The sequence below is a fragment of the Phreatobacter sp. genome (genome assembly GCF_030691135.1).
Classification (GTDB): Bacteria; Pseudomonadota; Alphaproteobacteria; order Rhizobiales; family Phreatobacteraceae; genus Phreatobacter.
In genome coordinates, this window is record NZ_JAUYFA010000085.1 from 106,896 (window position 1) to 194,293 (window position 87,398).

Annotated in this window: 92 protein-coding genes and 2 tRNA genes (1 of these 94 only partly in view); 47 read left to right on the forward strand and 47 right to left on the reverse strand. The window is 68.7% G+C overall.

Annotation, left to right across the window (positions count from 1 at the left end):
- From cobT to Q8O26_RS15845, 4 genes are all read right to left on the reverse strand, one after another.
- Positions 1 to 1,276, reverse strand: partial view of a cobaltochelatase subunit CobT gene (cobT, locus tag Q8O26_RS15830; RefSeq protein ID WP_305577272.1) — the 5' portion only. Its footprint begins 623 nt before the window's first position; the window shows 1,276 of its 1,899 coding nt (coding positions 1-1,276); the start codon lies at positions 1,274 to 1,276; its stop codon lies beyond the left edge, outside the window.
- Entirely contained in the window at positions 1,273 to 1,719 is a 447-nt protein-coding gene (locus Q8O26_RS15835) for a GNAT family N-acetyltransferase (RefSeq protein ID WP_305577273.1), read from the reverse strand. Before Q8O26_RS15835 ends, cobT begins: the two co-directional genes overlap by 4 nt.
- Positions 1,720 to 1,738: 19 nt before the next feature.
- Positions 1,739 to 2,728: a cobaltochelatase subunit CobS gene (gene cobS, locus Q8O26_RS15840; protein ID WP_305577275.1), complete on the reverse strand. Its 990-nt coding sequence runs from the start codon at positions 2,726 to 2,728 to the stop codon at positions 1,739 to 1,741.
- Positions 2,729 to 2,882: 154 nt separating this feature from the next.
- Entirely contained in the window at positions 2,883 to 3,515 is a 633-nt protein-coding gene (locus tag Q8O26_RS15845) for a J domain-containing protein (RefSeq protein WP_305577277.1), read from the reverse strand.
- 157 nt (positions 3,516 to 3,672) lie between these two features.
- Here Q8O26_RS15845 and Q8O26_RS15850 point away from each other — a divergent pair, with 157 nt between their 5' ends.
- Positions 3,673 to 4,278 (forward strand): glutathione S-transferase N-terminal domain-containing protein, encoded by a 606-nt coding sequence (locus Q8O26_RS15850; RefSeq protein WP_371134583.1) that lies wholly within the window; start codon positions 3,673 to 3,675, stop codon positions 4,276 to 4,278.
- Positions 4,279 to 4,280: 2 nt separating this feature from the next.
- Here the strand turns inward: Q8O26_RS15850 and ccmB are convergent, their stop codons facing one another.
- Both ccmB and ccmA read right to left on the reverse strand, forming a co-directional pair.
- On the reverse strand, positions 4,281 to 4,952 hold the full coding sequence (ccmB, locus tag Q8O26_RS15855) for a heme exporter protein CcmB (protein WP_305577279.1): 672 nt from the start codon (positions 4,950 to 4,952) through the stop codon (positions 4,281 to 4,283).
- Complete coding sequence (gene ccmA / locus Q8O26_RS15860; protein ID WP_305577456.1) at positions 4,949 to 5,551, reverse strand: heme ABC exporter ATP-binding protein CcmA; 603 nt, start codon at positions 5,549 to 5,551, stop codon at positions 4,949 to 4,951. The genes ccmB and ccmA overlap by 4 nt, the downstream gene beginning before the upstream one ends.
- A gap of 183 nt (positions 5,552 to 5,734) precedes the next feature.
- Between ccmA and acnA the strand changes: the two genes are divergently transcribed.
- Together acnA and Q8O26_RS15870 are read left to right on the forward strand one after the other, a co-directional pair.
- Positions 5,735 to 8,455 (forward strand): aconitate hydratase AcnA, encoded by a 2,721-nt coding sequence (gene acnA, locus Q8O26_RS15865; protein ID WP_305577281.1) that lies wholly within the window; start codon positions 5,735 to 5,737, stop codon positions 8,453 to 8,455.
- A gap of 287 nt (positions 8,456 to 8,742) precedes the next feature.
- Positions 8,743 to 9,420, forward strand: coding sequence for a thioredoxin family protein (locus tag Q8O26_RS15870; RefSeq protein ID WP_305577283.1), 678 nt, complete (start codon positions 8,743 to 8,745; stop codon positions 9,418 to 9,420).
- A gap of 12 nt (positions 9,421 to 9,432) precedes the next feature.
- On the opposite strand, the gene Q8O26_RS15875 is transcribed toward Q8O26_RS15870, so the two are convergent.
- Positions 9,433 to 9,696 (reverse strand): hypothetical protein, encoded by a 264-nt coding sequence (locus Q8O26_RS15875; protein ID WP_305577284.1) that lies wholly within the window; start codon positions 9,694 to 9,696, stop codon positions 9,433 to 9,435.
- Positions 9,697 to 9,831: 135 nt separating this feature from the next.
- Here Q8O26_RS15875 and Q8O26_RS15880 point away from each other — a divergent pair, with 135 nt between their 5' ends.
- Positions 9,832 to 10,383 (forward strand): CAP domain-containing protein, encoded by a 552-nt coding sequence (locus Q8O26_RS15880; RefSeq protein WP_305577286.1) that lies wholly within the window; start codon positions 9,832 to 9,834, stop codon positions 10,381 to 10,383.
- On the opposite strand, the gene Q8O26_RS15885 is transcribed toward Q8O26_RS15880, so the two are convergent.
- The 8 genes from Q8O26_RS15885 to Q8O26_RS15920 form a co-directional block, all read right to left on the reverse strand.
- Positions 10,384 to 11,286 (reverse strand): polysaccharide deacetylase family protein, encoded by a 903-nt coding sequence (locus Q8O26_RS15885; RefSeq protein ID WP_305577288.1) that lies wholly within the window; start codon positions 11,284 to 11,286, stop codon positions 10,384 to 10,386. It abuts the gene before it with no gap.
- A gap of 120 nt (positions 11,287 to 11,406) precedes the next feature.
- Positions 11,407 to 12,186, reverse strand: coding sequence for an ABC transporter ATP-binding protein (locus tag Q8O26_RS15890; RefSeq protein ID WP_305577290.1), 780 nt, complete (start codon positions 12,184 to 12,186; stop codon positions 11,407 to 11,409).
- Complete coding sequence (locus Q8O26_RS15895; RefSeq protein WP_305577292.1) at positions 12,179 to 13,030, reverse strand: ABC transporter permease; 852 nt, start codon at positions 13,028 to 13,030, stop codon at positions 12,179 to 12,181. The genes Q8O26_RS15890 and Q8O26_RS15895 overlap by 8 nt, the downstream gene beginning before the upstream one ends.
- A gap of 78 nt (positions 13,031 to 13,108) precedes the next feature.
- Positions 13,109 to 14,062, reverse strand: coding sequence for an ABC transporter substrate-binding protein (locus Q8O26_RS15900; RefSeq protein ID WP_305577294.1), 954 nt, complete (start codon positions 14,060 to 14,062; stop codon positions 13,109 to 13,111).
- 86 nt (positions 14,063 to 14,148) lie between these two features.
- Positions 14,149 to 14,550, reverse strand: coding sequence for a hypothetical protein (locus tag Q8O26_RS15905; protein ID WP_371134589.1), 402 nt, complete (start codon positions 14,548 to 14,550; stop codon positions 14,149 to 14,151).
- Positions 14,551 to 14,617: 67 nt separating this feature from the next.
- On the reverse strand, positions 14,618 to 15,997 hold the full coding sequence (gene atzF / locus Q8O26_RS15910) for an allophanate hydrolase (protein WP_305577298.1): 1,380 nt from the start codon (positions 15,995 to 15,997) through the stop codon (positions 14,618 to 14,620).
- A 231-nt stretch (positions 15,998 to 16,228) separates the two neighbouring features.
- Positions 16,229 to 16,930, reverse strand: a complete 702-nt coding sequence (locus tag Q8O26_RS15915; protein ID WP_305577300.1) for a GntR family transcriptional regulator — start codon at positions 16,928 to 16,930, stop codon at positions 16,229 to 16,231.
- A 13-nt stretch (positions 16,931 to 16,943) separates the two neighbouring features.
- Positions 16,944 to 17,933 carry a DUF2125 domain-containing protein gene (locus Q8O26_RS15920; RefSeq protein WP_305577302.1) on the reverse strand — a complete coding sequence of 330 codons (990 nt, stop codon included), beginning with the start codon at positions 17,931 to 17,933 and terminating at the stop codon, positions 16,944 to 16,946.
- Positions 17,934 to 18,020: 87 nt separating this feature from the next.
- Here Q8O26_RS15920 and Q8O26_RS15925 point away from each other — a divergent pair, with 87 nt between their 5' ends.
- Positions 18,021 to 18,551 (forward strand): gamma-glutamylcyclotransferase, encoded by a 531-nt coding sequence (locus Q8O26_RS15925; protein WP_305577304.1) that lies wholly within the window; start codon positions 18,021 to 18,023, stop codon positions 18,549 to 18,551.
- A 21-nt stretch (positions 18,552 to 18,572) separates the two neighbouring features.
- Here the strand turns inward: Q8O26_RS15925 and Q8O26_RS15930 are convergent, their stop codons facing one another.
- The 3 genes from Q8O26_RS15930 to ubiG all read right to left on the reverse strand — a co-directional run bounded on the left by Q8O26_RS15930 (position 18,573) and on the right by ubiG (position 21,687).
- Positions 18,573 to 19,811, reverse strand: coding sequence for a ubiquinone biosynthesis hydroxylase (locus Q8O26_RS15930; RefSeq protein ID WP_305577306.1), 1,239 nt, complete (start codon positions 19,809 to 19,811; stop codon positions 18,573 to 18,575).
- A gap of 308 nt (positions 19,812 to 20,119) precedes the next feature.
- On the reverse strand, positions 20,120 to 20,335 hold the full coding sequence (locus tag Q8O26_RS15935; RefSeq protein WP_305577308.1) for a cold-shock protein: 216 nt from the start codon (positions 20,333 to 20,335) through the stop codon (positions 20,120 to 20,122).
- Between the two features lie 599 nt (positions 20,336 to 20,934).
- On the reverse strand, positions 20,935 to 21,687 hold the full coding sequence (ubiG, locus tag Q8O26_RS15940) for a bifunctional 2-polyprenyl-6-hydroxyphenol methylase/3-demethylubiquinol 3-O-methyltransferase UbiG (protein ID WP_305577310.1): 753 nt from the start codon (positions 21,685 to 21,687) through the stop codon (positions 20,935 to 20,937).
- A gap of 125 nt (positions 21,688 to 21,812) precedes the next feature.
- On the opposite strand from ubiG, the gene Q8O26_RS15945 reads away from it, so the two are divergent.
- The 4 genes from Q8O26_RS15945 to prmC all read left to right on the forward strand — a co-directional run bounded on the left by Q8O26_RS15945 (position 21,813) and on the right by prmC (position 27,445).
- The gene (locus Q8O26_RS15945) at positions 21,813 to 23,051 is read left to right on the forward strand and encodes an aspartate kinase (protein WP_305577312.1); all 1,239 of its coding nucleotides are present in this window, start codon (positions 21,813 to 21,815) and stop codon (positions 23,049 to 23,051) included.
- Between the two features lie 199 nt (positions 23,052 to 23,250).
- Positions 23,251 to 25,515, forward strand: coding sequence for a phosphoenolpyruvate--protein phosphotransferase (gene ptsP / locus Q8O26_RS15950; protein ID WP_305577314.1), 2,265 nt, complete (start codon positions 23,251 to 23,253; stop codon positions 25,513 to 25,515).
- A complete protein-coding gene (gene prfA, locus Q8O26_RS15955; RefSeq protein WP_305577315.1) occupies positions 25,515 to 26,591 on the forward strand; it encodes a peptide chain release factor 1 in 1,077 nt (358 codons plus the stop codon). Before ptsP ends, prfA begins: the two co-directional genes overlap by 1 nt.
- The gene (gene prmC / locus Q8O26_RS15960) at positions 26,588 to 27,445 is read left to right on the forward strand and encodes a peptide chain release factor N(5)-glutamine methyltransferase (protein ID WP_305577317.1); all 858 of its coding nucleotides are present in this window, start codon (positions 26,588 to 26,590) and stop codon (positions 27,443 to 27,445) included. The genes prfA and prmC overlap by 4 nt, the downstream gene beginning before the upstream one ends.
- Before the next feature lie 113 nt (positions 27,446 to 27,558).
- On the opposite strand, the gene Q8O26_RS15965 is transcribed toward prmC, so the two are convergent.
- The 3 genes from Q8O26_RS15965 to Q8O26_RS15975 all read right to left on the reverse strand — a co-directional run bounded on the left by Q8O26_RS15965 (position 27,559) and on the right by Q8O26_RS15975 (position 31,895).
- Positions 27,559 to 28,404 (reverse strand): Bax inhibitor-1/YccA family protein, encoded by an 846-nt coding sequence (locus Q8O26_RS15965; protein ID WP_305577319.1) that lies wholly within the window; start codon positions 28,402 to 28,404, stop codon positions 27,559 to 27,561.
- 189 nt (positions 28,405 to 28,593) lie between these two features.
- Positions 28,594 to 31,173, reverse strand: a complete 2,580-nt coding sequence (locus Q8O26_RS15970; RefSeq protein WP_305577320.1) for an ABC transporter permease — start codon at positions 31,171 to 31,173, stop codon at positions 28,594 to 28,596.
- Positions 31,170 to 31,895, reverse strand: coding sequence for an ABC transporter ATP-binding protein (locus Q8O26_RS15975; protein ID WP_305577322.1), 726 nt, complete (start codon positions 31,893 to 31,895; stop codon positions 31,170 to 31,172). Before Q8O26_RS15975 ends, Q8O26_RS15970 begins: the two co-directional genes overlap by 4 nt.
- 55 nt (positions 31,896 to 31,950) lie before the next feature.
- Between Q8O26_RS15975 and Q8O26_RS15980 the strand changes: the two genes are divergently transcribed.
- The 4 genes from Q8O26_RS15980 to leuB all read left to right on the forward strand — a co-directional run bounded on the left by Q8O26_RS15980 (position 31,951) and on the right by leuB (position 36,351).
- A complete protein-coding gene (locus Q8O26_RS15980; RefSeq protein ID WP_371134584.1) occupies positions 31,951 to 32,634 on the forward strand; it encodes an arylesterase in 684 nt (227 codons plus the stop codon).
- A 58-nt stretch (positions 32,635 to 32,692) separates the two neighbouring features.
- Positions 32,693 to 33,748 carry an aldo/keto reductase gene (locus tag Q8O26_RS15985; RefSeq protein ID WP_305577326.1) on the forward strand — a complete coding sequence of 352 codons (1,056 nt, stop codon included), beginning with the start codon at positions 32,693 to 32,695 and terminating at the stop codon, positions 33,746 to 33,748.
- 375 nt (positions 33,749 to 34,123) lie between these two features.
- Positions 34,124 to 35,116, forward strand: coding sequence for a DUF4167 domain-containing protein (locus tag Q8O26_RS15990; protein WP_305577328.1), 993 nt, complete (start codon positions 34,124 to 34,126; stop codon positions 35,114 to 35,116).
- Positions 35,117 to 35,238: 122 nt separating this feature from the next.
- Entirely contained in the window at positions 35,239 to 36,351 is a 1,113-nt protein-coding gene (leuB, locus tag Q8O26_RS15995; protein ID WP_305577330.1) for a 3-isopropylmalate dehydrogenase, read from the forward strand.
- Positions 36,352 to 36,394: 43 nt separating this feature from the next.
- Here the strand turns inward: leuB and Q8O26_RS16000 are convergent, their stop codons facing one another.
- The gene (locus Q8O26_RS16000) at positions 36,395 to 36,649 is read right to left on the reverse strand and encodes a hypothetical protein (RefSeq protein WP_305577332.1); all 255 of its coding nucleotides are present in this window, start codon (positions 36,647 to 36,649) and stop codon (positions 36,395 to 36,397) included.
- Between the two features lie 89 nt (positions 36,650 to 36,738).
- A complete protein-coding gene (locus Q8O26_RS16005; protein WP_305577334.1) occupies positions 36,739 to 37,542 on the reverse strand; it encodes a hypothetical protein in 804 nt (267 codons plus the stop codon).
- 297 nt (positions 37,543 to 37,839) lie between these two features.
- Between Q8O26_RS16005 and Q8O26_RS16010 the strand changes: the two genes are divergently transcribed.
- Positions 37,840 to 38,370 carry a L,D-transpeptidase gene (locus tag Q8O26_RS16010; RefSeq protein WP_305577336.1) on the forward strand — a complete coding sequence of 177 codons (531 nt, stop codon included), beginning with the start codon at positions 37,840 to 37,842 and terminating at the stop codon, positions 38,368 to 38,370.
- Between the two features lie 25 nt (positions 38,371 to 38,395).
- Here Q8O26_RS16010 and Q8O26_RS16015 read toward each other — a convergent pair whose 3' ends face one another.
- The 3 genes from Q8O26_RS16015 to Q8O26_RS16025 all read right to left on the reverse strand — a co-directional run bounded on the left by Q8O26_RS16015 (position 38,396) and on the right by Q8O26_RS16025 (position 40,938).
- Positions 38,396 to 39,046: an alpha/beta hydrolase gene (locus tag Q8O26_RS16015; RefSeq protein ID WP_305577458.1), complete on the reverse strand. Its 651-nt coding sequence runs from the start codon at positions 39,044 to 39,046 to the stop codon at positions 38,396 to 38,398.
- A 69-nt stretch (positions 39,047 to 39,115) separates the two neighbouring features.
- Entirely contained in the window at positions 39,116 to 40,084 is a 969-nt protein-coding gene (locus Q8O26_RS16020; RefSeq protein WP_305577338.1) for a ring-cleaving dioxygenase, read from the reverse strand.
- A gap of 143 nt (positions 40,085 to 40,227) precedes the next feature.
- Positions 40,228 to 40,938 (reverse strand): GyrI-like domain-containing protein, encoded by a 711-nt coding sequence (locus tag Q8O26_RS16025; protein ID WP_305577340.1) that lies wholly within the window; start codon positions 40,936 to 40,938, stop codon positions 40,228 to 40,230.
- Between the two features lie 148 nt (positions 40,939 to 41,086).
- Between Q8O26_RS16025 and dapF the strand changes: the two genes are divergently transcribed.
- Positions 41,087 to 41,953, forward strand: coding sequence for a diaminopimelate epimerase (gene dapF, locus Q8O26_RS16030; protein WP_305577342.1), 867 nt, complete (start codon positions 41,087 to 41,089; stop codon positions 41,951 to 41,953).
- A 4-nt stretch (positions 41,954 to 41,957) separates the two neighbouring features.
- Positions 41,958 to 43,253: a tRNA (N(6)-L-threonylcarbamoyladenosine(37)-C(2))-methylthiotransferase MtaB gene (gene mtaB / locus Q8O26_RS16035; RefSeq protein WP_305577344.1), complete on the forward strand. Its 1,296-nt coding sequence runs from the start codon at positions 41,958 to 41,960 to the stop codon at positions 43,251 to 43,253.
- 264 nt (positions 43,254 to 43,517) lie between these two features.
- On the opposite strand, the gene Q8O26_RS16040 is transcribed toward mtaB, so the two are convergent.
- Both Q8O26_RS16040 and Q8O26_RS16045 read right to left on the reverse strand, forming a co-directional pair.
- Positions 43,518 to 43,844, reverse strand: coding sequence for a hypothetical protein (locus Q8O26_RS16040; RefSeq protein WP_305577346.1), 327 nt, complete (start codon positions 43,842 to 43,844; stop codon positions 43,518 to 43,520).
- 283 nt (positions 43,845 to 44,127) lie between these two features.
- Positions 44,128 to 44,301: a DUF1328 domain-containing protein gene (locus Q8O26_RS16045; RefSeq protein WP_305577348.1), complete on the reverse strand. Its 174-nt coding sequence runs from the start codon at positions 44,299 to 44,301 to the stop codon at positions 44,128 to 44,130.
- Between the two features lie 320 nt (positions 44,302 to 44,621).
- On the opposite strand from Q8O26_RS16045, the gene Q8O26_RS16050 reads away from it, so the two are divergent.
- From Q8O26_RS16050 to Q8O26_RS16065, 4 genes are all read left to right on the forward strand, one after another.
- Positions 44,622 to 44,981 (forward strand): hypothetical protein, encoded by a 360-nt coding sequence (locus Q8O26_RS16050; RefSeq protein ID WP_305577350.1) that lies wholly within the window; start codon positions 44,622 to 44,624, stop codon positions 44,979 to 44,981.
- Positions 44,982 to 44,986: 5 nt separating this feature from the next.
- A complete protein-coding gene (locus tag Q8O26_RS16055) occupies positions 44,987 to 45,403 on the forward strand; it encodes a hypothetical protein (protein ID WP_305577352.1) in 417 nt (138 codons plus the stop codon).
- A gap of 168 nt (positions 45,404 to 45,571) precedes the next feature.
- The gene (locus tag Q8O26_RS16060; RefSeq protein ID WP_305577354.1) at positions 45,572 to 46,021 is read left to right on the forward strand and encodes a response regulator; all 450 of its coding nucleotides are present in this window, start codon (positions 45,572 to 45,574) and stop codon (positions 46,019 to 46,021) included.
- Positions 46,022 to 46,105: 84 nt separating this feature from the next.
- Positions 46,106 to 46,465: a PRC-barrel domain-containing protein gene (locus tag Q8O26_RS16065; RefSeq protein ID WP_305577356.1), complete on the forward strand. Its 360-nt coding sequence runs from the start codon at positions 46,106 to 46,108 to the stop codon at positions 46,463 to 46,465.
- A gap of 143 nt (positions 46,466 to 46,608) precedes the next feature.
- On the opposite strand, the gene Q8O26_RS16070 is transcribed toward Q8O26_RS16065, so the two are convergent.
- Complete coding sequence (locus Q8O26_RS16070) at positions 46,609 to 46,878, reverse strand: hypothetical protein (RefSeq protein WP_305577358.1); 270 nt, start codon at positions 46,876 to 46,878, stop codon at positions 46,609 to 46,611.
- Between the two features lie 271 nt (positions 46,879 to 47,149).
- Between Q8O26_RS16070 and Q8O26_RS16075 the strand changes: the two genes are divergently transcribed.
- Positions 47,150 to 47,860, forward strand: a complete 711-nt coding sequence (locus tag Q8O26_RS16075) for an extensin family protein (RefSeq protein WP_305577360.1) — start codon at positions 47,150 to 47,152, stop codon at positions 47,858 to 47,860.
- Positions 47,861 to 47,959: 99 nt separating this feature from the next.
- Here the strand turns inward: Q8O26_RS16075 and Q8O26_RS16080 are convergent, their stop codons facing one another.
- From Q8O26_RS16080 to Q8O26_RS16090, 3 genes are all read right to left on the reverse strand, one after another.
- A complete protein-coding gene (locus Q8O26_RS16080; protein ID WP_305577362.1) occupies positions 47,960 to 48,520 on the reverse strand; it encodes a PRC-barrel domain-containing protein in 561 nt (186 codons plus the stop codon).
- 143 nt (positions 48,521 to 48,663) lie between these two features.
- Entirely contained in the window at positions 48,664 to 49,560 is an 897-nt protein-coding gene (locus Q8O26_RS16085) for a transglutaminase family protein (protein WP_305577364.1), read from the reverse strand.
- A 163-nt stretch (positions 49,561 to 49,723) separates the two neighbouring features.
- On the reverse strand, positions 49,724 to 49,930 hold the full coding sequence (locus Q8O26_RS16090; RefSeq protein ID WP_305577366.1) for a hypothetical protein: 207 nt from the start codon (positions 49,928 to 49,930) through the stop codon (positions 49,724 to 49,726).
- Positions 49,931 to 50,126: 196 nt separating this feature from the next.
- Here Q8O26_RS16090 and Q8O26_RS16095 point away from each other — a divergent pair, with 196 nt between their 5' ends.
- Together Q8O26_RS16095 and Q8O26_RS16100 are read left to right on the forward strand one after the other, a co-directional pair.
- Positions 50,127 to 51,923, forward strand: a complete 1,797-nt coding sequence (locus tag Q8O26_RS16095) for an ABC transporter ATP-binding protein/permease (RefSeq protein ID WP_305577368.1) — start codon at positions 50,127 to 50,129, stop codon at positions 51,921 to 51,923.
- 216 nt (positions 51,924 to 52,139) lie between these two features.
- On the forward strand, positions 52,140 to 53,021 hold the full coding sequence (locus tag Q8O26_RS16100; RefSeq protein ID WP_305577370.1) for a transglutaminase family protein: 882 nt from the start codon (positions 52,140 to 52,142) through the stop codon (positions 53,019 to 53,021).
- Positions 53,022 to 53,034: 13 nt separating this feature from the next.
- On the opposite strand, the gene Q8O26_RS16105 is transcribed toward Q8O26_RS16100, so the two are convergent.
- Genes Q8O26_RS16105 through Q8O26_RS16115 form a run of 3 tightly spaced genes read right to left on the reverse strand, consistent with a single transcriptional unit; the run spans position 53,035 to position 55,437 of the window.
- A complete protein-coding gene (locus Q8O26_RS16105) occupies positions 53,035 to 54,684 on the reverse strand; it encodes a sensor histidine kinase (RefSeq protein WP_305577372.1) in 1,650 nt (549 codons plus the stop codon).
- A gap of 5 nt (positions 54,685 to 54,689) precedes the next feature.
- On the reverse strand, positions 54,690 to 55,250 hold the full coding sequence (locus tag Q8O26_RS16110; protein ID WP_305577374.1) for a sigma-70 family RNA polymerase sigma factor: 561 nt from the start codon (positions 55,248 to 55,250) through the stop codon (positions 54,690 to 54,692).
- Complete coding sequence (locus Q8O26_RS16115) at positions 55,240 to 55,437, reverse strand: NepR family anti-sigma factor (protein ID WP_305577376.1); 198 nt, start codon at positions 55,435 to 55,437, stop codon at positions 55,240 to 55,242. The genes Q8O26_RS16110 and Q8O26_RS16115 overlap by 11 nt, the downstream gene beginning before the upstream one ends.
- A 150-nt stretch (positions 55,438 to 55,587) precedes the next feature.
- Here Q8O26_RS16115 and Q8O26_RS16120 point away from each other — a divergent pair, with 150 nt between their 5' ends.
- Positions 55,588 to 56,385: a response regulator gene (locus tag Q8O26_RS16120; RefSeq protein ID WP_305577378.1), complete on the forward strand. Its 798-nt coding sequence runs from the start codon at positions 55,588 to 55,590 to the stop codon at positions 56,383 to 56,385.
- Positions 56,386 to 56,473: 88 nt separating this feature from the next.
- Here Q8O26_RS16120 and Q8O26_RS16125 read toward each other — a convergent pair whose 3' ends face one another.
- Positions 56,474 to 57,133 carry an aspartate/glutamate racemase family protein gene (locus tag Q8O26_RS16125; protein WP_305577380.1) on the reverse strand — a complete coding sequence of 220 codons (660 nt, stop codon included), beginning with the start codon at positions 57,131 to 57,133 and terminating at the stop codon, positions 56,474 to 56,476.
- Positions 57,133 to 58,107, reverse strand: coding sequence for a polysaccharide deacetylase family protein (locus tag Q8O26_RS16130; protein ID WP_305577382.1), 975 nt, complete (start codon positions 58,105 to 58,107; stop codon positions 57,133 to 57,135). Before Q8O26_RS16130 ends, Q8O26_RS16125 begins: the two co-directional genes overlap by 1 nt.
- A gap of 364 nt (positions 58,108 to 58,471) precedes the next feature.
- Here Q8O26_RS16130 and Q8O26_RS16135 point away from each other — a divergent pair, with 364 nt between their 5' ends.
- The 8 genes from Q8O26_RS16135 to Q8O26_RS16170 all read left to right on the forward strand — a co-directional run bounded on the left by Q8O26_RS16135 (position 58,472) and on the right by Q8O26_RS16170 (position 64,678).
- The gene (locus Q8O26_RS16135) at positions 58,472 to 59,581 is read left to right on the forward strand and encodes an ABC transporter ATP-binding protein (protein WP_305577384.1); all 1,110 of its coding nucleotides are present in this window, start codon (positions 58,472 to 58,474) and stop codon (positions 59,579 to 59,581) included.
- Positions 59,582 to 59,613: 32 nt separating this feature from the next.
- On the forward strand, positions 59,614 to 60,642 hold the full coding sequence (locus Q8O26_RS16140; protein WP_305577386.1) for an extracellular solute-binding protein: 1,029 nt from the start codon (positions 59,614 to 59,616) through the stop codon (positions 60,640 to 60,642).
- 12 nt (positions 60,643 to 60,654) lie between these two features.
- A complete protein-coding gene (locus tag Q8O26_RS16145) occupies positions 60,655 to 61,521 on the forward strand; it encodes an ABC transporter permease (RefSeq protein ID WP_305577388.1) in 867 nt (288 codons plus the stop codon).
- An 8-nt stretch (positions 61,522 to 61,529) separates the two neighbouring features.
- A complete protein-coding gene (locus tag Q8O26_RS16150) occupies positions 61,530 to 62,351 on the forward strand; it encodes an ABC transporter permease (protein WP_305577390.1) in 822 nt (273 codons plus the stop codon).
- Positions 62,352 to 62,369: 18 nt separating this feature from the next.
- Positions 62,370 to 63,281, forward strand: coding sequence for an allantoinase PuuE (locus tag Q8O26_RS16155; protein ID WP_305577392.1), 912 nt, complete (start codon positions 62,370 to 62,372; stop codon positions 63,279 to 63,281).
- Positions 63,282 to 63,305: 24 nt separating this feature from the next.
- Positions 63,306 to 64,154 (forward strand): hypothetical protein, encoded by an 849-nt coding sequence (locus Q8O26_RS16160; protein ID WP_305577394.1) that lies wholly within the window; start codon positions 63,306 to 63,308, stop codon positions 64,152 to 64,154.
- Between the two features lie 53 nt (positions 64,155 to 64,207).
- Positions 64,208 to 64,283: transfer RNA gene (locus Q8O26_RS16165), tRNA-Thr, on the forward strand.
- Positions 64,284 to 64,468: 185 nt separating this feature from the next.
- Positions 64,469 to 64,678, forward strand: coding sequence for a hypothetical protein (locus Q8O26_RS16170; protein ID WP_305577396.1), 210 nt, complete (start codon positions 64,469 to 64,471; stop codon positions 64,676 to 64,678).
- Positions 64,679 to 64,733: 55 nt separating this feature from the next.
- Here Q8O26_RS16170 and Q8O26_RS16175 read toward each other — a convergent pair whose 3' ends face one another.
- Entirely contained in the window at positions 64,734 to 65,225 is a 492-nt protein-coding gene (locus tag Q8O26_RS16175) for a pyridoxamine 5'-phosphate oxidase family protein (RefSeq protein ID WP_305577398.1), read from the reverse strand.
- A 167-nt stretch (positions 65,226 to 65,392) separates the two neighbouring features.
- Here Q8O26_RS16175 and Q8O26_RS16180 point away from each other — a divergent pair, with 167 nt between their 5' ends.
- Positions 65,393 to 65,737, forward strand: a complete 345-nt coding sequence (locus tag Q8O26_RS16180) for a hypothetical protein (RefSeq protein WP_305577400.1) — start codon at positions 65,393 to 65,395, stop codon at positions 65,735 to 65,737.
- Positions 65,738 to 65,909: 172 nt separating this feature from the next.
- Here the strand turns inward: Q8O26_RS16180 and Q8O26_RS16185 are convergent, their stop codons facing one another.
- Positions 65,910 to 66,125 (reverse strand): hypothetical protein, encoded by a 216-nt coding sequence (locus Q8O26_RS16185; RefSeq protein ID WP_305577402.1) that lies wholly within the window; start codon positions 66,123 to 66,125, stop codon positions 65,910 to 65,912.
- Positions 66,126 to 66,189: 64 nt separating this feature from the next.
- Positions 66,190 to 67,662, reverse strand: coding sequence for an amidase (locus Q8O26_RS16190; protein ID WP_305577404.1), 1,473 nt, complete (start codon positions 67,660 to 67,662; stop codon positions 66,190 to 66,192).
- Positions 67,663 to 67,887: 225 nt separating this feature from the next.
- Between Q8O26_RS16190 and Q8O26_RS16195 the strand changes: the two genes are divergently transcribed.
- Positions 67,888 to 69,462: a GMC family oxidoreductase gene (locus Q8O26_RS16195; RefSeq protein ID WP_305577406.1), complete on the forward strand. Its 1,575-nt coding sequence runs from the start codon at positions 67,888 to 67,890 to the stop codon at positions 69,460 to 69,462.
- On the forward strand, positions 69,459 to 69,872 hold the full coding sequence (locus Q8O26_RS16200; protein WP_305577408.1) for a hypothetical protein: 414 nt from the start codon (positions 69,459 to 69,461) through the stop codon (positions 69,870 to 69,872). The genes Q8O26_RS16195 and Q8O26_RS16200 overlap by 4 nt, the downstream gene beginning before the upstream one ends.
- Before the next feature lie 13 nt (positions 69,873 to 69,885).
- Here the strand turns inward: Q8O26_RS16200 and Q8O26_RS16205 are convergent, their stop codons facing one another.
- Both Q8O26_RS16205 and Q8O26_RS16210 read right to left on the reverse strand, forming a co-directional pair.
- Complete coding sequence (locus tag Q8O26_RS16205) at positions 69,886 to 71,004, reverse strand: FAD-dependent oxidoreductase (RefSeq protein ID WP_305577410.1); 1,119 nt, start codon at positions 71,002 to 71,004, stop codon at positions 69,886 to 69,888.
- Positions 70,997 to 71,701 carry a DUF2064 domain-containing protein gene (locus Q8O26_RS16210; RefSeq protein ID WP_305577412.1) on the reverse strand — a complete coding sequence of 235 codons (705 nt, stop codon included), beginning with the start codon at positions 71,699 to 71,701 and terminating at the stop codon, positions 70,997 to 70,999. The genes Q8O26_RS16205 and Q8O26_RS16210 overlap by 8 nt, the downstream gene beginning before the upstream one ends.
- A 294-nt stretch (positions 71,702 to 71,995) precedes the next feature.
- On the opposite strand from Q8O26_RS16210, the gene Q8O26_RS16215 reads away from it, so the two are divergent.
- From Q8O26_RS16215 to Q8O26_RS16230, 4 genes are all read left to right on the forward strand, one after another.
- Positions 71,996 to 72,961, forward strand: coding sequence for a radical SAM protein (locus tag Q8O26_RS16215; RefSeq protein WP_305577414.1), 966 nt, complete (start codon positions 71,996 to 71,998; stop codon positions 72,959 to 72,961).
- Positions 72,962 to 72,996: 35 nt separating this feature from the next.
- The gene (locus Q8O26_RS16220; protein ID WP_305577416.1) at positions 72,997 to 73,635 is read left to right on the forward strand and encodes a hypothetical protein; all 639 of its coding nucleotides are present in this window, start codon (positions 72,997 to 72,999) and stop codon (positions 73,633 to 73,635) included.
- A gap of 275 nt (positions 73,636 to 73,910) precedes the next feature.
- Entirely contained in the window at positions 73,911 to 75,209 is a 1,299-nt protein-coding gene (locus Q8O26_RS16225; protein ID WP_305577418.1) for a type IV secretory system conjugative DNA transfer family protein, read from the forward strand.
- Positions 75,209 to 75,841, forward strand: coding sequence for a hypothetical protein (locus Q8O26_RS16230; RefSeq protein ID WP_305577419.1), 633 nt, complete (start codon positions 75,209 to 75,211; stop codon positions 75,839 to 75,841). The genes Q8O26_RS16225 and Q8O26_RS16230 overlap by 1 nt, the downstream gene beginning before the upstream one ends.
- A 238-nt stretch (positions 75,842 to 76,079) precedes the next feature.
- Here the strand turns inward: Q8O26_RS16230 and Q8O26_RS16235 are convergent.
- A tRNA-Leu gene (locus Q8O26_RS16235) sits at positions 76,080 to 76,164 on the reverse strand.
- Positions 76,165 to 76,267: 103 nt separating this feature from the next.
- Here Q8O26_RS16235 and Q8O26_RS16240 point away from each other — a divergent pair.
- The 3 genes from Q8O26_RS16240 (at position 76,268) to Q8O26_RS16250 (ending at position 79,318) form a co-directional block, all read left to right on the forward strand.
- Positions 76,268 to 76,513, forward strand: a complete 246-nt coding sequence (locus tag Q8O26_RS16240) for a DUF1674 domain-containing protein (protein ID WP_305577421.1) — start codon at positions 76,268 to 76,270, stop codon at positions 76,511 to 76,513.
- 136 nt (positions 76,514 to 76,649) lie between these two features.
- Positions 76,650 to 78,068, forward strand: a complete 1,419-nt coding sequence (locus Q8O26_RS16245) for a DUF1800 family protein (protein ID WP_305577423.1) — start codon at positions 76,650 to 76,652, stop codon at positions 78,066 to 78,068.
- Between the two features lie 20 nt (positions 78,069 to 78,088).
- Positions 78,089 to 79,318 carry a DUF1501 domain-containing protein gene (locus Q8O26_RS16250; RefSeq protein WP_305577425.1) on the forward strand — a complete coding sequence of 410 codons (1,230 nt, stop codon included), beginning with the start codon at positions 78,089 to 78,091 and terminating at the stop codon, positions 79,316 to 79,318.
- 27 nt (positions 79,319 to 79,345) lie between these two features.
- On the opposite strand, the gene gloB is transcribed toward Q8O26_RS16250, so the two are convergent.
- Entirely contained in the window at positions 79,346 to 80,113 is a 768-nt protein-coding gene (gloB, locus tag Q8O26_RS16255; RefSeq protein WP_305577427.1) for a hydroxyacylglutathione hydrolase, read from the reverse strand.
- Positions 80,114 to 80,245: 132 nt separating this feature from the next.
- On the opposite strand from gloB, the gene Q8O26_RS16260 reads away from it, so the two are divergent.
- Positions 80,246 to 81,001 (forward strand): class I SAM-dependent methyltransferase, encoded by a 756-nt coding sequence (locus Q8O26_RS16260; protein WP_371134585.1) that lies wholly within the window; start codon positions 80,246 to 80,248, stop codon positions 80,999 to 81,001.
- Here the strand turns inward: Q8O26_RS16260 and Q8O26_RS16265 are convergent.
- Genes Q8O26_RS16265 through aroA form a run of 3 tightly spaced genes read right to left on the reverse strand, consistent with a single transcriptional unit; the run spans position 80,998 to position 83,329 of the window.
- Positions 80,998 to 81,363 carry a helix-turn-helix domain-containing protein gene (locus tag Q8O26_RS16265; RefSeq protein WP_305577430.1) on the reverse strand — a complete coding sequence of 122 codons (366 nt, stop codon included), beginning with the start codon at positions 81,361 to 81,363 and terminating at the stop codon, positions 80,998 to 81,000. The two genes, Q8O26_RS16260 and Q8O26_RS16265, sit on opposite strands and share 4 nt — an antisense overlap.
- The gene (gene cmk, locus Q8O26_RS16270) at positions 81,360 to 81,995 is read right to left on the reverse strand and encodes a (d)CMP kinase (protein ID WP_305577432.1); all 636 of its coding nucleotides are present in this window, start codon (positions 81,993 to 81,995) and stop codon (positions 81,360 to 81,362) included. Before cmk ends, Q8O26_RS16265 begins: the two co-directional genes overlap by 4 nt.
- Complete coding sequence (gene aroA, locus Q8O26_RS16275) at positions 81,992 to 83,329, reverse strand: 3-phosphoshikimate 1-carboxyvinyltransferase (RefSeq protein WP_305577434.1); 1,338 nt, start codon at positions 83,327 to 83,329, stop codon at positions 81,992 to 81,994. Before aroA ends, cmk begins: the two co-directional genes overlap by 4 nt.
- A 133-nt stretch (positions 83,330 to 83,462) precedes the next feature.
- Between aroA and Q8O26_RS16280 the strand changes: the two genes are divergently transcribed.
- The 4 genes from Q8O26_RS16280 to Q8O26_RS16295 all read left to right on the forward strand — a co-directional run bounded on the left by Q8O26_RS16280 (position 83,463) and on the right by Q8O26_RS16295 (position 87,282).
- A complete protein-coding gene (locus Q8O26_RS16280; protein WP_305577436.1) occupies positions 83,463 to 83,873 on the forward strand; it encodes a TIGR02300 family protein in 411 nt (136 codons plus the stop codon).
- A gap of 185 nt (positions 83,874 to 84,058) precedes the next feature.
- Entirely contained in the window at positions 84,059 to 84,898 is an 840-nt protein-coding gene (rimP, locus tag Q8O26_RS16285; protein WP_371134586.1) for a ribosome maturation factor RimP, read from the forward strand.
- 13 nt (positions 84,899 to 84,911) lie between these two features.
- Positions 84,912 to 86,510: a transcription termination factor NusA gene (gene nusA / locus Q8O26_RS16290; RefSeq protein ID WP_305577438.1), complete on the forward strand. Its 1,599-nt coding sequence runs from the start codon at positions 84,912 to 84,914 to the stop codon at positions 86,508 to 86,510.
- A 19-nt stretch (positions 86,511 to 86,529) separates the two neighbouring features.
- Positions 86,530 to 87,282: an RNA-binding protein gene (locus tag Q8O26_RS16295; RefSeq protein ID WP_305577440.1), complete on the forward strand. Its 753-nt coding sequence runs from the start codon at positions 86,530 to 86,532 to the stop codon at positions 87,280 to 87,282.
- Positions 87,283 to 87,398 lie beyond the last annotated feature (116 nt).

The window sequence follows — 87,398 nt, forward strand, 5'->3', positions numbered from 1 at the left end:
GGCGGCCGCGCATCGAGCCGGAATTGTCGAGCAGCAGCGTCACCACGGTGTCGCGGAAGTTGGTGTCGCTCTCCTGCTTGAAGGACAGCGCCGCCATCGGGTCCATGATGACGCGCGGCAGGCGGGCCGGATCGAGGATGCCCTCCTCCAGGTCGAAGTGCCACGAGCGGTTCTGCTGCGCCATCAGGCGGCGCTGGAGGCGGTTGGCGAGCCGGGAGACCACCGGGCCGAGATTGGACAATTGCTTGTCGAGATAGGCGCGTAGCCGGTCGAGCTCTTCCGCGTCGCAGAGGTCGGGCGCGTCGATGATCTCGTCGAATTTCGGGGTGAAGGGCTTGTAATCCGGCCCCTTGCGCTCGGCGGTCTGGCTCTTCGGCCGCCACGGCTCGCTGGCATCCTCGGAATCGCCGAGATCATTCTCGTCGGGCAGTTCGGCGGTCTCGGCGTCGGAGGCCTCCTGGGCGCCGTCGGGCGCCTCGTCGGCCATCTCCTGGGCATCCTCCATCTGCATGCCTTCGGAGGACTCCTCGTCCTGGCTGTCCGGGCTCTCCCCCGATTCCGGCGTCTCCTGCTCCTGGCTGTCGGAGCTGTCCTCGTCATTGTCCTCGTCGGCGCGGCCCTGCTCGTCGCCCATGTCCAGCGAGGTCAGGAGGTCGCGCACGGCCTTGCCGAAGGCGCGCTGGTTGTTCTCGAGCCCGACGAGCGCCTCGAGATTCTTGCCCGCCTTGGTCTCGATCGTCTCGCGCCACAGGTCGACGATCTTCGCGGCCTGGGCCGGTGCGGCCTGGCCGGTCAGCTTCTCGCGCACCATCAGGGCGAGGGCATCCTCCAGCGGCGCATCGGCCTTGTCGGTGATCTCCTCGTACTTGCCCATGCGGTGGTAGTGGTCCTCCAGCCGCGCGGTGAGGTTCTGCGCCACGCCCGTCATGCGGTTGGAGCCGATCGCCTCGATGCGGGCGTTCTCCACCGCCTCGAACACGGCGCGCGCCGCCTGGCCGTCGGGCGTCATCTGCCGGTGAACCTTGGCATTGTGAACCGCGAGCCGCAGCGCAATGGCGTCGCCGTGGCCGCGCACAATGGCCGCGTCCTTGGCGGTCATCTTGCGCGGCGGCTCGGGCAGGCGCGCCTTGTCGCCGGCGAGGCCGGGCTTGTCGGCGGCATAGGTGACCTCGAGGTCGCGGCGGGCGATCGCGCGCATGCAGGAGGCCACCGACCGCTTGAACGGCTCGGTCGGGCTTTCCTTGGTGTTCGGCTTGGCCTTGGAATTGGAGCTCACGAAAGATCCTTTTTCAGCCAGATGCGGCGGTGCCCGGGCGGAAAATCGCCGAGCTCGCCATAAACCTCGTATCCCAGCTTCTGATAAAAGCCGTCGCCCTGGAACGAGAAGGTGTCGAGATAGACATGGCGCGCGCCGCGCTTCGCCGCCACCGCCTCGGCCCTCGCCATCAGCTCCGTGCCGAAGCCGGTGCCGCGCAGGGCCTCGTCGAGCCATACGAGCTCGATGAAGCACCAGTTCCACATCGTATAGCCGACGACACCGCCCTTGATGGTCCCCGCCTCGTCGCGCACGGAGACGGCGAAGCGCTTCCACTTCGACGGCCCGGCCTGCGCCACGTTATAGGCGACGAGGCCCTTCTCGATGGCCCGCGCCGTTTCGGCGACGCGGGTTTCGACGGCGACGACGAGGCCAGCCTTCGGATGTTTCGTCCGGCTGGCCATGCCGTCTTCCCCGCGGGTCTCAGCTCAGCGCCACGTTGACAGCGCTTTCCGGCAGTTCTTGGCCGAAGCAGCGCTGGTAGAATTCGGCGACCAGCGAACGCTCCATCTCATCGCACTTGTTGAGGAAGGTGAGCCGGAAGGCGAAGCCGATATCCTTGAAGATGTCGGCGTTCTCGGCCCAGGTCAGCACGGTGCGCGGGCTCATGACGGTGGAGAGGTCGCCGTTCATGAAGGCGTTGCGGGTGAGATCGGCAACACGGACCATCTTGTTCACCTGGTCGCGGCCCTCGGCCGTCTTGGCGAAATTCTTCGCCTTGGCGAGGATGATGCCGACTTCCTGGTCGTGCGGCAGATAGTTCAGCGTCGTGACGATAGACCAGCGGTCCATCTGCGCCTGGTTGATCTGCTGCGTGCCGTGATAGAGGCCGGTCGTGTCGCCGAGGCCGACCGTGTTGGCGGTGGCGAACAGGCGGAAGGCGGGATGCGGGCGGATGACGCGGCTCTGGTCGAGCAGCGTCAGACGGCCAGAGGATTCAAGCACGCGCTGGATGACGAACATCACGTCCGGGCGGCCGGCATCATACTCGTCGAAGCACAGCGCGACATTGTGCTGGTAGGCCCAGGGCAGGATGCCGTCGCGGAATTCGGTGATCTGCTTACCGTCCTTCAGCACGATCGCGTCCTTGCCGACGAGATCGATGCGCGACACGTGGCTGTCGAGGTTGACGCGGATGCAGGGCCAGTTGAGGCGGGCGGCGACCTGCTCGATATGGGTCGACTTGCCCGTGCCGTGATAGCCCGAGACCATGACGCGGCGGTTGTAGGCGAAGCCGGCGAGGATCGCCAGCGTCGTCGGCTTGTCGAACAGGTAGTCCGGGTCGAGGTCCGGCACGTGGTCGCCGCCCTGCGAATAGGCGGGAGCGACCATGTCGGAATCGATGCCGAACACCTGGCGCACAGGGATGGTCGTATCCGGGAGTCCGGACACATTGTCAGTCTGCACTGTCACGAAAGAACCTCCGATGCCGCGTTCGGCGCAGCGAGCCATAACCACATGATGGCGGCGACCTTACCAGATCGCATCCAAAGCCCGGAAGGGTGACCTTCGCGGGAATGCCATTCGAAATTCTGATGCGTCGCATCATGGTGCCGACCGTCCAGGGTCAGCAGAAGCCGACGGATTTCAGATAATTATAGGCCTGGATGATCTCGCGCAGCTTGTCCTCGCGCGAGCGGTCGCCGCCATTGGCGTCCGGATGCAGGCGCTTGGCGAGCTCCTTGAACCGCGCCTTGATCTCGGTCGCGGTGGCGTGGATGTCGAGGTTGAGCGTGTCGAGCGCCTTGCGCTCGGCATTGCGGATCATCCGGCCTTCGGGCTCGCCGGTGCGCTCGCTGGCCTGGCGCCACTCCGTGCCGTCGAACATGCCGAAGGGGTCGGCGCCCTTGCGCGGGTCGAAATGGGGCTTGGGCTCCTCGCGCCGTCCGGTCTTGGTCCAGGAGTTGACGCCCATGCTCCAGGTCGGCCGGTGCCCGGTAAGCGCATCTTTCTGGTAGGCCGCGACCGCCGCGTCGTTCATGCCCGCGAAATAGTTGTAGCTGGCGTTGTATTCCTTGACGTGGTCGAGACAGAACCAGACGAATTCGCCCTCGCGGTCCCGCCCCACCGGGGCACGGTGCGTCGCCTCGCAGGGACAGCCGTTGAAGCCGCACACGCGCATGCCCGGCCGGGCACGGGTGCGCCGGTCGTCGCCGGGCTTGACCCGGATGCTGTCGAAATAGGGCGAGTCGATCTTCATGATGTCCAGCGAAGCAGAAGCCGATTATGGGGCTGGCGGGTGGCCGCGGCAAGGCGAGCCACCGGGCAGCCGGCCTCCGCAGGCCGCCCTTGACCCGGCGTCGCGGCGCTGCGAAGGGTCGGCGATCCCGCCACCGAACGGTTCGGAAAACGTCGCCATGACCATGACCCTGCACTCGTCCGCCCTTTCCCCCTTCGGCCGAAAGGTGAAGCTGGCGCTGTACCATCTCGGCCGCCTGGCCGATGTCACCGTCGTGACGACCGATACGATGAATGCCGAAGATCCGATCCGTCAGCGCAATCCCCTCGGCAAGATTCCGGCCCTCGTCCTCGCCGACGGCACGGTCGTCTACGACAGCCGCGTCATCATCGAGCACCTTGACATCGCTGCCGGCGGCAAACTCATCCCCGCGGAGCCGAAGGCCCGCACCGCGACTCTGACCCTGCAGGCGCTCGCCGACGGCATCATGGATGCGCTCATCCAGCAGCGCTACGAGGCGGTGTTCCACGACGAGGCGGCACGCTCGGAGAAGTGGCTCGCCCACCAGCGCGGCAAGGTCGAGCGGGCGATGGCGGCGCTCGAGGCCGCGCCCCCGGCTCTCGCCATCCATGTCGGCACGATCACGCTGGCCTGCGCCCTCGGCTACCAGGACATCCGCTTCGAGGGCGCCTGGCGCAAGAGCCATCCGCGCCTGGTCGCCTGGCTCGATGGCTTCATCGCCCTGATACCCGAGGCCTGGGACGCCACTTCGGCGAAGGGCTGAGCCTATTCGAGGCCGAAGCGCAGCGCCGCAGCCGCGGCGATCGGCGCGAGCACCAGGCTCATCAGCGACAGCGCCACCAGGATCGTGAAGGGCTGGCCGAAGGGCAGCGGCCCGACGATCGCGGCATTGGTCGCCGCCACGCCGAAGATCAGCACGGGGATGGTCAGCGGCAGGACGAGGATGGCCATCAGCAGGCCGCCGCGCCGGAGCGACACCGCCAGCGCGGCGCCGACCGCGCCGATGAGGCTGAGCGCCGGGGTGCCCGCGCCCAGCGTCAGGGCGACGGCGCCCATGGCCTCCGGCGGCACGTTGAGGAGGAGCCCGAGAACCGGGGCCGCCGCAACCAGCGGCAGGCCGGTCGCCAGCCAATGCGCCGCCGCCTTGGTGGCGATGACCAGCGGCAGCGGCGTCGGCGCCATCATCATCAGGTCGAGCGAGCCGTCGTCGGCATCCGCCTGGAACAGGCGGTCGAGACCGAGGAGCGTCGCCAGCAGCGCACCGATCCACAGGATGGCGGGGCCGATTCGGGCGAGGAGGTTCATGTCGGGTCCGACGCCGAACGGCACGATGGTGACCACCGCGAGAAAGAACACGACGCCGACCATCGCCCCGCCGCCGATGCGCATGGCGAGAAGGAGGTCGCGGCGGAAGATGGCGGCCAGCGGTCCGGTCATGCCGCGCTCCCGATCGCCAGTTCGCGCGTCGGCAGGCCGAGCGGGCCATGGGTGGCGGCGAGAATCAGCCCGCCGGCGGCCACGTGATCGGCCATGATGCCGGCCAGCACCTTCTGGCTGGCAAGGTCGAGGGCGGCGGTCGGCTCGTCGAGGAGCCAGATCGGCCGGGTGACGGTCAGCAGCCGGGCGAGAGCCAGCCGCCGGCGCTGGCCGGCGGAGAGATAGCCCGCCGGCAGGGCTGCGAGATGGCCGATGCCGAGCCTCTCCATGGCGACCTCCGGGCCCTGGCCACCGCCGCCGAGATAGCGGGTCCAGAAGGCGAGGTTCTCGGCAACCGTCAGCGATCCCTTGAAGGCGTCCTGATGGCCGCAATAGTGGCAATGTTCGCCCACATTGGCTTCCGGGTCGCCGCCTTCGAGCACCAGGCTGCCCTCCTCGATGCGCACCAGTCCGGCGATCAGGCGCAGGAGGCTCGACTTGCCCGCCCCGTTCGGTCCGGTGACCTGGACGGCCTCGCCCGCCTCCAGAACGAAGCTCAGACCGGCAAAGACGATCCGGCCGCCGCGCTGGCAGGTCAGGGCATGGGCGGTCAGGCGCATCATGCCGCATTCCTACGCGACGAAAGGGTGATCCGCGAGAGGCGATAAGCGCTTCTAACCATATGGCGGGCTGATTGGAATCCCTCTATAACCCCGCCGATCGGCCGCCGCGTCTCATGCGTCATTCGAGGGCCCAGGGTTCGGGCGCGACGTCGGCCTCCAGATTGAGGGGATCATCGCTACATGTCGCTCGACAGCTTCAAGGCCCGCAAGACGCTCAAGGTCGGCTCCAAGTCCTACGTCTACTATAGCCTGAAGGAGGCCGAGAAGAACGGCCTCGCCGGCATTTCGGCCCTGCCCTTCTCGATGAAGGTGCTGCTCGAGAACCTGCTGCGCGCCGAGGACGGCCGCTCCGTCACCAAGGCGGACATCGAGGCGGTCGCCGCCTGGATCAACGACAAGGGCAAGGCCGGCAAGGAAATCGCCTTCCGCCCGGCCCGCGTGCTGATGCAGGACTTCACCGGCGTTCCCGCCGTCGTCGACCTCGCCGCGATGCGCGACGCCATGAAGGCGCTCGGTGGCGATCCCCAGAAGATCAACCCGCTCGTCCCCGTCGACCTCGTCATCGACCACTCCGTCATCGTCGACGAATTCGGCTCGCCCAAGGCCTTCAAGAAGAACGTCGATCTCGAATATGCCCGCAACGGCGAACGCTATCGCTTCCTGAAATGGGGCCAGCAGGCCTTCAAGAACTTCTCTGTCGTTCCCCCCGGCACCGGCATCTGCCACCAGGTGAACCTCGAATATCTCGCCCAGACCGTCTGGACGAAGAAGGAAAAGGCCGTGAAGACGGTCAAGGGCAAGAAGACGACCGTCACCTATGAGGTCGCCTATCCCGACACGCTCGTCGGCACCGACAGCCACACGACCATGGTCAACGGTCTGGCCGTCCTCGGCTGGGGCGTCGGCGGCATCGAGGCCGAGGCCGCCATGCTCGGCCAGCCGCAGTCGATGCTGCTGCCCGAGGTCATCGGCTTCAAGCTGACGGGCCGCCTGAAGGAAGGCGTCACCGCCACCGATCTCGTGCTGACCGTCACCCAGATGCTGCGCAAGAAGGGCGTCGTCGGCAAGTTCGTCGAGTTCTACGGTCCCGGCCTCAACAACATGACGCTGGCCGACCGCGCCACCGTCGCCAACATGGCCCCCGAATACGGCGCCACCTGCGGCTTCTTCCCGGTCGACGAGGAGACGCTGAACTACCTGACGACGTCGGGCCGCAAGCCTGCCCGCATCGCGCTTGTGGAGAAATATTCGAAGGCCCAGGGCCTGTTCCGCACCAGGACCTCGCCCGATCCGGTCTTCACCGACACGCTGGAACTCGAACTCGATGACGTCGTGCCCTCCATGGCCGGCCCGAAGCGCCCCGAGGGCCGGGTCGCGCTCGAGGCTGTCGGCGCCGGCTTCGCCGACGCCATGGCGACCGACTACAAGAAGGCGGCCGAGATGAGCCGCCGCGTCGCCGTCGAGGGCCGCGACTTCACCCTCGGCCATGGCGATGTCGCCATCGCCGCCATCACCTCCTGCACCAACACGTCCAACCCGGCCGTGCTGTTCGCCGCCGGCCTGCTCGCCCGCAATGCGGTCGCCAAGGGCCTGAAGTCCAAGCCCTGGGTGAAGACCTCCCTCGCGCCCGGCAGCCAGGTCGTCGCCGAATATCTGTCGAATTCGGGCCTGCAGAAGGATCTCGACAAGCTCGGGTTCAATCTCGTCGGCTTCGGCTGCACCACCTGCATCGGCAATTCCGGTCCGCTGCCGGCCGAGATTTCCAAGGCCATCAACGATTCCGGCCTGATCGCCGCCGCCGTGCTTTCCGGCAACCGCAACTTCGAGGGCCGGGTCTCGCCCGACGTCCAGGCCAACTACCTGGCCTCGCCGCCGCTGGTCGTCGCCTATGCGCTGGCCGGTTCGGTGACGCTGGACCTCACCAAGGACCCGCTCGGCACCGACAAGAAGGGCAACCCCGTCTATCTCAAGGACATCTGGCCCTCCTCGCAGGAGATCAACGCCTTCATCGCCAAGAACGTCACCAAGAAGCTCTTCAAGGAGCGCTATGCCGACGTGTTCAAGGGAGATGCCAACTGGGCCAAGGTCAAGGCGCCGGTCGGCCAGACCTATGCCTGGGACGATGGTTCGACCTATGTGCAGAACCCGCCCTATTTCGTCGGCATGGGCATGAAGCCGAAAGCCATCGGCAATATCGAGGGCGCCCGCGTCCTCGGCCTGTTCGGCGACAAGATCACCACCGACCACATCTCGCCGGCCGGCTCCATCAAGGCGGCGAGCCCGGCGGGCAAATATCTCATCGACAACAAGGTCGATGTCGCCGACTTCAACCAGTACGGCACCCGCCGCGGCAACCATGAAGTGATGATGCGCGGCACCTTCGCCAATATCCGCATCCGCAATCACATGATGGGTCCGAACGGCAAGGAAGGCGGCTTCACGATCCACTATCCCTCGAAGGAGGAGATGTCGATCTTCGACGCCGCCATGAAGTACAGCGCCGAAAAGGTGCCGCTGGTCGTCTTCGCCGGCGTCGAATACGGCAATGGCTCGTCGCGCGACTGGGCGGCCAAGGGCACCAACCTGCTCGGCGTGCGCGCCGTCATCGCGCAGTCCTTCGAGCGCATCCACCGCTCGAACCTGGTCGGCATGGGCATCGTCCCCTTCACCTTCGAGGAGGGCACGACCTGGGCGTCCCTCGGCCTGAAGGGCGACGAGACCGTCACCATCAAGGGCCTCGAGACGGTCAAGCCGCGTCAGAAGATGACTGCCGAGGTCACCTTCGCCGACGGCAAGGTGAAGAAGGTGCCGATCCTCTGCCGCATCGATACGCTGGACGAGATCGAGTACTTCAAGAACGGCGGAATCCTGCAATACGTGCTGCGCGATCTTGCCGCCTGACCAGCCTGAATCCGCGATCCGTTTCCACCCTGACGGCGGCTTGGCAAGCGTCAAGCCGCCGTTATGCTGTGTGCAGGAGCGGGGGCTCACGGTCGTTTGCGCGGTTTTCACCCAACCGTGAGTAGCGGCCATGGTCTATGCGGGCGTAAACAACGCTCGCGGAACCGAATGGGTTCCCGAAATCGGGGCGGATTTCGATGTTGCTTGGCAGGATCTGCGGCGCACTCGCGTGCGCTTTCATCGCATGGGGAGGAGCGCAGGCGTCACCGCTTCAGCGTCCCACTGCCGTGGTCGAACTCTTTACCAGCCAGGGCTGCTCGTCCTGTCCGCCGGCCGACCGCTTCATCGCGGACATGGCCGACCGTCCCGACGTGATCGCCCTCACCCTGGCGGTCGATTATTGGGACTACCTCGGCTGGCGCGACACCCTCGCCCGACCGATCCATGCCAAGCGCCAGAAGGCCTATGCCTATCTGCGCGGCGACCGCCAGATCTATACCCCGCAGATGATCGTCAACGGCATCGGCCATGCCATCGGTTCCGATCGTCCCGCGGTCGAGCGCGTGATGGAACAGACCCGCGGCCAGACCGGCGTGCTCTCCGTGCCGGTGACGCTGCGCATGAGTGGCGACACGATCACCATCACCTTGCCCCAGTCGAATGTCGGCCTCGGTGCCGACAATCCCGCCACCGTCTTCCTGTTCGCCGTCTCGTCGCGCCAGCCAGTGGAGATCACCCGTGGCGAGAACCGCGGCCAGACGATGATCTACCGCAACGTCGTGCGCTCCCACACCGTTCTCGGCGAATGGACCGGCGGCGAGCGGACCTTCACGGTCTCGCGCCGCGAGCAGGTCGCACCGGAATGCGAGCGGCTGGCGGTTCTCGTTCAGGCCGGGACGCCGCGGCGTCCGGGGGCGATTGTCGGCGCCGCCATGATCGAGATGCCGGCACTCGCCATCCACTGAAGGCGGTCGGGCTCAGGCCCGCGCCATCCACACCATGTCGGGCGCGACGATGCCGGGAACGTCTTCCTCGTCGATGCGGCGGACGGCATCCACCGAGACCATCTTCTCGGCATTGAGCGGGCAGACGCCCCGCCTGACGAGCTCGCGGCCGAGGCTCTTGCGCACATGCGCTGCCGCCGTTTCCTCAATGTCGGCCTCGATGAATCGGATCGCCGCAAAGCGCGAACCGGTCGCGCTGTCGGTTTCTCCACGGGCGTCGCAACGATACCAGGGCATGATCCTGTCCAATTTCCTGTTCAAGCCTCTCCCAACCACATCGACGTTGAGAGAGCGTTGAGAAGTTTGCTTAACCATTCATGCGCATCCATGCGCCTGATGGGCATGGGTGGTCCCGGGTAAGGAAAAGGTTCAATGGCTGAATATGACCTGAAGGGCGGCAGCGACCTGCTGCCGCGCCGCATGATCCTCGTCGGAGCCGGCGCTTCGCTCCTTCTCGGAGCCTGCTCGGCCCCTCCGGTGGTGGCGCCGTCCCAGCCGAGCTTCTACCGCAACCTCGCGCAGGCGGGCGCGCGCGTCGATGCCGCCATGGCCGCCGAGATGATCTCGGGCTTCCGTCGCAACAACGGCCGGGGCGCTCTCGCCGTCGACCCTGTCCTGATGACGGTGGCGGAAGCCCAGGCCTCGGCCATGACGCAGGCGGATCAGGTCGGCGTCCGCACCGGCGCCGTCGCCGCCCGGCTGACCACGGCCGGCTATCGCCACCGCGCCGCCGTCGAGAACACCTCCGCCGGCTATCTCACCCTCGCCGAGGCCTTTTCCGGCTGGCGCGATTCGCCTCCCCATCGCGCCAACATGCTGAACCCCGCCGTCACCCGCCTCGGCATCGCGACGGGCTTCCGCCCGGGCTCGCGCTACCGCGTCTTCTGGGCGCTCGTGCTGGCCGAGCCGACGGCCGCCGCCTGATCAGGCCGGGTCGCCCGAGGCGAGATACCAGTCCATGATCTCGCGGCCCTGCATGAACACCAGTTCGGGCCGGGACGCGAGCTCGGCCAGCAGCGTCTCCAGGACGCCGATGCGATGCGGCACCCCGAGGATGAAGGGGTGGAGGGCGAAGGCCATGACCTTGGGCCCGCCCATCGGCCCGGGCTTGCGCGACTCGGCGATCAGCCGATCGGCCTGGGCGAGTGTCCGGTCGAGATATTCACGCGCCGCATGGTGCTGGATCATGATCATCGGGACGTCGTTGAGCTCGACCGAATAGGGCATGGTCAGCACTGTCCCGGACGCCGTCTTCAGCCGGCACGGCAGGTCGTCCACCACCCAGTCGGCAATATAGCCGATGCCTGCGGCGGCGAGATGGTCGGCGGTCTCCAGCGTCTGCGTCAGGCCCGGGCCGAGCCAGCCTGCGACGGGATCGCCGGTGAAGGCCGACAGCGTCTCCACGGAGCGGGCGATCATCGTCTTCTGGTCGTCGATCCGGTGGGTCGGCACCTGGTGCCAGCCATGGCCCATGAACTCCCAGCCCGCATCGCGCGCCGCGCCGGCCAGTCGCGGATAGTCGAGTACCACCGAACCATTGATGGCGAGGGTGGGGCGGATGCCGTGCCGTGCGAAGGCTTCGGCGAAGCGCCAGAAGCCCACCCGCATGCCGTATTCGTGCCAGGCCCAGTTGGCGATGTCCGGCTGCAGGGCGGCGCCGGTGGGCGCTACCAGAACCTGCCGCGGCATCGGGTTCTCGATGCGCCAGTTCTCGACGTTCACCACCGGCCAGACCGCGACGGACTTGCCGTCGGGCAGGGCGGTGCGCGGCCGGTCGATGGCGGCGGTATAGGCGAGGCGTTCTTCGGGGCGCAGCGGCTCGGTCATGGGCAGATGGCTCGGTTGTCCGGTGAGAGTGGTTCCCGGCCTCTCACCCCTGACACACGTCCTCACCCTTGCCCCACGTGTGGGGAGCGAAATGAGTCAGGGGCCGGGAGCGGAAGGAGGTCAGGCCGCCTTCTTGCCGTGATGGCTGTGCAGCTTGGCACTCATCACGCGACGGATATCGTTGAATTCGGGGCTCGCGACGTCGCGCGGCCGCTGCAGCAGCAGCGGATTGTCGCTCTCGATGCGGCCGGGACCCGGCGTCATCACCACCACCCGGTCGGCGAGAAAGATCGCCTCCTCGATGGAATGGGTGACGAAGACGACGGTCAGGCCTGTGCGCTGCCAGATGTCGAGCAACTCGTCCTGCAGGCGTTCGCGCGTCATGGCGTCGAGCGCGCCGAAGGGCTCGTCCATGAGCACGACCTCGGCGTCGTTGGCCAGCACGCGGGCGATCGCCACGCGCTGCTTCATGCCGCCTGAGAGCTGGTGCGGGTAGGCATTGGCGAATTTCGCCAGGCCGACGAGATCGATGAACTTGTCGACCGTCTCCTTCACCAGCGCCCTGCCGAGGCCGCGCGATGTGGGGCCAAAGCCGATATTGTCGCGCACCGACAGCCAGGGGAACAGCGCATAGTCCTGGAAGACCATGCCGCGTGTCGGGTCCGGCCCCTTGATCGGCGAGCCCCACATCAGCGCCTCGCCCGTCGTCGGCTCTTCGAAGCCGGCGATGATGCGCAGCAGCGTGGACTTGCCGCAGCCCGACGCGCCGATCAGGCAGACGAACTCGCCTTTCCGGATCGAGATGTTGGCGTCGTGCAGGGCGTTGATCGTCTGGTCCTGCAGCTTGAAGACCTTGGAGACCTGTTTGATCTCGATGATCGGAGTCTTGGATTCAGCCATGATGGGTCGGGCTCCAGGCGAGCAGGCGGTTGCCGATCATCACGACGATCCGGTCAGAGATGTAGCCGGCGATGCCGATGATGATCATGCCGCAGATGACGAGTTCGGTACGCGACAGGGTGCGCCCGTCCATGATGACGGCGCCGAGACCCTGCGGCACGCCGGTCATCTCGCCGACCACGATGACGAACCAGGCGAGGCCGAGGCCGAGCCTCAGGCCGGTGAAGATCGAGGGCAGGGCCGCCGGCAGCACCACCTTGTAGAACTGGGCATTGCCCTGGCAGCCGAGCATGGAGGCCGCCTCGAAGAGCTTCGGGTCCACCGAGCGGACGCCGAAGACCGTGTTGAGGAGGATCGGATAGAAGGCGCCGAGGCAGACGAGGGCGAAGGCCGAGCGCGGACCGAGGCCGAAGAGGATCATCGAGAGCGGCAGCCAGGCCGTCACGGGGATCGGGCGCATCACCTGCAGGAAGGGATCGAGCACCATCCGTGCCGTGGGGATGCGGCCGATCATCAGGCCGAGCGGCAGGGCGAAGAGGGCCGCGAGCGCGAAGCCGCCATAGACGCGCCCCATCGAGGCGAAGAGATGGGTCAGCAGGGTCCCGGAGAAGGCGTCGTCATAGATGCCGCCGACGGCGAAATCGATCATGTATTCGCCGACCTCGTAGGGGGTCGGGATGAGGCGGGTCCAGCGCTGCGTGGTGGCGACATGCCAGAAGGCGAGCAGAAGGGCCGGCACGATGAGCGCAAGCACCATCGGCTTGACCCGGGCCCACGGCGTCTTTCCGACAGGCTTCTCGATGATCACGGCCGCCGGCGGCGGCACCGTCTCAACCAGCGCCATGGGTCCAGTCCTCTCGTGCCTTGAAAGCGATTAGGGGCGCCGCCCGTGGTGCGGGCGGCGCCGGGTCGATCAGCCTGATCAGGCGGAGATCTCGTTGGAGAACTTCGGGTTGAGGAACTTGGCGAAGTCCGGCAGGGCGCGGATCTGGCGCAGCGACAGCATCTGCTCGGCATAGGTCCGGGCCTGCCGCAGCATCGTCTCGTCCATCTTCCAGACATACTCGACGTTGTTGGCGCCGAGCGCGTGCTCGACGGCCGCGCGGTTGGCGCCGAGCCGCTGCACCGTCATGTCCGCGACGGCCTGCTTGTTCGCGACCATGAACTCGACCGCCTTGCGGTGGATGCCGAGCGCCGCCTTCACCAGGTCCGGCTTGCCGGAAACCGTGTCCTCATGGGTGCCGAAGATCATGTTGAGGCCGCCCATATTGGTCCCGTAGGGATATTCGACCAGCTGGCCGACGCCCGACGAGATCGACAGGCCCGGTCCCGGCTCGGCGCCGACATAGGCGTCGATGTCGCCGCGCGACAGCATGGCGTGCATTTCGCCGAAGGGAACGCGAACCGCCGTGATGTCGCGGATCGAGAGACCCTCCATGCGCAGGCGCTCCATGATGAAGACCTCCTGCGTCGAGCCCGGCCAGATGCCGACCCGCTTGCCCTTCAGGTCCTTGACGGTCTTGACGTCGGAGCCCGCCTTGGAGACGACGCCCATGCCCCTGTTGGAGAAGGCGCCGACCACCACCACCGGCTCACCGGCGGCCGCACCCAGCGTCGCCGCCGCGATGCCGAAGGCACCGAAATCGACCGACTTGGTGACGACGGCGTTCTTGCCGTCTGTCGGGCTGTCGAAGGTGATGATCTCGATCTTGGTTCCGGCCGGCGCGAAGCGCTCGTAGAAGTGCGGCGGCATGGAGTGGATGAGGCGCAGCGAGCCCATCTTGATCACGCGCTCCTGGGCGCGCAGCACGGAGGGGGCCGAGAGAGTGCCGGCAGCGAGGCCGGCGCCGATGAGGAAGTGACGGCGAACGATCATGGGAGTGACTCCGTTGGAAGGGGTTGCGGGTTGGATCCCGTCTGCTTGTGTGACCCGCCGGTCGTTTGGGCGGGGAAGGCGATCAGTCATGCGGCCTGGCCCGAAAGCGCGGCGATATAGGCCCGCCAGCCACCGTGGGCGGTGATGTCCTCGGCGCCGGCGAGGCCTTCGGGTTCGACGAGAAAGCCTTTCGGCGTGGTGCCGTCGGCGAGCTTCAGCGTGCCGATGCCCAGCGGCGAGGGGATCGTGTCGACGAAGGTGCCGAAGCCGGTCGGCGGCAGTGCCCAAACCTCGCAGGCGATGGCCGCTCCGGTTCCTGCCGCAACCCGGATCAGGCCGGGCCGCTTGGGCGGGCCACCGGCCAACGCGTAGAGCTTGTAATCGGGCATCGTCTGCACGATGCGCCGGAAGGTGGCGCCCCGGCTGGTGAGCTCGCCGTTGAGCGGCATGCCCGACAGATGCGCCCCGACGACGACGATTTCGATCATGTCCTGCACTTCGGTCTCCCGAGGCTTCTGTTCATGGGGTGCGGCATCGCCATGGCCTCTTACCGTCTCACGCCGCAGCCGGGGACGCGGCATGGCGCCGCTCGCCCGCCGCCGCCACGAAGGCTGCGCCCAACCGCGCCAGCGCCGCATCGCTTCCCCGCGGGCCGATCAGTGTGATGCCGGCCGGGAGACCGTCCGGTCGGAACGGACCGGGCACCGAGAGCGCGGCGAGGTCGAGCAGGTTGACGAAATTGGTGTAGGTGCCGAGCCGGCTGTTAGGGCCGATGGGATCGGCGGCGAGGTCGGCGAGGGTCGGGAAGACCGGCGCCGTCGGCACGACCAGCGCATCGACCCTCTCCCACACGTTTTCCGTCGCACGCCGCAGCGACGCCAGCCGGTAGAGCCCTTCGAAGGCGTCGGTCGCGGAGAAACGCTCGGCGGCCCCGACGATCAGCCGCGTCACCGGATGCACGTCGGCGGCATTCGTCGCGAGGAAGGCGCGCATCGCCGCGTGGCGCTCGGCCACCCAGGGGCCTTCGTAGAGCAGCTTCGCCACGTCGAAGAAGGCGGTGAAATCGATCTCGGCGGTGCTGTCGGCGAGCGGCGTGACGAGGCTGAGCGCTGCCATAAAGGCCTCCGCCATGGCACCGTCACCGAAGAACAGCCGGTCGGCGTTCCGCGGCACGCCGAGCCTGGTGATCACCGCGGCACCCGACGGCAGATCGTTCGGCACCGGCCGCGAATAGGCATCCTCGGGGTCGAGGCCGCGCATCACCGCATAGGCGGCGAAGGCGTCTTCGACGCTGTGCGCGAAGACCGAGACGCAGTCGAGCGTACGGCAGGCCGGCAGCACGCCCCGGGTGGAGAGGGCGCCGAGGGAGGGCTTGAGGCCGACGAGGTCGTTGAGCCCGGCCGGCACCCGGCCGGAGCCCGCCGTGTCCGTGCCGAGCGCGATCGGCACGATGCCCCGCGCGACGGCGATGGCCGATCCCGACGACGAGCCCCCCGGCACGCGCGCCGGATCGAAGGCGTTGCGCGGGATCGGATAGGGCGAGCGCACCCCGACGAGGCCGGTGGCGAACTGGTCGAGATTGGTCTTGCCGATAACCAGGGCGCCCGCCGCGACGAGCTTCTCGACGACGGTCGCCGACCGGTCCGGCAGGAAGGAAAAGGCGGGGCAGGCCGCCGTCGTGGGCAGACCTGCGACGTCGATATTGTCCTTCACCGCGACCGGTACGCCCCAGAGCGGAAAGGCGACGGGATCGAAGGGCGGCAGCGCCGCCGCCCTGGCCTGAACATCGGCCTCGGGGCGCAGATGGATGAAGATGCCGGGATCGTCCACCGCCGCGATACGGCGATAGACGGCCGCCACCGTCGCTGCGACGGGCGTTCCGCTGGCATGGCCGGCATGGAGGTCGGTGATCGTCGGTGCGCGTTCGCTGTGCATGGTCCTGCTCGTGCGCAAGCCATGTCGCAATGCACGTGCCAGATCGCCCATGCTCGATCATTCGACCGGTGGGGCCGTTCCGAGCGCCTCGCCAGTGTCGGTCAAGAGTTTGAGAAGGCGACAGAAAAAGAGGCCTGGCAGCGATGGTCGGCATGCCCAACGGGAGCATCGCTATTGTATGCAAATAACCCGGTGGGCGTAAAACATGCCCAACATAAAGGCAATTGCCTTTCATGTCGCTTCCGTCGTCGCCTTCGCGAGGTCGTCCCAGGCGCGGGCGGAAAGCCCGATATGGTCGCGCATCGCAGCCGTCGCTCGAAGGCTGTCGGCCCGCAGGATCGCCTGGACGACGAGGCTGTGCTCGTGGTGGGAACGGGCGAGACGGTCGCGGCCCTCGAACTGGGCGCGCCGGAAGGGAGCGAGCCGGCGGCGCGTCGCGGAGGCGAGTTCGGCGAGATAGCTGTTGTGCGATCCGCCATAGATGCTCACGTGGAAGGCGATGTTCGCCGCGCTATAGGCGTCGAGGTCGCCGGCGCGCACCAGGATGGCCATGGAGCGGTGCAGGTCCTCCAGCGCCGCGCGCTCGGCGCGATTCATCTGCGTCGCGCTGAGCCCGGCGCTCAAAGCCTCCAGTTCTCCCATGACGGCGAACATGTCGCGCAGCTGGGCGTGGTTGGGCTTGGCGACCACCGCGCCGCGATGCGGCCGGATCTCGACGAGCCCGGACGCCGACAACTGGCGCAGCGCTTCGCGCACCGGGGTGCGCGACACCGCATATTCGGCGGCGATCTGCACCTCGTCGAGGGCAGCACCCGGCTGCAGCCGCCCGGTGACGATGGCCTCGGCGAGCCGGGTCTGGAGTTCCTCGGTGCGCGTCCCCCGCACCGCCGGCGGACTGGCGCGCAGGTCGCCGGGCGAAGTCGTGGCGGTCATGGTGGGTGCGCCGTCAGGGAGCGATGGTGGGAAGGGCGATGCGCAGGGGGCCGATCTGCAGGCGCCCCTCGCTTGCCCGCAGGTTGAAGATGCGGCCGGGCTTGCCTTCGACATCCGTCGGCCGGCTCGCCAGGGTCATCGCGCCGGCGGCGAGAGGACCGAGCGCGGCACCGAGGCCGCTCGCCTGCAGCGCCGCTTCGACATTGGCCACCCTGAGCTCGATCTCGCCGTCCGGCTTGCCCTCGGGCGTCAGGCGCAGCGTGCCCTTGGCCACCGCCACTGCCGGACCCTGCACGAGGCGCAGCAGGACGAGGTCGATCGCCCCGCCAGCCGCCTGCCATTGCCGGACGGGCAATACCTGTGCGCGGCTGGGGTTGCGCAGCAGCTTGCGGGCGACAAACTGGATCTCCGCGTCGACCGGCGCCATCGGGCGGACCGCGAAGGTCGCGCTCTTGAGGCTGGCGACGACGTCGATGCTGACGGGGTCGGTGCGGTTCGGGCGGGTGTGCAGTTCGCCGCGCGCGGCCTTCACCAGCACCACGCCGTCGCGCACGACCTCCAGCCCGTCGATCACGGCGTTGGAACTGTCGTAGCCGCCGACCTGCAACTGGGCGGAGGCCTGGGCGAGCCGCCATGTCGCCGTGGTGACCGAGGGATCGCCCTCCGTCACCACCGTCATCGGGCCGGTCCATTCGGAGATGACGTGGCCCGGGCTCCAGATCTGCGAGACCACCTTCAGCGTCTCGAACCGGTAGGTCTGGTAGGGGCGGGCCTCGTCCCTCAGTTCCACCATCGGCTTGCTGCAGGTGATCTCCATGCGGAACGGATAGCCGCCGCGCGAGCGCTCGCCGCACTGGATAACCCGGCCGTTGGCGGCTTCCGCCGCGAGCCAGCGCTGGATGGCGTCTTCGGCGCGGCCGGAGCCCCAGGCCCAGACGGCACTCCAGCCGGCGATGGCGATGCCGATGACGACGAGGGGCAGGATGATGGTGCGTGGTCGCATGGACTCCGTCCGGCGGGGATGCTTGCACAGGGAGGGCTGGGTCTATAGCAGAACCTTCAGGACTCGTCCCTCACTCCGTCAAGTCGCATGAAGCAGGAATCCGGCGATCTTTGGGTCTTCGGCTACGGTTCGCTGATGTGGCGACCGGGCTTTGCCTTCGTCGAGCGCCATCCCTCGCGCCTCGTCGGACTGCACCGCTCGCTCTGCGTCTATTCCCATGTCCATCGCGGTACGCCGGAACAGCCAGGCCTGGTCCTCGGGCTCGATCGCGGCGGCACATGCCGGGGCATGGTCTTCCGCGTCGAGGCGGCATTGGCCGACGCCACCGTCGCCTATCTGCGAGAACGCGAACAGGCGACTTCGGTCTATCTCGAGGTTTATCGCAACGTCACGCTGGAGAGCCCCGACAGGCCCCGTGTCCACGCCCTGACCTATATCGTCGACCGTGGCCATGCCCAGTATGCTGGCCGCCTGCCGCTCGACCGGCAGCTCCATATCGTCCGGCACGGGCACGGCCGATCCGGCGCCAATCCCGACTATGTGCTCAACACGGTGAAGGCGATCGAGGGTCTCGGTTTCCGCGACCGTGACCTGCATTGGCTGGCCGGGCGGCTTTAGGCCGTCCGGGATCCTGGAACCTCAGGGCGTCTCGCCGCGCAGCAGCTTGGGGACGTCGCCGGTGATACCGGCGGCCTGGCGGATGAAGAAGTTCTTCAGGCCCGGCAGACGGTCGACGAGGCCGAGGCCGAGATCGCGCACGAAGCGGACCGGCTGCGAGCCGTTGGAGAAGAGCCGGTTCAGCCCGTCGGTCGTGACGCCCATGACCGTCGTGTCGAAGCGCCGCCAGCGCTGGTAGCGGGCCAGCACGTCGGCAGCGCCATGGTCCATGCCGAGCCTTGCGGCATCGGCGAGACATTCGGCCAGCGCCGCGACGTCGCGGAAGCCTATGTTGATGCCCTGGCCGGCGATGGGATGGATGACATGGGCCGCGTCCCCCACCAAAGCGAGGCGGGGCGCCACGAAGTCCCGCGCCACCTTCAGGCCGAGCGGATAGGCGGCGGGCTTGTCGAGCAGGGCAATCTCGCCGAGGCGGTGGCCGAAGCGCGTCTCGAGCTCGTCCAGGAACAGCTCGCGCGGCAGCCGGCACAGCCGTTCCGCGCGACCGGTCTCCTCGGTCCAGACGATCGACGACCGCCGGCCCGTCAGGGGCAGGATGGCGAAGGGACCGGCCGGCAGGAAGTGCTCCTCGGCCCGGCCCTCGTGGTCATGCTCGTGGCCGACCGTGCAGACGATGCCCGACTGGTCGTAATCCCAGCCGACCGTACGGATGCCGGCGAGTTCGCGCAGGCGCGAGCCTCCGCCGTCGCAGGCGACCAGAAGCGGCGTCGCGATCACCTGGCCATCGGCCAGCGTCACGCGGGTGTCTGCCGCTCCCGCCTCGAAACCCGCTACCGAGGAGGCGACGAAGGCCACGCCCAGCGCCCTGGCGCGATCCGACAGGGCGCGTGTCACCACGGCGTTCGGCGCCATATGGGCGAAGGGCTCGCCGGGGGCCACCTCGCCGCCGAAGGTCAGGAAGACCGGCCGCACGACGTCGAGCGTGCGGCTGTCGGTCACCACCATGTCGAGGATCGGTTGCGCTTCCGGTGCGATGGCGTCCCAGACGCCCGTCGCCTCGAACATCCGGCGGGCCGCTGCGGCGAAGGCCGACGCCCTGCCGGACTCGGGCGGCGGCGCGGCGATGGCGGGATCGGCGACGGTGACGTGAAACGAGGCGCCGAGCGAGACTTTGAGTGCGACGGCGAGCGAGAGACCGGCCAGACCACCACCGGCGATGAGGACGGCGGTACGTGCGGGCGAAGTCGGTTCCTGGATCATGGCGGAGTTTTACCGGATGTCGGCGCCCGAAGAAATCGGATCCGCGCCCACGACCGTTCACATTCGCGGATCAGGCACGCACAAATGCGGGCACGGACAGTGATGAGTACGCTTTGCTTGCAGGCGTTGGGGACGACAGGCGAACGGGGACGACAGGCGAACGGGGACGACAGGCGTTGGGGACGACAGGCGAACGGGGACGACAGGCGAATAGGGACGATATCCGCGCAGGGGCGATGCGCGCGCAGGAGCGGCGAGGCTCTGGTCGCGCAGGTTCTCACGCGCTCCGCAAAGCCGTTGCCGACAGATCAGCCGCGGACTGCGAGATTGACCGCTTTGGGTCCCTTGCCGCGCTTGTCGGGCTCGAGCTCGAATTCCAGTTTCTGCCCTTCGGCCAGACTTGCGAGCCCCGAACGCTGTACGGCCGAAATATGGACGAAGATGTCCTTGCCTCCATCGTCCGGCTTGATAAAGCCGTAGCCTTTCTCGGTGTTGAAGAACTTGACGATCCCCGTCATCGACATGCCGGTCAGCCTTTCCGAATGCACTGCCGGTTCCGCACGATTGCGAACCTGCTAGAGCTCCGGATCAGGACATGTCCGCGATGCTCCGGCGCCACGGTGGAACCGGATCGCCGCCAGATCCTCGCCGCCCGGATCTGAGAGCCAGAAGAAGCGTAACTCGGATTTTTGGGACTGCACAGCCCTCTTTTTGGTTGGTCAGCAGGTGTTTCCCTGCGTCATCTGTGCCGATCTATATGGCGCCAAAGAAGAGGTGGCGCATGGGACAGGTGATATACGCCACGTTGTAACATTCTCGTCGGTTGTGCAGACAGCAAGCCTCTCGCCTCCGGGAGTCCTGAGGCAGATTGTTTCCCCGACGACCCAACTTTTACCGGCGGCACGGCAGGTACAGGGCGGCATGGTCACGGGCGGGCCGGGCGTGAAGGGCTGGCGCTGGACGATTTCCGAAGTCTGAGTTGTATCGCGCGGCTGCGCCACGGTCTCGAAGCCAGTGGCAAGACCGACGGTGACGATAGCGACGAGAACGAGGCCCGCATGACGCATCGGAGGAGATTAGCAGTCCGGGCGCCCACCTCCAATGCGGGAAAAATCCGGAAAAGTCAGCCCCGCCCCGCCGTCAGCATGTAGTTGACGGCGAGATCGGAGGTTTCCACCCAGCGATCGCGCAGCAGATCGTAGCGCACGCCCTTGCGATCGGTCACGGCGAGGCCGTTGGCAGCCATCGCTGCGGCGAGATCCTCGGGCGTGACAAACTTGTCCCATTCATGCGTCCCGCGCGGCAGCCAGCGCAGCACGTATTCGGCGCCGACGATGGCCAGCGCGTAGCTCTTCATGGTGCGGTTGATTGTCGCCATCACCAGCAGCCCGCCGGGCTTGACCAGCGCCGCGCAGGCCCCGACGAAAAGGTCGACATCGGCGACGTGCTCCACGACCTCCATCGCCAGAACGATGTCGTATGTTTCTCCGGCCGCGGCGGATTCTTCCGCCGTCGTGCAGCGATAGTCGATGGCAAGGCCCGAGAGCTTGGCGTGGAGGCGCGCGGTCTCCACGTTGGTGCGGGCGGGATCGATGCCGGAGACCGTGGCGCCCATCCGGGCGAGAGGCTCGCACAGAAGGCCGCCGCCGCAGCCGATGTCGAGCGCGGACAGTCCGGACAGCGCGTCGATGGCGTTGCGGTCACGGCCGAAGCGCGTGCAGGCCATTTCGCGGATGTGGGCGAGCCGCACCGGATTGAACTTGTGCAGGATCCCCATCTTGCCCGCGGGGTTCCACCATTCGGTGGCGAGACGGGAAAACTTCTCGACCTCACCCGGGTCGAGCGTGGTGGGCGTCGGCGATTCTGTGGGGCGCATGGGCTTCCGGTCCTCGGCAGTCGTCGGACGGACGGTCTCCCGCGTTGCCTTACATCTGATCGATGGTTATGGATACGCGCCTTTTTGACCCAAGGGGCGCCGCCGGCGCCGGATCGTTTTCAACCATGCCTCGCCTCGTGATGAAGTTCGGCGGCACGTCCGTCGCCAATGTCGACCGCATCAAGAATGTCGCGCGGCATGTCAAACGCGAGGTCGAGGCCGGCTATCAGGTGGCCGTGGTGGTCTCCGCCATGTCCGGCAAGACCAACGAACTGGTCGCCTGGTGCAAGGAAGCCGCGCCCCTCTACGACCTTGCCGAATATGACACCGTGGTCGCCGCCGGCGAACAGGTGACCTCCGGCCTTCTCGCCATCGTCCTCAACGCCATGGGCATCAAGGCCCGCTCCTGGCAGGGCTGGCAGGTGCCGATCGTCACCGACGAAGCCCATTCGGTGGCCCGCATCGCCGATGTTCCCTCCGCCAACCTCGATGCCGCCTTCGCCAACGGCGAAGTGGCGGTCATTTCCGGCTTCCAGGGTGTATCGCGCGAGACGGATCGCATCGCGACGCTGGGGCGCGGCGGCTCGGACACGTCTGCGGTCGCCATCGCCGCGGCCATCAAGGCCGAGCGCTGCGACATCTATACCGACGTCGACGGGGTCTACACGACCGATCCGCGCATCGTCCCGAAGGCCCGCCGTCTCGACAGGGTGGGCTTCGAGGAGATGCTGGAGATGGCTTCGCTGGGCTCGAAGGTCCTGCAGGTCCGCTCCGTCGAGCTCTCGATGATCCACGGCGTGCGGACCTATGTCCGCTCGTCGTTCGACGATCCCGAGAACCCGCAACTTGGCACTCTCATCTGCGACGAGGAGGAAATCGTGGAAAAGCAGGTCGTGACCGGCATCGCCTTCTCCAAGGACGAGGCTCAGGTGAGCGTGCGCGCCGTCGCCGACAAACCGGGTGTGGCCGCCGCGATCTTCGGCCCTCTCGCCGAGGCCAACATCAACGTCGACATGATCGTCCAGAACGTCTCATCCGACGGTGCGACGACGGACATCACCTTTACGTGTCCGGGCGCCGATCTCGAACGGGCGCGCCACGTCCTGATGGAGGCGCGCGAGGCCGTCGGCTTCAAGGCGCTCGAGACCGCGTCCGACGTGGTCAAGGTCTCCTGCATCGGCGTCGGCATGCGCTCCCATGCCGGCGTCGCCGCCAAGGCCTTCAAGGCGCTGGCCGACAAGGGCATCAACATCCGCGCCATCACCACCTCGGAGATCAAATTCTCCGTGCTGATCGATGCCGCCTATACCGAGCTCGCCGCGCGCACGCTCCACACGCTCTACGGCCTCGACAAGGCCGGGTGATCGTCACGGCAGTGGTCGCCGCCCGGCGGCCCGTCTTCCGGCCGCCTTGCGATGGCCTGGCGGCGGCCTTGCGGACCGCAGGTTGCCCGCGACCGGCTTTGCAAACCGTCACCACCACCTTAATGGTGGATTCTGCGGCGGAGGCTCGCCGCTTCATATGCTCAGGAACGGGCTGACTGCCCAGATCGTGACGATGCCGATGCGCCCCGCATTCGGCGGTCCGCGCCTCCTGCTCCGCCGCCTGCGCGAGGTGATGGCGGAACAGATTTCGGCGCAGGACCGCCTCGACAAGATCGTGGTTCTGATCGCGGCCAACATGGTGGCCGAGGTCTGCTCGGTCTATGTCCTGCGCGTCGACAGCACGCTCGAGCTCTATGCGACCCAGGGCCTCAACCGCGAAGCCGTCCATCTCACCGTCATGCGCGCCGGCGAGGGCCTGGTCGGCCTGGTCGCGCAGACCGCCGAATCCCTGAATCTCTCGGATGCCCAGGAGCATCCCGCCTTCGCCTTCAAGCCGGAAACCGGCGAGGAGATCTTCCACTCCTTCCTCGGCGTGCCGATCCTGCGTGGCGGCAACACGCTCGGCGTCCTCGTCGTGCAGAACCGTGCCCACCGCAAATACGAGGAAGACGAGGTCGAGGCGCTCCAGACGACCTCGATGGTGCTGGCGGAGATGATCGCCTCGGGCGAGCTCTCCGCGCTCGCCCCGCCCGGCCAGGAGCCCGCCGCCCGCCGCCCGCTGCATCTGGCGGGCGAGGGTCTGGCGGAAGGCGTCGGCCTCGGCCACGTCGTCCTGCACGAGCCGCGCATCCACGTCGCCAAGCTGATCGCGGACGATCCGGCCGGCGAACTCGTGCGCATCGAGGTGGCGATCGAATCGCTGCGTGCCGAGATCGACCACATGCTGGACGACGAGGACGTCGCCCGCGGCGGCGAGCACAAGGACATCCTCGAGGCCTATCGGATGTTCGCCCATGACCGTGGCTTCGTGCGCCGCCTGAAGGAGGCGATTGGCACCGGCATCACCGCCGAGGCGGCGGTCGAGCGCGTCCAGTCGGACAACCGCGCCCGCATGATGCGCCAGACCGATCCCTATCTGCGCGAGCGGATGCACGATCTCGACGATCTCGCCAACCGGCTGATGCGCCAGCTCACCGGCACCAAGGGCGACGTGCGGATGGAACTGCCGGACAACGCCATCGTCGTCGCCCGGCACATGGGACCTGCCGCGCTGCTCGACTATGACCGCACGCGCCTGCGCGGCCTGGTCCTGGAGGAGGGCGGCGCGACCAGCCATGTCGCCATCGTCGCCCGTGCCCTCGGCATCCCGACGGTCGGCCAGGCCGAGAACGTCACCAGCCTCGCCGATCCCGGCGATGCCATCATCATCGACGGCGGCACCGGCGAGGTGCATCTCAGGCCGACCGGCGACGTCGAGAGCGCCTATGCCGAGAAGGTGCGCTTCCGCGCCCGACGCCAGGCGCAATATGCCGCCATCCGCCACCTGCCGGCGGTGACCCGCGACGGCGTCGAGATCAAGCTGAACCTCAATGCCGGCCTGATGGTCGACCTGCCCTTCCTGGAGGAGACCGGCGCCTCCGGCATCGGCCTGTTCCGCACCGAGCTGCAGTTCATGGTGGCCAACGCCCTGCCGCGCATCGCCGAGCAGCTCGACCTCTATCGCAAGGTGCTGGATGCCGCCGGCGACCGCCCCGTGACCTTCCGCACCCTCGACATCGGCGGCGACAAGGTGCTGCCCTACATGGACGTCATCCAGGAGGAGAACCCGGCGCTCGGCTGGCGGGCCATCCGCCTCGGCCTCGACCGCCCCGGCCTCCTGCGCAGCCAGGTCCGCGCCATGCTGCGCGCCGGAGCCGGCCGCGAGGTGCGCATCATGTTCCCGATGGTCGCCGCGATCGAGGAATTCGACGCCGCCAAGGCCATCGTCGAGCGCGAGCTGACCCATCTGCGCCGCCATGACCACCGCATGCCCGAACGGGTCCAGGTCGGCGTCATGGTCGAGGTCCCGGCCCTGCTGTTCCAGCTCGACGAACTCCTGCCGCGCGTCGATTTCCTCTCGGTCGGGTCCAATGACCTCGTCCAGTTCATGTTCGCGGTGGATCGCGGCAACAACCGCGTCGCCAACCGCTTCGATGTGCTGTCGCCGCCGATCCTGCGGGCCCTGCGCAGCCTCGCCCGCAAGGGCCGCGAACACGGCAAGCTCGTCACGCTCTGCGGCGAGCTCGCCTCCCGGCCGCTGGAGGCCATGGCGCTCGCCGGGCTCGGCTACCGGTCGCTGTCGCTGTCGCCTGCCGCTATGGGGCCGGTGAAGTCCATGCTGCTCGACCTCGACCTCTCGCGCTTTGCCGCTCTCCTCGACGATCTGATCGACAAGCCGCGCCAGGGCCAGTCGATCCGCCAGCGCATGCGCGACTTCGCCGAAGCCGAGGGCGTGAGCCTCTGATGCTGCCTGTCGCCAAGCTCCAGGCCCTCATCGTGCGGCGCGACCTCGTCGAGGCCGAACTCTCGGCAGGCGTCGAGGGCGAGCGCTACGTGAGCCTTTCGCGCGAGTTCTCCGAACTCACGCCGGTGGTCGAGGCGATCAACGCCTACCGGACCGCCCGGGCCGAACTCGCCGACATCGAGCAGCTCCTCGCCGATCCCGCGACCGATCGCGACATGGCCGACCTCGCCCATGAGGAGAAGCCGGCCCTCGAGGAGCGCGTCGCCACGCTGGAGCACCAGCTGCGCCTCGCGCTCCTGCCGAAGGACGCCGCCGATGCCAAGAATGCCATCCTCGAGATCCGGGCCGGCACGGGCGGCGACGAGGCCTCGCTCTTCGCCGGCGATCTCTTCCGCATGTATGAGCGCTATGCAGCCCTGCAGGGCTGGGCCATGGACCTGATCTCGGCCAGCGAGGGGACGGTCGGCGGCTTCAAGGAGATCGTCGCCGAGATCCGCGGCGCCGGTGCCTATGCGCGGCTGAAGTTCGAGAGCGGCGTGCATCGGGTGCAGCGCGTGCCCGCGACCGAATCCGGCGGCCGTATCCACACCTCCGCGGCGACCGTCGCCGTGCTCCCCGAGGCGGAGGAGGTGGATGTCGCGATCAACGACGATGACCTCAGGATCGACGTCATGCGCGCCCAGGGCGCCGGCGGTCAGCATGTCAACAAGACCGAGTCGGCCGTCCGCATCACCCACATTCCCACCAACACCGTCGTGCTGGTGCAGGACGAGCGCTCGCAGCACAAGAACAAGGCGCGCGCCATGGCCATCCTGCGCTCGCGCATCTTCGACGAGGAGCGCCGGCGCCTGGCCGCGACGCGCGCCGAGGACCGCCGCCTCCAGGTCGGCTCGGGCGACCGGTCCGAGCGCATCCGCACCTATAACTTCCCGCAGGGGCGGGTGACCGACCATCGCATCGAGCTGACGCTCTACAAGCTGCCGGAGATCATGGCCGGCACCGCACTCGGCGAGATCATCGACGCCATCATCGCCGATTACCAGGCGAGCCTGCTGGCGCTGGATACGGCGGCGTGATCCCGGCCGGAACGAGCCTCGGTGAGGCCCGGCGCATCGCCGCCGACCGGCTGGCGGAGGCCGGTATCGACGAGGCGGCCAGCGAGGCGCGCCTGCTGCTGAGGCTGGCCACCGGCCGCGACCCGGCCCTGCCGGGCGCTGCCGCCGACAGCTGCCTCGATGCCGACGAGGCGGCGAGCGCCTCGACCATGGTCGCCCGACGGTTGGCGCGCGAGCCGGTGGCACGGATCATCGGGACGGGTGCCTTCCATGGCCTCGACCTCGCGCTCAACGCCGCCTGCCTGATTCCGCGCGACGACACCGAGGCGCTCGTCGCGGCGGCGCTGGACCTGCTGCCGGCCCGCGGCCCGGCCCGCATCCTCGACCTCGGCGTCGGACCCGGCACCGTCCTGCTGGCGCTCCTCAGCGAACGGCCGGAGGCCACCGGGCTCGGCATCGACCTGTCGGCGGAGGCGCTCGATGCGGCACGTGACAATGCCCGGACGCATGGCCTCGCCGACCGCGCGGTTTTCGCGCAGGGCTGCTGGACGGAGGGCCTCGCGGCCTCTTACGACCTGATCGTCTCCAACCCGCCCTATATCCCCGCGGCGGACTGCGACCGTCTGGCGCCGGAAGTGGCGCTGCACGACCCGCGCCTCGCCCTCGACGGCGGAGCGGACGGGCTCGACGCCTATCGCGCCGTCTTCACCGGTGCCGGGCAGGTCCTGAACCCCGGCGGCTGTGTCGCCGTCGAGATCGGCATCGGCCAGGCGCCGGACGTCGCCCGCATCGCCCGCGCCTGCGGGTTCCGGCTGGCGCGGCTCGTCTCGGATCTCGCCGGCATTCCGCGGGCACTGGTCTTCACCGGCCGCTGAGGCGTGGCGCGATCAGTTCGCCGCAAAGTCTTTCCTGTCCGGCCGGACAAGGCAAAACCCCCGACCTTGCGGCCGGGGGTCGTCAGATCGGGGTGCCGGATGGAACGTCGGGCTCACTCGTCGCGCGAGCCGAGCAGCGCCATCAGAAACTGGAACATGCCGACGAAGTTGATGTAGAGCTGGAGGGCGCCGAAAATGGCGGCCTTCTGCACCATCGAGCCGTCGTTCGCATAGGCCAGGCTGTAGATGTACTCGTTCTTGATGTTCTGCGTGTCGTAGGCGGTGAGGCCCGCGAAGATCAGGACACCGACCACCGAGATGATCCACTGCAGCATGGTCGACGGCGTGCCGGTGAAGGCGGCGATGCCGATGTTGACCAGCATGGCGATGATCAGGCCGAAAAGGCCCATCATCAGGAACGTGCCCATGCCCGAGAGGTCACGCTTGGTGGTGTAGCCCCAGAGGGACAGCGCACCGAACGCGGCGGCCGTGATGAAGAACACGCGGGCGACCGAGGTGTGGGCATAGACCAGCAGGATGGTCGTCAGCGAGACGCCGACGAGCGCCGCATAGATCCAGAAGGTGATCTGGGCAGCGGGGGCGCTCAGCCTGTCGGCGCGGAAGGACAGCAGCATCACCACGCCGAGCGGGGCGAGGATGACGACGAACTTGAACCAGCTCGCGAACAGGAAGGCGCCGAAGGGCGTCAGGAACTGGCCGCCGGACACGCGCATGGCGCCGCGCGCCGTCTGCTGGGCGAGCGAAGCGTCACCGGTGACCGAGAGCATATAGACGCCGAGCGCGGCCATGCCGGTGATGGCGAGGCCGATCATCATGTAGTTGTAGACGCCGACCATGTAGGAGCGAAGGCCCTGGTCGATCTGGGCCTGCTGAACGGCCGTCGGCTGGCCATAACCGTAGCCGCCGTAGGCCTGGGCATTCGGATCGTAGTGCGACATGGAAGAACCTCTGGCTTTCCCCTAAAAGACGGAACCCGGACAGGTTTCGTCATCCGATACGCAATATGGCTGAGGTCATGACGGAAACAAGACCCTGACGCCAGCAGAGCCAGCAATGGTGAGGCTTCGCGTCCCTTTGTCGCAAGTCCTCACACTGGCGGTGACGGGAATGTCACCCGCCTGTTTCTCTCACATGTTGCGCAGGACCGGGGCGGGTTTTTCGCCCAGTGCCCGCCATGTTCCCACCAGTCCGAAGCCGACCGTGAGCACGATGGCCAGCACAATGATGCCCAGCGCCTGCAGCGGCGCGAAGGCGAAGGGGATGTTCATCACCTGGGTCGTCACCACCCAGGCGGCGACGCAGCCGGTGGCGAGGCCGAACAGCGCCGTCACCGTGCCGAGCAGGGCATACTCCATCGCATAGGTGCGGATCAGCATGGCCCGCGGCGCTCCGAGAGTCTTGAGGATCACCGCATCGTAGACCCGCGCCCGATGGCCGGCGGCAAGCGCACCCGCCAGGACCAGGATGGCCGCCACCAGCGTCACGATGCTGGCGCCGCGAATGCCGGTGGCGATCTGGGTCGCGAGCTGGCCGACCGCCTCAAGGGCGTCCTTCACCCTGACCGTGGTGACCGCCGGGAAGGCGGCCGCGACCTGCTGCAGGAGCGCGACCTCCTCGGCTGCCGAGGCGGGCTGGCGATAGGTGAGCGTGGCGAGATGGGCGTGGGGCGCCGCCCTGAACGTGTTCGGAGAGAACACGACGATGAAATTGATCCCGAGATTGTCCCACTGGATGTGTCGAAAGTTGGCGATGCGCGCGGTAATGTTGCGGCCGAGCACATTGACCGTCACCTCGTCGCCGAGGTTCAGGCCGAACCCGCGGCCCATGCGCTCGTCGAAGGAGACCAGCGGCGGGCCGTTATAGTCGGCCGGCCACCATTCGCCCGACACCAGGCGGGAGTTCCGCGGCAGGCTCTCGGCATAGGTGATGCCGCGATCGCCGCGCAGCGCCCAGGCGATGTCGTCGCTGGCGCGGATTTCCTCGACCGGCCGGCCGCCGAGGCGGACGAAGCGGCCGCGCAGCATGGGAACGCGGTTGAGGTCGGCGCCGGGCGCCTTCTCGGCGATGAAGGCATCGAAGCGGGGCGCATCGGAATTGACGATGTCGACGAAGAAGAAGGACGGTGCCCGGTCCGGCAGGGCGTCCTCGATCTGGCGGCGGAAGCTGGCATCCACCAGGGCGATCACGGCGAGCAGCGTCAGTCCGAGGCCGAGGGAGAGCACCACCGACGGCGTCAGCGCGCCCGGCCGGTGCAGGTTGGCCACCGCGAGCCTCAGGCTGGTCCGGCGCGAGCGCGGCAGGCGGGCCGCCAGAGCCATGATGCCGGCCGCCACCAGCCGCAGCGCGACGAAGATGCCGGCGGCGCCCGCCATGAACCCGAGGGCGAGGCGCGGGTTGAACGAGGTCGCGACCGACAGGGTGACCAGCACCGCGACCGTCAGGGCGACGAGGGCGAGATAGCGCGGACGGGGCCAGCGGCGCTCGCCGTCGACCGTGTCGCGGAACAGCGCCGAGACGGGGACATCATGGGCGCGGCCGAGCGGCCAGAGCGCGAAGGCGAGCGCCACCAGCAGGCCATAGGCGGCCGCCGTCGCCAGTTCGCCCGGTTGCACGCCGGTGGCGACCGGGATCGGGATCGCCGCGCCGAAGGCCGCCACCACCGCCGCCGGCAGGACGGCGCCGACGGCAAGTCCGATTGCCGTGCCGACGAGGGCAAGGAGGCCGACCTGCGTCAGCGTTGCCGCGAAGACCATGCCGCCGGTGGCACCGAGCGCTTTCAGCGTAGCGATGTCGTCGCGCTTGCGATCGACGAGGCTCGCCACCGCATTGGCGACGCCGACGCCGCCGACCAGCAGCGCGGTCAGCCCGACCAGGGTCAGGAACTGCGAAAAGCGTTCGATCTGCGTGGTCAGCTGCGGCGAGGCGTTCATCCGCGTGCGGACCTCGAAGCCGGCATCGGGGTAGCGCCCGCGGATGTCGGCGATGGCCCGCCGCAGGTCGGCATCGCTCGCCTGGCTGGAGCCGAGGTCGAGTTGGTACATCCAGCGGATCAGCGATCCCGGCTGGATCAGCCCCGTCTGGCGGAACGTATCGAGCGACAGCAACAGGCGGGGGCCGAAGCCGAGCCCGCCGGCGAGCCTGTCGGGCTCGCTGCGGATGACGCCGGCGATCCGCACCGGCAGGTCGCCGAGCACGATGTCGTCGCCGACCTTGACGTCGAGACGGGCCAGCAGTGCCGGCTCGACCAGGACACCCGCCCGGCCATCAACGACGGCGAGGGCCTCGGGCGTGCCGCGCGCCGGTTCGGTCTCCAGCGTGCCGACCAGCGGATAGAGGCCGGGATCGACGGCCTTGATCTCTACCAGCGAGGATTTGGCGGCATCGCCGACGGCGGCGGTACGGGCCATGGCGCGCGTCGTCGCCATGGTGGCGACAGTCCCGCGCTCGGCCAGGGCCCGGATAATGGCCTCGGGCAGTTCCCGGTGCAGAACCTGGAAGGAGGCGTCGGCGCCGAGGATGACGCGGCCCTCGCGCGCGAGGCCCTCGACCAGCCCGCGCGCGAAGGAGCCGACGCCGGCGATCGCCGCGACGCCGAGCGCGATGCAGGCGATGAAGGTTCCGAACCCGCTGAGGCCACCGCGCAGGTCCCGCAGGCCGAGGCGGACGGCGGTGGGCAGGCGGTGCGGTCGTGCGACGAAGCCGCTCACCCGACCGTCTCCGGCGCGCGGCTGTCCTCGACGATGACGCCCGAGCGCAGGCGCACGACGCGGTCGCAGCGCTCGGCCAGCGCGCGGTCGTGGGTGACGAGGACGAGCGTCGCGCCGCGCTCGGCCTGTTTCGTGAACATCAGGTCGATGATGGTGCGGCCGGTGGCCTCGTCGAGATTGCCGGTCGGCTCGTCGGCGAAGAGGATGTCGGGGCGCACCGACAGGGCACGCGCCAGCGCCGTGCGCTGCTGCTCGCCGCCGGACATCTGCGTCGGATAATGGTTGAGGCGGGTGCCGAGGCCGACCGCGTCCAGCTCGTCGGCCGCGCGGTCGAAGGCATCCGGCGCACCGGCAAGTTCCAGCGGCACGGCGACGTTCTCCAGCGCCGTCATCGTCGGGATGAGGTGGAACGACTGGAAGACGATCCCGGCATGGCGACCGCGGAACCGCGCCAGCGCGTCTTCATTCAGCCCGGTAATGTCGGTCCCCGCGACCGTCACGGTTCCGGAATCGGGGCGCTCGAGACCAGCCATGACCATGAGAAGGGTCGATTTGCCCGAGCCGGAAGGCCCGACGAGGCCGACCGATTGCCCCGCAGCGATCGACAGCGACAGGCTCCGCAGGATGTGGACGCGCGACGCACCGCGTCCGAGCGAAAGTTCGACCTTGTCGATAACGATGGCGTCGGGCGCCCGGCGGGGCGTATCGGTCGGCAGGGGCATGGTGTCGGTCGCTCGCCTCGCGCCGCACATTGCGGCATTGCACCTAAGACCCTAGATGGCAACGGTATCGGCCTTTGGAAAGGGAAACCTCGTGCGACAGTTCGTGATCGGCGTGGCCGCCCTGTTCCTCGGCCTTTCCACACTGCCGTCTGCCGCACAGCAGGCGCGGCCGGTCAGCATCGTCGCCCTCGGCGACAGTCTGACCGCCGGCTACGGGCTGGGGCCCGCCGAAGCCTTTCCGGTGAAGCTTCAGGCGGCGCTGAGGGCGAAGGGCCATGCCGTCACCGTCGAGAATGCCGGCGTCTCGGGAGATACGTCCTCAGGCGGCCTCGACCGACTCGACTGGGCGGTGGGCGAGGGCGTCGATGCCGTCATCGTCGAACTCGGCGCCAACGACGCCCTGCGCGGCATCGATCCGGCGGTCACCCGGCGCAATATCGACCAGATCGTCACCCGCCTGAAGGCCCGCGGCATCACCGTCCTGCTGTCCGGCATGGTGGCGCCGCCCAATATGGGCAGCACCTTCGGTGCGGCCTTCAACCCCATCTTTCCCGACCTCGCCGTCAGGCACGGCGTGCTCTTCGACCCGTTCTTCCTCGACGGAGTCGCCGGCGACGCGGGCCTGAATCTCGGAGACGGCATGCATCCCAATGCCAGGGGCGTCGACGTCATCGTCCGGCGCATCCTGCCGAAGGTCGAGGAACTGATCGCACAGGTGCGATCTCGCCGCGGCGGTTGACCGGGGGCCTTTGGCTTCATAACCACGACCGTCCTCCCCGCAGCGATCGGCGCACAGCATGCAGACCCGTCCCCTCGGCCGCACCGGCCTCGACGTCACCGCCGTGTGCCTCGGCACGATGACCTTCGGCGAGCAGAACACCGAGGCGGAGGGTCATGCGCAGATGGACTATGCCGTCTCGCGCGGCGTGACCTTCTTCGACACGGCTGAAATGTATGCCGTGCCGCCCAGGGCCGAGACCTACGGCGCCACCGAGCGGATCATCGGCACCTGGCTGCAGAAGCGCGGCCGGCGCGACGACATCGTCCTCGCCACCAAGGTCGCCGGCGCCGGCGCCATGACCTGGCTCCGGCCGGACGGGGCGGCGACGCGGCTGACGCGCGCGCAGATGCGGACCGCCCTCGACCAGAGCCTGAAGCGGCTCGGCACCGACTACATCGACCTCTACCAGCTCCACTGGCCCGAACGTGCGGCACCCTTCGGCGCCAATCCGACGCGCTTTGACCCCGAGGGCTGGACGCCGCGCGCCGACGACACGACCATCGGCGAGCAGCTCGACGTCCTCGGCGATTTCGTCAGGGCGGGCAAGGTCCGCTTCATCGGCCTGTCGAACGAGAGCGCCTGGGGCACCATGTCCTTCCTGAAGCAGAGCGAGATGCGGAACCTGCCGCGGGTGCAGAGCGTGCAGAACGCCTATCACCTGCTCAACCGCACCTACGAGACCGCGATGGCGGAGATCGCCATGCGCGAGCAGGTCGGGCTGCTGGCCTATTCGCCCCTCGCCCAGGGCTTCCTGACGGGAAAATATCTCGACGGCGCCCGCCCGCCGGGTGCGCGCGTGACGCTCTTCGACCGTCAGCAGCGCTATCAGAAGCCGGGCTCGGAAGCGGCGACGAAGGACTATCTCGCCATCGCGCGCGAGGCCGGCCTCGACCCCGCCACCATGGCCATCGCCTTCGTCGCCAGTCGCCCCTTCGTCACCTCGACCATCATCGGCGCGACCGGCATGGCGCAGTTGAAGACCGCCATCGACGCCGGCGAAACAATCCTCTCTCCCGACATCCTCGCGGCGATCGACGCCGTCCACCAGCTCAGGGGCAATCCGGCGCCCTGACGCCGCGGCGCGCCGACCGAGAAACCGCTTGGAATCCGGCTTCGGACCAGCTAAACAATCGGGCATAAGATTCGATGCGGTCCGGGGTCATATCCGCGCGTCGAACGCAACAGCAAACAGGTCTGGTGGGGTTTGGCACGTCGGAGCCAGGGCGCGAGGGGCGCCATGATCCGATCCCGAATGAAGGACGAGGCGCGCGCGTGGCGCGAAGGGCGGGATGGTCAGCCGTCGCCCTGAACCCTGAAGATCGTTGAACTGCCGGACGCGGCAAGGCCGGGCGCGAGATGCCTGTGAGGTCTGCCTGCGCTCTGTCGAAGGATCCGGACGCATCGCTTGGACGCGTGCTCCGCTTGAGGAGGTCGATAAAGGACCGACATGAGAAACAGCAACAACAAGCGCATGCGCGGCCGCAACAATCGCGGCGGTGGCAAGGGCCCCAATCCGCTCTCCCGAAGCTACGAGTCCAACGGGCCCGACGTTAAGATTCGCGGTACCGCCCAGCACGTCGCGGAGAAATATCTGCAGCTGGCGCGCGATGCGCACACGTCCGGCGATCCGGTCTCGGCCGAGAGCTATCTCCAGCACGCCGAGCATTATTTCCGCCTCATCGCCGCCGCCCAGGAGGCACTCCGCCAGCAGCAGGCTCCCCGCGTCGAAGGCCAGCAGGTCGAGGAAGACGGCGACGACGAGGACGACGACGATTTTTCCTCGCCTTTCGACAAGCGCTTCGAATCCCCGGTTCAGGCCAAGCCCGAACCGCCACCGCAGCCGCCGCGCGATTTCGCCGGCGGACAGCCGCGCGACTTCCAGGGTCAGCGCGACTTCCAGGGCCAGAATCGCGGCGACCGCGACCGGTTCCCCGGCGGCGGTGGCGGCCAGCGCTTTCCCGATCGTCAGGACCGCCAGGACCGCCCTGATCGTCAGGACCGCCCTGATCGTCCCCGTCCGCAGCCCGAAGTGGTCGCCGGTGAACAGCCCGATCTCGCGGGCTCTGGACCGGATGCCGAGGGCGGCATGCCCCGCGAGGGTCAGCGGCCCTTCGAGAGCAGGCGTGAGCGCTTCGAGCGTCGGCGTGCCGAGCGTTTCGCCGAGCGACAGGCCCGGCGCGAGCCTGGCAGCTTTGAGGGCGATGGTCCCGAAGGCGATCAGGCACCCGCGTCCCAGCCGGCGCCGGCCCGGCGCGATGAAGAGGTGGGTCTCGGCCTGCCGTCCTTCATCACGGGGGGCGCCGCCGTCATCCCGGCGGCCGCCGCAGCCGTAGCCGAGGAGCGGGAGGCCCCCGCCCCCCGTGTCCGCAAGCGCCGCACGCCGCGGGTCGAGGATGATCCGGCGGTCCCCGCCGGCGAGAAGACCCCCGCCGCCGAGTGATCGCGGCATGGGGAAGGTTCCGGGGGCGCGCTGCAAGGCGCGCCCTCATGCGTTCGCAGACCTTGCCCTGAGGCGGCGGGGACGCTAGAGCGCGCCGACGCTCAGAACGGGGACACACGACCATGGCGACGCACAAGCTTCTCATCCTGCCCGGTGACGGCATCGGCCCCGAGGTCATGGCCGAGGTCGAGAAGGTCGTCTCCTGGTTCGGCAGGCAGGGCGTCGCCGGTTTCGAGACGGAGCGCGGGCTGGTCGGCGGCAGCGCCTATGACGCCCACGGCGAGGCAATCTCCAACGGCGACATGGCGCTCGCCCAGGCGGCCGATGCCGTGCTCTTCGGCGCAGTCGGTGGTCCCAAATGGGCCGACGTTCCCTATTCCAGGCGCCCCGAGGCCGGTCTGCTGCGCCTGCGCAAGGATCTCGGCCTCTTCGCCAACCTCAGGCCGGCGATCTGTTTCCCGGCGCTGGCGGCGGCCTCCTCGCTGAAGCCGGAGGTGGTGGAGGGGCTCGACATCCTCATCGTCCGCGAGTTGACCGGCGGCGTCTATTTCGGCGAGCCGAAGGAGATCGTGACGCTGGAGGACGGCCAGCAGCGCGGCGTCGATACGCAGGTCTACACGACCCACGAGATCGAGCGCATTACCCGCGTCGCCTTCGAACTCGCCCGGACCCGTCGCAACAAGGTCTCCTCCGCCGAGAAGCACAATGTCATGAAGACCGGCGTGCTGTGGAAGCAGGTGGTGACGCGGGTCCACAAGGCCGAGTTCGGGGATGTCGACCTCGAGCACGTGCTCGCCGACAACTGCGCCATGCAGCTGGTGCGCTGGCCCAAGCAGTATGACGTCATCGTCTGCGACAATCTCTTCGGCGACATCCTGTCCGACGTCGCCGCCATGCTGACCGGTTCGCTCGGCATGCTGCCCTCCGCCTCGCTCGGCGCCGAGGACACGGTCACCGGCAAGCGCAAGGCGCTCTATGAGCCGGTCCACGGCTCGGCCCCGGACATCGCCGGCACCGGCGCGGCCAATCCGATCGCGACGATCTCGTCCTTCTCGATGGCGCTGCGCTATTCGTTCAAGGCGATCGAGGCCGCCGACATGCTCGACAAGGCGGTCACCAACGTTCTCGCCTCGGGGCTGCGCACGGCGGATATCCGATCGGACAACACCCATGTGGTCGGCACCGTCGGCATGGGCGACGCCATCATCAAGGAACTGCAGCACCTCGCGGGCTGACGGCCATCCAGCGGCGCGGGGAAGGTCTTTTCCGCGCCGGGCCTCAGGTACGGAAGTCGACGTTGATCCCGGGCTTGGTCATCTGCTTGGGCTGTTTCGACGTGCCGATCGTGGCCGCGAAGCCCTCGAGGCGCGAGAGGTGCTGGCGGGCTTCCGGCGTCAGTGTCACCGTGACGTTCGCCGTCGGCGTCCGCGGCGCGGAATCGGCGGGCCGCACGGCGCTGGCGGAGGACTGGCCGCCCGCAGCGCGGTCGCCCGCCTGGCCGATTCCGCCCGTTCCGATCTGACCGATGGCCATCCCTGCCTCCCCGTCCGTTCTGGCGGGGACAGTGCCGAAACATGGTTAACCGGAGGTAAAGATCCGGCGCAGGACCGGCACGCGCCGGTTCAGAGGCGGTTGAGGCGGAGCGGCATCGGCCGGCCGCCGCGGTCGGAGACTACCGGGCTGGCGGCGGGCGTCGTCGCGGCGGGGCAGGGAAGGCGTGCCAGTTCCGCCCGGGCGAACAGGGCGGCGATGGCGGCGTCGCGGACGCCGACGGTGAAGAGCCTGTCGACGAAGCAGGAGGCATCCTGGCGGCTGACGATTTCCGGGCCGCCGTTGCAGACCCAGCCCGACAACCGGATTCCCGCGTCGCCGTCGCGCAGGGCGAAGGCGAGACAGGACTTGCTGCTCTCCTCGCTCTCCAGCGTCATGTCGGCGGTGGCCATCGGTCCGAACTTGGTCGCCAGCGGCAGGGGATTGGCGTTGAGCGTCGCCGACAGGCCGAGTTCGGCGAGCACCGCGCCGAGATCGGCTGCCGGTGTCGCGGCGGGGATGTCGCTGCGGTCGATCACCAGCGCCGCGTGGCGGCGGGAATCCTCGGCGAGGCCGAAGCGGAAGACTTCGCGGGCGAGCCCGTCGGAGCGCCGGAACAGGGACACCTCCTGGCCGAGAGGCCGCCAGCGCGGGGCGTCGACGTCGAAGCCGGCATGGCGCGCGGTGACCGCCCGCCAGACCGGCTGCAGGTCGGTCGCGTCTTCGGCGGCGATCGACGGACGGATGGGCTCGGTGAGCGCCGACGATCCGCCGGCGAAGCCCCACAGCAGCACCACGGGCAGGCTCGCCATGACGGCGAAGGCGCAGAGAGCCAGCAGCGCGGGCGTTGTCCGCCTGTCCGGCAGCCTGACAGCCTCTCCCACCGTGGTGCGCACCCGCGTCCTCCCGCTCGACGGCGAGCAGTGTCACCGACGGACCGAGAGCACCGGGTTGACCGACATGGTTGAGGGGAGGTGAATTCTTGGCGTGGTGAATGGTTTATGAGCATTGACGCCCTGCCGCTTCCCCGGCGTTGCGGGGCGGCAACACGGTGCCGTCACGTCGCCGCCACAAAGCAACCAGTCATTGACTCTGGCCCCGATTTTTCTTCTTTCGACAACCGAAGAGAAACTGATCGCCCCGCTTTCTCGGCGCGTGACCGCCGGATGGTAAGGGCGGTATGGGAGAGGGTCATGGGAAGTCGTCTGACGCGGCCACTGGTGGCCGCGGCCTTCGTTGCTTGTGTGGGTGCCGGTATTTCGGCACCGGAGCGTGCCGAGGCGCGCGAGATCGTCCGCCTGAACTTCCAGGCCGAGCCCGGCACGATCGTCATCCGTAATTCCGAACGCCGGCTCTACCTCGTCAAGGAGAACGGCGTCGCCATCCGCTACCGCGTCGCCGTCGGCCGCTCGTCGGAGCAGTGGGAGGGCCGGACCGTCGTCAATGGTCGTCACGTGCGCCCGGCCTGGTCGCCGCCGGCCGTGGTCAGGCGCGCCAACCCGAACCTGCCGGACGTCATTCCGGGCGGTGCTCCCAACAACCCGATGGGCGAAGGTGCCCTGACGCTCGCCGGCGGCGAATATGCCATCCACGGCACCACGGCGGGCATGCGTCGCTCGGTGGGTACCGCGGCCTCCTTCGGCTGCTTCCGCATGCTCAACGAGGATGTCGTCGACCTGATGAACCGCGTCGGCGTCGGCACGACGGTCATCGTCAAGCGCTGACGGCCCGTCCGGGCGCACCGGCCCCTCAGCGCGGCCGGCCTTCGTCCTGGCCGGTCCGGTCGAGGCCGGCGAGCCAGCGCCGCGCCAGGGTGACATCCGCCTGGGTCAGCCCATGGCCGGCCGGCAGGATCTCATGCTCGACCTCGGCGCCGGCGGCCGTCAACTGGGCGGCGAGCCGCGTCGCGTCCTCTTCCGGGACGATCGGATCCATGCCGCCGGACAGGATCAGCACCGGCTTGCCCGCGAGGTCCGCCTGCGGCGGTTGCGGCAGCGGCACCATGGCCCGGATCAGCACGGCGCCGCCCAGCACGTCGGGGCGGAGCAGCATCATCGCCGCAGCGATATTGGCCCCGTTCGAGAAGCCGACGGCCACCGGCGCCGCGAGACCATGGCGGGCGACGGCGGCCGTGACGAAATCGGCGAGCTCATGGGCACGCCGCACCACGTCCTCGTGGTCGAAGACGCCTTCCGCCAGGCGACGGAAGAAACGCGGCATCCCGTTCTCCAGGACTTTGCCGCGCGGCGACAGCAGCGCCGCCCCTGGCGCGAGCATCTGACCGAGCGGCAGCAGATCGGTCTCGTCGCCGCCGGTGCCGTGCAGCAGCAGCAGCGTCCGGCCGCAATCGCCGGCGCCGGGCACGAAGCGATGCACGAAGCCGCCGGCGGTTTCAGTCATGGTCGTCATGGAACACCCTCCTCTGGCCGGCCGCCGCGCCCTGCGGCTCAGCGGCATTGTCGGGACCCGTCAGCCGAGATCCGGCAGGACGGCCTCGATGCGGGCGCGCATCGGTTCGAGGCCGGCCGGCAGCTTCAGTTCTTCGCCCAGCCTCTCCGTCGGCTCGTCCACGGCGAAGCCGGGGGCGTCGGTGGCGATCTCGAACAGCACGCCGCCCGGTTCGCGGAAATAGACCGAGCGGAAATAGTTGCGGTCGCGCTGTTCCGTCAAGCGCTGGCCGTGCTGCGTGGTGAGACGCTCCACCATGGCCTGCTGGGCCGCATCGTCGGCAGCCCGGAAGGCGACGTGGTGCACCGAGCCGGCACCCTCGCGGCCCTTCAGGAACCCGCCGGCCACCCGGATGTCGATGATGCCGCCGAGGGGGTTGCCGCGCACCGCATAGCGCGTCACCGAGCCTTCCGCGGCGACCCGCTCGAAGCCGAAGACATCGGTGAGGATGGCGCCTGTCGCCTCGCCCTTGTCGATGAGCAGGGAGACGCCGTGGAAGCCCCGGATCGCATGGGCCGCAGGCACGTCACCGCCCTCCCAGGCGGGTTCCGCCTCGAGGCCGCGCACTCCGGCCAGCGCCAGCCGCATGCCGTCGGGGTCGCGGAAGGCGAGGACCGATTCCCCGAAGCGCTTCTCGATCGTCTCGTGCGGCACGCCCTTGTCGACGAAGCGGTGCGTCCACCAGCCGAGCGAGCCCTCGGGCACGCGGAACGCCGTCTCCTGCGTCTGGCCGACGCCGAGCCTGCCGGGTGCCGCCTGCTCCCAGGGGAAGAAGGTCAGGATGGTGCCGGGCGTTCCGGCCCCGTCGCCGAAATAGAGGTGATAGGTGCCGGGATCGTCGAAATTGACGGTCTTCTTCACCAGCCGCAGGCCGAGCACGCCGCTGTAGAAGGCGAGGTTGCGGCGGGCCGGACCGGAAATGGCGGTGACATGATGGATGCCGTCGGTGGATCTGTTGCCGCCGAAGGAATGGTTGCCGTCGAAGGACATGGAAGCCTCCCGTCGGACGCCCGTCGCGTCCCGTTGACGGCAAGATAGGGAGTACCGGCGCTTGCGCCACGGCAAAGACGTTGCAGGGGCGCAAGCCGACTGTGCGCATTCCTCAGACGCCCGCGCCCCTGTCGGCAGCGGCGTCAATTGGTCTTCGGGAAAACATAGATGAACGTCGCCATGTCCGTTTCCGGCGTCTGGTCGGGATCGCGGACATATTCCTCGACGAAGGCGTCTTCGGCCGTGATGGACTGGACGTCCAGATGGTTCGTGATCTCGTCGTAGGTCTGTTCCATCGTGTCGTAGCCGCCGCGATGGACGAAACGGACCGCCCTGCCGGCCGGCGTCTGCCCGGGCCCGGCGGGCGCATAGGCGGCGGCCGGCTTCGCCACCTCGCGCACCGGCAGGATCGCCTCATAGTCGACGGCGTCGTCGGAGGAGGAGACGAAGCGGATCATCGGTGGTCCGGAGATCACCGCACCCTCGCGGGCGGCGATGACCTTGAGGTCGGCGATGGCCTTGCGGAACGTCCCGTAGAGGTCGTCCCAGGAGGTCTTGCCGGTCAGGACCAGCGCCGGCCGGGCCGCGAGCGTCACCTCGTCTCCGAACCCCGCCGACTGGATCGCCTCGTCGGGAGGCAGGACGCTGGCGGCAGCCGGCGGCGCGACGGGCGAGGTCGCGGTCGGTGCGACCGGCGCAGGGACGGGAGCAACCGGCGGCGCGGCAGGCGCCTCGGCCGAGGGGGGAGGGGGCGGCGTCTGGGCCGCCGCCTCTCCGCCGATCCCGGCGCCGAGCGCCATCAGCCCGGCGAGGATCGTCGTGCTGAGACCGTATCCGGCACCCCGTCGCGTCATGTCAATCCTCTGGTGCCCGTCGCCTGCCCGGACCCAAGCCGTCCGCCGATTTTGGACATGGCTAGGATAACCTATATAGAGACCGCGTATTGTGTCCGCGCCATCACATTCACACAGCAACTCCCACGCTGCATCACGGGTCCCGAGCATGAGCCCGCTCGCCAACCATCCGTTCTGGAAAATGAACGGCGCCGGCAACGAGATCGTCGTCGTCGATCTGCGCAGCTCCGGCCATGTCGTCACCGCCGCCGAGGCGCGGGCGATCGCGGCCGACGAGCGCTCGCGCTTCGACCAGATGATGGTCCTGCACCGGGCCCGCACCCCCGGCACGCGCTGCTACATCCGCATCTACAACACCGACGGCAGCGAGGCGGGCGCCTGCGGCAACGGCACGCGCTGCGTCGCCTGGGTTCTGGCGGAGGAGGACGGCAGCGACCGGTTCATGGTGGAGACGGTCGCCGGCCTCCTCGCCTGCCGGCGCGTCGGCCCCCATGCCTTCTCGGTCGATATGGGCGAGCCGAAGTTCGGCTGGCAGGACATCCCGCTGGCGGAGGAATTCGGCGACACCCGCGCCATCGAGTTGCAGATCGGCCCCATCGATGCGCCCCTGCTGCATTCGCCCTCGGTGGTCTCGATGGGCAATCCCCATGCGATCTTCTGGGTCGGCGATCCCCATGCCTTCGACCTGCCGAAGATCGGGCCGATGCTCGAGAACCACCCCATCTTTCCCGAGCGGGCGAACATCTCGCTCGCCGCGGTGAAGGCCCGCGACCATATCGTGCTCTGGGTCTGGGAACGCGGCGTCGGCATCACCCGCGCCTGCGGTTCGGCGGCCTGCGCCGCTCTCGTCGCGGCGGTCCGCACCAGGCGCACGGATCGGGCGGCGACGGTCTCCCTGCCAGGAGGCGATCTCTTCGTCGAATGGCGCGAGGACAATCACGTCGTCATGACCGGCCCGACCGAACTCGAGCACCAGGGCCAGTTCGCGCCCGCGCTCTTCTCCGCGGCGGCCTGACGCCATGGATTCAGGCCGCCCCTCCGTCGAGGTCGTCACTTTCGGTTGCCGGCTCAACACGTCGGAATCCGAGGTCATGCAGCGGCTCGCTGCCGAGGCCGGGCTGACCGAAGCCATCGTCGTCAACACCTGCGCGGTCACTGCTGAGGCGACGCGCCAGGCGCGCCAGGCCATCCGCCGCCTGAAGCGCGACAACCCCGGCGCCCGCATCGTCGTCACCGGCTGCGCCGCGCAGACCGAGCCCGAGGTCTTCGCTGCCATGGCGGAGGTCGACCGCGTCATCGGCAATGACGAGAAGATGAAGGCCGAGGCCTGGGGCGAGACGCGGACAGCCCTCGCGCGCGGGCCCGATTTCGGCATCGCTGCCAGCGAAAAGGTGGCGGTCAACGACATCATGGCGGTGCGCGAACAGGCACTGCACCTGATCGACGGCCTCACTGGCCGCTCGCGCGCCTTCGTCCAGGTGCAGAACGGCTGCGACCATCGCTGTACCTTCTGCATCATCCCGTTCGGGCGCGGGAACAGCCGTTCCGTGCCGATGGGCGAGGTGGTGGAACAGGTCCGCAGGCTGGTCGAGAACGGCTACCGGGAGGTGGTACTGACCGGCGTCGACATCACCAGCTACGGCCAGGGCCTGCCCGGCGAGCCCAGGCTCGGCGCGCTGGTCAAGGCGATCCTCCGCCACGTTCCCGATCTCGAGCGCCTGCGCATCTCTTCCATCGATTCCGTCGAGGCCGATCCAGACCTGCTCGACGTCATCGGCGGCGAGGTGCGTTTCATGCCGCATCTGCATCTGTCGCTGCAGGCCGGCGACGACATGGTGCTGAAGCGCATGAAGCGCCGCCATCTGCGCGACGATGCCGTCCGTTTCTGCCAGGAGGTCCGCCGCCTGCGGCCCGATATGGTCTTCGGTGCCGACATCATCGCCGGCTTCCCGACCGAGACCGAGGAGATGTTCTCCCGCTCGCTCGCCATCGTCGAGGATTGCGGCCTGACGCATCTCCACGTCTTTCCCTATTCCCCCCGGCCGGGCACCCCCGCCGCCCGCATGCCGCAGGTCGCTCGCGACGTGGTGAAGGAACGCGCCCGCCGCCTGCGTGAAAAAGGCCAGGCGGCGCTCGTCGCCCATCTCGACGGCATGGTCGGTCGCAGCTTCCAGGTGCTGGCCGAAACGCGCGACATGGGCCGTACCGAGCACTTCACCCCGGTGCGTCTCAGCGCTGCCGTCGAGCCCGGCAGGATCGTTCCCGTCACCGTCGCATCCCATGACGGCCGCGAGGCTGTCGCCGTCCGGAGCTGAACTCCGTCAGGAACCTTCTCCCGAATCCCTGCGTTGTCAGCCCGAGGACGCAAAAAAGGGAGATGAAACCATGGGACTTGGACGCGGCGCTCTTTTGTGGCTCGTCGGCATTCCCTTGCCGATCATCATTCTGCTGGCCATCTTCTGGGGTGGCTGAACGGCGGCGCCCTTCGCGGCGCAGGCCCGACCGAATGGCAAGGCCCGGGCAAAGTCCCGGGCCTTCTCGTTTGCGAAGGCCAAACGGAGGGCCACAGGCCAGTGGCGTCACCGCAGGAGTGTCTGGGCGGACGCCGTCCTCCTGTGCTTGCTCCAGGTGAGCGTCAACTCGGTCGCCGCCGCGGTCCATGCGATGTCCAGGTCGCCGCCCTCCTCGGCCAGCGCTCCATATTTGACGGCACTGTTGGCCAGTTCGTGGAAGACCAGCGCCGGGCTCGTGGCAGACGAGGCACCGAGCGTGACTGGTTGGCCGGCCAGCCTCACCTGGTCGAGATGGCCGAGATGGGGGCAGGGTGCGGTCGAGCATGCCGACGCGCCGGCGATCTCGCCGCCCCGGTTCGCCAGCCGCCCTGTCAAGCTCTTGTCGTCCGTCATGTCGGATGCACGGCCTTCAGCCCTCGCCTCGAGCAGGCCACCTGCAGTTCGGTCAGGAAGCGCAGGACGTGCGCCAGCGCGAAGAGCCCGACGCCCCATGAATGACTCACGTGCCATTGCCGATCGGTCATGAGGCTCCCCCAGTGGCGCTTGTCCAACCGATTCCCATGGCAGCGAGATGCGGTTCGATGGTGTCAAAGGACGTAGGACACGCGGCCGTGTGTCCGCGGGGGCAAGGCCTCCGCGAGGCGCGGGGTCGGCAGGCTTTCTCGCGCGGCAGAGATCAGGCCCGCCGGATCAGGCCGGCGACCACCGAGACGACGAAGAGAACGATCGCGACCCAGAAGAGCAACTGGGCGCCGCTCATGGCGGTCCCGGCGAGGCCGCCGAAGCCGAGGGCAGCGGCGACCAGCGCGACGACGAGGAAGACGATGGCCCAATGAAGAAGCGAACCCATGATGGATCTCCTGAACGCGGACTGGGCGGTCGCCGCAGACCGCCTGTGAACATCGCAATGTCTCCGGACCAACGTCGCCGGCACGACCTGGTTCCGGCGTCCCGGATGTTTTTTGGCGCCTCCCCACGGGCCGCGGCCTTTGCCCCGCCTGCCCGATCGCCCTGCCGGTGACGGCTGGCCTCGTCCTCGGCCCGCCCTGGGTCACCGCCCAGCTGTCGGGGACCGGGAACCGGTGACGACCCGGCGCGTTCTTCGCTGCAGGACGGCACGAAGCCGCAATCCCCGGCTTCCCTTACCGCTTGACCCTCAGGAGTTGGCCCATGTCGCGTTCCCAAGCCGATAACGATTCGACCTTCGACACCATCAAGGAGACAGCGGGCACGGTTGCCGGCATGGCCCGTGACGGCGCATCCGATGCCGCCGACACTCTGGCCGATGTCGGCCGCAAGGCCTCGGCAGCCAGGGACGTCGCCGCCGATGCCGCTGCCGAGATCGCCCAGGACCTGAGCGCCCGGCTGAAGACCGTCGGCATCGACACCGACGTGATGGTCAATGCCGCCAAGGATCGCGCCAGCGGGCTCCGCCAGTTCGTCAGCGACGAGATGCAGACCCGCCCGTTGCGGACACTCGGCCTCGCCGCAGCCGCCGGTCTTTTCCTCGGCTTCCTGTCGTCGCGGTGAACGCCATGTGGAGGGGGCTCACACTCCTCGCGGCGACCGAGCTCGGCAGCGCCATGAAGCGGAGCGTCGTGACCGCCGTGATCTATGCGGTGGCGGCGCTGTCGCTCCTGTGCGCCCTCGGCTTTCTCGTCGCGGCCGGTCACAACGTCCTCGCGGAATGGTATGGCGGCACGATCGCGAGCCTGAGCCTCGCCGGCGTCTTCTGCCTGTTCGCGATCGTCATCATGCTCTTCGCCGGACTGATCCGCCGGCAGGCGCGCCGCCGGCGTTCGCTGGCCTCCACCGCTCTGGTGATCGCGCCCGTGATGGCGCCCCCGGCGGTGCGGGCCATCGTCGCCCACCCGGCCATCGGCGCCGGCGTGGTTGCCGGCATTGTCGCCCTCGGTGCCCTTGTCGGTCGCCAATGGGGCAAGACCAGCTGACCGGCCGGGCCGCGCCCGCGGCCCCCAATTGCGTCAGCCCGTCCGCATCGCCAGCGGCGTCCGGGCTCGGCCGGCCGTTGCCGCTGGCCCGTGCATCAGTGAGCTTTCCGATCCATGATTCATCGCGTCCAGCCTCCAGGCGGCCCCGCCAGTGCAGGAAAAGTCCTCGTGACCACAGCCCGCCGTCTCCGCCAGCCGATCGCCCCCATGGAGGCGCTGCGGGTGCTGATCTGCGAGGACGATCCGGTCCTCGCCCTCGAACTCGAGGCCATCGTGGTGGAATGCGGCGCCGTCACGTGCGGGACGGCCGCCTCCTTCGACGAGGCGCATGACTTAGCCGGCCTCACCGCGCCCGACCTCGTGCTCGTCGACCTTCACCTCGACGACGGTCGCTCTGGGCCGCGCCTGGCGGCGGTCTTCGCCGAAGGAGGGCTGCGCATCGTCGTCATTTCTGGGGACAGTTCCATCGACAGCGTCCTGGCCCGCCTCGACCACGTATTCCTTCCCAAGCCCATCCAGCCTGTCATGCTGCAGGGGATCATCGCCGCGGCGATCCAGGCCAAGGAGACGCGCGATCCATTTGCGGGTGGAGCAGGTGAGCCGGCAAAGTCGATGTGATGGCCTCCGTGCCGCAGCGCCGTGCCGGGAACGAAGGCCGGCGGCGCGCGTTGGTTCCGTATCAGACGACAAAAGGAGTTCTTCATGCCCACCCCGTCAGGCCATACCCGCGCCATCGCCGCTTCACGCGTCACCGGCACCAACGTCTACAATCAGCAGGGCGAGAAGATTGGCCATGTCGAGGACGTCATCCTCGACAAGATGTCGGACAAGGTCATGTTCGCCGTCCTCGGCTTCGGCGGCTTCCTCGGCATCGGCGAGCGCTACCACGCCATGCCCTGGTCGATGCTCGACTACAATTCCGACCGCGGCGGCTATGTCGTCGGCCTGTCCCGGGAGGTTCTGGAAAAGGCACCATCCTATGACCTCGACGAGCTCATGAAGCAGGACGGCGGCAGCCAGTCGCCCTCGATGGACTATTACGCTCCCTACGTCCGTCACTGACACGGCGCTTCGCGCACCGGCAAAAAAGGCGACGGCCCAGCGGCCGTCGTTTTTTTTGGCGTCCCCTCGGTGGGTCAAAATGAATGCCGGGCCTCGGTCGGTGCCCGGTCGCGATGCCCGGCAGAGTGTCCGCCGGCAGGCCGTCAGATGCGTGTCGCGTCGTCGTTCTGCCTGGTCGCGGCGTTGAAGGCCGGTGCCGGCGGCGTGTCGCGGAACGTCCGGAAGGCGCGATGGGCGAAGTCCATATCCGCCGTCGTCGGGACATGGCCGAGCGTGATCGGCGCCAGGCCGCTCTCGTCGCGCGAAGCGGAGAGCGTATCGAGCGCGGCGACGCCCAGCGCGACCGTCGCGGCGAATAGGGTGACGCCGGCGAGGCGAAGCGGGAAGTTTCGAACCTGCCTGTCGACCTGCATGGTTTGTCTCCTCCAAGGGGGTTGTCCTGAGGGATGAACGCCGCGCGCGGTGAAAGGTTCAAACGGGGAGGCAGGCCACAAGGAACCGGCCGCCTCGCGGCAGGTTATTGGCATGACCGCCCCGGACCGGTGGCCTGTCCCGCTCGCGGAGCCCCCTCATGGCCGATCTTTTCGCCAATCTTCATGTCCTGATGTTCGCGGCGATCGCCTGCGCCGCCCACGCCCTCTCCAGCCGATGAGGCGTTCTTGCGTGGTGGCCGGAGCCGCCTCGGTGCTCTTGGGCCTTGGGCTGCTGTCAGTTCCCGGCGCCACGGCCGAAATCCGCCAGTCGGTGCCAGCCCGGTCGGCACCACTGCCTGTGCCCCGGCCGCCAGATCTCGCCGTCGAGCCGCCTGCCGGCGCGCCGGCTGACGCGCCGCCTGCTCCTTCAGAAAGCACCTGCTATGCCGGGCTCACCGCGCTCGGCATCCGTTTCGAGCGCGCGCCGGCGCCTGCCGCTGCGGCGGCCTGTATCGTCACGGAGCCCGTCCGTCTCGAAGCGATCGGGGTCGACGGCGGCGAGATCCGCTGGCCCGACCGGCCGCTGGTCGCCTGCGCCTTCGCCAGGGTGCTCGGAGAGTTCACCCGCGACATCGCCCAGCCCCTGGCCCGGGGCCTCGTCGGGCGGCCATTGACCGCCTTCGGGACCGGCGGCGGATTCGAGTGCCGCGCACGCAACCGCACTGCTGGTGGACGGGTCAGCGCCCATGGCGCCGGGCTTGCCGTCGACATCGCCTGGTTCGCCTTCGAGGGCGACAGGCGGGAGCTGGTCGAGACGCCCGGCGGCGAGGACGGCCGCCGCTTTGTCGCGACGCTGCGCAAGGCCGCCTGCGGCTGGTTCACCACGGTTCTGGGGCCTGGCTCGGACGCGGCCCATGCCGGCCATCTCCATCTCGATCGCGAGCCGAGAGGCCGCGACGGCGAGAGTCGCCTCTGCCAGTAGGGCGCGCCCCGTGGGGCCGCCCCGCCATGCGCAAGAGCCCCGCGCCTTGCGGCACGGGGCTCTCCGCGATCAAACCGGAAGGCTCGATCGGACGTGGCTTCAGCTCCGGGCGGGCGTGAAGGTCTGCATCTCCTGCAGCTGCTGCTTGGTGCTGGTGATGAAGCCGACCAACGTGCCGTCCGACTGGCGCATCAGGCGCACCTGGGCGAGCGGCAGGGCGACGTCCTTCTCACCGATGCCGAGGAAGCCTCCGACGCCGAGAACGGCATGGGATATCCGGCCGTCGGCGCCCACGACGAGATCACCGATGGTGCCGATCGAGTCGTGCTGGTCGCGCATCGCGCGCCACTGCTCGTCGCTCACCGGGGTGATCGTCATCGGTCCGGCGACGGGGGCCGTCATCGTGCCGGGAACGATTGTCGATCCCGTAGTGGCGGGAGCGCGGTCCGGCTTCGGCGCATAGATCGAGACGCCGACGATGCGGCTGGTGGTGAGCTGGTCGGCGGCGCTGCGCGCGGTGGTCGGCGCGCTCGACGGCATGGTCGACTGGGTCTGGACCGGGGCAGCCGGCATCTGCGGGGCGGGGGCGGCTGTCTGGGCCAGGGCGCCCGTCGCCAGCATGGTCGCGATGGATGCGGTCACAAGATAGGTCTTCAGCATGATGGTGCCTCCTCGAGCGGTCCTTGGGATGACCAGCACCGCGAAGAACCCGAAGGTGCGGTGGCGATGCTGTTGTCCGATCAACCGTTCCCGGGCGGGAATGTTCCTGAAAAACTTCGCGGCAATCGCTTCGAGAAAGACGATTAGCCGGCACCACGAATGCGCGCGATGGACTCCCAGTGGTCGCGGCGGTTCTCCGCGGTCTGCGGAAACCGGTCGCCGCCGATCTCCTCGGTGGCCACCGAGAAATGGGCGAGCAGGTGCGCGCCGAACGAATGGAAGAACGGCACGTCGGTCGCATCGCGTCCGCGCGCGATGACGATCCGGCCGATCCGCGGTCGATTGTGCCGCGCGTCGAAAGCATACCACCGGCCGTCCAGGAAGACCTCGAACCAGGCGCTGAAATCCATCGGCTCCGGGTCGGTCGGCACGCCGATATCGCCGAGGTAGCCGGTGCAGTAGCGCGCCGGGATGTTCATGCAGCGGCACAGGGTGGTGGCGAGATGGGCATAGTCTCGGCATACACCGACGCCTTCGCTGAAGGCCTCCGCCGCCGTGCGCGTCGACCGCGCCGACTTGTAGTCGAAGCGGAGATGGCCGTGGACGAAGTCGCAGATCGCCTGCACCTGGGCGCCGCCCGGCGGGATATGACCGAACATCTGCCAGGCCATGCTGGCCAACTGGTCGGTCTCGCAATAGCGGCTGCCGAGAAGGAAGCCGAGCGTGTCGGCCGGCAGCGCCTCGGGCGGGACGACGGTCGTCTCGATGGGGGCGGCGTCCGGAAAACCGGAATCGTGGATCACCCCTTCGGCGGCGATCCGCGCGCCTCCGGGCGGGAGCGTGACGCGGCGGCAGATGTTCCCGAAGGTATCGACATAGGTCTCGGTCGGGCAGGGTTCACCGCCCGCCGATGCCGTCACGGTCATGGTATCGGGTTGCGTGATGTCCGAGCGCCGGTCGGGATGAATGTCGAGCATGAGGATCGACGGGAGAGCCTGCTCGCACTGGATCTGGATATCGTAGCCGTAGCGGATATGCATCGCGGTCTCCCTGCCCTGTCAGGCGCTGGACGTTGCTCCCGACGAACCCGCGGCGGAAATCCAGGGCCCCGCTGCAGAACGCCGCCGCGGCCTGCGAGGTTCCCGGGCGGAGCTGCGCGGAGCATTGCGCTTCCGCTATCCGCCGCCGACCCCTGCCACCATGTCACAGGATCGGGCGCTGCGCGAAATCCCTGTCGTAAAGCGTGAAGAGTCCCGCGTCATCCTGGCCGGGAAAGATGATCTTCTGGCCGGCCGGGATCCGCCGGTGATCCATCTTCATACCGGCGGCGACGTCGACCTCCTCGCGGCTCTTCGGATGGAAGGCCCGCCTCTGCCGCAGCGGGCAGGCGTGGCACCTCGGATGGGCCATGGACCGGGTCGGCGGATGGTTCGGCATGACGCTCCTGCGGTTCTGGTTGTCGACGCGCGAGCCCAGCCTCTCGGCCCGGCCACGGAACTCCGCTCCCCGTCATCGCGTTCCCTGCTGCGCCTTTTCCATACGTCCTGCCGCCGTCCTCGGGATCGCGACGACAGGGGGGAGAGGGGATGATCCTCCGGAATGCCTCATGAACACGACGCCAGACGAACCCGCCGAGACCCCGATCCGGTCGCGATCACGCGCGTTCTTCGCCATGGCGCGGGGGTTCTGGACCGGCCCTTCGGCACGGCGGGCCTGGCTTCTGACGATCGTCGTCCTCGCCTTCGCCTTCGCCCAGATCGCCGCCCAGGTCGGAATCAACGGCTGGAATCGCCTGTTCTTCGACGCGCTCGAGCGAAAGGACGTCGGCGCTGTCGTCACGACGGTCAGCCTCCTGCCGCTGCTGCTCGGCGTCGCATCCTTCACCATGTCGGGCCTGGTCGTCTCGCGCATGCTGTTGCAGGTGCGCTGGCGCGAATGGCTGACCAACAAGCTCGCCGGCTGGTGGATCGCCGACCAGCGCTACTATCGGCTCGGCTTCCTGGCGACGGAACATTCGGCCCCGGAGTTCCGCATCGCCGAGGATGTCCGCATCTCCACCGAGCCGCTGGTCGAATTCGCCATCGGGCTCATCTCGGCTGCCGTGACGGCGCTGACTTTCGCGGCGATCCTGTGGACCGTCGCCGGCTCCATCACCTTCGAGGTCGCCGGTCGAACGGTCTTCATTCCCGCCTATATGGCGATCGCCGCCGTGGTCTATGCGGTCGTCGCGTCGCTGGCGGCCTATTTCGTCGGCCGCGCCCTGGTCGGCAAGGTCGCCGACAAGAACGAGACCGAGGCGCTCTTCCGTGCCGAGATGACGCGGCTCCGCGAGAACGCGGAGAGCATTGCCCTCATCAAGGGCGACGCCGACGAGCGGGCTTCGGTGCGCGACACCTACAGGAACGTCGTGGTGGCCTGGATGGCGGTCGTGCGGCGCCAGGGTTTCCTCGCCCTCGTGCTGAACACCAACGGCGCCCTGTTTCCCATCGTGCCGCTGCTGCTGGCCGCCCCGAAATACCTGTCCGGCGACCTGTCGCTCGGCGCCGTCATGCAGGTCGCCGCGGCCTTCAGCGCCGTGCAGGCCGCGCTGATCTGGTTCGTCGACAACTTCGTCCGTCTCTCCGAGTGGTATGCCTCGGTGGTGCGCGTCGACGAATTCGCCCAGACGCTGGAAGAGGTCGACATCGGCGCCATCATGGAGGACGAGCAGCAGATCCAGCTCGGCGAAAGCGACGACGACGCCATCCACATCGACAATCTCTCCCTCGCCCATCGCAACGGCCGCATCGTCATCGACGACGCCTCCATCCGCATCGAACAGGGCGAGAAGGTGCTGATCGCCGGCGAGAGCGGAACCGGCAAGAGCACGCTCATCCGGGCTCTTGCCGGCCTCTGGCCCTGGGGTTCCGGCCGGATCGCCTTCCCGAAGAATGTCCGCTACGCCTTCGTGCCGCAGAAGCCCTACATGCCCCGCGGCACCTTGAAGGACGTGCTTCTGTACCCCGAATCGGATGCGCCGGTCACAGAGGACGTCATTCGCGCCGCCATGGCGCGCTGCGGCCTCGACTACATGGTCAAGCGGCTCAACGAGGAGGACGACTGGGACCGCGTCCTCTCCGGCGGCGAACGCCAGCGGGTCGCCTTCTGCCGCCTGCTCATCCACCGGCCGCCCATCATCATCATGGACGAGGCGACGGCGGCACTCGACGAGGGCAGCCAGGACAGCCTGCTCTCGCTGTTCGAGAAGGAGCTCGCGGGATCGACGCTGATCAGCGTCGGCCACCGCCCCGGCCTCGAGGATTTCCACACGCGGAAAGTGACGCTCGTCCGCCGCCCGGCCGGCGCGCACATGCAGTCGAGCCCGCTGCGGAAGTCGCTGTGGAAGCTTCTGGCCAATCCGTGAGGCCGCCTCAGCGGCGGTGCGCCGCCGAGACGCGCAAAGCCTGCCGCGGGAAGGGAACCGAAGCCGGGAACGGACGTTGTTCCCCCGATCATCGCTTGCCCTTCCCGCGATGTGGACCTCTCACTGAAGCCGCCTATGGCGGCTTCTTTTTTGCCCCGTCGGCGGCCGTCGGATAGGGTTCGGCTCGCGATCCGCGGCACAGGACGACCATTCGCCATGGACCTTCACGTTCGCCATGTCACCACCTACCGATATGCCGGAGCTGTCCAGTTCGGCCCGCACAAGCTGATGCTCCGGCCGCGGGACAGCTTCGACATGCGGATCCTCGACACGCAGATCGAGATCTTTCCGCGGGCCGAGCTGCACTGGTCGCACGACGTCTATGGCAACACCGTCGCCGTAGCGACCTTCGCCGACAAGGCCGACCGGCTGGAGATCACCAGCGGGCTCGTGCTGCGCCGCTACGCCTCGGCCTTCCCGCGCGGGCGCACCTCGGCGAGCGCCCTGTTCGTTCCCCACTATGCCGACGGCGAGCGCATCGTCCTGCAGCCCTTCATGACGCCGGCCACCGGCGACGACGAGGGCGTGCTGGCCGCCTGGATCGCCGAGGTCCTGTCGCAGGGCGCCGCCGACGAGGACCCGCTGGCACGCCTGTCCCGCCATATCCATTCCGGCTTCGGCTATTCCGTCCGGTTCGAGGAGGGGACGCAGGCGCCGTCCCGGACCCTGTCGGTCCGGTCGGGGTCCTGCCGCGACCTCGCCTGGCTCTTCATCGAGGCCGTGCGGCGCCTCGGCTATGGCGCCCGCTTCGTCAGCGGCTATCTTCACAACAGCGCCAACGACGATCCGTCGAACCGGGCCGCGGTCGGGTTGACCCATGCCTGGGCCGAGGTCTTCGTTCCCGGCGACGGATGGGTCGAGTTCGATCCGACCAACGCCCTGGTGGCCGATCCCCACCTGATCCGCGTCGCGGTGGCGCGGGTGCCCTGGGATGCCTCGCCGGTGGCGGGTAGTTTCGTCGGGCCCGTCGGCGCGCAGATCAGCCTGTCGGTGGGCGTCGACATCGCCAGCACCCAGACCTATTCGAACGTCGCCTGACGGCCTGAACCGCTCAGAGCGGCACGTCCCAGCGGCCGACGCTCGTCCCGGCCGCATCTTCCGTCCGTGTCGCACCGATCTGCCGAAGGAGGCCGAGGCCGATCTTCGTCTCCACCGCGCCCATGCGGCGGTCGTCGGTGATGACGGAGAGGATGAGATGTCCCGCGCGACCGCAGGTGATCTCCACCGCCACATGGTCGGCATGACCATCCTGCATCGCGTGGGATGCGATCTCGACGACGAGCAGGCCGAGAGGGATGGCCCGGTCGACGACGAGCGCGACATCCTCGGGCGCGACCGCCGAGATCCATGGCCTGCCCGCCTGCATCAGGCCGTTCAGCATGCCGCAGACTTCGTCGAGGAACGGCCTCAGTTCGACCGGGCGCATCTCGCCCAGCGCCAAGGCGTGACGATAGGCGCTCGACAGCACCTGCACCTTGGCCTCGATCGCGGCGAGAACCGGCCGATGCGCGGCGTCCTGCTGCCGGCGCGCCAGACTGATATAACTCTGTACCACCTGCAGGCTATTCTTCACGCGGTGGTGCAACTCCCGCACCAGGTGGCGGTTGGCGCCGATGGTGAGGTTCAGTTTCTCCACCCGCTCGGCCTGGTCGGTGACCAGGGCGTTGAAGGCTTCCGACACCCGCCGCATGTCGTCCGGCATGGTCGGCTCGACCGGCGCGAGCCGTGGCTGCTGGGACGCCCGTGCGACCGCAGCCGCTTCGATGCCCCGTATCCAGCGGACGATGTTCGAGTCGATCGCCAGCGAATAGACGGCGAAAAGCACCGTCAGCGTGACGAGGGGCGTCAGCAGGAGGGCGATGAACTGCAGGAAGGCCGCCCGTTCGGCCTGCTGGTCGAAACGGGCGAGAACATAAAGATCGGGCTCCGCCACCAGCTGCGAGCCGTAGGTCGCGGTCATCCCGGACCGGCTGGCGGAGACCCATCTCTGGAGCTGTGGACCGCTGCGCCCTTCGACCGGCAGCCAGCTCATGTCGTCCTCGTTGACGCCGCGGGCCACGACCACCTCCGATGAATCGCGCACGATGCCGACGGTGACACCGGGATTGACGGTTCCGAGGTCGAAGGCGCGATCGATGATGTCGGCGCTGACCAGCAGCAGCGATTCCATCACCTGGTTGTGCGGTCCGTTGGCGCGCCTGGCATAGATGACCATGAACCGCCGCGCGCCGAGCAGGATCACGCCGTAGCTGGTATCGGCGAGCTCGGCGCCGATCCAGGTCGCGGTGCGTGTGCGGGTGCGGTAGGTCTCGATCACCCCGCGGATCTCCTCCGCCGAGACGATGTCGTCCTGGCTCGCGCTGCAGCCAGGCCTCTCGCCCGCCCGGATGGCAATGGCACTGACGCCGAGATTGTCGCCGACGATGCGGCGAGCGATGGCGAGGCATTGCTCCGCTGAAGCGTCGACGGCTGCGACGCTGGCCGTCGCCGCCAGCACGACGCGGAGCGACTCCCGGTACCAGACGCGGGTCCTGACCGCGAAGTGTCCGACCGTCTGCAACTGGGACGCCTCGATCGAGGACAGGACCGAGCGATAGGTCGCCACCGCCGTCACCGCCGTAATCACGGCGATGGGAACGATGACGAGGACCATCAAGGCGAGAAGGCGGCCCCTGACGGTGCGGAATGCGGTGACGTTCATCGCGCTCAGGTACGTGCCATATCCGCGGGAGATTGATGGGTGACGGCGACCGTGTTCCGGTCCGGTCCGATCTCGTCGACACTGGTGATCCCCAGCAGATCGGCGAGCTTGGCACGGGCCCTGTTGACGCGGCTCTTGATAGTTCCGACGGCGACGCCGCAGATCTCGGCCGCTTCTTCATAAGAGAGGCCGCTGGCGCCCACCATGATGAGGACTTCGCGGTGCTCCTCCGACAGCTTGGCGAGGGCGACGCGGAAATCGGCGAGGTCGAGCGCGCTTTCCTGTTCGCCCGAGACCGTCAGGCGCTGGGCATAGGTGCCGTCGCTGTCCTGAACCTCGCGGCCGCGCTTGCGATAGAGCGAGTAGTAGGTGTTCCGCAGGATGGTGAAGAGCCAGGCCCGCAGGCTGGTGCCCGGCTGGAACTTCTCCGAATTGCCCCAGGCCTTGAGCATGGTTTCCTGAACGAGGTCGTCGGCCTGCTGCACGGAGCCGCAGAGCGACACCGCGAAAGCTCGCAGGTTGGACAGTTCGGCGATGAGGCCCTCGCGGAATTCGTCACTGGCCATCGCGCCGCTCCTTCGCTTCGAGCTCGGCGAGCAGCACGAGGAAGCGATCGGGAACCGGCGCCTGGATCAGGTCGTCGTAATGGGCCTTGAGCGACTTGCCGATCGCCTCCTGGATGCGCGGGTCGAGGACGATGTCCGCCGCATCCTTGTCCTCGCTCTTGTCTTCGTGGTCCGGCATCTCACCCATCGAGCTCTCCCTACACGCCTCGTGAGCGCGCGCCTGATCCAACCCAGAACGTGCGTCCCAGTGAATGGTTCCTGCCAAAACAAAAAATAAAAAACTTGCCAAACCAAAGGGTTCCGCGCTGGTTTGAGGCATATTCGACAGGAGTGAAGAATGACAATCGCTGCGGAAATCGCACCGCATCTCCCCTATCTGCGCCGCTTCGCGCGGGCCCTGAACGGCACGCAGGCCGGAGGCGATTCCTATGTCGTCGCCACCCTCGAGGCACTGGTCGCCGACCCCTCGACCTTTCCCCGCGGCGTTCCCGCCCGCATCGCGCTTTATCGCATCTTCCTCAAGCTGTGGTCGTCCATGCCGGTGAACATGGCCGCGGCCCGGGGCGGCGGGGCGCGTCAGGGAGCGGTCGAACGCAACCTGGAAGCGCTGACGCCGCGGCCGCGCCAGGCCTTCCTGCTGCGGACCGTCGAAGGCTTCGCTCTCCAGGACGTCGCGGCGGTCCTCGACGTCGACACGGAGGCGGCGGCAGCGCTGGTGGAACAGGCTGGTCGCGAGATCGCCGAGCAGGTCGCCACCGACGTCCTCATCATCGAGGACGAGCCGATCATTGCCCTCGACATCGAGACCCTGGTCCAGGAGCTCGGCCATTCGGTGACCGGCATCGCCCGCACCCACAAGGAAGCCGTGGCGCTGGTCAAGCAGAAGCGTCCGGGTCTCGTCCTCGCCGATATCCAGCTCGCGGACGGCTCGTCCGGCCTGGAGGCTGTCGCCGAGATCCTCGAGACCATCGATCTGCCGGTCATCTTCATCACCGCCTATCCCGAGCGGCTGCTGACCGGGGACCGGCCGGAGCCGGCCTTCCTGATCACCAAGCCCTTCCAGCCCGAGGCGGTGAAGGCGGCGATCAGCCAGGCGCTGTTTTTCGATCGTCGCTCGGAGCGCAAGGTCGCCTGAACCGAAAGACCGGTGCCGCCGGAATTCGACATGCCGCGGGGGAACTTTCCTCGCGGCATCATGTTGTCAGCGCACGCTCCTGATCCGGCTAGGTGGAATGGCTGGACCACCCGGCCCGTCGGGCCGCCAGCCTCACCGCGGCCGGGACCGGTTCGATGATCGGCACCGTCAGGCTGTGGGCGATCGCCCTTGCCGCGACGGCGAGCGGGCCGCCGCCGATGACGAGGGCCTGCGCCCCCATCTCCTGCACCGCCCGCTCGCAGGCCTCCCGCAGGGCGTCGGCGAGGCCCTGCCGGTTCCCCATGACCTGATGGACGTCGCCCTCCGTCAGCGCGGTGCCGAGAAAGAGGTCGCCGTGCCCATAGGCCTCGGCGCGCTCGGCGATCGCCGGTGCGAGTTCGGGCGTCGTCGTCACCACCGCGAACCGGCCGTGCCGGGCCGCCTCGGCCATCCCGGCCTCGGCGATGCCGGTCACCGGCACCGCGACCGACTGGCGCAGATCCGACAGGGCGGGATCGCCGAAGGCGGCGATGATGATGCCCTGATAGCCGAAGGGCGGGCGACCGGCGATCAGGGCGTTGACGGCCTGCCGGCCGATCTCCAGTGCCGTCGGCCCGGTGATCAGCGGAACGCCGAAGGGCGCCGACAGGCCGTCGATCTCGACAGACGGCATGCTTTCGCGCGCAATGCCGACCATGGCCGCAGTGGTGGCCTGGCTGGTATTGGGATTGATCAGCAGAAGGCGCATCACGACCCCGCCGGAACGGCTGCGGCGAAGGCCTCCGCGATCGCCGCGCGCGGTGCCACCCAGACCCGGTCGCCGAGGCCGGCGAGGCGGTCGAGAACCCGGGAGAAGGCGGCGAACCGTCCGGGGCGGCCGACGATCCGCAGGTGATAGCCGATATTGAGGAGGCGCGGCCTGCCGCGCGCCGCTTCCGCCAGCAGCACCTCCAGCGCATCGTCGATATAGTCGACCATGTCGCCGGCGCGCACGAAGCCGTTGGGATGGAAGAACTTCATGTCGTTGGAATCCAGCGCATAGGGCACCACCACCAGCGGCCGGGCCCCGGACAGGTCCCAGTAGGGCAGGTCGTCGTCGAAGGCGTTGGACGTATAGGCGAACCCGCGCTCGATCAGGAGGCCGCGGGTCCAGGCGCTTTCGGCGCCGCGGCAGAAGAAGCCGGCGGGGCTGTCGCCGCCCGCCGCTGTCATCGCCGCGATGCAGCGGTCGAGATCGGCGGCCTCGTCCTCGCGGCTGCGATAATCGGCATGCGGCCGCCAGAGCCAGCCGTGGACGGCCGCCTCGTGACCGCGGGATAGCGCCGCCGCCAGCAGGGCCGGGGAGCGCGCCACCGCCCGCCCGCAGCACAGATAGGTCGCCTGCATCCCGCGCATCTCTAGGGCCTCCAGCATGCGCCAGAACCCGGCGCGCGTGCCATAGGCGAAGATCTGCTCCTGGCCGGGGTCGCGGGTGCCGGGCTCCACGACGCTGATCACCTCGCCCATGCGCTCGCTCACCGGATCGCCGTCGCCCACCTGCCATTCCGCCCCTTCCTCGAGGTTGATGTTGAGCGAGACGGCGAGGCGCGCGCCGTTGGGCCAGCGCAGGTCGGGCCATTGCCCGCCATAGCCGGTGAGGTCACGGCCGTTCTCGCCGTGGCCGGTCGGCATGACCGCGCCCGCGGCGGTGCCGCGGCCCGGCCGGCCTGCGGTCGATGTCATGGCAATCCTCCAGGATGTGGGTCCGGCGCCGCGGCCTGCCCGATCCGGTGGCAGCAAGACATGTGCCGCCGGCCCGAAGGCCGAAACTATTGGATCACAAAATAGGCAAGAACAAAAAAAGTGCAGGGCAGTGGTGAAAAATGCAGCATTTAGCAGGCTCTCGCTGGAGAATTCCGATGCCGCTGGGACGAACGCCGTATCGGGCGACGGGGATGGTGCATGGTCGCGTGCATACACATTGTCGATGCCCTGACCGCGAACGGGGCCGGACGATGCCTCCGGGCCGGCCCCCGGGGCTGCCGCTGCGGCACTTGGCATAACGGTTGCTGGCTCACGGGGAACAGTTCCGGAGATCCTCCCCTCGATGGCATCCCAGCAAACCGCGACGGTCCAGGCCGCGCAGCCCCTGACGCTGGACGGCGTGACCCACAGCTATGGGACGGGCTTTGCCGTCGACAACGTGACGCTCGAGGTCAAGGGCGGCGAACTCGTCGCCCTGCTCGGCCCGTCGGGCTGCGGCAAGACCACGCTCCTGCGCATCGTCGCCGGTTTCATCTCCCAGACCAACGGCAAGGTGATCATCGGCGACCGGTCGATCGACGAACTGCCGCCGAACCGCCGTGAGATCGGCATCGTCTTCCAGAATTACGCGCTGTTTCCCCACATGACCGTGGCGGAGAACATCGCCTACGGCCTCGCGGCCCGCGGCGAGAGCCGTGCGGTCCAGGCCGATCGCGTCGCCGAAATGCTGGCGACCGTGCGCATGGAAGGCTTCGCCGACCGCAAGCCGCGGCAATTGTCCGGTGGCCAGCAGCAGCGCGTGGCGCTCGCCCGGGCCCTCGCCATCCGCCCGCGCATCCTGCTTCTCGACGAGCCCTTCGCCGCCCTCGACAAGAACCTGCGCCTCGACATGCAGATCGAGATCAAGCGCCTGCAGCGCCAGTTCTCCCTCACCGCCATCATGGTGACGCACGACCAGGACGAGGCCATGTCCATTGCCGACCGCATCGCGGTGATGAGCCACGGCAAGATCGAGCAGCTGGGTTCGCCGGTCGAGATCTACGACGAGCCGGCTACGCTCTTCGTCAACAATTTCATCGGCTCCAGCAACCTTCTGAAGGGCCGCGTCGAAGCCATCGGGCCCGAGGGCTACCGGGTCGCGCTGGAGTCCGGCGCGGTCTGGAAGCTGACTTCGAAGGGCCGCTTCGAGGCCGGCGCGCCGGTGCTCGTCTCCGTCCGTCCCGAACAGATGGTGCTCGCCGACGAGGCCGCGCCGGACCGTCTCCCCGTCGCCCTGAAGCTCAGCCTGCCGATTGGCGGCGCGCTGATCCACGACGCCACCGCCGCCGGCGGCGAAGCCATGAAGATCGCCATGCCGCGCCGCCCCGGTGCGCTGTCGACCGGCCCTGGGACGGCTTTCGCGGCATTGGCCCCGCATGCCCGTCCCTCCCTCTTTCCCGCAGCATCGTCCTGAGCCCTGACCGGCCGTTCCCGAGGAGTTCCCGCATGACCAAGCTCAATCGTCGCGACATTCTGGCCGGCGCCGGCGCGCTCGGCCTCGCCGGCCTCATACCAGGTGCCGCCCGCGCTTCGGGAAGCGTCACCGCCGCCATCTATCCCGGCACCTGGGAGGAGGCCTATCGCGCCGTCGTCGCCCCGGCGCTGAAGAAGGCCGCCAATGTCGACATCGCCTTCGATGCCCTCTTCGCCGTCGACCAGGTCGCCAAGGTCCGCGCCGCCCGCGGCGTGCCGCCTTTCGACTGCTTCGTGCTCGATCCGGGCCCGGCCGCCGCCGCTCGTGCCGCTGGTCTGTTCGAGCCCGTCGACATCACCAAGCTGTCCAATGCGCCGAAGGTGCCGGCCGGCCTGATCACCTCCCACGCCGTCACCTGCAATGCCCAAGTGGTCGGCATCGCCTACAATCCGAAGAAGTTCCCGACCGCGCCCAAGTCCTGGACCGACCTGTTCCAGTCGCCCTTCGTCGAGCGCCTCGGCCTCACCGGCTTCCAGACCACCTTCGGCACCGTGTCGCTGATCGAGATGTGCAAGGCCTTCGGCGGTTCCGAGGCCAACATGGAGCCGATCTTCACGGAGCTGAAGAAGGCCGTGTCCAAGGTCGCCGCCGTCGCCGCGCCGGCGGCCATGCCCGGCCTGTTCCAGCAGGGCCAGATCGACGTCATGTACACCAACACCAACACGGTCGCGATCCTCAAGGGCCGCGGCGTCGACATCGCCTTCGCCACGCCGGCCTCTGGCGCCATCACGTTCCAGACGACCCTTCACATCGTGAAGGGCGCCGAGAACATCGCCAACGCCCACAAGTACATCGACACGGCGATCTCGGCCGAGGTGCAGAACCTGCTGCAGCGCAGCCCCTACAACATGATCCCGATCAACAAGGACGTGACCTTCGTCGACACCCTCGACGTCAAGTCGATCGACGACCTGGCGAAGATGGTCACCCACGACTGGACGAAGATCAATCCGCAGCGGGCCGCCTGGATCGAGCGGTTCAACAAGGAGATCACGAAGTAAGGCGCGCATCCCATGTCCGCAGCCGCAGCCGCAACGGGTGCCTCGCCCGTCCGTGATGCCGTCGAGTGGCGCCTCGCAGCGCCGCTCGGCCTCACCTATGTGGTGTTCTTCGCGGCGCCATTCCTCATCCTGCTCGGCATCAGCTTCTACGCCGATGCCGAGCAGACACGCCTGGGGTTCGACAGCTGGGTCAAGTTCTACACCGACGCCTTCTATCTCAAGGTCATCTTCGACACCCTGAAGCTCGGTGTCTTCGCCGTCGTCGCCACCACCATTCTCGCCTATCCGCTGGCGCTGGTGTTCCGGGCCTCGTCGTCGCGGATGCAGCGGGTGCTGATCTTCATCATCCTGATGCCGCTCCTGACCTCGGTGGTCATCCGCACCTTCGCCTGGATCGTCATCCTCGCCCGCGAGGGCGTCATCAACCAGACCCTGATGGGGCTGGGTCTCACCGCGACGCCCCTCAACCTCCTGCAGACCGAGCTCGGCCTGGTCCTCGCCCTGACGCAGATCGAGATGCCGCTCATGCTGCTGCCGCTGCTGGCCATCATGAACCAGCTGGACCAGAATCTCATCGACGCCTCCCGGGCGCTGGGAGCCTCGAAGTGGCGCACCTTCTTCCGGGTCATCCTGCCGCTCACCCTGCCGGGCTGGATCGCCGGGGCGACCCTCGTCTTCGCCTCCGCCACCACCGCCTTCATCTCGCAGTCGGTGATCGGCGGCGCGCGCCTCGTCTACCTGCCGGCGCTGATCTGGCAGCAGTCCATGGTGGTCTATAACTGGCCCTTCGCGGCGGTCGCTTCCCTCACCCTTCTCTTCACGGTGCTCACGGGCATCATGGCGCTGAGCTGGCTCGGCCGTTTCGCCAGGACGACCTGAAGGCCCCCATGTCGCAGCGCTCCACCCCCGCCGATATCTCCTTCAACCTGACAGTCGGGCTCATCGCCGGCATCGCTATCCTCATCCTTGTGGCGCCCGTCCTCATCGTCATCGCCACCTCCTTCACCACGACCCAGGCCCTGAGGTTCCCCCCGCCGGGCCTGTCGCTGCGCTGGTATGGCGAGCTCTTCGACCCCGTCCGCTCGGCGCCCATCCACACCGCCGCGCTGAACAGCCTCTGGGTCGCCGGCTGGGCGACCGTGATCGGTTCGGTCCTCTCGGTCCTCGCCGCGCTCGCCATCACCCGCGTCAGCCGCCCCTCGGCGCGGGCGCTGGAGGCGAGCTTCCTGTCGCCGCTGGTGCTGCCGACCCTGTCCTACGGCCTCGCCGCGCTGATGTTCTTCTCCGTGCTCGGCATCCGCCCCTCGCTGAACCTGCTGATCGCCGGCCATCTGGTGGTCATCGCGCCCTTCGTCTTCCGCACGACGCTGGCGAGCCTCACCCAGCTCGACCCGGCGCTGCTCGAGGCCTCCGCCAATCTCGGCGCCAGCCGGTTCTATTCCTTCCGCCGCATCACCCTGCCGCTGATCACGCCCGGCATCGCGGCCGGTGCCTTCCTCGCCTTCATCGCCTCCATGGACAACGTCCCGGTCTCGCTCTTCCTGTCGACGGCGCGCACCTCCATGCTGCCCATCCGCATGTGGGGCATGATGGAATCCACCCTCGATGTCCGCATCGCGGCCATCGCCGGCGTCCTCATCGTCGCCATACTCCTGCTCATGGTGGTGATGGACCGGTTCACCGGTCTCACCCGCCGCGTGAGCGCCTGATCTCGCTGGAGCCCCGTCATGACCGTGCCCTATGACCGCGACCTGATCGGCTACGGCGCCAACCCGCCGAACCCGCAATGGCCGGGCGGCGCCCGCATCGCCATCAATTTCGTCATGAACTACGAGGAGGGCTCCGAGCCCTCCGTCCAGGATGGCGAGGGCTATACCGAGACGGCGCTGACCGAATCGAGCAGCCTCAACATGCCGGTCAAGGGCCGCGACCTCGCCGGCGAGGGCATGTTCGCCTATGGCAGCCGCGTCGGCTTCTGGCGGCTGATGCGCCTCTTTCAGGAGCGCGGGCTGCCCATGACCGTCTTCGGCTGCGCGCTTGCCATCGAGCGCAACCCCGAGGCCGCCGCCGCCATCCGCGCGTCCGGCTTCGACGTCTGCTGCCACGGCTGGCGCTGGATCAAGCACTACGAGCTCGACGAGGCCGAGGAGCGCGAGCACATCCGCAAGGCTGTGGCATCCCTGAAAGCCACCGTCGGCGACCGCCCGCTCGGCTGGTACTGCCGCTACGGGCCCAGCGTGAACACCCGCAAGCTGGTCGTCGAGGAGGGCGGGTTCCTCTACGATTCCGACGCCTATGACGACGAACTGCCCTACTGGACGCAGGTCGACGGCAAGCCGCATCTCGTCGTGCCCTATTCCCTCGTCAACAATGACGGCAAGTTCGGCACCGGGTTCTTCGCCACCTCCGGCGATTATTTCGAATGGCACAAGGACGCCTTCGACATGCTCTATGCCGAGGGGCGCACCCAGCCGAAAATGATGTCGGTAGGCCTGCACATGCGCCTCATCGGCCATCCGGCCCGGGCGGCCGGCCTTGCCCGTTTCCTCGACTATGTGCAGTCCCACGAGGGTGTCTGGGTGACAAGACGCCTCGATATCGCGCAGCATTGGGCGAAGACCCATCCCTTCCAGGGCTGAGGTCCGCGCCGCAGAGGAAACGTCATGCCCCATGAGCTCAACGTCGCGCTCGGCGACCGGCATTACCGCGTCGAGCGGCCCTTCGGCTCATGGCCGGCCAATACCGGCTTCGTCACCGATGTGACGGTGGACGGGCGCGGCCATGTCTTCGTCATGCTGCGCCACGACCCGCTGGTCCATCCCGCCGATCCGCGCGTCATCGAGCTTGACCCGGAAGGCCGCTACATCGCCGGCTGGGGCGGCGAGGCCATCGCCGATTCGCACATGCTGACGGCGACGCCCTCGGGCCATCTCATCGCCGTCGACCGCGACATGCACGAGATCATCTGGTTCACGACGGCGGGCGAGCGCGTCGGCCAGCTCGGTCAGCGTGGCCGGCCCTTCTCCCCCTTCAACCATCCCACCGACGTCTCCGTGGCGCCCTGGGGCGACATCTACGTCGCCGACGGCTATGGCGCAGCGCTCGTCCATCGCTTCTCGCCCAACGGCCAGCATGTGCAGAGCTGGGGCGGGCAGGGGTCGCAGGACGGCCAGTTCGTCTGGCCCCATTCGCTCTGGACCTTCGCCGACGGCCGGGTCGTCGTCATCGACCGCACCTGGAACCGGGTGCAGGTCTTCGACGGGGCGGGTCAGCACCTCGACACCTGGCACGACTTCTACCAGCCGGTCGGTATCTGGGGCGACGCCGAGGGCTGCGCCTATATCACCGACATGGTGCCGAGCCTGACCAAGATCGCACCCGACGGCACCCGTATCGGCCGCTGCCGGCCCATGCTCAACGGCGCCCACGGCCTCTACGGCACGCCCTCCGGCGACATTCTCCTCGCCGAGGGCAATCCCAGCCGCATCACACGGCTGAAACTGCTGGGCTGACACGCCTTGCCTGTTGCCAAACGCACCACCCGGGGCTAAAAGCCAGCCCGATTGCCGCCTTAGCTCAGCTGGTAGAGCACCTCATTCGTAATGAGGGGGTCGTAGGTTCGAATCCTATAGGCGGCACCACTCCTCCCGTCACCGTCAGACCCCCTCCATTGGCGCCGCGGGCGCTTCCGTCCGCGACCGCCGCACCCGGTTTTTCCGGCGGAGAGGGAACGCCAGGCTCTCCCGTTCGTTGCATCCGCAGACCCGGTGCGCGATCCGGCGCGCCGCGGCTCCTGCCGAGACCGCAAAGCCTGGAGGCTTCACCCATGCCCACCGATTTGCCCGATACCAGCCCGCGTCCCGCATCGCCTGTCGTCGATGGCGGCCCCGTGCGGATGCCCGACCGCCAGGTCCAGATCGACAATGACGTGATCCTGCCGGAGGCGCGCCTCTTCGACGCGCCGGACGTGATCATGCCCGGCGACCGCGAAGGTGACGGTCGCGGGCCGCCGAATCCCATGCCGATCCTGCCCTGACGATCCCGTCGACCGCATGAGGCCGCGACGGTGTCGCGGCCTCTGCCGCCAGGCCTCAGGCCATCTTCACCTTGACGTTCTCGCCGAGATCGGGACGCGAGCCGGTCACCACCGCCGCCGCCATCTTGATCGCCGTCGCGAGCCGGCCCGAACCCTTCCACATTTCCGCATCGCCGGGGACGACCCGGACGAGGCGGATCGCCGGATCGTCCGGGCTGTCCCACCAGGCCTTGGCGAAGAATGACCAGAGCGACCGGATCTTGGCGCGATCGTTCGAGACGGTCGCCATGCCGGAGATCGAGGCATAGCGCTCGCTCTTCGGGTCGGCATAGGCGAGGCAGACATGGGGGTTCTTGAAGACTTCGTCGTCCTTGCGCCCCGCCACATCGGTCAGGAAATAGATGGCCCCCTCCTCGGCAAGGACATGGGTGGCCATGGGACGGGCGCGCATTTGCGGCGAGCCTTCGCGGGAGGTGACGAGCATTCCGATACGGACGGCTTCGACGAGGTCGAAGACGTCCTGCGGGGTGGCAACCGTGTCTGACATTGCAAACTCCTGTTCGTCCCAAGGGGTCAGAGGGGAAGTGCTGGCGATGCGGAAGGTTCCCGCGCGGCGGACGAATGTGTCCGACGTTCCCAGGGCGACGCCGCGCCGAACGGGCGGAACCGTGCGCATCTCTGCAGGTTGATGGGATGACCCATGGAGGATCCCGCATGTTTTCGTTCTTCGACAACCGCTCACCCACCCAACGCTTCGCCGACGAGGCGATGGAACAGCTGTCCTCCCTCGCCCGCCTGATCGGCCGCGAGGGCAGCCAGGTCCAGTCGGCGATGGAATCCGCGCCGGATCACATCCGCGCCGCTGCACGCGGCCTCGACCGCATGGGCATCGGCCCGCATGCCGCCGCCGTCGCCGGGCAGCAGGCGCTGAAGCATGTCAGCCGTCACCCCTCGTCGCTCATGCCGCTGATGATCGTCGGCGCCGCCATCGCCGTCGGCTACTGGCTCGCGCAGCCCGGCAGGACCGTGTCCGCTCCCCCTGCGAAAGGCGGAAGCTGATCCGACCGGACCCGACGGTCCGGTCAGATCAACGACGAGCTGCCCGGGGAAATTCCCTCGGCGGCTCCTTGCTTTGGCGGGTCGCCGACGATCGCGCCGGCAGGACGCCACAAAAAGGAGCGGCCCCGCAGGGCCGCTCCATCGGTAGGTCGTCCGGGTCGGGGGCGGTGCGTTAGCGGCGCATGCCGTAGAGAAATCCGACGAAAGCCGCCACCGCGAGCGCCTGGAAGGGCCGCGAGGTGATCTCGTCGCGCAGCATCTTCTGCAGGTCGCCGGCGCGGTTCGCCATGACTTCGGTATCCACGCCCGCAGCCTTGAGCTGCGTCTGCGCCGCGCTGGCGAAATCGGTCACGCTCGCGCCGGGGTTCATCGTCTTGCCGTCAGCCATAAGGGGCCTCCTCCTGTTGCACTGATTGGGCAACGCATGGCGACCGGCAATCGTTCCCCGATTCCTAGAGCGCGGTGACGTGATGGGCGGGCACCGCGCCGCCGTTCCACTGCCCGCCGAGCGCCCGCTCGACCTGCGCCGCCACCTGCAGCAGCAGGCCGTCGCCGGCCTGCCGCGTCTGCAGCTGGATGCCCATGGGAAGCCCGTTCGGCAGGTGGCCGAACGGGATGGACAGGCCGGGGATGCCGCACAGGTTGGACAGCGGCGTATAGGCGAAGATCGCCCACAGATTGGCGAACCAGTCGTGGACCGACGGGTTCTCGCTCACCGTCAGATAGTCGCGCGTGCCGATGAGCGGCGTCGGCTTCGCCATGGTCGGCGTCAGGATGATGTCCCAGTCCTGGAAGAAGGCGCCGAAGCCGCGCGAGGCGGTGTTGAAGGCGAGCTGCATCCGCGTGCGCTCGGAATAGGTGGCGTCGATGCCGGCGGCCCAGAGGCGCACGTTCATCGGTTCGACCTTGTCCTCCGGCGGCCGCGTCAGGCCCCGCGGCTCGAGCAGCAGGGCGATGGTCTGGGCGAAATTGGTGATGTAGCAGGTCGTCTGCGCCGCGAAGGCTGCGGCCAGGTCGATGGGCGGCACGGCCCAGTCGACATGGTGGCCGAGGTCCTCGAGGAAGCGACCTGCCCGTTCGAGCTCGGCGACGATCTCCGGGCTCGCCCGGTACGGTCCCCATTCGTGCGACATGGCGATGCGCAGCTTGCCGGGGTCGCGGCGGATCAGGTCGCCATAGGGCTCGTTGGCGCTCCAGTAGGGCATGAACTCGCCCGGCGCGCCGCCGCGGCAATGGTCGACGAAGGCCGCCGTGTCGCGCACCGAACGGGAGAGGCAGCCCTGCGAGGACACGACGCTGGCGAGGTCCGATCCGCCCGGAGCGATCGAGAAGACGCCGCGCGAAGGTTTCAGGCCGACGAGGCCGTTGACCCCCGCCGGGATGCGGATCGAGCCGCCGCCGTCGGTGCCGTGCGAGATCGGTGTCGCCCCGGCCGCGACCATGGCGGCCGATCCGGCGGAGGAGCCGCAGGTCGTGTAGGCGGTGTCCCAAGGGTTGCGGGTGACGCAGAGCGTGTTCTCCGCCGAACTGCAGACGCCGAATTCCGGCGTTGTCGAGCGGCCGATGATGTTGAGGCCGGCCTTGCGGATCTTCCCCGTGAGATGGCTGTCGGTGGTCGCGACATTCCCCTGCATCAGCAGCGAGCCCATCTCCTGCAGGCGCCCCTTCAGCGTCGGGCCGAGATCCTTCATCAGATAGGGCACGCCGGCGAAGACGCCGGCCGGGTCCATGCCGTCCTTCAGCGGGTCGGCGACGACGTCGTCGAAGATCTCCACCACCGCATCGAGGGCCGGGTTGAGGCCGGCGACCGCGGCGCTGGTCTGGGCCGCGAGTTCGGTCGCGGTGACGTCGCCCTTCCGCACGCGCTCGGCGAGGGCGGTCGCATCGTGGCGGGCCCATTCGCTCCAGCTCATCGCCAATGTCATGTCGGTCTACCCTCGGTTGCGGTTCGGCTCAGAGATCCTGAATCGACGCTCCGGCCCGGCAGGACCACCGCGCCTTCCGCATGGCCGCGATGCATTTGCGGGGTTCCGAACGCTCCGGGCGGCCCGCACGCCAGCCGTCGGTTAACTCCCCCTGCGTAAGGCCGACTTGCCTTGCCGTTCGGAAGGTCGAAGGATGGCGTCCTGTCCGGGAGGAGCCTCGTGTCCATGAAGCGTCTCGAACCTGTCGATGTCGTCGTCGTTGGTGCTGGCCTCGGCGCTGCCGCCTTCACCCGACACCTCGCCGAGGAAGCCCCCTCCCTGTCCATCGTCGTGCTGGAGCGCGGCGGCTGGGTCGATCGCGCCGCGCTGCCCGCCTACAAGGCCGATTTCCAGCGCGATGTGCTGGGGCCCTATGCGACTTCCCCCAATGTCCGGCTGGCGGCCGGGGGCCTGGCCCCCTCGGCCGATTACGCCGTCGACGACAGCCAGTCGGACTTCAAGCCGCTGATGTGGAGCGGCGTCGGCGGGTCCACGGTCAACTGGGCGGCCCATTTCCCGCGCTTCCACCCCTCGGATTTCCGCACCCGGACCCTCGACGGCGTCGGCGACGACTGGCCCTTCACCTATGCCGATCTCGAACCCTTCTACGACCTCAACGATGCCCGCTTCGGCATTGCCGGTCTCGCCGGCGACCCCGCCTATCCGCCCAAGCCCCAACGCCCCATGCCGCCCATCGCCCTCGGCAAGCTCGGCATGACCGCGGCCCGCGGGTTCGACCGCCTTGGCTGGCACTGGTGGCCGGTCGATTCGGCGATCAACAGCCGCGTCCATGATGGCCGTCCGGCCTGCAACCATTGCGGCCCCTGCCAGCAGGGTTGCGTCACCGGCGCCAAGGCCTCGACCGACATGACCCACTGGCCTCAGGCCATCGCCCGCGGCGTCGAGATGCGCACCGGGGCGGTCGTGCTGCAGGTCGAGATCGCCGCCGGGCGGGTCACCGGCGTCACCTATCGCACGGCCGGGGGCGACGTCTTCCAGCCCGCCGGGACGGTGGTGGTAGCCGGCAACGGAGTCGGGACGGCGCGCCTGCTGCTCGCCTCCGGCGTGACCGCGCCGGCTCTCGGGCGCAATCTCATGTATCACGGCGCCGGTTATGTCCGCGGCTTCTTCGCCGAGGACCTCGACGGTCCCGTAGGCCCGACCGGCTGCTCCATCTACAGCCATGAGTTCTACGAGACCGACCGCTCCCGCGGCTTCGTCCGCGGCGTCCATCTCCAGGCCACCCGGGAAAACCCGCTGGCGGTCCAGGCGGCGCGTCTCGCCGAGCCCTGGGGCACCGCGGCGCATGCCGCCCTGCTGCGCGAGTTCCGAAGGTCCATGGCCATCCTCGTCGTCAACGAGGACCTGCCCGAGCCGGAAAATCACGTCGCCCTGACCGGTGAGACCGCCGCCGACGGCCTTCCCGGCGTCAAGGTCGTCTACCGCCTCTCCGACCATTCCCGCCGCGCCCTCGATTTCGGGCTCGACCGGGCCGAGGAGATGCTGCGCGCCGCCGGCGCCGTCGAGACCGTGCGGGTGCCGCTCGCCCCCTTCACCGGCTGGCACCTGCTCGGCACCGCCCGGATGGGCACTGATCCCGCCACTTCGGTCACCGACGGCAGCGGCCGGGTCCATGGCGTCAGCGGCCTGATCGTCGCTGACGGCAGCCTGTTCACCACCTCGGCGGCGGTCAATCCCGGCTCCACCATCGGTGCTGTCGCGACCAAGGTCGCCGACGATCTCGCGAGGGCAGCGGCATGAAGGCCAGTTTCGACGACACTGTTCTCGACACGCTGTTTCCCGGCCTCGGGGCCATCCCGCCGGCCAGCCGCGCGGGCCTCGACGCCACTGCCGTCCTGACGCGCCACGGCGCCGTGCTGACGGCGATCGCCGCGGCGGCGGGAGGCGAGGCCGCCTTCGTCGCCGCCGATACCGGGACGCGCGCCGGTCTCGTCGAGACGGTCGGAACCGCCGAGCCGGCGGCCTTCCAGGCGCTCGTTCTTGCGGTCTCCGCGCTCTATCACGCCAGCGCCCCGGTGGTGGAGGCCTATGGCTGGGTGGCGCGTGCGCCCCAGCCCCGGGGCTTCGCAGTCGGTGCGCCGACAGACGAGGCCGAGGCCGCGCAGCTTCTCGAGAAGGTGCGGGCGCGCCGGCAGATCTGGCGGGCCTGACGGCGGCCGGCGTTCAGCCTGGCGACCCGGCCGCGAACCGCGCCATGAAGCTGCGGTCGAGCCAGTCCTTCCAGCGCCAGACCCAGCGCCCCTCGACCGCGAGCCAGCGGCCGCGTCCGGCGATGGCGCTGCCGTCGCCGGTTGCGAGAATGGCGAGATAGTCGCGCTGGGCGCGATAGGACCCGAGCGGTTCGGCGCGGACGCGGCGCCGCAGATTGGCGATCAGCGGCGGGCCCTGCCGGACCGCGAAGACGCCGGCCTTCTCGCGCCGGTCGCCTTCTATCGCGGCACAGTCGCCGACCGCGAAGATGGCGCCGTCGGTCACGCTGGCGAGGGTGTCAGCGGTCAGCACCGAGCCGTCGGCCGCCTGGCGCAGTCCCGTGGTCGCCAGCCAGGCTGGCGCGCGGGCGGCCGTCGAGACGATGACCGCGTCGGCGGCGATACGCTGCCCTGTCGTGTCCACGGCGCCCTCCGGATGGACCTCGGCAATACGGCAGGGGGCGAGAAGCGTTACGTCGCGCCGGGCGAGGGCGGCGCGCACGCGCTGCTGCATGCGCGGATTGAGCGAGGGCGTCACCGCATCGCCAGCGGCGATGGCGATCCATGGCTGTGCCGCCTGAGCCTGAAACCGCGTGCGCAGCGCCAGCGCGATCTCGACGCCTGCCGGGCCGCCGCCGACCATCAGGATGCGGCGCGGCACAGCTTCGCCGGCAAAGAGTGTGTCGAGCTGTTGCAGCAGGCCGCTGATGGGCTTGACCGCAATGGCGTGCCGGTCGGCACCGGCGATGCCGGTGAGGTCGGGCGTGATGCCGAGGTTGAGGGAGAGCGTGTCATAGGCGAGGCGTTCGCCATCGGCGAGCAGCAGCTCGCGGCTTTTGCGGTCGATGCCGACGGCGGTGCCGCGGCACAGGGCCACGCCGCAGCGCCGGGCGAGCCCTTCGAGGTCGATATGCATCTCGGCCCGTGAATAGACGCCCGCGACATGGCCGGGCAGCATGCCGGAATAGGGAGTCATCACGCGGTCGGTGACGAGCGTCAGGCGGGCCCCCGGCTCCGGCCGGTCGCCGAATTCACGCAGCACCTGGACATGGGTATGGCCGCCGCCGACGAGGGCGATGTGGTGGTCAGCCATGCCCGATGTCCCCGTCGAGACGGGCAAGCGCCGCACGCGTCGCGGGCGCCGCCTCCGGCGCGGCTGCCAGTGCCGACCTCAGCCAGGCGAGATCAGCCGCGTCGTCGACGTCGTTCTGTTCGGGCAGGAGGTGGACGTGGAGCCCGTTTGCCGCCGCCCGCCGCAGCGTTTCAGCCAGCACGCCCGCTGTGCTCCAGGCCATCGGCGCGAAGAGCGGCGCCGCCGCTGCCGAGGTGACGCCGATGAGGCCATAGCCGCCGTCGGGGCTCGGCATGATCACCACGTCCCTGGCGCCGCCACGGCGCAGGATGTCCGCCGCCGCCACCAGGACCTCCGGCGCGAGCAGCGGCAGGTCGGTCCCCATCACCATCGCCCCGGCCGGATGCCACGCCAGAAGCTGGGTGAGCGCCGACCACATGGTGGCGCCGAGTTCGCCGTGGTCGCAGGGCACCAGCGGCCAGTCCTGACCGATGACCGCCGCGAGTTCGGAAGCCGCATCGGCGGGCCGGAAGAAGACCGAAGCGGCGAGGGCGGTCCGCCCTGCGGCTGCGGCCACGGCGCCCGCGCTGTCCCTGAGAAAGGCACCGGCCAGCGCGGCGGCCGGCCCGTCGCCGATGCCGGTGGCAAGGCGTGTCTTGGCGATCCCCGGCCGTGGCGGCTTGGCCATGAGGCCGATGCCGATCGTCGCATCCGTCATGTCTTCGTCCATTCGTCGGGTCGCTGGCCGCCGGCACGCGGCGGATCGACCGGTCCGGGGCTGCAGGTCAACAGGCCTGCGGGTCGACATCGCATGCTGAACCCATCGGCCTGCGACATGTTGCCTTCGGGAAAATCGGCGCTTTTGTTTCGCCTCTCACATGAACGTGTGGCCGTCGCGCCCCCTCCGGCTTGAAACAGGCCTCGGCCTCGTGACACCAAGACCTTCTCCCGGCGTAACGAATGGTGTCGGGACCGCGAATGGCCGACGAGACCCGAGGAGGAGTGGACCCCGTTGGAGCAGTCACTGCGAGAGCCTACAGGCCGGAACATCGGCAAGTTCGAACATCCGGCCATTACCGCCAAGGGTGAGCGCCGCGCTGCGGTCGCGCTGAAGCGGCTGGAGACACTCTGGTTCAACACCGGGACGCTCTGCAACATCACCTGCCGCAACTGTTACATCGAGAGTTCGCCGAAGAACGACCAGCTGGCCTATCTGAGGCTCGCCGATGTGCATTCCTATCTGGACGAAATCCGCCGCGACAGCCTGCCCGTCACCATGATCGGCCTCACCGGCGGCGAGCCCTTCATGAACCGCGAGATCATCCCGATCCTCGAGGCGGTGCTTTCCGCCGGCTACGAGACGCTCGTCCTCACCAATGCGATGCGGCCGATGATGCGCCACAAGGCCGACCTGCTGCGGCTGCGCGACACCTATGGCGCCAGGCTGCGCATCCGCGTCTCGCTCGACGATTACCGCGCCGCGGTGCACGACGCCGAGCGCGGCCCCGACGCCTTCCGCAAGGCCATGGAGGGGCTGCGCTTCCTCTCCCGTGAGGGTTTCCGGCTGGAACTCGCCGGCCGCCGTCTCGGCGATGACGCGGGCGGCGACGCGCGCGCCGGCTATGCGCGGATGCTCGCGGACGAAGGCATCGCCATTGCCTGCGACGACCCGGTCGCCCTGGTGATCTTTCCCGAGATGGGGACCGAGGCCGATCCGCCGGAGATCACCGAGGCCTGTTGGAACATCCTGCACAAGAGCCCGGACGACGTCATGTGCGCCACCGCGCGCATGGTCGTGCGCCGCAAGGGGGCGGAGGCGCCGGTGGTGCTCGCCTGCACGCTCATCGCCTATGATTCCCGCTTCGAGCTCGGCCACACCCTCGCCGAGGCGGCGGTGGCCGTGCCGCTCGCCCATCGCTCCTGCGCGACCTTCTGCGTGCTGGGCGGCGCCGCCTGCGGTGCCGCGGCCCCGGCGTGAGCCGGGCGGGCGCCCCCGCCGCTGCGGCGGCGCCCGTGCTGCCGACCGTTGAGCGCCGGCCTGCCGCAACGGCGTCGAGGCCGGACTTCAGCGTCATTCTGCCGCTCGCCGCCGAGGAACTCCTCCCGGAAGCCCTGATCTCCCTTCTGCCCCCTGACATGGAAGTGATCCTGGCGCGCGGCGGCTCGCGGGCCGACAGCCTCAATGCGGGCGCAGCCGTCGCCACCGGCGCTCACCTCTGGTTCGTCCATGCCGATACGCGGCTCACGCCCGGGGCGATCGCCGCCCTGCGCGCGGCGGCGGCGCAGGCGCCCGAGGCCTTGCTCTTCTTCGATGTCGGCTTCGACGGCCCCGCCATCATGGCGCTCAACGGCGCCGGCGTCCGGCTGCGCTCGCATCTTCTGCGCCTGCCCTTCGGTGACCAGGCCCTGTGCCTCGGCGCCGCCGTCTTCCATCGCCTTGGCGGCTACCCCATCGTGGTTCGCGGCGAGGATCATCTCTTGGTCTGGCGGGCCCATCGCGCCGGCGTGCCCGTGCGGCCCGTCGGGGCCCGCGTGACCACCAGCAGCCGCCGCTATGCCAGACGCGGCTGGGCGCTGACCACCGCCACGCATCTCGTCCTGACGGTTCGCCAGGCCCTGCCGGAATTCATCGCCTATCTCCGCGGCCGCTGACCGGGCAGGGCGCATCGGCGGGTCGGGACGCGCCGATTTCGCGGGTGAAAAGCTGCGCGCAGCCGACTGGTGCCCTCCCAACCCCTGCGAAAGCCGCAGAGTCGGTCGCCGGGTAATGCCCGCGTCAAATCTCTTCACGCGGCAGCAGGACTGTATTGACGACGGAGTCGCTGGTGTGATTCGATCACCTCAGAGAGCAGCAAGCGCTGCTGAGGGCCAATCCTAGGGCGGGGCACCGCCACCTCGCGCGCCTCCAGTCGACAAGGGATACACTGATGACCAGCGGTATCATGCTGGGCTGGGAGCGCGGTATCGCGTCTTCCAGCCGGATCGGATTCATGCGGCCTGACGAACGCACCACTGGCCTGCGCCGGGCGCGCGGCCCGGTTCTCGACAAGGGTGAGGGGCACGCACTCGTCGTCGCTCCGACAGGGGCCGGGAAATCGCGGTCGGTCGCCATCCCGCAGTTGCTGCACTGGAACGGCTCTGCCGTGGTGCTCGACATCAAGGGCGAACTCCACGCGACCACCGCGGCCTTCAGGCGCGACAGTCTCGGTCACCGGGTCGTCGTGCTCGATCCCTGGGGGGTTACGGACGCGCCTTCGGATCATCTCAACCCCCTCGACCGTTTGGCTCGCAAGGACGCGAACATTCCCGATCTCGCCTACGAGGCGGCATCGATGCTCGTTCCCTCGTCGGATATGCGCCTGGACCCGTTCTGGATGGAGCGGGGACAAACGCTGATCGCCGGCCTGATCGCGTTCTGCGCCACGCGGCCCTCGGCGGAATATGACGGCAGCTTCCGGCGCGTTTGGGAGATGCTGCACGCCGACGACGTGATCTACAGCATTGCCTCCTCCCTGGATCTCCATGAGAAGGCCGTGCATCCCTTCGCACGGAGCATCCTCGCCGCATTCCTCCAGACGACGGAGACCACGCGCTCGGGCATCCTGGCGACTGCCCAATCGCTTGTCCGGGTCTTTGCGAGCGCTCCGGTTCAGGCGGCGGTTCACAACACGACATTCAGCCTGAAGCAACTTCAGGACGGTGGGAAGGTCACCGTCTATCTGGTCGTACCGCCCGCCTTGCTGGAATCCCATGCCGGTCTGGTGCGGGTCTGGCTCTCGAGCCTGATCGGCACGCTGCTGGAACGGAAGCACCGGCCGCGTCTGCCGACGCTGCTGGTGCTCGATGAGGTGGCGCAGCTCGGACGCATGCCGCAAATCTCCACCATCATGACGCTTTCGCGGGGCTATGGCGTGCGTGCCATGCTCTTCATGCAATCCCTCCGGCAGCTCACGGCAACCTATCCGAACGCCACGGCGCTGATCGAGAACGCTGGCGTGATGATGACGTTTGGCCATTCCAACCTGGCGCAGTCGTCTGACATGGCGGCACTGTTCGGCGACGTCACCGCCGATGCGCTCTACCGGCTTCCGCAGAGCGATCTCGCCGTTAAATGCGCTGGCTCCGACACCCAGTTCCTCACACGCTGCGACGGCCTCTACGACACGTTGTTTCGCGGGAGGGCGACGCCCAATCCCATGTTCATCCATGAAAGGGGGGCAGCGTGATGACCATGGGTGAACCTGCCAGGCGTCGGCTTTCACGCCGCGCCGTGCTGCAAGGGGCGGGGGCATCGGCCGCCGCGCTGCCGCTGCTCGCCGTGCCGGACGAGACAGGAGCAGCCGTCATACAGCCTGCCCCGAAAGATCCGGCAATCCGTCCAACTCCTGAAGCCTATGAGGCGGCCTATCGTGAAGCGCTCCACGAAGTGTGGCGTGCCGGGGTCACCTTTCACCAGCTTGTCGCAACAGGCCTGCGCAACCATGCGGATCTGCGGCCCGATGACGCCATGTGGCTGTATGCGCTGGCCAACAATCTGCGCGACAACAACAGATACTTGTGTTCGCCACCCTACGATCTGCGGAGCCGGATTGTGTCGGGCGGCTATGCGAGTTTCGTCTCGGGGGACAAGGGCGTGCAGGTGAGGCTGAAGAAAAAGGGCAGGGCGGTTGTCGCTGCCATCGATGGTATCCTGAGCAGCAACGCCAGGCACATGTATTGGTTCGGGCCGGATATGAGTGCTCTCGCCACGATTCCGGCACCGCTGTCGCACATGGAAGATGCGTGGAGAGAAATCGATCGCTATCGGCTCATGCCTGATCCGTACGCGGCTTCTGGCGTTCGGCATTCCGGCGCGTGAAATCGCAGCTCTGCGAGCGGCCTGTCCGATGCATGGCCTTCGGCTGCAGGCCACGACAAAATCCGCCTGACGCCATTGCAACCGAAACGTCCTTGCGCTGCCCTCCCCGATGCCCTGCACAAAGCGGTCCCTGATGGCCTGAGGCCCATCAAGCCTGTCGGTGGTCTCCGGCAACAGGAGAATGCCGCAAAAGACCTGGCAGCGGCGGCCTACCGATGAACAGCCTTGAACAGACAGGTGGTGCCCCTAGCCGGGATCGAACCAGCACTCCTTGCGGAACTCGATTTTGAGTCGAGCGCGTCTACCAATTCCGCCATAGGGGCAACGCGCGGCGGACTATAGCCACGACCGGCGTCGGGTCAACGCCGCCAGGGCAGGATCCGGCGAGCCTTGACTTGGGCCCTGCCGACGCCATCTTCAGGCCCGATGAGCGATAACCCCGTCTTCACCACCGCCGTTGCCATCGAGCAGCCCACCGCTCGCATCGAGACCCCGGTCAAGGTGCTGTCGGAAGCGGCGAAGCGCGCCCTGGCCGAAGCGGCCGAACGCCGTGCGGCACTCGATGCAAGGGCGGCCGAGCTCGCCGCCCATCCCGAAATCCATGGCCGCGGTGGCGTCGATCCCGTGCGCTACGACGACTGGGAGGTCGGCGGCATCGCCGTCGACTTCTGACACGCTCCCGTCGTTGACGAAGTCTTGACATGGCGCGCATGCCGCACGTCGCGGCATTGACCCTTTTTTGCCGGATTTGCCATCTACTGAGGCGCGGCGCTCGACAGCGCCCTGCAACGCCGCATGGGTGAAACCGATGGCTGCCCGCGATCGTCTCGACGCCGTTCTCGCCGGACGCTTCGGCCTCGGCCCCCGTCTTGGGGACGATCCGGCTGCCCGGCGCGATGTCGCCTCCGCGCTGGAGCGCGAGATGGCGCGCGGCGGTCAGCTTCCGCCGGGCGCCGGCGCCTTGCCCACCAGCGCCGCCGCCCTTGCCCTCAACGGTGAATTCCAGCCGGAGGAGCGGCGCCTTGCCGCGCGACAGGAGCGCGAGACCGCCGAGAAGGCCGCCGCCGACGCCATGGAGGCCGCCCGACGGGCCGGCCAGCGTCCCCCGCCCGGCTACCAGCCCCCGGCCTCGCGCATCTTCCGCGACGAGGTCGCCTTTCGCCTGCGCGCGGCGATGGAGGCCGAGATCGGCTTCACCGAGCGGCTGGTCTGGTTCTGGTCCAACCATTTCGCCGTCGCCGTCGCAAAGGGCGAGCAGCTTCGCCTCACCGCCGGCGCCTTCGAGCGCGAGGCGATCCGCCCGCATGTCCATGGCTCCTTCCGCGCCATGCTGAAGGCGGTAGAGCAGCATCCGGCCATGCTGATCTATCTCGACAACCGCCAGTCTGTCGGCCCGGCGTCCCGCGCCGGCCAGAGGCGGGGGCGGGGCCTCAACGAGAACCTCGCCCGCGAACTCCTTGAGCTGCACACGCTCGGCGTCGACGGCGGCTACAGCCAGGCCGACGTGACGAGCCTCGCCCGCGCCATCACCGGCTGGACGGTGCCGGGTCGCTTTGACGAAGACGCCGAGCTGGGTGCCTTCTTCTTCAACGCCAACCGTCACGAGCCCGGTCCGAAGACGGTGCTGGGGCGCACCTATCCCGATGCCGGTCGCGCCCAGGGCGAGGCGATCCTCGACGACCTCGCCCGCCATCCGGCCACCGCCCGCCACATCGCCACGAAGCTCGCCCGCCACTTCATCGCTGACGATCCGCCGGCAGAGCTGGTGGCGGCGCTGGCGCGCGCCTTTGCCCGCAGCGACGGCGACCTGCCCACCGTCTATCGCGCCCTCATCGCCGCCAGCCCCTCCCATCCGGAGCCGCGCAAGCTGCGCCCGTCGCTTGAATTCGCCGTGGCGGCGCTGCGCATGACCGGACGGCCCGTCGATCCCGGACAGGCGCTCTTCGTCACCCAGCTCCTGGGGCAGCCGATCTGGAACCCCCCGGGGCCGAACGGCTTTCCCGATACCGACGCGCAGTGGGCGACGCCCGACGGCCTGAAGGTGCGGCTCGAGACGGCCATGACCTTCGCCCGACAGACGCCCGGCGCCGCCAATCCGCTGGCGATCCTCGATGCGACGCTCGGCTCCGCCTGTTCGCCGGCGACCCGCCAGGCCGTGGCCCGCGCGGAGAGCCGCGCCCAGGGCCTCGCCATCCTGCTGATGAGTCCCGAGGTCCAGCGCCGCTGAGCGGCAGTGAGGAGGAGCCCATGCTCTGCGAGGACGAGATCCATCCCAGCCGCCGCGCCATCCTCGGCGCCGCCGGTGCGCTCTTCGCCTGGAGCTTCGCGCCGCGCTACGCCTTCGCCGCAAGCGGTCGCGATCCGCGCCTCGTCGTGGTGGTGCTGCGCGGCGCGCTCGACGGCCTGGCCGCCGTGCCGCCGGTCGGCGATCCCGCCTATGTCCCGCTGCGCCCGGGCCTTGCCCTGCCGACCTCCGGCGACGGCGCGGCCCTGCCGCTCGACGGCTTCTTCGGCCTCCATCCCGCCATGCCGAACCTCGCCCGTCTCTACCGGACGAAGCAGGCGGCCATCGTCCATGCCACCGCCACCGGCTATCGCGAGCGCTCGCATTTCGACGGGCAGGACGTGCTGGAGAGCGGCCAGCCGCGCCCCGGCCTCACCCAGTCCGGCTGGCTCAACCGCGCCATCGCGCTGCTGCCACCCGGCGAGCGGATCGCTGCCAGGGGCGCGCTCGGCATCGGCGCCATCGCGCCGCTGGTGGTGCGCGGTCCGGCGCCGGTCCTCGGATGGGCGCCGCAGGGCCTGCAGCAGGCCGATGACGACGTCGCCCGCCGCGTCCTGCAGCTCTATGACGAGCGCGAGCCGCGGCTCGCAGCCGCCCTGCGCCAGGGCCTCGACACCAGCCGTATGGCGACCGCCTCGGGACTTGGCGCCCTGCGCCCGCGATCGAGCCCGGCCGACCCGGAAGGCATGGCGCTGATCGCCACCGGCGCGGCGAAGCTCATGGCCGCGCCCGACGGGCCGCGCGTCGCGGCGCTCGCTCTCGAAGGCTGGGACACCCATGTCAATGCGGGCGGGGCGACCGGGCAGCTCGCCACCCGGCTCGGCGGGCTCGACCGCGTCTTCGCCATCTTCGAGGAGGAGCTGAAGCCGGTCTGGCGCGACACGGTCGTGGTGGTGATGACCGAGTTCGGCCGCACCGCCCGGGTCAACGGCACCATCGGCACCGACCATGGCACCGCCACCGTCGCCTTCCTCGCCGGCGGCGCCGTGAACGGCGGCCGCGTCATCGCGGACTGGCCGGGTCTTGGCGCCAACCGCCTGTTCGAGGGCCGCGACCTCGCCGCCACCACGGATCTGCGTGCCGTGCTCAAGGGCGTCCTCGTCGACCATCTCGGCCTCGACGCCAGGCCCCTGGCCGAGACGATCTTCCCCGGCACGCTGGCGCTGGCGCCGATGCGCGGCCTGGTCGGCTAGGGCCGCGCCGGCGGTCGTTGCGGGCGCTTACGCCTTGTTCTTGCGCTCGCGCAACTCGGCGAAGACTTCCGCCGGCAGTGCGCCCTTCATGCCGAGCACGGCGGCGATGGCGGCGTCGTCGGCGCGCAGGAAAGGGTTGGTGGCCTTCTCCTGTCCGAGCGTGGTCGGCAGCGTCGGCCGGCCGGCGGCGCGCAGGCTCGCGACCTCCGCGGCGCGGATTTTCAGCGCCTGGTTGTCGGGGTCGACCGTCACGGCAAATGTCGCGTTCGAGCCGGTATACTCGTGGCCGCAATAGACGGCGGTGTCGTCGGGCAGGGCGCGCAGCACCTTCAGCGCCTCCCACATCTGCTGCGGCGTGCCCTCGAACAGACGGCCGCACCCAAGCGAGAACAGCGTGTCGCCGGAGAACAGGATCTTCTCCGCCGCGAAATGATAGGCGATGTGCCCGACCGTATGGCCGGGCGTGTCGATGACGTCGGCTTCGAGCGAGCCGAAACGGGCCTTGCCGCCCGGTGCGACGGTCTCGTCGACCAGCGGGATGCGGTGGGCGTCGGCGGCATTGGCGATGACATGGGCCCCCGTCGCCGCCTTCACCGCCTCGATGCCCTGCACATGGTCCGGGTGGTGGTGGGTGACGAGGATATGGCTGATCGTCCAGCCCTTCGCCTTCGCCGCGGCGAGGACCGGTTCGGCCTCCGGCACGTCGATGGCGGCCGTCGCGCCGGTCGCCGGATCATGGATCAGCGCGCCGAAATTGTCGCTGAGGCAGGTGAACAAATGAACGTCGGCGGCCATGGGCATCTCCGGAGCGAGGGGGGATCGGTCGAAACCGTTCACCCTGGCCGCTCTATGCCATTGCCTGTGGCCGATGGCCATTCCATTCTCCGGCCGGCCGGCATGCCGCCTGGCCCTTGCGGAAAGCCCGCCTTGTCTGACGTCATCGACCTGCGCGCCTTTTATTCCTCGCCTCTCGGCATGGTCGCGCGGCGCATGGTGACGCGCGCGGTGCGCACCCACTGGCCCTCGGCGCGCGGAATGCTGACGGTGGGGCTCGGCTATTGCACGCCCTATCTCGGCATCTTCCGCGAGGAGGCCGACCGCTCCCTCGCCTTCATGCCGGCGCGCCAGGGCGTCATCTCCTGGCCGACGGCCCGGCCGGGGCGTGCCGCCCTGGTCGAGGACGACATGCTGCCGCTGGCCGATGCTGCCGTCGACCGGCTGCTCATCGTCCATGCGCTGGAAGTCTCGAACGATGTCCAGGCCCTGCTGCGCGAGGCCTGGCGGGTGCTGGCTGCCGGCGGCAAGGTGCTGGCGGTGGTGCCCAACCGCCGCGGCCTCTGGGCCCAGCGCGACACTACGCCCTTCGGGCAAGGGCGCCCCTATTCCGCTCGCCAGCTCACCGAGCTGATGCGCCAGTCGTCCTTCACGCCGGTGGCCTGGAGCCAGGCCCTGTGGGTGCCGCCGGTGCGGCGGTCGCTCATCCTCGGCTCGGCCATCGCCTGGGAGCGCACCGGTTCGGCCTTGAACCTGCCCTTCGCCGGCGTCCATCTGGTGGAAGCGACGAAGCAGGTCTACAAGCCCGCCCCGCTGCGGCGCGAGCGCACCGTCGAGCTGTTCCGGCCCGTGCTCTCCCCCCAGCCGGCGACGCGCGCCGCCGAGCGGCGGAGCGAGAGGGCGGACTAGCGCCCCGGCAGCTTCGACTTCAGCACGAAGAGCAACTCGCCGATCTCCTCGTCCGACAGCAGCGACACCCGCCGCGCCAAGAGGTTGGCGAGTTCGGTCGCCTGCGGCGAGAGGCCCGACGTGTCGATGACGATGCGCGGATGGGAGATCTCGGCGAGCTTCGCCAGTTCCTCCGCCTCGTCCCAGATGATGCCGAAATAGGCGATGATGCGCTGGATCAGGTACCAGCTCGGACGCCCGCGCTTGCCGTGCTCCAGCGCCGAGAGATAGGCGGGCGAGACGCCCACCGCTTCCGCCATGGCGGTGAGGGTGGCGCCGCGCGCCTCGCGCAGGGCGCGGACCCGGGCGCCGAACGGCGTCATCGCCGGCGGGCCTCGACGGCGGCCAGCGCCGCCGCATAGGCCGCCTCGATGTCGAGATGCGTCGTGTCCAGCGTCACCGCGTCGGCCGCGACCGCGAGCGGTGCGTCGGCCCGGCCGGAATCGCGTGCGTCGCGACGGGCGATGTCGGCGAGGACGGCGGCGAGCGCTTCCGCCGTGTCGGCGCATTCACCGCGCCCCACCAACTCGCGGAAGCGCCGGCGTGCGCGCTCCTCCGGGCTCGCCGTGACGAAGAGCTTGGCCTCGGCCTGCGGCGCGATCACGGTGCCGATGTCGCGACCGTCGAGCACGGCGCCGCCAGCCTGGGTCGCGAAACTGTGCTGCAGGGCGAGGAGCGCCCGCCGCACCGGCCCGTGGGCGGCGACGACCGAGGCAGCCTCGCCCGCCTCGCGGGTCCTGAGCCTCTCCGCGTCGAGATCGGCGAGGTCGAGATGCTCGGCGATGACCTGGGCGATCTCGACATTGTCGAGCGGGAAGCCCCTGTCGCGCATGATCTGGCCGACGCCGCGATAGAGCAGGCCGGTATCGAGATGCGGCAGGCCGTAATGGGCGGCGATGCGCCGGGCGAGTGTGCCCTTGCCCGAGGCCGCCGGTCCGTCGATGGCGATGATCACGAGAAATCCGCCCCGAGGCCGCGCATCAGGCCGACGAAATCGGGGAAGCTGGTGGCGATGAAGCCGGTATCGTCCACCGTCATCGGCTGGGCCGTGGCGAGCCCCATGACAAGGAAGCTCATGGCGATGCGGTGATCCATGTGGGTCTCGACCGTGCCGCCCCCCGGGGCCTTGCCGTTGCCGGCGACGATGAGGTCGTCGCCCTCGATGACATGGTCGACCCCCGCCGCGGCGAGGCCTGCCGCCACCGCCGCGAGCCGATCGGATTCCTTCACCCGCAACTCGTGCAGGCCGCGCATGCGCGTCGGACCGCTGGCGAAGGCCGCCGCCACCGCGAGGATGGGATATTCGTCGATCATCGCCGGCGCCCGGTGCGCCGGGACGTCGACGCCGGTCAGGCGCGACCCATGGACGCGCAGGTCGGCGATGTCCTCGCCCGATTCGACGCGCGGGTTCAGCACCTCGATCTCGGCGCCCATCTCGATCAGCGTCGTCAGCAGGCCGGTGCGCAGCGGGTTCATCATGACGCCGGTGACGGTCACGTCAGAGCCGGGAACGATCGCCGCGGCGACGATGGGAAAGGCCGCCGAGGATGGATCGGCCGGCACCACGACCGGCGCCGGCTTCAGCTCGGGCCGGCCGACGAGGTCGATCCGCCGTCCGTGCTCGCCATGCGGCGTCACGGTCACGGTGGCGCCGAAATGGCTCAGCATCCGCTCGGTATGGTCGCGCGTCGCCTCCTTCTCGATCACCGTCGTGATGCCCGGCGCGTTGAGGCCGGCGAGGAGCACGGCGGATTTCACCTGCGCCGAGGCCACCGGTGATTCATAGGTCACCGGCACGGCGTCCTTCGGGCCCTCGATGGTCAGCGGCAGGCGTCCGCTCTCGCCCTGGGCGACCACCGTCACGCCGAACAGTTCGAGCGGGTCGAGGGCGCGCCGCATTGGCCGCTTGCGCAGCGAGGCGTCGCCGTCGAACGTCGCGCGGATCGGATGGCAGCCGACGACGCCCATCATCAGCCGGCACCCGGTGCCCGAATTGCCGAAGTCGAGCGGCTCTGTCGGCTGCTTCAGCCCGCCGACGCCGACGCCGTCGACCCGCCAGGCGCCCGGCCCGGTGCGCTCCACCGTCGCGCCGAGCTGGCGGCACACCTTGGCGGTGTTGATGACGTCCTCGCCTTCGAGCAGGCCGGATATCCGCGTCTGGCCGACCGTCAGCAGCCCGAACATCAGGGCGCGGTGGGAAATGGACTTGTCGCCAGGCACGGTCAGGCTGCCTGTCAGAGCAGCGCCACGGCGGGCGGTCAGCGGGGTCTTGGTCTGCGAGGCGCTCAAGGTTCGAAGGTCCCGTCCGTTCGAAAAACCGATCCCGCGCTCTATCCCGCGCCGCAAGCCACTTGACAAGCCGGGTCTCTGCGTCCAACTGACCCCCCTTCAAACGAAGTGCGATCTATTCAGGGAGTCCGCTGTGGCGAGACCCGAACTCGGCGTGAAGCGCATCTGCCCCACGACCGGCAAGAAGTTCTACGATATGAACCGCGATCCCATCGTCTCGCCCTACACGGGCGAGGTGCTGCAGCGTGTCATTTTCGAGCCCACGCGCCGCGGCGCGGCGGCAGCCGCAGCCAAAGTGGTGCCTCAGGTCAACGAGGAAGATGCCGAGCTCGAGGTTCCGGACGCCGAACTGGTCAGCCTCGAAGAGGCGGATGAGGAAGAGGCGTCCACGGCCAAGGCGGCCACCGTCGACGACGACGTGGACGTCGACGTCGAGGATGCCGCCGATGACGACGACACCTTTCTCGCCGAGGACGAGGATGAGGACGACGGCGACGTCAGCGACCTCATCGGCGACGCCGCCGACGACGAGGACGACCAGTAGGATGGGTGGGGCCGTCGGGCGGCGACGCCCGCGGCCCTCTTGCGCTTCGGTCGCGCCGGGCGTATGAGTTCTGCCGACTTCGGTCATTCATACACCCTCATCGATGGCTATCGTGAGAGTGGGTTCCTGCGGGGACCCGCTCTTTTTGTTTCCGCCGCCGTCGGGACCACTTTTCGGAGTTTCGATTGTCTGCGGAAGAGCCGCGCATCACCGATGATCTGCCCGTGCCGGGACCCGTCGCGGCCGAAGCCGATCCGCGTCTGATTGTCGAGACCGGCGTCGCCGCCCGCGTCGCCGCCATCGCCGGGCCGGTGCTGGAGGGCCTCGGTTACCGGCTGGTGCGCGTGCGCATCTCCGGCTCGCAGGCCGGCGGCTCGACGCTGCAGATCATGGCCGAGCGGCCCGACGGCACGTTCACCATCGCTGATTGCGAGGCGACCAGCCGGGCTCTTTCGCCGGTCCTCGACGTCGAGGATCCGATCGTCGCCGCCTATAATCTCGAGATCTCCTCGCCGGGCATCGACCGGCCGCTCGTCCGCGTCGGCGACTTCGCGCGCTGGGCCGGCTACGAGGCGAAGATCGAGATGGCGGTGGCGCAGGCCGGCCGCAAGCGCTTCCGCGGCTTCGTGCTCGGCGCCGAGGGCACCGGTGCCCGCATCAGGCGCACCGACATCAAGGGCGACGAGCCCGCCGAGATTCTCCTCCCCATCGAGGAGATCGGCGAGGCGCGCCTCGTCCTCACTGACGACCTCATCCGCGAGGCCCTGCGCCGGGCCAAGGCCGCCGGCCGCGCCCCCGACGATGACGACGAGGACGCGGAGTTCGACGAGGACGGCGAGACGGCCGAAGACGCCACGGAAGCGGCGGCCGACGACACCGACCTCGTCATCGTCCGTCCCGGCACGCCGCGCCCGGTCCGCGCCGACCCGGCGCCGAAGAAGAAGCCTTCGCCCGGTACGCCCTATTCGCGCGGTCCCAAGCCCAAGGGCCCGGGCCGTTATGCCAAACCCAAACCATCCCGCTAGAGGGGAATGAACAATGGCCGTCTCGGCAAACCGACTGGAATTGCTGCAGATCGCAGATGCGGTGGCACGCGAGAAGCAGATCGATCGCCAGATCGTCCTCGAAGCCATGGAGGACGCGATCCAGAAGGCGGCCCGCTCGCGCTACGGTCAGGAGACCGAGGTGCGCGCCGAGATCAATGCGAAGTCGGGTGAGATCCGCCTGTCCCGCCTGCTGCAGGTGGTCGACGAGATCGACAACGTCGCGACCCAGATCGCCACCGAGGAAGCCCGCCGCAAGAATCCCGCCGCCCAGCCCGGCGACTGGATCGCCGAGACGCTGCCGCCCTTCGACTTCGGCCGCATCGCCGCGCAGTCGGCCAAGCAGGTCATCGTCCAGAAGGTCCGCGAGGCCGAGCGGGACCGCCAGTTCGACGAGTACAAGGATCGCGTCGGCGAGATCGTCTCCGGCCTGGTCAAGCGCGTCGAATACGGCAATGTCGTCGTCGATCTCGGCCGCGGTGAGGCGATCATCCGCCGCGACGAACTGATCCCGCGCGAGATGTTCCGCAACGGTGACCGCGTCCGCGCCTATCTCTTCGACGTCCGCCGCGAGCAGCGCGGACCGCAGATCTTCCTGTCCCGCACCCATCCCCAGTTCATGGCCAAGCTCTTCGGCCAGGAAGTCCCGGAGATCTATGACGGCATCGTCGAGATCAAGGCGGTGGCCCGCGATCCCGGTTCGCGCGCCAAGATCGCCGTCGTCTCGCGCGATTCCTCCATCGACCCCGTCGGCGCCTGCGTCGGCATGCGTGGCTCGCGTGTCCAGGCGGTGGTGGCCGAACTGCAGGGCGAGAAGGTCGACATCATCCCATGGAACCCTGATATCGCCACCTTCGTGGTCAACGCCCTCGCCCCGGCAGAGGTGGCCAAGGTCGTGCTCGACGAGGACCGCGAGCGCATCGAGGTCGTGGTGCCCGATCCGCAGCTCTCGCTGGCCATCGGCCGCCGCGGCCAGAACGTCCGTCTCGCCTCGCAGCTCACCGGCTGGGACATCGACATCCTCACCGAGGCCGAGGAGAGCGAGCGCCGCCAGGCCGAGTTCGAGGTCCGCACCAAGCTGTTCATGGGCGCCCTGGACGTCGACGAGGTGGTCGGCCAGCTCCTCACCTCCGAGGGCTTCCGCTCCGTCGAGGAGGTCGCCTATGTCGAAATCTCCGACCTCGCCTCCATCGAGGGCTTCGACGAGGATACCGCGCAGGAACTGCAGCGCCGCGCTCTCGACACCATCGCCCGCATCGAGGCCGAGCACGACACCAAGCGCAAGGAACTCGGCGTCGCCGACGACCTGCGCCAGGTCGACGGCCTGACCACCGCCATGATGGTCAAGCTCGGCGAGAACGACGTGAAGTCGCTCGAGGACTTCGCCGGCTGCGTGCCCGACGACATCGTCGGCTGGACCGAACGCAAGGACGGACAGTCGGTGAAGAATGCCGGCTTCCTCGACGGCTTCGAGCTCACCAAGGACGATGCCGAGGCCATGATCATGCAGGCCCGCGTCAAGGCCGGCTGGATCGAGGCGCCCGAGGTTGCCGAGGTCGAGGTCGAGACGGCCGAAGTCGAAGCCGAAGCCTGAGCCGGGGAGATGGGTGGGAGTGGTCATCGCGGTGGAGAACGACGCGCCTGAGCCGACGCTGGACGGCGGGCCCCTCACGGGGCGCGCCGGCAGTGAGCGCACGTGCATCGTCAACCGCCGCGCCGGCCCGCCGGACGGCCTCATCCGCTTCGTCCTCGGCCCCGACGACATGGTCGTCCCCGACCTCAAGGCCCGCCTGCCGGGACGCGGTGCCTGGGTGACGGCCACCCGCGCCGCCGTCGGCGAGGCGGTCAGACGCAAGCTCTTCGCCCGCGCCTTCAAGACCCAGGTGGCGGGACCGGCCGATCTGCCGGCCCTGGTGGATCAGCTCCTCGAGGCTCAGGCGCTCGCCTCGCTGTCGCTCGCCAACAAGGCCGGCGCCGTGGTCGCCGGTTTCTCCAAGGTGGAGGCGGCGCTGGCCGGCGACACCGCCGCAGGCCTTATTCACGCCTCGGATGCCAGCGACGATGGCGTTCGCAAGCTCGGCCAGGTCCTGCGTCGCATCTTCGGCGACGAGCCCGACACCTTGCCGCGGGTGACGACGTTCACCTCGCTGCAATTGGATTTGGCATTGGGGCGCATGAATGTGATACATGCTGCGCTGCTCGCAGGCGGGCCGAGCGAAAATGCACTCGCGCGCTGCACGGCCCTCGAGGTTTACCGCACTGGTGACGTGACCGGAGGGCAACCTTCGGCTGCCGTCAACGAGCCGAAACACCGAATTTCCAGGACGCAGCTGCCTGGTGCAGGACCAGAACCGAATGACCGATGAGAAGACCTCCGGCGACAAGACCCTCAGCCTGACGGGGAAGACCCTCAGCCTGAAGAAGCCCGCCGGTAACGAACAGAGCATGGTTCGCCAGAGCTTCAGCCACGGCCGCACCAAGA

What these genes read in the sequence shown, in the direction of transcription:
- Q8O26_RS16120 (WP_305577378.1), top strand. Translation starts at nt 55,588, where the DNA reads ATGACAATCGCTGCGGAAATCGCACCGCATCTCCCCTATCTGCGCCGC.
- Q8O26_RS16020 (WP_305577338.1), bottom strand. Translation starts at nt 40,084, where the DNA reads ATGTCCTTCGACGGCAACCATTCCTTCGGCGGCAACAGATCCACCGAC.
- Q8O26_RS15925 (WP_305577304.1), top strand. Translation starts at nt 18,021, where the DNA reads ATGAAGCAGGAATCCGGCGATCTTTGGGTCTTCGGCTACGGTTCGCTG.
- Q8O26_RS15930 (WP_305577306.1), bottom strand. Translation starts at nt 19,811, where the DNA reads ATGATCCAGGAACCGACTTCGCCCGCACGTACCGCCGTCCTCATCGCC.
- Q8O26_RS16070 (WP_305577358.1), bottom strand. Translation starts at nt 46,878, where the DNA reads ATGCAGGTCGACAGGCAGGTTCGAAACTTCCCGCTTCGCCTCGCCGGC.
- Q8O26_RS16190 (WP_305577404.1), bottom strand. Translation starts at nt 67,662, where the DNA reads ATGACATTGGCGATGAGCTGGAGCGAATGGGCCCGCCACGATGCGACC.
- Q8O26_RS16010 (WP_305577336.1), top strand. Translation starts at nt 37,840, where the DNA reads ATGGGAAGTCGTCTGACGCGGCCACTGGTGGCCGCGGCCTTCGTTGCT.
- Q8O26_RS16265 (WP_305577430.1), bottom strand. Translation starts at nt 81,363, where the DNA reads ATGACGCCGTTCGGCGCCCGGGTCCGCGCCCTGCGCGAGGCGCGCGGC.
- nusA (WP_305577438.1), top strand. Translation starts at nt 84,912, where the DNA reads ATGGCCGTCTCGGCAAACCGACTGGAATTGCTGCAGATCGCAGATGCG.
- Q8O26_RS16240 (WP_305577421.1), top strand. Translation starts at nt 76,268, where the DNA reads ATGAGCGATAACCCCGTCTTCACCACCGCCGTTGCCATCGAGCAGCCC.
- ubiG (WP_305577310.1), bottom strand. Translation starts at nt 21,687, where the DNA reads ATGCGCCCCACAGAATCGCCGACGCCCACCACGCTCGACCCGGGTGAG.
- Q8O26_RS16200 (WP_305577408.1), top strand. Translation starts at nt 69,459, where the DNA reads ATGAAGGCCAGTTTCGACGACACTGTTCTCGACACGCTGTTTCCCGGC.
- Q8O26_RS15915 (WP_305577300.1), bottom strand. Translation starts at nt 16,930, where the DNA reads ATGACCGCCACGACTTCGCCCGGCGACCTGCGCGCCAGTCCGCCGGCG.
- Q8O26_RS16230 (WP_305577419.1), top strand. Translation starts at nt 75,209, where the DNA reads ATGACCATGGGTGAACCTGCCAGGCGTCGGCTTTCACGCCGCGCCGTG.
- Q8O26_RS16210 (WP_305577412.1), bottom strand. Translation starts at nt 71,701, where the DNA reads ATGACGGATGCGACGATCGGCATCGGCCTCATGGCCAAGCCGCCACGG.
- Q8O26_RS15905 (WP_371134589.1), bottom strand. Translation starts at nt 14,550, where the DNA reads ATGATCGAAATCGTCGTCGTCGGGGCGCATCTGTCGGGCATGCCGCTC.
- Q8O26_RS16180 (WP_305577400.1), top strand. Translation starts at nt 65,393, where the DNA reads ATGTTTTCGTTCTTCGACAACCGCTCACCCACCCAACGCTTCGCCGAC.
- Q8O26_RS15985 (WP_305577326.1), top strand. Translation starts at nt 32,693, where the DNA reads ATGCAGACCCGTCCCCTCGGCCGCACCGGCCTCGACGTCACCGCCGTG.
- Q8O26_RS15935 (WP_305577308.1), bottom strand. Translation starts at nt 20,335, where the DNA reads ATGTCGATGACGGGGATCGTCAAGTTCTTCAACACCGAGAAAGGCTAC.
- Q8O26_RS16025 (WP_305577340.1), bottom strand. Translation starts at nt 40,938, where the DNA reads ATGACGCGACGGGGTGCCGGATACGGTCTCAGCACGACGATCCTCGCC.
- Q8O26_RS16055 (WP_305577352.1), top strand. Translation starts at nt 44,987, where the DNA reads ATGTGGAGGGGGCTCACACTCCTCGCGGCGACCGAGCTCGGCAGCGCC.
- mtaB (WP_305577344.1), top strand. Translation starts at nt 41,958, where the DNA reads ATGGATTCAGGCCGCCCCTCCGTCGAGGTCGTCACTTTCGGTTGCCGG.
- Q8O26_RS16225 (WP_305577418.1), top strand. Translation starts at nt 73,911, where the DNA reads ATGACCAGCGGTATCATGCTGGGCTGGGAGCGCGGTATCGCGTCTTCC.
- Q8O26_RS15990 (WP_305577328.1), top strand. Translation starts at nt 34,124, where the DNA reads ATGAGAAACAGCAACAACAAGCGCATGCGCGGCCGCAACAATCGCGGC.
- Q8O26_RS16065 (WP_305577356.1), top strand. Translation starts at nt 46,106, where the DNA reads ATGCCCACCCCGTCAGGCCATACCCGCGCCATCGCCGCTTCACGCGTC.
- Q8O26_RS15895 (WP_305577292.1), bottom strand. Translation starts at nt 13,030, where the DNA reads ATGGCGCTGGTTGAGACGGTGCCGCCGCCGGCGGCCGTGATCATCGAG.
- Q8O26_RS16150 (WP_305577390.1), top strand. Translation starts at nt 61,530, where the DNA reads ATGTCGCAGCGCTCCACCCCCGCCGATATCTCCTTCAACCTGACAGTC.
- Q8O26_RS16250 (WP_305577425.1), top strand. Translation starts at nt 78,089, where the DNA reads ATGCTCTGCGAGGACGAGATCCATCCCAGCCGCCGCGCCATCCTCGGC.
- Q8O26_RS16125 (WP_305577380.1), bottom strand. Translation starts at nt 57,133, where the DNA reads ATGCGCCTTCTGCTGATCAATCCCAATACCAGCCAGGCCACCACTGCG.
- Q8O26_RS15880 (WP_305577286.1), top strand. Translation starts at nt 9,832, where the DNA reads ATGGCTGAATATGACCTGAAGGGCGGCAGCGACCTGCTGCCGCGCCGC.
- Q8O26_RS16040 (WP_305577346.1), bottom strand. Translation starts at nt 43,844, where the DNA reads ATGACGGACGACAAGAGCTTGACAGGGCGGCTGGCGAACCGGGGCGGC.
- Q8O26_RS15850 (WP_371134583.1), top strand. Translation starts at nt 3,673, where the DNA reads ATGACCATGACCCTGCACTCGTCCGCCCTTTCCCCCTTCGGCCGAAAG.
- Q8O26_RS15945 (WP_305577312.1), top strand. Translation starts at nt 21,813, where the DNA reads ATGCCTCGCCTCGTGATGAAGTTCGGCGGCACGTCCGTCGCCAATGTC.
- Q8O26_RS16090 (WP_305577366.1), bottom strand. Translation starts at nt 49,930, where the DNA reads ATGGCCCATCCGAGGTGCCACGCCTGCCCGCTGCGGCAGAGGCGGGCC.
- Q8O26_RS16100 (WP_305577370.1), top strand. Translation starts at nt 52,140, where the DNA reads ATGGACCTTCACGTTCGCCATGTCACCACCTACCGATATGCCGGAGCT.
- Q8O26_RS16155 (WP_305577392.1), top strand. Translation starts at nt 62,370, where the DNA reads ATGACCGTGCCCTATGACCGCGACCTGATCGGCTACGGCGCCAACCCG.
- Q8O26_RS16115 (WP_305577376.1), bottom strand. Translation starts at nt 55,437, where the DNA reads ATGGGTGAGATGCCGGACCACGAAGACAAGAGCGAGGACAAGGATGCG.
- Q8O26_RS15835 (WP_305577273.1), bottom strand. Translation starts at nt 1,719, where the DNA reads ATGGCCAGCCGGACGAAACATCCGAAGGCTGGCCTCGTCGTCGCCGTC.
- leuB (WP_305577330.1), top strand. Translation starts at nt 35,239, where the DNA reads ATGGCGACGCACAAGCTTCTCATCCTGCCCGGTGACGGCATCGGCCCC.
- Q8O26_RS15900 (WP_305577294.1), bottom strand. Translation starts at nt 14,062, where the DNA reads ATGATCGTTCGCCGTCACTTCCTCATCGGCGCCGGCCTCGCTGCCGGC.
- Q8O26_RS15890 (WP_305577290.1), bottom strand. Translation starts at nt 12,186, where the DNA reads ATGGCTGAATCCAAGACTCCGATCATCGAGATCAAACAGGTCTCCAAG.
- Q8O26_RS16185 (WP_305577402.1), bottom strand. Translation starts at nt 66,125, where the DNA reads ATGGCTGACGGCAAGACGATGAACCCCGGCGCGAGCGTGACCGATTTC.
- Q8O26_RS16160 (WP_305577394.1), top strand. Translation starts at nt 63,306, where the DNA reads ATGCCCCATGAGCTCAACGTCGCGCTCGGCGACCGGCATTACCGCGTC.
- Q8O26_RS15845 (WP_305577277.1), bottom strand. Translation starts at nt 3,515, where the DNA reads ATGAAGATCGACTCGCCCTATTTCGACAGCATCCGGGTCAAGCCCGGC.
- Q8O26_RS16245 (WP_305577423.1), top strand. Translation starts at nt 76,650, where the DNA reads ATGGCTGCCCGCGATCGTCTCGACGCCGTTCTCGCCGGACGCTTCGGC.
- Q8O26_RS16205 (WP_305577410.1), bottom strand. Translation starts at nt 71,004, where the DNA reads ATGGCTGACCACCACATCGCCCTCGTCGGCGGCGGCCATACCCATGTC.
- Q8O26_RS16175 (WP_305577398.1), bottom strand. Translation starts at nt 65,225, where the DNA reads ATGTCAGACACGGTTGCCACCCCGCAGGACGTCTTCGACCTCGTCGAA.
- Q8O26_RS16135 (WP_305577384.1), top strand. Translation starts at nt 58,472, where the DNA reads ATGGCATCCCAGCAAACCGCGACGGTCCAGGCCGCGCAGCCCCTGACG.
- Q8O26_RS15965 (WP_305577319.1), bottom strand. Translation starts at nt 28,404, where the DNA reads ATGTCGCACTACGATCCGAATGCCCAGGCCTACGGCGGCTACGGTTAT.
- Q8O26_RS16000 (WP_305577332.1), bottom strand. Translation starts at nt 36,649, where the DNA reads ATGGCCATCGGTCAGATCGGAACGGGCGGAATCGGCCAGGCGGGCGAC.
- ptsP (WP_305577314.1), top strand. Translation starts at nt 23,251, where the DNA reads ATGCGCCCCGCATTCGGCGGTCCGCGCCTCCTGCTCCGCCGCCTGCGC.
- Q8O26_RS16130 (WP_305577382.1), bottom strand. Translation starts at nt 58,107, where the DNA reads ATGACATCGACCGCAGGCCGGCCGGGCCGCGGCACCGCCGCGGGCGCG.
- Q8O26_RS16015 (WP_305577458.1), bottom strand. Translation starts at nt 39,046, where the DNA reads ATGACTGAAACCGCCGGCGGCTTCGTGCATCGCTTCGTGCCCGGCGCC.
- Q8O26_RS15885 (WP_305577288.1), bottom strand. Translation starts at nt 11,286, where the DNA reads ATGACCGAGCCGCTGCGCCCCGAAGAACGCCTCGCCTATACCGCCGCC.
- Q8O26_RS16095 (WP_305577368.1), top strand. Translation starts at nt 50,127, where the DNA reads ATGAACACGACGCCAGACGAACCCGCCGAGACCCCGATCCGGTCGCGA.
- Q8O26_RS16110 (WP_305577374.1), bottom strand. Translation starts at nt 55,250, where the DNA reads ATGGCCAGTGACGAATTCCGCGAGGGCCTCATCGCCGAACTGTCCAAC.
- Q8O26_RS16050 (WP_305577350.1), top strand. Translation starts at nt 44,622, where the DNA reads ATGTCGCGTTCCCAAGCCGATAACGATTCGACCTTCGACACCATCAAG.
- Q8O26_RS16170 (WP_305577396.1), top strand. Translation starts at nt 64,469, where the DNA reads ATGCCCACCGATTTGCCCGATACCAGCCCGCGTCCCGCATCGCCTGTC.
- Q8O26_RS15920 (WP_305577302.1), bottom strand. Translation starts at nt 17,933, where the DNA reads ATGCGACCACGCACCATCATCCTGCCCCTCGTCGTCATCGGCATCGCC.
- Q8O26_RS16080 (WP_305577362.1), bottom strand. Translation starts at nt 48,520, where the DNA reads ATGCTGAAGACCTATCTTGTGACCGCATCCATCGCGACCATGCTGGCG.
- ccmA (WP_305577456.1), bottom strand. Translation starts at nt 5,551, where the DNA reads ATGCGCCTGACCGCCCATGCCCTGACCTGCCAGCGCGGCGGCCGGATC.
- Q8O26_RS16105 (WP_305577372.1), bottom strand. Translation starts at nt 54,684, where the DNA reads ATGAACGTCACCGCATTCCGCACCGTCAGGGGCCGCCTTCTCGCCTTG.
- acnA (WP_305577281.1), top strand. Translation starts at nt 5,735, where the DNA reads ATGTCGCTCGACAGCTTCAAGGCCCGCAAGACGCTCAAGGTCGGCTCC.
- gloB (WP_305577427.1), bottom strand. Translation starts at nt 80,113, where the DNA reads ATGGCCGCCGACGTTCATTTGTTCACCTGCCTCAGCGACAATTTCGGC.
- ccmB (WP_305577279.1), bottom strand. Translation starts at nt 4,952, where the DNA reads ATGACCGGACCGCTGGCCGCCATCTTCCGCCGCGACCTCCTTCTCGCC.
- Q8O26_RS16195 (WP_305577406.1), top strand. Translation starts at nt 67,888, where the DNA reads ATGAAGCGTCTCGAACCTGTCGATGTCGTCGTCGTTGGTGCTGGCCTC.
- atzF (WP_305577298.1), bottom strand. Translation starts at nt 15,997, where the DNA reads ATGCACAGCGAACGCGCACCGACGATCACCGACCTCCATGCCGGCCAT.
- Q8O26_RS15975 (WP_305577322.1), bottom strand. Translation starts at nt 31,895, where the DNA reads ATGCCCCTGCCGACCGATACGCCCCGCCGGGCGCCCGACGCCATCGTT.
- Q8O26_RS16085 (WP_305577364.1), bottom strand. Translation starts at nt 49,560, where the DNA reads ATGCATATCCGCTACGGCTACGATATCCAGATCCAGTGCGAGCAGGCT.
- Q8O26_RS15875 (WP_305577284.1), bottom strand. Translation starts at nt 9,696, where the DNA reads ATGCCCTGGTATCGTTGCGACGCCCGTGGAGAAACCGACAGCGCGACC.
- Q8O26_RS16140 (WP_305577386.1), top strand. Translation starts at nt 59,614, where the DNA reads ATGACCAAGCTCAATCGTCGCGACATTCTGGCCGGCGCCGGCGCGCTC.
- dapF (WP_305577342.1), top strand. Translation starts at nt 41,087, where the DNA reads ATGAGCCCGCTCGCCAACCATCCGTTCTGGAAAATGAACGGCGCCGGC.
- Q8O26_RS15980 (WP_371134584.1), top strand. Translation starts at nt 31,951, where the DNA reads ATGGCAACGGTATCGGCCTTTGGAAAGGGAAACCTCGTGCGACAGTTC.
- Q8O26_RS16045 (WP_305577348.1), bottom strand. Translation starts at nt 44,301, where the DNA reads ATGGGTTCGCTTCTTCATTGGGCCATCGTCTTCCTCGTCGTCGCGCTG.
- Q8O26_RS16145 (WP_305577388.1), top strand. Translation starts at nt 60,655, where the DNA reads ATGTCCGCAGCCGCAGCCGCAACGGGTGCCTCGCCCGTCCGTGATGCC.
- prfA (WP_305577315.1), top strand. Translation starts at nt 25,515, where the DNA reads ATGCTGCCTGTCGCCAAGCTCCAGGCCCTCATCGTGCGGCGCGACCTC.